The 115,343-nt window shown below is 47.4% G+C and carries 115 protein-coding genes, 2 tRNA genes, 1 other RNA gene, 1 riboswitch and 4 other annotated features (2 of these 123 cut by a window edge); of the genes, 103 read left to right on the top strand and 15 right to left on the bottom strand.

Going from position 1 to position 115,343, the window contains the following annotated elements; translation table 11 throughout:
* Both ABDB98_RS13070 and ABDB98_RS13065 read left to right on the top strand, forming a co-directional pair.
* Positions 1-1,875, top strand: the 3' portion of a protein-coding gene (locus ABDB98_RS13070; RefSeq protein ID WP_060964606.1) for an endonuclease MutS2. The gene continues 483 nt to the left of window position 1, outside the view; only the last 1,875 of its 2,358 coding nucleotides appear in the window; its start codon lies off the left edge, out of view; its stop codon occupies positions 1,873-1,875.
* Between the two features lie 16 nt (positions 1,876-1,891).
* Positions 1,892-2,296, top strand: a complete 405-nt coding sequence (locus tag ABDB98_RS13065; protein WP_003152541.1) for a DUF350 domain-containing protein — start codon at positions 1,892-1,894, stop codon at positions 2,294-2,296.
* Positions 2,297-2,434: 138 nt separating this feature from the next.
* On the opposite strand, the gene ABDB98_RS13060 is transcribed toward ABDB98_RS13065, so the two are convergent.
* Positions 2,435-3,112, bottom strand: a complete 678-nt coding sequence (locus ABDB98_RS13060) for a DUF2711 family protein (RefSeq protein WP_438420347.1) — start codon at positions 3,110-3,112, stop codon at positions 2,435-2,437.
* Positions 3,113-3,215: 103 nt separating this feature from the next.
* Between ABDB98_RS13060 and ABDB98_RS13055 the strand changes: the two genes are divergently transcribed.
* From ABDB98_RS13055 to ABDB98_RS13015, 9 genes are all read left to right on the top strand, one after another.
* Positions 3,216-4,904, top strand: coding sequence for an AMP-binding protein (locus ABDB98_RS13055; protein WP_438420346.1), 1,689 nt, complete (start codon positions 3,216-3,218; stop codon positions 4,902-4,904).
* An 88-nt stretch (positions 4,905-4,992) separates the two neighbouring features.
* Complete coding sequence (locus ABDB98_RS13050; protein ID WP_438422147.1) at positions 4,993-5,577, top strand: TetR/AcrR family transcriptional regulator; 585 nt, start codon at positions 4,993-4,995, stop codon at positions 5,575-5,577.
* Between the two features lie 13 nt (positions 5,578-5,590).
* Complete coding sequence (locus ABDB98_RS13045; protein ID WP_316098343.1) at positions 5,591-6,370, top strand: enoyl-CoA hydratase; 780 nt, start codon at positions 5,591-5,593, stop codon at positions 6,368-6,370.
* A 13-nt stretch (positions 6,371-6,383) separates the two neighbouring features.
* Positions 6,384-7,157 (top strand): electron transfer flavoprotein subunit beta/FixA family protein, encoded by a 774-nt coding sequence (locus tag ABDB98_RS13040; protein WP_060964609.1) that lies wholly within the window; start codon positions 6,384-6,386, stop codon positions 7,155-7,157.
* 31 nt (positions 7,158-7,188) lie between these two features.
* On the top strand, positions 7,189-8,166 hold the full coding sequence (locus ABDB98_RS13035; protein ID WP_438420345.1) for an electron transfer flavoprotein subunit alpha/FixB family protein: 978 nt from the start codon (positions 7,189-7,191) through the stop codon (positions 8,164-8,166).
* 212 nt (positions 8,167-8,378) lie between these two features.
* On the top strand, positions 8,379-9,869 hold the full coding sequence (locus ABDB98_RS13030; RefSeq protein ID WP_438420344.1) for an alpha-N-arabinofuranosidase: 1,491 nt from the start codon (positions 8,379-8,381) through the stop codon (positions 9,867-9,869).
* A 152-nt stretch (positions 9,870-10,021) separates the two neighbouring features.
* A complete protein-coding gene (gene trxA, locus ABDB98_RS13025) occupies positions 10,022-10,336 on the top strand; it encodes a thioredoxin (protein ID WP_003152560.1) in 315 nt (104 codons plus the stop codon).
* Between the two features lie 147 nt (positions 10,337-10,483).
* Positions 10,484-12,256, top strand: a complete 1,773-nt coding sequence (gene uvrC, locus ABDB98_RS13020) for an excinuclease ABC subunit UvrC (RefSeq protein WP_016938660.1) — start codon at positions 10,484-10,486, stop codon at positions 12,254-12,256.
* Positions 12,257-12,317: 61 nt separating this feature from the next.
* A riboswitch (Lysine riboswitch) is annotated at positions 12,318-12,496 on the top strand.
* Positions 12,497-12,621: 125 nt separating this feature from the next.
* Entirely contained in the window at positions 12,622-13,851 is a 1,230-nt protein-coding gene (locus ABDB98_RS13015; RefSeq protein ID WP_438420343.1) for an aspartate kinase, read from the top strand.
* Positions 13,852-13,898: 47 nt separating this feature from the next.
* Here the strand turns inward: ABDB98_RS13015 and ABDB98_RS13010 are convergent, their stop codons facing one another.
* A complete protein-coding gene (locus ABDB98_RS13010; protein ID WP_016938662.1) occupies positions 13,899-14,345 on the bottom strand; it encodes a YslB family protein in 447 nt (148 codons plus the stop codon).
* Between the two features lie 296 nt (positions 14,346-14,641).
* Here ABDB98_RS13010 and sdhC point away from each other — a divergent pair, with 296 nt between their 5' ends.
* The 14 genes from sdhC (at position 14,642) to ABDB98_RS12940 (ending at position 24,100) form a co-directional block, all read left to right on the top strand.
* Positions 14,642-15,250 (top strand): succinate dehydrogenase cytochrome B558, encoded by a 609-nt coding sequence (sdhC, locus tag ABDB98_RS13005; protein WP_003152571.1) that lies wholly within the window; start codon positions 14,642-14,644, stop codon positions 15,248-15,250.
* 33 nt (positions 15,251-15,283) lie between these two features.
* Entirely contained in the window at positions 15,284-17,044 is a 1,761-nt protein-coding gene (gene sdhA, locus ABDB98_RS13000; RefSeq protein WP_438420342.1) for a succinate dehydrogenase flavoprotein subunit, read from the top strand.
* 2 nt (positions 17,045-17,046) lie between these two features.
* Complete coding sequence (gene sdhB / locus ABDB98_RS12995; protein WP_045925255.1) at positions 17,047-17,805, top strand: succinate dehydrogenase iron-sulfur subunit; 759 nt, start codon at positions 17,047-17,049, stop codon at positions 17,803-17,805.
* Positions 17,806-17,864: 59 nt separating this feature from the next.
* Positions 17,865-18,302, top strand: coding sequence for an acyl-CoA thioesterase (locus ABDB98_RS12990; RefSeq protein ID WP_016938665.1), 438 nt, complete (start codon positions 17,865-17,867; stop codon positions 18,300-18,302).
* Between the two features lie 120 nt (positions 18,303-18,422).
* A complete protein-coding gene (gene gerE / locus ABDB98_RS12985; protein WP_003152579.1) occupies positions 18,423-18,647 on the top strand; it encodes a spore germination transcription factor GerE in 225 nt (74 codons plus the stop codon).
* Between the two features lie 188 nt (positions 18,648-18,835).
* A complete protein-coding gene (locus ABDB98_RS12980) occupies positions 18,836-19,276 on the top strand; it encodes a MarR family winged helix-turn-helix transcriptional regulator (protein ID WP_016938743.1) in 441 nt (146 codons plus the stop codon).
* Between the two features lie 7 nt (positions 19,277-19,283).
* Positions 19,284-20,102, top strand: a complete 819-nt coding sequence (gene racE, locus ABDB98_RS12975) for a glutamate racemase (protein WP_101605407.1) — start codon at positions 19,284-19,286, stop codon at positions 20,100-20,102.
* A 105-nt stretch (positions 20,103-20,207) separates the two neighbouring features.
* Positions 20,208-21,293 carry a GerMN domain-containing protein gene (locus ABDB98_RS12970; protein WP_045925258.1) on the top strand — a complete coding sequence of 362 codons (1,086 nt, stop codon included), beginning with the start codon at positions 20,208-20,210 and terminating at the stop codon, positions 21,291-21,293.
* 110 nt (positions 21,294-21,403) lie between these two features.
* A complete protein-coding gene (gene rph, locus ABDB98_RS12965; protein WP_016938746.1) occupies positions 21,404-22,141 on the top strand; it encodes a ribonuclease PH in 738 nt (245 codons plus the stop codon).
* Between the two features lie 12 nt (positions 22,142-22,153).
* Complete coding sequence (locus tag ABDB98_RS12960) at positions 22,154-22,750, top strand: XTP/dITP diphosphatase (protein ID WP_088030569.1); 597 nt, start codon at positions 22,154-22,156, stop codon at positions 22,748-22,750.
* 16 nt (positions 22,751-22,766) lie between these two features.
* Positions 22,767-23,276 (top strand): YfcE family phosphodiesterase, encoded by a 510-nt coding sequence (locus ABDB98_RS12955; RefSeq protein WP_438420341.1) that lies wholly within the window; start codon positions 22,767-22,769, stop codon positions 23,274-23,276.
* Between the two features lie 113 nt (positions 23,277-23,389).
* A tRNA-Arg gene (locus ABDB98_RS12950) sits at positions 23,390-23,463 on the top strand.
* Positions 23,464-23,587: 124 nt separating this feature from the next.
* A tRNA-Arg gene (locus tag ABDB98_RS12945) sits at positions 23,588-23,661 on the top strand.
* Positions 23,662-23,914: 253 nt separating this feature from the next.
* The gene (locus tag ABDB98_RS12940) at positions 23,915-24,100 is read left to right on the top strand and encodes a hypothetical protein (protein ID WP_438420340.1); all 186 of its coding nucleotides are present in this window, start codon (positions 23,915-23,917) and stop codon (positions 24,098-24,100) included.
* 37 nt (positions 24,101-24,137) lie between these two features.
* On the opposite strand, the gene ABDB98_RS12935 is transcribed toward ABDB98_RS12940, so the two are convergent.
* On the bottom strand, positions 24,138-24,488 hold the full coding sequence (locus ABDB98_RS12935) for a DNA helicase (protein WP_438420339.1): 351 nt from the start codon (positions 24,486-24,488) through the stop codon (positions 24,138-24,140).
* 425 nt (positions 24,489-24,913) lie between these two features.
* Positions 24,914-25,166: a binding site (T-box leader), on the top strand.
* A gap of 119 nt (positions 25,167-25,285) precedes the next feature.
* Here ABDB98_RS12935 and ilvB point away from each other — a divergent pair.
* From ilvB to yihA, 13 genes are all read left to right on the top strand, one after another.
* On the top strand, positions 25,286-27,010 hold the full coding sequence (gene ilvB, locus ABDB98_RS12930; protein WP_438420338.1) for an acetolactate synthase large subunit: 1,725 nt from the start codon (positions 25,286-25,288) through the stop codon (positions 27,008-27,010).
* Complete coding sequence (ilvN, locus tag ABDB98_RS12925) at positions 27,007-27,525, top strand: acetolactate synthase small subunit (RefSeq protein ID WP_016938753.1); 519 nt, start codon at positions 27,007-27,009, stop codon at positions 27,523-27,525. The genes ilvB and ilvN overlap by 4 nt, the downstream gene beginning before the upstream one ends.
* A 22-nt stretch (positions 27,526-27,547) precedes the next feature.
* Positions 27,548-28,576 (top strand): ketol-acid reductoisomerase, encoded by a 1,029-nt coding sequence (ilvC, locus tag ABDB98_RS12920; RefSeq protein ID WP_366969116.1) that lies wholly within the window; start codon positions 27,548-27,550, stop codon positions 28,574-28,576.
* Positions 28,563-30,119: a 2-isopropylmalate synthase gene (locus ABDB98_RS12915; protein ID WP_438420337.1), complete on the top strand. Its 1,557-nt coding sequence runs from the start codon at positions 28,563-28,565 to the stop codon at positions 30,117-30,119. The genes ilvC and ABDB98_RS12915 overlap by 14 nt, the downstream gene beginning before the upstream one ends.
* 20 nt (positions 30,120-30,139) lie before the next feature.
* Complete coding sequence (leuB, locus tag ABDB98_RS12910) at positions 30,140-31,237, top strand: 3-isopropylmalate dehydrogenase (RefSeq protein WP_064777684.1); 1,098 nt, start codon at positions 30,140-30,142, stop codon at positions 31,235-31,237.
* 48 nt (positions 31,238-31,285) lie between these two features.
* Positions 31,286-32,704, top strand: coding sequence for a 3-isopropylmalate dehydratase large subunit (gene leuC, locus ABDB98_RS12905; RefSeq protein ID WP_264818952.1), 1,419 nt, complete (start codon positions 31,286-31,288; stop codon positions 32,702-32,704).
* Positions 32,705-32,719: 15 nt separating this feature from the next.
* Positions 32,720-33,319, top strand: coding sequence for a 3-isopropylmalate dehydratase small subunit (gene leuD, locus ABDB98_RS12900; RefSeq protein WP_060964627.1), 600 nt, complete (start codon positions 32,720-32,722; stop codon positions 33,317-33,319).
* 118 nt (positions 33,320-33,437) lie between these two features.
* Positions 33,438-34,442, top strand: coding sequence for a DNA damage checkpoint antagonist DdcA (gene ddcA / locus ABDB98_RS12895; protein WP_438420336.1), 1,005 nt, complete (start codon positions 33,438-33,440; stop codon positions 34,440-34,442).
* 216 nt (positions 34,443-34,658) lie between these two features.
* Positions 34,659-35,933, top strand: coding sequence for a trigger factor (tig, locus tag ABDB98_RS12890; protein WP_047475527.1), 1,275 nt, complete (start codon positions 34,659-34,661; stop codon positions 35,931-35,933).
* A gap of 271 nt (positions 35,934-36,204) precedes the next feature.
* The gene (gene clpX, locus ABDB98_RS12885; protein ID WP_060964629.1) at positions 36,205-37,467 is read left to right on the top strand and encodes an ATP-dependent protease ATP-binding subunit ClpX; all 1,263 of its coding nucleotides are present in this window, start codon (positions 36,205-36,207) and stop codon (positions 37,465-37,467) included.
* A 148-nt stretch (positions 37,468-37,615) separates the two neighbouring features.
* Positions 37,616-39,274: an ATP-dependent protease LonB gene (lonB, locus tag ABDB98_RS12880; RefSeq protein WP_060964630.1), complete on the top strand. Its 1,659-nt coding sequence runs from the start codon at positions 37,616-37,618 to the stop codon at positions 39,272-39,274.
* 198 nt (positions 39,275-39,472) lie between these two features.
* Positions 39,473-41,797: an endopeptidase La gene (lon, locus tag ABDB98_RS12875; protein ID WP_438420335.1), complete on the top strand. Its 2,325-nt coding sequence runs from the start codon at positions 39,473-39,475 to the stop codon at positions 41,795-41,797.
* On the top strand, positions 41,794-42,381 hold the full coding sequence (gene yihA, locus ABDB98_RS12870; protein ID WP_003152626.1) for a ribosome biogenesis GTP-binding protein YihA/YsxC: 588 nt from the start codon (positions 41,794-41,796) through the stop codon (positions 42,379-42,381). Before lon ends, yihA begins: the two co-directional genes overlap by 4 nt.
* Before the next feature lie 32 nt (positions 42,382-42,413).
* Here yihA and ABDB98_RS12865 read toward each other — a convergent pair whose 3' ends face one another.
* Complete coding sequence (locus ABDB98_RS12865) at positions 42,414-42,905, bottom strand: hypothetical protein (RefSeq protein ID WP_438420334.1); 492 nt, start codon at positions 42,903-42,905, stop codon at positions 42,414-42,416.
* Positions 42,906-43,101: 196 nt separating this feature from the next.
* On the opposite strand from ABDB98_RS12865, the gene hemA reads away from it, so the two are divergent.
* From hemA to ysxE, 8 genes are all read left to right on the top strand, one after another.
* Positions 43,102-44,469, top strand: a complete 1,368-nt coding sequence (hemA, locus tag ABDB98_RS12860) for a glutamyl-tRNA reductase (protein ID WP_438420333.1) — start codon at positions 43,102-43,104, stop codon at positions 44,467-44,469.
* Between the two features lie 7 nt (positions 44,470-44,476).
* Entirely contained in the window at positions 44,477-45,307 is an 831-nt protein-coding gene (locus tag ABDB98_RS12855; protein ID WP_060964634.1) for a cytochrome c biogenesis protein, read from the top strand.
* A gap of 35 nt (positions 45,308-45,342) precedes the next feature.
* Entirely contained in the window at positions 45,343-46,284 is a 942-nt protein-coding gene (hemC, locus tag ABDB98_RS12850) for a hydroxymethylbilane synthase (RefSeq protein WP_438420332.1), read from the top strand.
* On the top strand, positions 46,274-47,056 hold the full coding sequence (locus ABDB98_RS12845) for a uroporphyrinogen-III synthase (protein ID WP_438420331.1): 783 nt from the start codon (positions 46,274-46,276) through the stop codon (positions 47,054-47,056). The genes hemC and ABDB98_RS12845 overlap by 11 nt, the downstream gene beginning before the upstream one ends.
* Before the next feature lie 2 nt (positions 47,057-47,058).
* On the top strand, positions 47,059-48,033 hold the full coding sequence (hemB, locus tag ABDB98_RS12840) for a porphobilinogen synthase (RefSeq protein ID WP_029575360.1): 975 nt from the start codon (positions 47,059-47,061) through the stop codon (positions 48,031-48,033).
* A 28-nt stretch (positions 48,034-48,061) separates the two neighbouring features.
* Positions 48,062-49,351 carry a glutamate-1-semialdehyde 2,1-aminomutase gene (hemL, locus tag ABDB98_RS12835; RefSeq protein ID WP_198697963.1) on the top strand — a complete coding sequence of 430 codons (1,290 nt, stop codon included), beginning with the start codon at positions 48,062-48,064 and terminating at the stop codon, positions 49,349-49,351.
* A gap of 132 nt (positions 49,352-49,483) precedes the next feature.
* The gene (locus ABDB98_RS12830; RefSeq protein WP_438420330.1) at positions 49,484-51,061 is read left to right on the top strand and encodes a LysM peptidoglycan-binding domain-containing protein; all 1,578 of its coding nucleotides are present in this window, start codon (positions 49,484-49,486) and stop codon (positions 51,059-51,061) included.
* 33 nt (positions 51,062-51,094) lie between these two features.
* Complete coding sequence (gene ysxE / locus ABDB98_RS12825; protein ID WP_438422146.1) at positions 51,095-52,117, top strand: spore coat protein YsxE; 1,023 nt, start codon at positions 51,095-51,097, stop codon at positions 52,115-52,117.
* Between the two features lie 14 nt (positions 52,118-52,131).
* On the opposite strand, the gene ABDB98_RS12820 is transcribed toward ysxE, so the two are convergent.
* Positions 52,132-52,323: a hypothetical protein gene (locus tag ABDB98_RS12820; protein WP_045926471.1), complete on the bottom strand. Its 192-nt coding sequence runs from the start codon at positions 52,321-52,323 to the stop codon at positions 52,132-52,134.
* Positions 52,324-52,494: 171 nt separating this feature from the next.
* Positions 52,495-52,716, top strand: a binding site (T-box leader).
* 57 nt (positions 52,717-52,773) lie between these two features.
* On the opposite strand from ABDB98_RS12820, the gene ABDB98_RS12815 reads away from it, so the two are divergent.
* From ABDB98_RS12815 to pheA, 20 genes are all read left to right on the top strand, one after another.
* Positions 52,774-55,416: a valine--tRNA ligase gene (locus ABDB98_RS12815; protein WP_438420329.1), complete on the top strand. Its 2,643-nt coding sequence runs from the start codon at positions 52,774-52,776 to the stop codon at positions 55,414-55,416.
* Positions 55,417-55,474: 58 nt separating this feature from the next.
* The gene (locus tag ABDB98_RS12810; RefSeq protein WP_438420328.1) at positions 55,475-56,767 is read left to right on the top strand and encodes a bifunctional folylpolyglutamate synthase/dihydrofolate synthase; all 1,293 of its coding nucleotides are present in this window, start codon (positions 55,475-55,477) and stop codon (positions 56,765-56,767) included.
* A gap of 139 nt (positions 56,768-56,906) precedes the next feature.
* On the top strand, positions 56,907-57,659 hold the full coding sequence (locus ABDB98_RS12805) for a prepilin peptidase (protein WP_438420327.1): 753 nt from the start codon (positions 56,907-56,909) through the stop codon (positions 57,657-57,659).
* Positions 57,660-57,785: 126 nt separating this feature from the next.
* Entirely contained in the window at positions 57,786-58,787 is a 1,002-nt protein-coding gene (locus ABDB98_RS12800; RefSeq protein WP_438420326.1) for an SPOR domain-containing protein, read from the top strand.
* A 143-nt stretch (positions 58,788-58,930) separates the two neighbouring features.
* On the top strand, positions 58,931-59,500 hold the full coding sequence (locus ABDB98_RS12795; RefSeq protein ID WP_438420325.1) for a Maf family protein: 570 nt from the start codon (positions 58,931-58,933) through the stop codon (positions 59,498-59,500).
* A 31-nt stretch (positions 59,501-59,531) separates the two neighbouring features.
* Complete coding sequence (radC, locus tag ABDB98_RS12790) at positions 59,532-60,227, top strand: RadC family protein (protein ID WP_016938780.1); 696 nt, start codon at positions 59,532-59,534, stop codon at positions 60,225-60,227.
* A gap of 91 nt (positions 60,228-60,318) precedes the next feature.
* A complete protein-coding gene (mreB, locus tag ABDB98_RS12785) occupies positions 60,319-61,332 on the top strand; it encodes a cell shape-determining protein MreB (protein ID WP_438420324.1) in 1,014 nt (337 codons plus the stop codon).
* Between the two features lie 30 nt (positions 61,333-61,362).
* Complete coding sequence (mreC, locus tag ABDB98_RS12780; RefSeq protein WP_007408166.1) at positions 61,363-62,226, top strand: rod shape-determining protein MreC; 864 nt, start codon at positions 61,363-61,365, stop codon at positions 62,224-62,226.
* Positions 62,223-62,741, top strand: coding sequence for a rod shape-determining protein MreD (gene mreD / locus ABDB98_RS12775; RefSeq protein ID WP_438420323.1), 519 nt, complete (start codon positions 62,223-62,225; stop codon positions 62,739-62,741). Before mreC ends, mreD begins: the two co-directional genes overlap by 4 nt.
* A 53-nt stretch (positions 62,742-62,794) precedes the next feature.
* Positions 62,795-63,475, top strand: a complete 681-nt coding sequence (gene minC / locus ABDB98_RS12770) for a septum site-determining protein MinC (RefSeq protein WP_438420322.1) — start codon at positions 62,795-62,797, stop codon at positions 63,473-63,475.
* Between the two features lie 2 nt (positions 63,476-63,477).
* On the top strand, positions 63,478-64,281 hold the full coding sequence (gene minD / locus ABDB98_RS12765) for a septum site-determining protein MinD (RefSeq protein ID WP_016938784.1): 804 nt from the start codon (positions 63,478-63,480) through the stop codon (positions 64,279-64,281).
* 128 nt (positions 64,282-64,409) lie between these two features.
* Positions 64,410-65,213: a peptidoglycan DD-metalloendopeptidase family protein gene (locus tag ABDB98_RS12760; RefSeq protein WP_438420321.1), complete on the top strand. Its 804-nt coding sequence runs from the start codon at positions 64,410-64,412 to the stop codon at positions 65,211-65,213.
* Complete coding sequence (locus tag ABDB98_RS12755; RefSeq protein ID WP_060964648.1) at positions 65,206-66,072, top strand: M50 family metallopeptidase; 867 nt, start codon at positions 65,206-65,208, stop codon at positions 66,070-66,072. The genes ABDB98_RS12760 and ABDB98_RS12755 overlap by 8 nt, the downstream gene beginning before the upstream one ends.
* 58 nt (positions 66,073-66,130) lie before the next feature.
* Positions 66,131-66,204 (top strand) — a sequence feature (ribosomal protein L21 leader region).
* A gap of 13 nt (positions 66,205-66,217) precedes the next feature.
* On the top strand, positions 66,218-66,526 hold the full coding sequence (rplU, locus tag ABDB98_RS12750; RefSeq protein ID WP_016938787.1) for a 50S ribosomal protein L21: 309 nt from the start codon (positions 66,218-66,220) through the stop codon (positions 66,524-66,526).
* A gap of 2 nt (positions 66,527-66,528) precedes the next feature.
* On the top strand, positions 66,529-66,870 hold the full coding sequence (locus ABDB98_RS12745; protein WP_047475541.1) for a ribosomal-processing cysteine protease Prp: 342 nt from the start codon (positions 66,529-66,531) through the stop codon (positions 66,868-66,870).
* A 12-nt stretch (positions 66,871-66,882) separates the two neighbouring features.
* Complete coding sequence (rpmA, locus tag ABDB98_RS12740; RefSeq protein WP_003152662.1) at positions 66,883-67,167, top strand: 50S ribosomal protein L27; 285 nt, start codon at positions 66,883-66,885, stop codon at positions 67,165-67,167.
* A gap of 317 nt (positions 67,168-67,484) precedes the next feature.
* The gene (locus tag ABDB98_RS12735) at positions 67,485-68,063 is read left to right on the top strand and encodes a sporulation initiation phosphotransferase B (protein ID WP_003152664.1); all 579 of its coding nucleotides are present in this window, start codon (positions 67,485-67,487) and stop codon (positions 68,061-68,063) included.
* A gap of 31 nt (positions 68,064-68,094) precedes the next feature.
* Entirely contained in the window at positions 68,095-69,381 is a 1,287-nt protein-coding gene (obgE, locus tag ABDB98_RS12730) for a GTPase ObgE (protein ID WP_438420320.1), read from the top strand.
* A 53-nt stretch (positions 69,382-69,434) separates the two neighbouring features.
* Entirely contained in the window at positions 69,435-69,878 is a 444-nt protein-coding gene (gene thrR / locus ABDB98_RS12725) for a transcriptional regulator ThrR (RefSeq protein WP_016938790.1), read from the top strand.
* Between the two features lie 15 nt (positions 69,879-69,893).
* The gene (gene pheA, locus ABDB98_RS12720; RefSeq protein WP_016938791.1) at positions 69,894-70,751 is read left to right on the top strand and encodes a prephenate dehydratase; all 858 of its coding nucleotides are present in this window, start codon (positions 69,894-69,896) and stop codon (positions 70,749-70,751) included.
* A 25-nt stretch (positions 70,752-70,776) separates the two neighbouring features.
* Here the strand turns inward: pheA and ABDB98_RS12715 are convergent, their stop codons facing one another.
* Together ABDB98_RS12715 and ABDB98_RS12710 are read right to left on the bottom strand one after the other, a co-directional pair.
* Entirely contained in the window at positions 70,777-71,319 is a 543-nt protein-coding gene (locus ABDB98_RS12715; protein ID WP_060964649.1) for a transcription repressor NadR, read from the bottom strand.
* Positions 71,316-72,467, bottom strand: a complete 1,152-nt coding sequence (locus ABDB98_RS12710) for an IscS subfamily cysteine desulfurase (protein WP_438420319.1) — start codon at positions 72,465-72,467, stop codon at positions 71,316-71,318. Before ABDB98_RS12710 ends, ABDB98_RS12715 begins: the two co-directional genes overlap by 4 nt.
* 104 nt (positions 72,468-72,571) lie before the next feature.
* Between ABDB98_RS12710 and nadB the strand changes: the two genes are divergently transcribed.
* The 13 genes from nadB (at position 72,572) to yajC (ending at position 83,498) form a co-directional block, all read left to right on the top strand.
* The gene (gene nadB / locus ABDB98_RS12705) at positions 72,572-74,137 is read left to right on the top strand and encodes an L-aspartate oxidase (protein WP_438420318.1); all 1,566 of its coding nucleotides are present in this window, start codon (positions 72,572-72,574) and stop codon (positions 74,135-74,137) included.
* Entirely contained in the window at positions 74,119-74,970 is an 852-nt protein-coding gene (gene nadC / locus ABDB98_RS12700; RefSeq protein ID WP_060964652.1) for a carboxylating nicotinate-nucleotide diphosphorylase, read from the top strand. The genes nadB and nadC overlap by 19 nt, the downstream gene beginning before the upstream one ends.
* Complete coding sequence (gene nadA / locus ABDB98_RS12695; RefSeq protein WP_438420317.1) at positions 74,970-76,073, top strand: quinolinate synthase NadA; 1,104 nt, start codon at positions 74,970-74,972, stop codon at positions 76,071-76,073. The genes nadC and nadA overlap by 1 nt, the downstream gene beginning before the upstream one ends.
* 126 nt (positions 76,074-76,199) lie before the next feature.
* Positions 76,200-77,405 (top strand): SafA/ExsA family spore coat assembly protein, encoded by a 1,206-nt coding sequence (gene safA / locus ABDB98_RS12690; RefSeq protein ID WP_438420316.1) that lies wholly within the window; start codon positions 76,200-76,202, stop codon positions 77,403-77,405.
* Positions 77,406-77,550: 145 nt separating this feature from the next.
* Positions 77,551-78,144 (top strand): YhcN/YlaJ family sporulation lipoprotein, encoded by a 594-nt coding sequence (locus ABDB98_RS12685; RefSeq protein ID WP_438420315.1) that lies wholly within the window; start codon positions 77,551-77,553, stop codon positions 78,142-78,144.
* Between the two features lie 124 nt (positions 78,145-78,268).
* Positions 78,269-78,388, top strand: a complete 120-nt coding sequence (locus tag ABDB98_RS12680; protein ID WP_412676892.1) for a hypothetical protein — start codon at positions 78,269-78,271, stop codon at positions 78,386-78,388.
* Positions 78,389-78,554: 166 nt separating this feature from the next.
* On the top strand, positions 78,555-79,031 hold the full coding sequence (locus ABDB98_RS12675; RefSeq protein ID WP_438422145.1) for a BofC C-terminal domain-containing protein: 477 nt from the start codon (positions 78,555-78,557) through the stop codon (positions 79,029-79,031).
* Positions 79,032-79,165: 134 nt separating this feature from the next.
* The gene (gene ruvA / locus ABDB98_RS12670; RefSeq protein ID WP_003152683.1) at positions 79,166-79,771 is read left to right on the top strand and encodes a Holliday junction branch migration protein RuvA; all 606 of its coding nucleotides are present in this window, start codon (positions 79,166-79,168) and stop codon (positions 79,769-79,771) included.
* 10 nt (positions 79,772-79,781) lie between these two features.
* The gene (gene ruvB, locus ABDB98_RS12665) at positions 79,782-80,786 is read left to right on the top strand and encodes a Holliday junction branch migration DNA helicase RuvB (RefSeq protein ID WP_045926484.1); all 1,005 of its coding nucleotides are present in this window, start codon (positions 79,782-79,784) and stop codon (positions 80,784-80,786) included.
* The gene (locus tag ABDB98_RS12660; protein ID WP_003152687.1) at positions 80,779-80,979 is read left to right on the top strand and encodes a DUF2905 domain-containing protein; all 201 of its coding nucleotides are present in this window, start codon (positions 80,779-80,781) and stop codon (positions 80,977-80,979) included. The genes ruvB and ABDB98_RS12660 overlap by 8 nt, the downstream gene beginning before the upstream one ends.
* A gap of 25 nt (positions 80,980-81,004) precedes the next feature.
* Positions 81,005-82,033 carry a tRNA preQ1(34) S-adenosylmethionine ribosyltransferase-isomerase QueA gene (gene queA / locus ABDB98_RS12655; protein WP_016938803.1) on the top strand — a complete coding sequence of 343 codons (1,029 nt, stop codon included), beginning with the start codon at positions 81,005-81,007 and terminating at the stop codon, positions 82,031-82,033.
* 27 nt (positions 82,034-82,060) lie between these two features.
* A complete protein-coding gene (gene tgt / locus ABDB98_RS12650; RefSeq protein WP_016938804.1) occupies positions 82,061-83,206 on the top strand; it encodes a tRNA guanosine(34) transglycosylase Tgt in 1,146 nt (381 codons plus the stop codon).
* A 31-nt stretch (positions 83,207-83,237) separates the two neighbouring features.
* Entirely contained in the window at positions 83,238-83,498 is a 261-nt protein-coding gene (gene yajC / locus ABDB98_RS12645) for a preprotein translocase subunit YajC (protein WP_012118091.1), read from the top strand.
* A gap of 51 nt (positions 83,499-83,549) precedes the next feature.
* Here the strand turns inward: yajC and ABDB98_RS12640 are convergent, their stop codons facing one another.
* Complete coding sequence (locus tag ABDB98_RS12640) at positions 83,550-83,936, bottom strand: TIGR04086 family membrane protein (RefSeq protein WP_016938805.1); 387 nt, start codon at positions 83,934-83,936, stop codon at positions 83,550-83,552.
* A gap of 165 nt (positions 83,937-84,101) precedes the next feature.
* Between ABDB98_RS12640 and ABDB98_RS12635 the strand changes: the two genes are divergently transcribed.
* Complete coding sequence (locus tag ABDB98_RS12635) at positions 84,102-84,758, top strand: DUF421 domain-containing protein (RefSeq protein WP_438420314.1); 657 nt, start codon at positions 84,102-84,104, stop codon at positions 84,756-84,758.
* Positions 84,759-84,765: 7 nt separating this feature from the next.
* Here the strand turns inward: ABDB98_RS12635 and spoVB are convergent, their stop codons facing one another.
* Complete coding sequence (gene spoVB, locus ABDB98_RS12630) at positions 84,766-86,322, bottom strand: stage V sporulation protein B (protein WP_438420313.1); 1,557 nt, start codon at positions 86,320-86,322, stop codon at positions 84,766-84,768.
* A 113-nt stretch (positions 86,323-86,435) separates the two neighbouring features.
* On the opposite strand from spoVB, the gene ABDB98_RS12625 reads away from it, so the two are divergent.
* The 8 genes from ABDB98_RS12625 (at position 86,436) to dtd (ending at position 95,758) form a co-directional block, all read left to right on the top strand.
* Positions 86,436-86,732, top strand: coding sequence for a post-transcriptional regulator (locus ABDB98_RS12625; RefSeq protein ID WP_016938808.1), 297 nt, complete (start codon positions 86,436-86,438; stop codon positions 86,730-86,732).
* Between the two features lie 36 nt (positions 86,733-86,768).
* Positions 86,769-88,988 carry a protein translocase subunit SecDF gene (secDF, locus tag ABDB98_RS12620; RefSeq protein ID WP_438420312.1) on the top strand — a complete coding sequence of 740 codons (2,220 nt, stop codon included), beginning with the start codon at positions 86,769-86,771 and terminating at the stop codon, positions 88,986-88,988.
* Between the two features lie 130 nt (positions 88,989-89,118).
* The gene (locus ABDB98_RS12615; protein ID WP_438420311.1) at positions 89,119-89,616 is read left to right on the top strand and encodes a cation:proton antiporter regulatory subunit; all 498 of its coding nucleotides are present in this window, start codon (positions 89,119-89,121) and stop codon (positions 89,614-89,616) included.
* A 63-nt stretch (positions 89,617-89,679) separates the two neighbouring features.
* Positions 89,680-90,006: a LapA family protein gene (locus tag ABDB98_RS12610; protein ID WP_016938811.1), complete on the top strand. Its 327-nt coding sequence runs from the start codon at positions 89,680-89,682 to the stop codon at positions 90,004-90,006.
* Between the two features lie 55 nt (positions 90,007-90,061).
* On the top strand, positions 90,062-92,422 hold the full coding sequence (recJ, locus tag ABDB98_RS12605) for a single-stranded-DNA-specific exonuclease RecJ (RefSeq protein ID WP_438420310.1): 2,361 nt from the start codon (positions 90,062-90,064) through the stop codon (positions 92,420-92,422).
* Positions 92,423-92,427: 5 nt separating this feature from the next.
* A complete protein-coding gene (locus ABDB98_RS12600) occupies positions 92,428-92,940 on the top strand; it encodes an adenine phosphoribosyltransferase (protein WP_003152714.1) in 513 nt (170 codons plus the stop codon).
* A gap of 157 nt (positions 92,941-93,097) precedes the next feature.
* A complete protein-coding gene (gene relA, locus ABDB98_RS12595) occupies positions 93,098-95,302 on the top strand; it encodes a GTP diphosphokinase (protein ID WP_438420309.1) in 2,205 nt (734 codons plus the stop codon).
* Between the two features lie 12 nt (positions 95,303-95,314).
* Positions 95,315-95,758 (top strand): D-aminoacyl-tRNA deacylase, encoded by a 444-nt coding sequence (gene dtd / locus ABDB98_RS12590; RefSeq protein WP_016938814.1) that lies wholly within the window; start codon positions 95,315-95,317, stop codon positions 95,756-95,758.
* A gap of 25 nt (positions 95,759-95,783) precedes the next feature.
* Here the strand turns inward: dtd and ABDB98_RS12585 are convergent, their stop codons facing one another.
* Positions 95,784-97,346: an SH3 domain-containing protein gene (locus ABDB98_RS12585; RefSeq protein WP_438420308.1), complete on the bottom strand. Its 1,563-nt coding sequence runs from the start codon at positions 97,344-97,346 to the stop codon at positions 95,784-95,786.
* 130 nt (positions 97,347-97,476) lie between these two features.
* Here ABDB98_RS12585 and ABDB98_RS12580 point away from each other — a divergent pair, with 130 nt between their 5' ends.
* From ABDB98_RS12580 to ABDB98_RS12560, 5 genes are all read left to right on the top strand, one after another.
* A complete protein-coding gene (locus ABDB98_RS12580; RefSeq protein ID WP_016938816.1) occupies positions 97,477-97,647 on the top strand; it encodes a YrzK family protein in 171 nt (56 codons plus the stop codon).
* 60 nt (positions 97,648-97,707) lie between these two features.
* Positions 97,708-97,940: a binding site (T-box leader), on the top strand.
* Between the two features lie 63 nt (positions 97,941-98,003).
* Positions 98,004-99,278: a histidine--tRNA ligase gene (hisS, locus tag ABDB98_RS12575; RefSeq protein ID WP_016938818.1), complete on the top strand. Its 1,275-nt coding sequence runs from the start codon at positions 98,004-98,006 to the stop codon at positions 99,276-99,278.
* Between the two features lie 14 nt (positions 99,279-99,292).
* Positions 99,293-101,071 (top strand): aspartate--tRNA ligase, encoded by a 1,779-nt coding sequence (aspS, locus tag ABDB98_RS12570; RefSeq protein ID WP_198697938.1) that lies wholly within the window; start codon positions 99,293-99,295, stop codon positions 101,069-101,071.
* A 62-nt stretch (positions 101,072-101,133) separates the two neighbouring features.
* A non-coding RNA gene (gene ssrS, locus ABDB98_RS12565) (6S RNA) lies at positions 101,134-101,326 on the top strand.
* 71 nt (positions 101,327-101,397) lie between these two features.
* Positions 101,398-102,162, top strand: a complete 765-nt coding sequence (locus tag ABDB98_RS12560) for a tRNA threonylcarbamoyladenosine dehydratase (protein ID WP_438420307.1) — start codon at positions 101,398-101,400, stop codon at positions 102,160-102,162.
* Between the two features lie 117 nt (positions 102,163-102,279).
* On the opposite strand, the gene ABDB98_RS12555 is transcribed toward ABDB98_RS12560, so the two are convergent.
* Entirely contained in the window at positions 102,280-103,545 is a 1,266-nt protein-coding gene (locus ABDB98_RS12555; RefSeq protein WP_438420306.1) for a replication-associated recombination protein A, read from the bottom strand.
* Between the two features lie 194 nt (positions 103,546-103,739).
* On the opposite strand from ABDB98_RS12555, the gene cymR reads away from it, so the two are divergent.
* The 8 genes from cymR to ABDB98_RS12515 all read left to right on the top strand — a co-directional run bounded on the left by cymR (position 103,740) and on the right by ABDB98_RS12515 (position 110,506).
* Positions 103,740-104,156, top strand: coding sequence for a cysteine metabolism transcriptional regulator CymR (gene cymR, locus ABDB98_RS12550; protein ID WP_003152730.1), 417 nt, complete (start codon positions 103,740-103,742; stop codon positions 104,154-104,156).
* Between the two features lie 19 nt (positions 104,157-104,175).
* Entirely contained in the window at positions 104,176-105,315 is a 1,140-nt protein-coding gene (locus ABDB98_RS12545; protein ID WP_060964665.1) for a cysteine desulfurase family protein, read from the top strand.
* Between the two features lie 36 nt (positions 105,316-105,351).
* Positions 105,352-106,467 carry a tRNA 2-thiouridine(34) synthase MnmA gene (gene mnmA / locus ABDB98_RS12540; RefSeq protein WP_316098445.1) on the top strand — a complete coding sequence of 372 codons (1,116 nt, stop codon included), beginning with the start codon at positions 105,352-105,354 and terminating at the stop codon, positions 106,465-106,467.
* An 87-nt stretch (positions 106,468-106,554) separates the two neighbouring features.
* Positions 106,555-107,175 carry a tetratricopeptide repeat protein gene (locus ABDB98_RS12535; RefSeq protein WP_438422143.1) on the top strand — a complete coding sequence of 207 codons (621 nt, stop codon included), beginning with the start codon at positions 106,555-106,557 and terminating at the stop codon, positions 107,173-107,175.
* A gap of 18 nt (positions 107,176-107,193) precedes the next feature.
* Positions 107,194-109,572 carry an SF1B family DNA helicase RecD2 gene (gene recD2, locus ABDB98_RS12530; RefSeq protein ID WP_438420305.1) on the top strand — a complete coding sequence of 793 codons (2,379 nt, stop codon included), beginning with the start codon at positions 107,194-107,196 and terminating at the stop codon, positions 109,570-109,572.
* A gap of 118 nt (positions 109,573-109,690) precedes the next feature.
* Positions 109,691-110,149, top strand: coding sequence for a hypothetical protein (locus ABDB98_RS12525; protein WP_438420304.1), 459 nt, complete (start codon positions 109,691-109,693; stop codon positions 110,147-110,149).
* Between the two features lie 12 nt (positions 110,150-110,161).
* Entirely contained in the window at positions 110,162-110,353 is a 192-nt protein-coding gene (locus ABDB98_RS12520; RefSeq protein ID WP_003152738.1) for a hypothetical protein, read from the top strand.
* A 21-nt stretch (positions 110,354-110,374) separates the two neighbouring features.
* A complete protein-coding gene (locus ABDB98_RS12515) occupies positions 110,375-110,506 on the top strand; it encodes a YrzQ family protein (protein ID WP_003152741.1) in 132 nt (43 codons plus the stop codon).
* Between the two features lie 35 nt (positions 110,507-110,541).
* Here ABDB98_RS12515 and ABDB98_RS12510 read toward each other — a convergent pair whose 3' ends face one another.
* From ABDB98_RS12510 to ABDB98_RS12495, 4 genes are read right to left on the bottom strand one after another with little or no spacing between them, the layout of a single operon-like run.
* Positions 110,542-111,198, bottom strand: coding sequence for an amino acid ABC transporter permease (locus tag ABDB98_RS12510; RefSeq protein WP_438420302.1), 657 nt, complete (start codon positions 111,196-111,198; stop codon positions 110,542-110,544).
* A gap of 18 nt (positions 111,199-111,216) precedes the next feature.
* The gene (locus ABDB98_RS12505; RefSeq protein ID WP_438420301.1) at positions 111,217-111,867 is read right to left on the bottom strand and encodes an amino acid ABC transporter permease; all 651 of its coding nucleotides are present in this window, start codon (positions 111,865-111,867) and stop codon (positions 111,217-111,219) included.
* Between the two features lie 57 nt (positions 111,868-111,924).
* Entirely contained in the window at positions 111,925-112,752 is an 828-nt protein-coding gene (locus tag ABDB98_RS12500; RefSeq protein ID WP_438420300.1) for a transporter substrate-binding domain-containing protein, read from the bottom strand.
* A gap of 20 nt (positions 112,753-112,772) precedes the next feature.
* The gene (locus ABDB98_RS12495; RefSeq protein ID WP_438420299.1) at positions 112,773-113,501 is read right to left on the bottom strand and encodes an amino acid ABC transporter ATP-binding protein; all 729 of its coding nucleotides are present in this window, start codon (positions 113,499-113,501) and stop codon (positions 112,773-112,775) included.
* 218 nt (positions 113,502-113,719) lie between these two features.
* Between ABDB98_RS12495 and ABDB98_RS12490 the strand changes: the two genes are divergently transcribed.
* Positions 113,720-114,781, top strand: a complete 1,062-nt coding sequence (locus ABDB98_RS12490; RefSeq protein WP_438420298.1) for an AI-2E family transporter — start codon at positions 113,720-113,722, stop codon at positions 114,779-114,781.
* Positions 114,782-115,112: 331 nt separating this feature from the next.
* On the top strand, positions 115,113-115,343 hold the beginning of the coding sequence (gene alaS / locus ABDB98_RS12485) for an alanine--tRNA ligase (RefSeq protein WP_438420297.1). Its footprint extends 2,406 nt past the window's final position; 231 of the gene's 2,637 nt are visible here — the first part of the coding sequence; the start codon lies at positions 115,113-115,115; its stop codon lies beyond the right edge, outside the window.

Here is a 115,343-nt window from a genome sequence, read left to right as displayed (position 1 = left end):
AGGACGCTTGAATCAAGAGTGAGAGACCGGCTTGAATCGATGCTGCGTTCATCTTCCGCTTCAAAAATGCTGTCTGACACCATCGTTACGATCCGGAATGACCGCTTTGTCATTCCGGTCAAACAGGAATACAGATCAAGCTACGGCGGAATCGTGCATGATACATCTTCATCCGGTGCGACGCTTTTTATTGAACCGCAGGCGATCGTAGATATGAACAACTCGCTTCAGCAGGCGAAGGTAAAAGAAAAACAGGAAATCGAACGGATTCTCCGGATGCTGACGGAGCATACGGCTGAACACACACATGAAATCGCTAAAAATGTAGAAGTGCTGCAGACATTGGATTTCATTTTCGCCAAAGCGAGATACGCAAAAGCGATGAAGGCGACAAAACCATTCATGAACGGAGACGGCTTTATCCGTCTCAAAAAAGCGCGCCATCCGCTGCTGCCCCAAGATCAAGTCGTCGCCAACGATATTGAACTGGGCGGAGATTATTCAACGATCGTCATCACGGGCCCGAATACGGGCGGTAAAACCGTTACGTTAAAAACACTCGGGCTGCTGACGATAATGGCGCAGGCAGGATTGCACATACCGGCTGATGAGGGATCGGAAGCCGCCGTATTTGACAATGTGTTTGCCGATATCGGCGATGAACAGTCGATCGAACAAAGTCTGAGTACGTTTTCATCCCACATGGTCAATATCGTCAGTATTTTAAAAGAAGTGTCTGAAAACAGTCTTGTGCTGTTTGATGAACTCGGTGCCGGAACAGACCCGCAGGAAGGGGCGGCGCTTGCCATGAGCATTCTTGACGAAGTCCACCGGACAAACGCCAGAGTGCTTGCGACAACCCATTATCCGGAACTGAAAGCATACGGATATAACCGGCAAGGCGTCATGAATGCCAGCGTTGAATTTGACATTGAAACACTTTCGCCTACCTATAGGCTCCTGATTGGAGTACCGGGCCGAAGCAACGCATTTGAGATTTCAAGACGCCTCGGTCTGCCGGAGCATATCATCGGCCAGGCGAAGTCAGAAATGACCGCCGAACACAACGAAGTCGATCTGATGATCGCATCGCTTGAAAAAAGCAAAAAAAGAGCGGATGAAGAGCTTTCTGAAACCGAATCAATCAGAAAAGAAGCAGAAAAACTGCACAAAGAGCTTCAGCAGCAAATCATTGAGCTGAACGCCCAAAAAGATAAAATGATGGAAGAAGCCGAACAAAAAGCGGCGGAAAAACTGGAGGCCGCTGCAAATGAAGCCGAACAGATCATCCGCGAGCTCCGGTCCATCAAGCAAGAACACAGATCCTTTAAGGAACACGAGCTGATTGATGCCAAAAAACGTCTCGGAGACGCGATGCCGGCTTTTGAAAAATCAAAGCAGCCGGAAAGAAAAACAGAGAAAAAACGCGAGCTGAAGCCGGGCGACGAAGTAAAGGTGCTCACATTCGGACAAAAAGGGGCGCTGCTTGAAAAAACCGGCGAGAAAGAATGGAACGTCCAAATCGGCATCCTCAAAATGAAGGTGAAGGAAAAAGATCTCGAGTTTCTCAAATCGGCTCCTGAACCGAAAAAAGAAAAAGCAATCACCGCCGTAAAAGGGAAGGATTATCACGTATCCCTTGAACTTGACCTCAGGGGAGAGCGTTACGAAAATGCCCTCAGCCGCGTCGAAAAATATTTAGATGACGCGGTGCTTGCCGGCTATCCGAGAGTGTCCATCATTCACGGAAAAGGCACGGGCGCCCTCCGCAAAGGGGTGCAGGATCTTCTGAAAAACCACCGCAGCGTGAAAAGCTCGCGGTTCGGGGAAGCGGGAGAAGGAGGATCAGGCGTAACGATTGTCGAACTAAAATAAAAAGGGAGAAAACGTCATGAATGCTTTTTGGGAAAATGAGCTTGTTGAAATCGCGGCTTATTACAGTGTGGCCGTCTTGTGTCTCGTCATTTTTCTGACCGTGTTTGAATTGGTGACATCCTATAAAAACTGGGTGGAAATTCAAAAAGGCAATCTTGCGGTGGCGATGGCGACCGGAGGGAAAATTCTCGGTATCGCGAATGTCTTTCAGCACAGCATCGCTCAGCATAATTCGCTTTTGCAAATGATCGGCTGGGGCGTATACGGATTTATTATGCTTTTAATCAGCTATTTTATCTTTGAATTTCTGACGCCCCGGTTTAAAATTGATAAAGAAATTGAAAAAGATAACAGAGCTGTCGGCTTTATTTCATTTGTCATCTCAGTCGGCCTGTCATTTGTGGTGGCCGCCGGGATTTAAGGGGACGGGGAAAAATGGAGAAGCTTGCGAAAGTGCTGCTGTCGGCAGCGGGAATTTTTCTGTTCATCGGACTTATTTATCTGGTCATCACATTTTAATACGGAAAAAAGGCTGCCGAATTGAAATCGGCAGTCTTTTTTATTGAGAATACCAATTGATGCACATCGTATTAGAGCAAATGACGGCTTCCCAATTCATGGCGCGGATAACAGACTGCATGTCTTGGTCCTCCATGAGAAAGAGTGTTGTGAAAGAATCGTACATACTCATAAAAGCCGCGCGCCGCTTTACATCAGCAATCATCATGTCAGCCTGCAGCAGTCCGCATACATCCGAAGGCGACGTTCGCTTGAGCGAAAATAGGCCTTCCGCTTCGATCGGCTCATAAAAAGTGCAGCGCTCAATGCCTTTTGAACGAAACACGTCCAAGAGTCCCGGTATTAAAAATGGCGAAGTGACATCATCGCTCGGCAAGTACAGATCGGGATGATGAAGCCGTTTTAACAGCTCGGCGGATTCAGGCTGTGCATATTCATCCCGAAGTGCCATGACAGCGGTCATCAGCGCAAGCGCGGTCTCTTTTTCAGAGCGCAGTCCGCAGACGGTCATGGCGGTTTTCCAGGAAACGGGTCTGCCCATCGCAAGGATTTCTTCATCACTCGGATAAATATGCTCAAAAGGCCGCTTGCGCTTTTGCGCTTCCCACCCATCCGGCATTCGGACAAAGGGATGAAGCAAAAAGGCGGCTGAAGTAAACGGCTTCGGCAGCTGGCACAGGATAGGAACTCCCTCTTCAAAATGCAGTGTTTCCAGCAAACTCAACACCTCCTGAACTCGAAAATAACATGAAACGCTTTCCAATTCCAATCAGCCTTCTGCTATAATAATAGCGTATAGGAAAACAGAAGGGAGAGGTTTTATGCAGTCCGAAAAGCCATGGCTTTCTCAATATCCCGAAGAGATTCCGCATGAGCTTGAATTTACCGGTCAAACCCTGCCATCCAATCTGACAAACTCCGCAGCTCAATTCCCGAACCATACCGCTATTTATTTTCTCGGAAAAAAACTCACATTCCAAGACGTTCTCACAGATTCATTAAAGCTAGCCGCTTTTTTACGTAAAACAGGCCTGAAAAAAGGCGACAGAGCCGCCATTATGCTGCCCAATTGTCCGCAGTCGGTCATCGCATTTTACGGCGTATTGTTTGCCGGGGGCATAGTCGTTCAGACCAATCCTCTCTACACGGAACACGAGCTTGAGTATCAGCTGCAAGACAGTTCGCCGCGCGTGATCATCACCCTCGATATGCTGTTTCCGAAGGTGATAAAAATGAAAACGTTGTCAATCGTTGAACGCATTATTACAACCAGTATCAAAGACTTTTTGCCGTTTCCGAAAAATATGCTTTATACACTCACGCAAAAAAAACAGGTGCATATCGATTATGACGGACATGAACAGATTCACAGCTTAGCGGACATTTTAAAAAATGAAAAAGCGGAGAAGGCGGAGGAATTTGATATTGATCCTGAGCATGACATCGCCGTGCTTCAATACACGGGCGGAACAACCGGCTATCCGAAAGGCGTCATGCTCACGCACAAAAACATTCAGGCCAATACAGAAATGGGCGCCGCCTGGATGTACAAAATGAAAAAGGGAGCCGAAAAAGTGCTCGGCATCGTACCTTTTTTTCATGTGTACGGATTAACCGCCGTGCTGAATTTCTCCATCATGCAGGGGTGTGAAATGATTCTGCTTCCTAAATTCAATCCCTTGGATACCCTGAAAACAATCGACAGGCAAAAGCCGACAGTTTTTCCGGGAGCTCCGACGATTTACATCGGGCTATTGCATCATCCGGAACTGAATAAATATGATTTGTCCTCCATAAAAAGCTGTCCGAGCGGTTCAGCGGCGCTGCCGGTCGAAGTCAAACAGAAATTTGAAAAAGTGACCGGCGGAAAGCTTGTGGAAGGCTACGGATTATCCGAAGCATCACCGGTGACCCATTCAAATTTCATCTGGGGAAAAAATAAGCCCGGCAGTATCGGCTGTCCCTGGCCCAATACCGACGCCGGAATCTATTCAGAAGAAAAAGGCGGGCTTGCGGAGCCGTATGAACACGGCGAGCTGATCGTAAAAGGCCCGCAGGTTATGAAAGGTTATTGGAACAGGCAGGAGGAGACGGCCCGGGTCATCAGAGACGGCTGGCTGTTTACCGGTGACATGGGATATATGGATGAGGAAGGATTTTTCTACATCGCCGACAGGAAAAAAGACATCATCATTGCCGGGGGATACAACATTTACCCTCGTGAGGTGGAAGAGGCGCTATATGAGCATGAAGCCGTTCAGGAAATCGTCGTAGCGGGCGTGCCTGATTCCTACAGAGGGGAGACGGTGAAAGCATTTGTCGTTTTGAAAAAAGGCGCCGAAGCGGATGCCGATGAGCTTGATGCGTTTGCAAGAGAGCGGCTTGCGCCGTACAAAGTCCCGAAGCTGTACGAATTCAGAAAAGAGCTTCCGAAAACGGCCGTCGGAAAGATATTAAGAAGGCGTCTGGTCGAAGAGGAAGACGCTTCCCATGAAAACAAGGTGCCTTAAAAGAAAAACTTGACAAAATCGGGAATCCTTTTTATCATGAAGTTATGAATGAATAGTCATTCATTTATTGAAGGAAGGAACGATGACATTGAACCAAAAACGGCCAAAGTATATGCAGATCATTGATGCAGCAGTAGAAGTCATAGCGGAAAACGGCTATCACCAATCACAGGTGTCCAAAATCGCCAAGCAGGCCGGCGTTGCGGACGGCACCATCTATTTATATTTCAAAAACAAAGAGGATATACTCATTTCTCTTTTTAAAGAAAAGATGGGCCAGTTCATTGAACGCATGGAAGAAGAAGTGAAAGAAAGAACGACGGCAAAAGAAAAACTCGCCCTCGTCATTAAGCAGCACTTCACACTGCTTGGCAATGACCGCCATCTCGCGATTGTGACCCAGCTTGAGCTCAGACAGTCGAATATCAAGCTGCGCCTGAAAATCAATGATATTTTAAAAGGTTATTTAAACATGCTGGACACCATTTTGACCGAAGGAATCGAGTCGGGCGAATGGAAAGACAATCTCGACGTCCGCCTCGCCCGGCAGATGATATTCGGGACGATAGATGAAACAGTGACAACATGGGTGATGAACGATCAGAAATATAATCTTCCGGATTTGTCAGACAAGGTATTGGAACTGTTGGTGTCAGGGATTCATCAAAACTAAAGGGGGTTGACGGATGAACAGCCTTTCAGTGGCGGTTGAACAATCTGTCGCAGTGATCACCATCAATCATCAGCCGGCCAACGCGCTGTCCGGTGCGGTTTTAGCTGAATTATCCGGTCTGTTCGACCGGTATGAAACAGATGACAGCGTCAGAAGCATCATCATTCGCGGTGAGGGGAAATTTTTTTCGGCGGGCGCTGATATAAAGGAATTTACGTCGCTTGATGATCTTGAGCAATCTTCTGCCATGGCGGATAAAGGCCAGCAGCTGATGGAAAGAATTGAAGGGTTTCCGAAGCCCGTTATCGCGGCGATTCACGGCGCTGCGCTCGGCGGCGGTCTGGAGCTTGCCATGGCCTGCCATATCAGAATCGCCACATTGGATGCAAAGCTCGGCCTGCCCGAGCTGAATCTCGGCATTATTCCGGGCTTTGCCGGGACGCAGCGCCTGCCCCGGTACGTCGGCACGGCGAAAGCGCTTGAGATGATCGGCACTTCAGAACCTGTGACCGGAGAAGAAGCGCTCAGCCTCGGGCTTGTCACAATAGGCGCCGAAAATGAAGAGGAGCTGCTGGAAAAGGCGAAAACGCTAGCGGGCAAGTTTGCGGAAAAAAGCCCGCAGTCGATGGCTTCCCTGCTTGAGCTTCTTTATTCAAACAAAGTCTATTCTTATGACGGCGGCTTAAAGCTCGAAGCAAAGCGCTTTGGGGAAGCATTTGCATCAGAAGACGCAAAAGAAGGCATTCAGGCATTTCTCGAAAAAAGAAAGCCTCAATTCGGTGGGCGAAGATAAAGGGGATAAGAATATGAATCTATTTGTACTGATGAAACGGACGTTTGACACAGAAGAGAAAATCGTCATTGAAGCAGGAAAGATTCAGGAGGACGGAGCCGAGTTTATCATTAATCCGTATGATGAATACGCCATTGAAGAAGCCATTCAGCTGAAAGAAGAGCATGGCGGAACCGTTACCGCCGTAACCGTCGGCGGAGAAGACGCGGAGAAAGAACTGCGCACCGCTCTTGCGATGGGGTGCGACCAGGCGGTATTAATCAATATTGAGGATGACCTGAGCGATCCCGACCAATACTCCATTTCCACGATCTTATATCACTATTTCAAGGACCGGGAATATGATCTGATTCTCGGCGGAAATGTCGCGATCGACGGCGGTTCCGGCCAAGTGGCGCCAAGACTGGCCGAACTGCTGAACATTCCTTGCGTCACCACGATTACAAAACTGACAATCAGCGGCGATGAAGCTGTGGCAGAGAAAGACAACGAAGGGGATACCGAGGTCATTAAAACCTCACTTCCTTTAGTCATCACGGCACAGCAAGGCTTAAACGAGCCGCGCTATCCGTCGCTTCCGGGCATTATGAAGGCGAAGAAAAAACCGCTGGAAGAGCTTGAGCTCGATGACCTCGGAATTGATGAGGATGATGCTGCACCGAAGCTCAAAACGATCGAACGGTTCCTGCCGCCGCAAAAAGAAGCGGGCAAACTGATCGAAGGAGAAGCCGCTGAGCAGGCGAAGGAGCTTGTCTCACTGCTGAGAAAAGAAGCCAAAGTCGTATAAACCGATATTAAAGAAACTGGGGGATGTCAGAATGGGAAAAAAAGTGATCGTACTCGGGGAAATTCGTGACGGCGCCTTACGGAACGTCACCTTTGAAGCCATAGCCGCAGGCAAAACCATTTCCGGCGGAGGAGATGTCATCGGCGTGCTGTTGGGAAAAGGCGCGGCTGATGCAGCATCAGAACTCATTCAGTACGGCGCCGATAAAGTATTTACGGCCGATGCACCGGGGCTTTCTCAGTATACGGCGGACGGATACGCCGCGGTTCTCGGGAATCTGATCGAAAATGAAAAGCCCGATGCGGTTATTTTCGGCCATACTTCTATGGGAAAAGATTTGTCACCGAAGCTTGCGGCACGGTTTGAAACGGGGTTGATTTCAGACAGCACGGATGTAAGCGTTACCGGAGACAACATCGTTTTTACAAGACCGATCTATTCCGGCAAAGCCTTTGAACAGGTGATTTCAACAGATCCTTTCATCTTGGCGACAATCCGTCCGAATAACATTCAGGCATTAGAAAGAGATGCAAGCCGCTCGGGTGATATTGAAGAGCTTGCGGTCCCGCCGGCAGATTTGCGGACGGTCATTGAAGAAGTAGTTAAAAAAACAGCGGACGGCGTGGATTTATCAGAAGCGAAAATCATCGTTGCGGGCGGCCGCGGTGTAAAAAGCAAAGATGGGTTTGAACCGTTAAAAGAACTTGCCGAAGTGCTGGGAGCAGCGGTGGGCGCTTCGCGCGGCGCGTGTGACGCGGACTATTGCGACTATTCTCTTCAAATCGGCCAGACGGGGAAAGTCGTTACACCGGATTTGTATATTGCCTGCGGGATTTCCGGAGCGATTCAGCACTTGGCGGGGATGTCAAACAGTAAAGTGATCGTTGCCATCAACAAAGACCCGGAAGCGGAAATATTCAAAATAGCGGACTACGGAATTGTCGGCGATTTGTTCGAAGTGGTTCCGCTCCTGACCCAGGAATTTAAAAAGGCCAATATTCATTCATAACCAAAACCCTCTGGCTTCATTTGTCAGAGGGTTTTGGTTTGTGATGATTGGTTCGTATAAATTATCTATTGTCAAAATAATAGATTGACATGTACGAACCAATATAATAAGCTTTCTGTAAAGCGCTTACATAATTATCCTTTCAGCATATATCCCAGATACATAGATTGGCTGTAGTGCTTTCATTCTTATTAAGAAAGGAATGATCAAGTATGTCTCACAATACGGCAGTCATTCAAACGGATATCACACGGGGAACCATTAACAAAAACATATACGGACATTTCGCGGAACACTTAGGAAGAGGCATATATGAGGGCATCTGGGTCGGAAAAGATTCCGATATTCCGAATACCGGCGGAATCAGGACGGATGTCGCCTCCGCCCTCAAACAGCTCCAGATTCCCGTTCTCAGATGGCCCGGCGGCTGTTTTGCTGATGAATATCATTGGGCAAACGGCGTAGGGGAACGAAAAACCATGCTGAATACCCATTGGGGCGGAACGATTGATTCAAACGAATTCGGCACGCACGAATTTATGATGCTTTGTGAACTGCTCGGCTGCGAACCGTACATCGCCGGAAACGTCGGCAGCGGGACGGTTAAGGAAATGGCTGATTGGATTGAATACATGACGTTTGAAGCGGGCACGCCGATGTCCGACTGGAGAAAGGAAAACGGGCGGGAAAAACCGTGGAAGCTGAAATATTTCGGTATAGGAAATGAGAACTGGGGCTGCGGCGGAAACATGAATCCTGAGTATTACGCCGATCTTTATCGGAACTTTCAAACCTATGTCCGCAATTACAGCGGGAACGAAATCTATAAAATTGCCGGCGGTGCGAATGTCGACGATTACCGCTGGACAGAAACATTAATGAAAAAAGCCGCTGATCTCATGGACGGGCTGAGCCTGCATTATTACACAATACCGGGCGACTTTTGGAAGGGAAAAGGATCAGCGACGGAGTTTACGGAAGATGAATGGTTCATCACGATGAAAAAGGCGGCCCATATGAATGAATTGATTACAAGGCACAGCGCCATTATGGATCAATACGATCCGGAAAAAAGAGTCGGTCTGATCATTGATGAATGGGGGACGTGGCTTGACCCTGAGCCTGGCACGAATCCAGGCTTTCTGTATCAGCAGAACACGATTCGCGACGCACTTGTCGCCGCCACGCATTTTCACATTTTTCATCAGCACGCAGACCGTGTGCAGATGGCCAATATCGCGCAAACCGTCAACGTGCTTCAGGCAATGATCCTGACAGAAGGGAAAAATATGCTGCTGACGCCGACATATCATGTATTTGATATGTTTAAGGTTCACCAAGATGCTGCTCTTTTAGCCGCAGAAACAAAAGCGGCCGAATACGAATGGAAAGACGGCAGGCTCCCGCAAGTCAGTATTTCCGCCTCCAAACAGCAAAACGGAGACATCCATATCAGCATGTGCAATATCGATCATCTGCATAAAGCTGACGTGAAGATTGAACTGCGGGGGATGAAAAAGACAGGGAAGCCTTCGGGAACGATTCTGCATGCTGAAAAAATGAATGCCCACAATACATTCAGCAGCCCTGAAAACGTCAAACCGAAGCCGTTTTCCGGGTTTACGCAGAAGGGCGGAAACCTGGAGGCGGAGCTTCCTCCGATGGCGGTTGTATTAATCACGCTGCCGGCGGGTCCATCTTAAGTTTTGAACGCCTGCTGACCGGTTATCATACATTCTATAAATAAGATTATTTTCGGCGGGTTCGGGAGAAAATAATATAAGCATTAAATTAGCATGAACGAATGGGAGATGCTATACTAAAAATCATCATTTGACAATTGGAGGAATAACAAATGGCTATCGTAAAAGCAACTGATCAATCGTTCTCAGCTGAAACAAGTGAAGGTGTCGTATTAGCTGATTTCTGGGCTCCTTGGTGCGGACCTTGTAAAATGATCGCGCCCGTTCTTGAAGAGCTTGATCAAGAAATGGGAGACAAACTGAAAATCGTCAAAATCGACGTGGATGAAAACCAAGAAACTGCCGGTAAATACGGCGTCATGAGCATCCCGACACTTCTTGTGTTAAAAGACGGAGAAGTGGTTGAAACATCTGTCGGCTTCAAACCGAAAGAAGCCCTTGAAGAGCTTGTAAACAAACATCTGTAAGCCGAAAGTTTCCATTACGGCTGCGGCAGGGCGATTCCTTTAAAAGGGATCGCCTTTTTTGATCTTCCAAAAGCTGAGAATGGAGAAAAACAAATGTTCGTGATACACTGAATGGACACAAGAAATGAATGTAAGGAAGGGTAACGTATGAATAAACAACTGAAAGAAAAGCTGGCCCTCCTTCCCGATCAGCCGGGCTGTTATCTAATGAAAGACCGTCAAAAAACAGTCATCTACGTGGGGAAAGCGAAAGTGCTGAAAAACAGGGTGAGATCCTATTTCACCGGTTCTCACGATGCAAAAACCCAAAGGCTTGTGACGGAGATTGAGGACTTTGAATATATCGTGACTTCCTCCAATCTTGAAGCGCTTATTTTGGAAATGAATCTGATTAAAAAATACGATCCGAAATACAATGTCATGCTGAAAGATGATAAAACCTATCCCTTTATTAAAATCACCCATGAACGCCATCCGCGGCTTATTGTCACCCGCAATGTCAAAAAAGACAAAGGGCGCTATTTCGGCCCGTACCCGAATGTACAGGCGGCGCGGGAAACGAAAAAACTGCTGGACCGCCTTTATCCGCTCAGGAAGTGCTCAAATCTTCCGGACCGCGTCTGTCTCTATTACCATCTCGGACAATGCCTCGCTCCATGTGTAAAGGATATTTCTGAGGAGACAAACCGCGAGCTTGTGGAAGACATCACCCGCTTTTTAAAGGGAGGGCATAACGAGGTCAAAAAAGAGCTTGAAGAGAAAATGGCAGAGGCGGCGGAAAAGCTTGAATTTGAACGGGCTAAAGAATTCCGCGATCAGCTTGCTTACATCGAATCGACGATGGAAAAGCAGAAAATGACCATGAATGACCTTCTGGACCGCGATGTGTTCGCTTATGCGTACGATAAAGGCTGGATGTGCGTTCAAGTCTTTTTCATACGCCAAGGAAAGCTGATCGAACGCGATGTCAGCATGTTTCCGATGTACCAGGAAGCGGATGAAGAATTTCTGACCTTCATCGGCCAGTTCTATTCGAAAAACAATCACTTTCTGCCCAAGGAAATTCTGGTGCCTGACAGCGTTGACAGGGACATGATCAGCGAGCTTTTGGAAACCGCCGTGCATCAGCCGAAAAAAGGCCCGAAAAAAGAACTGCTTCTGCTTGCGCACAAAAACGCGAAAATCGCCCTGAGGGAAAAGTTCTCATTAATCGAGCGGGATGAGGAACGGTCAATCGGTGCAGCCGAACGGCTCGGCGAAGCATTGAACATTTACACGCCGCACCGGATTGAAGCGTTTGACAACTCCAATATTCAAGGCACAAACCCTGTATCGGCCATGATTGTCTTTATTGACGGAAAACCGAATAAAAAGGAATACCGCAAATATAAAATCAAAACCGTAACAGGGCCTGACGATTACGGATCAATGAGAGAAGTCGTCAGAAGAAGATATTCGAGGGTGCTCCGCGAAAATCTCCCGCTGCCGGATTTAATCATCATTGACGGCGGAAAAGGGCAGATTAACGCGGCGCGCGACGTGCTTGAGAATGAGCTCGGCCTTGATGTCCCGGTAGCGGGATTGGCGAAAGATGACAAACACCGAACATCCAACCTTCTGATCGGCGACCCGCTTGAACCGGTATTTCTGGAGCGGAACAGCCAGGAATTTTACCTGCTTCAGCGCATTCAGGATGAAGTTCACCGTTTTGCGATCAGCTTTCACAGACAGATCCGGGGAAAAAGCGCCTTTCAATCCGTATTGGATGATATCCCGGGGATCGGCGAAAAACGCAAAAAAATGCTCTTAAAGCATTTCGGTTCTGTCAAAAAGATGAAGGAAGCAAGTCTTGACGATATCAAAAAAGCCGGTGTGCCGGCTGCGGCCGCTCAGCTGCTGTTTGAAAAATTGAAAAAATAGTATTGTGCTTTTCTGAAAAGTCTGCTAGAATGTGAACTAATTTCATAAGATCGTGTTATATGGTGAAGATAGAGGTGCGAACTTCAATAGTATGCCTTTGGAGAATGATGGATTCTGCGAAAAAGGCTGAAAGGGGAGTTCGCCGAAGTGAAACACATCCCATCGGTGTGCTTTGCTGGCTTTGCATTAAATAAATGTAAAGCTGTCAAGAATTCATTTTCTTGGAGGGCTATCTCGTTGTTCATAATCAATCGTAATGATATGAAAAAGCAATGAGAGCTATTCCTCTCATTGCTTTTTTTATTGTGGACACAACGCTCTTTTCTCCTCACCCGCACGAACCAAAATGTAAAGGGTGGTCTAGTATGGGTCTTATCGTACAAAAATTCGGAGGCACTTCCGTCGGCTCTGCCGAAAAAATTCAAAATGCCGCAAATCGCGCCATTGCTGAAAAGAAAAAAGGACATGACGTCGTAGTCGTCGTTTCGGCAATGGGAAAATCAACCGACGCGCTCGTTAATCTGGCGGCGGAAATGACATCTGAGCCAAGCAGACGCGAGATGGATATGCTTCTGTCTACGGGAGAGCAGGTCACGATTTCGCTTTTGGCCATGGCGCTTCAAGAAAAAGGATATGACGCCGTCTCTTATACGGGCTGGCAGGCGGGTGTCCGCACGGAGGCTGTCCACGGCAATGCGAGAATTACGGATATTGATATCACCGCAATTCAGGCGCAGCTTGCAGAAGGCAGGATTACAGTTGTCGCCGGTTTCCAGGGAGTAACCGAAGACGGCGGCATCACGACGCTCGGACGGGGCGGTTCCGATACGACGGCGGTCGCTCTTGCCGCAGCTTTAAAAGCGGATAAATGCGACATTTACACGGATGTTCCGGGCGTGTTTACGACAGATCCGCGGTACGTCCGGTCAGCGAGAAAACTGGCGGGAATTTCTTACGATGAAATGCTGGAGCTTGCAAATCTCGGAGCGGGTGTTCTGCACCCGCGGGCGGTTGAGTTTGCGAAAAACTACCAAGTGCCTTTGGAAGTGCGGTCAAGCACGGAACATGAAGCTGGAACATTAATTGAGGAGGAATCATCAATGGAGCAGAATTTAATCGTCAGAGGAATTGCATTTGAAGACCAGATTACAAGGGTGTCCGTCACGGGCCTGACAAGCGGGCTGACAACACTTTCAACGATCTTCACCGCGCTGGCGAAACGAAACATCAACGTTGACATCATTATTCAGACACAAGCGGACAATGGGGAAGCAGACATTTCTTTCTCAGTGAAAACGGAAGATTCCGCGCAAACGGTCGCTGTGCTTGAAGAATATAAAAACGCGCTTGACTATGAAAAAATTGAAACTGAAAGAAAGCTGGCGAAAGTATCCATTGTCGGATCAGGCATGGTCTCTAATCCCGGCGTCGCCGCGGACATGTTTGCCGTACTGGCGGAAAAAAATGTACAAGTCAAAATGGTCAGCACATCTGAAATAAAAGTATCAGCGGTTGTCAGTGACAATGATATGGTGAAAGCAGTCGAAGCGCTTCATGATGCGTTTGAGCTTTCTAAACAGCCGTCTGCCGTATAAACGGGCAGGCAAAAAGGCGGGACTTTTAAGTCACCGCCTTTTTTCAATTATACAGGGTCCTTCATATCCCATTTCACGGTCAGGACGACTTTATCCGCTCTCTTTTTGACCTGTTCATAAGATTCTGCAATCTGATCGTTCATCAATTGAATCTGTTCGGCTATAAAACCGGCTTCAAGCTGAAAACACGGCTCTTTCTGGTGTTTGAGCCTGCTGGAAACGAGCGGTCCTTCCAGTTCAAATTCCAGCTCTTGCTTTTTTGATCCTGTATTTGTCAAAGTTCCCCAGCCGGCTTTTTCAAAAAAGGCGGGGATTTCTTCCCATGATTGAAGAGGAAATTTGCGGGCGAGGCGTTTCCCCGCCCAATACATCATGGATGAATGCTCCGGGCCGAGGATATCCGGAAGCACGATTTCCCGGATTAATTCGTAGCCGTATGCGCTGACGCCGAGTTCAGTTAAAGGTTCTAAAGCTGCTTCATAATTATTCTTCATATTATGTATTCCCCTCTCTCCTTCGTTTATTATAGCTTAAACAGGGGGGAGGATTACAGGATGATCCTATAAAACACGTGAAAAAAAGTGAAAAAGGTATTGCAGGAAAATAAAATTTTCACGTCAAATAATCAATTCCGAAAATTATAATTTATGTACACGTTTTCTTGACGCCCTTTTGAGGGAGGAGTAAAATGAAATTGTCAATAAATTTTAATAAAGTGCTTACAATTGAAACGAAGTGGGGGCAGAGATTTTAGCACATTTCGCACTTAAATCAAACAGGGGGTAAAGTAATGTCTGGGAACAGAGAGTTTTATTTTCGAAGATTGCATTCCTTGCTCGGTGTGATTCCGGTCGGCATCTTTTTGATCCAGCATTTAGTCGTCAACCAATTTGCCGCAAGGGGAGCGGATGCGTTTAACAAGGCGGCCGGCTTTATGGACAGTCTGCCGTTCAGGTATGCGTTAGAAATTTTTATTATTTTCTTACCTTTAATTTATCATGCGGTTTACGGTGTGTACATAGCATTTACTGCGAAAAACAACGCTGGCCACTACAGCTATTTCAGAAACTGGATGTTTGTGCTTCAGCGTGTCACCGGTATTCTCACCCTTATTTTCGTCAGCTGGCATGTGTGGCAGACGCGGATTGCCGCACAGATGGGCGCTGAAGTCAACTTCGATATGATGGCGAATATTCTGAGCTCGCCGTTTATGCTCGGATTTTACATTGTAGGCGTTTTATCAGTTATTTTTCACTTTTCAAACGGCTTATGGTCTTTTGCGGTCACATGGGGGATCACGGTCACGCCGCGTTCTCAAAGAATTTCGACTTACGTTACGCTGATTATATTTTTAGCGCTTTCATACGTGGGTCTAAAAGCGATTTTTGCGTTTGTGTAAGAGAACTAGATTACTAGAGGGAGAGGGGCTATCATGAGTCAATCAAGCATTATCGTAGTCGGCGGGGGTCTTGCCGGCCTCATGGCGACAATTAAAGCAGCGGAATCAGGTACGGCCGTTAAATTGTTTTCCATCGTTCCGGTCAAACGCTCTCACTCGGTCTGCGCGCAGGGCGGGATAAACGGAGCTGTCAACACAAAAGGGGAAGGAGACTCTCCGTTTGAGCATTTTGATGACACGGTTTACGGAGGCGACTTTTTAGCAAACCAGCCGCCTGTAAAAGCGATGTGTGAAGCGGCGCCGTCCATTATCCACTTATTGGACCGCATGGGGGTTATGTTTAACAGAACGCCGGAAGGGCTCTTGGACTTCCGCCGTTTCGGGGGTACACAGCATCACAGAACAGCATACGCGGGAGCGACGACGGGTCAGCAGCTTCTTTACGCACTGGACGAGCAGGTGCGCAGATATGAAGTGGCGGGTCTCGTCACAAAATACGAAGGCTGGGAATTCCTCGGCGCCGTTCTTGACGATGAGCACACGTGCCGCGGTATCGTAGCCCAAAATCTGACCAATATGCAAATCGAGTCATTCCGTTCTGACGCTGTTATTATGGCGACGGGAGGACCCGGAATTGTATTCGGCAAATCAACAAACAGCATGATCAACACGGGATCTGCCGCATCAATCGTTTATCAGCAGGGCGCTTACTACGCTAACGGAGAATTTATTCAAATTCACCCGACTGCCATTCCCGGAGACGATAAACTCCGTCTGATGAGTGAATCGGCGCGCGGCGAGGGCGGAAGAGTCTGGACGTATAAAGACGGAAAACCTTGGTACTTCCTTGAGGAAAAATATCCGGCTTACGGAAACCTTGTGCCGCGGGATATTGCGACACGCGAAATCTTTGACGTGTGCGTGAACCAGAAGCTCGGCATCAATGGAGAAAACATGGTGTATCTCGATCTTTCGCACAAAGATCCGAAAGAGCTTGACGTTAAGCTCGGCGGCATTATCGAAATCTATGAAAAATTCATGGGAGATGACCCGCGCAAGCTTCCGATGAAAATTTTCCCTGCCGTTCACTATTCAATGGGCGGCCTGTGGGTCGATTATGATCAGATGACAAGCATCCGCGGACTGTTCGCGGCGGGTGAATGTGATTATTCAATGCACGGAGGAAACCGTTTAGGGGCAAACTCTCTGCTTTCCGCCATTTACGGAGGAATGGTTGCCGGTCCGAATGCGGTGAAATATGTTTCCGGACTTGAAACATCAGCTGAAGATCTGTCTTCTTCATTATTTGATTCCTACGTGAAAAAAGAAGAAGAAAAATGGGCAGACATCATGAAGATGGACGGCGATGAAAATGCCTACGTGCTTCACCGTGAACTCGGAGAATGGATGACGGCCAACGTAACGGTGGTCCGCCACAATGACAAGCTTTTGAAAACGGATGATAAAATCCAAGAGCTGATGGAACGCTTTAAGAAAATCAATATTAATGATACGACAAAATGGAGCAACCAAGGGGCGATGTTCACCCGCCAGTTCTCCAATATGCTTCAGCTTGCCAGAGTCATCACGCTCGGCGCATATAACCGAAATGAAAGCCGGGGAGCGCACTATAAACCGGATTTCCCTGAAAGAAATGACGATGAGTGGCTCAAAACGACAATGGCTAAACATGCCGGTCCGTTTGAAGCTCCGGAATTTGAATATCAGGATGTCGATGTATCACTGATTGCGCCCCGTAAACGCGACTACTCGAAGAAGAAGGTGGCGAAATAATCATGAGTGAGAAAAAGATACGGTTTATCATTACACGTCAGGATACGCCTGAAAGCGCGCCATACGATGAAGAATTTGAAATCAATTACCGCCCGAATCTGAACGTAATTTCCGCCTTGATGGAAATCCGCAGAAATCCCGTGAATGCAAAAGGGGAGAAAACTACTCCGGTCGCATGGGACATGAACTGTCTCGAGGAAGTATGCGGCGCCTGCTCCATGGTCATCAACGGCAGACCGCGCCAGTCATGCACGGCGCTGATTGATAAGCTGGAACAGCCGATCCGTCTGAAGCCGATGAAAACATTCCCGGTTGTCCGTGACCTTCAGGTTGACCGCAGCAGAATGTTTGATTCACTGAAAAAAGTGAAAGCATGGGTGCCGATAGACGGGACTTACGACTTGGGACCGGGACCGAGAATGCCGGAAAAACGCCGCCAGTGGGCATATGAGTTGTCTAAATGCATGACCTGCGGCGTCTGCCTTGAAGCCTGCCCTAATGTCAACAGCAAATCGAAGTTCATGGGGCCTGCCCCGATGTCGCAAGTGCGTCTATTTAACGCCCATCCGACGGGCGCGATGAACAAGTCAGAACGTTTAGAAGCTTTAATGACAGACGGCGGTCTCGGAGATTGCGGGAATTCACAAAACTGTGTTCAATCCTGCCCGAAAGGCATTCCGCTCACGACTTCAATCGCTGCTTTGAACAGAGATACCAACTTACAAGCATTCCGCAATTTCTTCGGAAGCGACAGAGTATAAGATATAGAAAAAGAGCCTCTTCCGCACGGGAGAGGTTTTTTTATAAGGAGCTGAAGGTGATGAAACAACCGCAATACATTGACATCCCGTTTGAAGAATGGAGACAGTCGTTTTCTTTCTTTACTGAAGTATCGGTTCGCTTTTCAGAAACGGATATGTTCGGCCATATGAATAATGTAACCCCTTTCATCTATTTTGAAGAAGCCCGGATCGCCTACTTTAAGCAGCGCGGCATGGAAGCGCAAAATGCGGAGACGATGACAGTCGTCGCAAGCCAGCAGTGTGACTATATGCGTCAGGTGATGCCGTATGAAAATCTGCGGATTTATGTCAAAGCAAGCTCTGTCGGAAATGCGTCCGTCACCCTTCATTACCTTGGAGAAAACGAGTCAGGCCTGCCGTGCTTTACCGGTTCCGTCGTTATGGTACAAGTATCAAAGACAAGCGGCAAAGCGGTCAGCTGGACGGAGCGGGAGAAAGGCATTCTGCTCGCCTGAACGGATAACTATTTCTTTAAGTGACGTCACCTCCGAAGCGGCTTTTACATATGATATCTTGACTATATAAACCCATTCGTTTCAGATTCGCTCTCACCTTAGCAAGGAGGGTTACAATACTTGAAGGAGAAAGATTTTCAATCAAAGCCGCTGCTGACCAAAAGAGAAAGAGAAGTATTCGAATTGCTCGTTCAAGACAAGACAACAAAAGAAATTGCAAGCGAGCTATTTATCAGTGAAAAAACTGTACGGAATCACATTTCAAATGCCATGCAGAAGTTAGGTGTGAAAGGGCGTTCGCAAGCTGTTGTCGAGCTTCTTAGAATGGGTGAGCTAGAGCTCTGATTCTTGCCGGTTTTCCTTCTTTACGAGAAGGAGCCGGTTATTTGTGTTGGCGCCCGGGGTGATAGGCATGCGCTGAAAATCCCGGCTTTTCCTTTTTCTCCGTCAGTCTTGCATTTTCTTAAAAAAAGAAGGAAAATAGACACGGAGCGTGAATAGCCCAGAAAGATCCTTGAGTGAGGGATGGACAAATGACATCAAAATCTGTAGAGCATGTTGCGGATATCGAAAAATCACTCCGCCATATCGCTGCGATCATTAAACAAAAAGGACGAGAAATCCTTAACCAATATGCAATTACACCGCCGCAATTCGTAGGCCTTCAATGGCTTTATGAATTGGGGGATATGACAATAGGCGAATTATCAGGCAAAATGTATTTGGCTTGCAGCACGACGACGGATCTGATAGACCGCATGGAAAAAAATAAGCTTGTCGAACGGGTGAAAGACCCTGCTGACAGACGGGTCGTCAGAATTCATCTTCTCGCTGAAGGAGAGCGCATTATTCAGGAAGTGATTTTAAAAAGGCAGGCATATTTGCGGGATATGTTTGAGACATTTTCCGAAGAAGAAACAGCCGTCTTCGAAAAATCATTATTGAAACTGCAGCATGAAATGAAAAGAAAATGAGGCGATTTTGTTGGAACAGCCGATAGGAGTCATTGATTCCGGGGTTGGCGGGTTAACCGTTGCTAAGGAAATCATGAGACAGCTACCGAAGGAAAATATCATCTACGTGGGAGATACAAAACGCTGCCCGTACGGCCCGCGTCCTGAAGAAGAAGTTCTTCAATACACATGGGAAATGACCGATTACCTGCTGGAAAACCACCATATCAAAATGCTCGTGATCGCTTGTAATACGGCCACGGCCATTGCCTTGGAGGATATTCAGCGTAAAACGGATATTCCGGTTGTCGGCGTCATTCAGCCGGGTGCGAGAACGGCGATAAAGGTGACGAAAAACCAGCATATCGGCGTCATCGGCACGATAAATACCATTAAAAGCAGAGCGTATGAGCAGGCGCTGCTCGGATTAAATGCAGACCTTCAAGTCGAGAACACGGCTTGTCCGCTGCTGGTGCCGTTTGTGGAAAGCGGACGGTTTCTGCAGGAATCGGCGGAGGAAGCTGTCGAAGCATCACTTGAGCCTTTAAAAGGTACAGCAATTGATACCCTGATTCTAGGATGCACGCATTATCCGATTTTGAAAGAACCGATTCAGGACTATATGGGAGATCATGTGAAAATCATTTCCTCCGGTGACGAGACAGCGAGAGAAGTGAGTACCATCTTGTCTTATAAAGGTTTGTTAAACCAATCGAATCATGCACCGGAGTATCAGTTTCTTACAACGGGAGAACGGAACGGCTTCGCAAAAATTGCCGAAGACTGGTTCGGCCATGAAATCGGCCATGTCGAGAGCATCTCCCTTCAAGAGCCGATCAGAAAATAAATCAAAAAACCCGCTGTTTACGGCGGGTTTTTTTGCGCATCCCGGTCTATTTCCCGGACAGGGCTCGTATACATCATAGTACAAACAGCCTTAGGAGGGAAAAGTATGCTGAAAAAAGGACCTGCAGTCATTGCTGCAACATGTCTTACTTCGGCTTTTGTATTATCAGGATGCGGTTTGTTTCAATCCGATAAAACAGCCGGGGAAATTGACCCGCCTCAAGACATTTCATATGTAAAGGGTGAAGCGGGGATACAGGCAAAATCAAAGCAATCAGAAAAAAACGGCACGTCTAAAGCCGACCAGCCGGCCAATACAGTCATGAGAGAGCTGTATCTGATTGATAAAAACGGCTATGTCGCAGCACAGACACTGCCTCTTCCGAACAGTGAGGGAACCGCAAAGCAGGCCCTTGAGTATTTGGTTCAGGGGGGGCCTGTCTCAGAAATCCTGCCGAACGGATTCAGAGCGGTGCTTCCTGTTGATACGACGGTAAATGTTGACATTAAAAAAGATGGTACCGCCGTCGCTGATTTTTCGAAGGAATTTAAAAACTATAAAAAAGAAGACGAACAAAAAATCCTGCAATCGATTACATGGACGCTTACCCAATTCAGCTCCATAGATAAAGTCAAAATCAGAATGAACGGGCATGAACTGAAAGAAATGCCTGTAGGCGGCACGCCGATTACGGGCGACTTAAGCAGAAAAGACGGAATTAATATTGAAACCGCCGGAGTGAATGATCTGACAGACACCCATCCGCTGACTGTATACTATCTGGCGGAAACAGAGACGAGCGAATATTACGTGCCTGTCACAAAGCGGATTGACAATTCGGAAACAAATGACATCACCGCTGCCGTTGAACAGCTCGCCGACGGGCCGGGCAAAGCAAGCGGGCTTTTGACGGACTTTAATAACGATGTTAAGCTGCTCAGCAAGCCGGAAGTAAAAGACGGCCGGGTTACACTTGACTTTAACAGCTCTATTTACGGAAGCGCCGATGAAAAAACAAAAATGGTCTCATCGGGCGTACTGGACAGCATCGTTCTCACATTAACAGAACAGCCGTCGATAAAAAGTGTTTCTATAAAAGTAAACGGAAAATCAGAACTGGTGAATGAAAAGGGTGAATCCCTTTCAAAACCCGTTTCGAGACCGTCACAAGTGAATACGGGTAGTTTTTAATTTGTGATTTTTGATATACTAGTAAAAAAGAGGTTAGCGTTCCGGGCTGCCTCTTTCTTTATTCACAATCCGGAACAAAAGGTTTATGTACATATAATCGGAGGTAAAATATGAGACACGACGGAAGACAGCACGATGAGCTGCGCCCTATCACATTTGATTTGGATTTTATCACTCACCCGGAGGGCTCTGTTTTAATTACAGCGGGAAATACAAAGGTTATCTGTAATGCATCTGTGGAAGACCGGGTGCCGCCATTTTTGCGCGGCGGAGGAAAAGGCTGGATCACAGCGGAATACAGCATGCTTCCCCGCGCCACGAATCAAAGAACGATAAGAGAATCTTCAAAAGGAAAGGTCTCCGGCAGAACGATGGAAATCCAGCGTCTGATCGGGCGTGCGCTTCGGGCCGTCGTTGATTTGGAAAAGCTCGGCGAACGGACGATCTGGATCGACTGTGACGTCATTCAGGCTGACGGCGGAACAAGAACGGCTTCCATTACCGGCGCCTTCTTGGCAATGGCCATTGCGGCCGGAAAACTCGTAAAAAGCGGCGTTATCAAAACTTCTCCCGTGACAGATTATCTTGCGGCCATTTCTGTCGGGATGGATAAAGAAGAAGGTCTGCTTTTGGATCTGAATTATGAAGAGGATTCAACGGCTGAAGTCGACATGAATATCATCATGACGGGAAGCGGACGTTTTGTAGAGCTTCAAGGGACGGGCGAAGAAGCCACATTCTCCCGTGAAGATTTAAACGGACTGTTAAGCCTTGCCGAAAAAGGAATCCAGACGCTTATTCAAAAGCAAAAAGAAGTGCTGGGAGAAACATTGCCTGAACTGAAATAAAGAAAGAGAGGCCTGATCAGCGTGAAAGAAGCTATTATTGCGACACACAATCCGGGAAAAGTAAAAGAATTTAAGGAAATACTCGAACCGAAAGGCTACAGCGTCTCTTCTTTGGCGGAAATCGGATTTACGGAAGAAATTGAGGAAACCGGACACACCTTTGAAGAAAACGCCATCTTAAAAGCGGAAGCCGTGGCAAAAGCCGTCAACAAAATGGTCATTGCAGACGACTCCGGTTTATCAGTGGACAACCTTGGAGGCAGACCGGGCGTTTATTCAGCCCGTTATGCCGGCGAAGCAAAAGATGATAAGGCGAATATGGACAAGGTGCTGTCAGAATTAAAAGGCATCGAAAAAGAGCAGCGTACGGCCCGTTTCCGCTGCGCCCTTGCCGTCAGCATGCCGGGGCAGGAAACAAAAACGGTTGAAGGTCATGTTGAAGGATATATAGCAGAAGAACCCGAAGGAGATAACGGGTTCGGCTATGATCCCATTTTTATTGTAAAGGATAAAGATAAAACAATGGCTCAGCTGACAAGCGCTGAGAAAAACAAAATCAGCCACAGGGCGGAAGCGCTCAAGAAACTGTCAAAGCTGCTTGACGCGTAAGGGGGAGCGTAATGCAATGAAAGTGCTGATAATAAGTGACAGTCACGGCCTCGAAGACGAATTGGAGACGATCTCGAAGCGGCACGAAGCCGAAGCGGATCTGATGATTCATTGCGGTGATTCAGAGCTTGATGCCGCACACCCGGCGCTTGTGCCGTATCACACGGTGAAAGGCAATTGCGACTTTGGCGGCGGGTTTCAGGAGGAGCTCCTGCTGGACGCCGGTTCAAAGAAAATCCTGGCCGCACACGGACATCTTCACGGCATTAAACAGTCACTTTTAACTGTTTTTTACCGGGCGGAAGAGCTTGGAGCGGATATCGTCTGCTTCGGCCACTCGCATATTGCCGGGAGTGAAGTGCTTCGGGGCAAGCTTTTGATTAACCCTGGCAGCATCCGCCTTCCGAGAGTCCGCAATGTGAAAAGCTATGCCATTCTTACTCTTACAGAAAGTGAAGGCACTGTGACGTTTTACGACGAAACGGGTCAGGAATTGAAGGACTTGGGGAATACAATCAGCTTTTAACATTCGATGGGGAAGATTTCTTTCTTCCCCATCAAAAGTTTCTAAAAAAATATTGACTTATGACATGAACCTGTATATAATAAATCTTGTCGCTGATACATAAAGCAAAACCTGTCCCAGTAGCTCAGCTGGATAGAGCAACGGCCTTCTAAGCCGTCGGTCGGGAGTTCGAATCTCTCCTGGGACGTACAGAAAAAGAGCTGGTGACATCAGAGTGAAAACTGATGACGCTGGCCTTTTTTATCTGATGACCATATTGTCAATTCGCTGACATCATGGTAAAATGATCAGCAGAACGATTTGATTTTCATGTCCCAGTAGCTCAGCCGGATAGAGCAACGGCCTTCTAAGCCGTCGGTCGGGAGTTCGAATCTCTCCTGGGACGTATAATAAAAAACCTCAAGCCCTGACAATGGGTTTGAGGTTTTTTTTGTATTTGTTTTTTATTTTATGAAATAAAAGTCCTGTATTTAATGAAAATTGTAAAGGAATTTTAATATAAATGAAACTTAATGAAATATTTACCGTAAGAAATATATGTATAAAGATACTTAAGGCGCCTTTGAGTGATAAAATATCTAATTTCTATTATTTATTTTGTTAATATTTGATAGAAAGACAGCGGGAGGAATTAGCTTTTGAAGTACGCATTTGCATATAAAAATGACAAGATAGAAACGATCTTTTGCGGAAAAGACGAGCTGTTTGAGGAACTGAAACAATTTTTAATGGTTCAATGCGGTTTAATCATTGTTGAGGTTTCAAAGGCTGATTACGATACGGAGCAGGAAATAAATCAATGGAATGACCGTTATACACTGTAAGTAAGAAAAAACCGGCCGTGGGAGACCGGTTTTTATATCATCTGAATCCGCTCGGAGCGCTGAAGCCCCCGGCATGGCCGCTGAAACCGCCCCCGAGCGCGCCGGGATGGGACCCTGCGCCGAGGCTTCCGCCGACATCACTGAAGGTTTGACCGTAGTACCCGCTTGTATAAGGGTATGGGACGAATTGCTGCCCGGCGAATGACAGCGAGCTTTGCGGGGTCTGCTGTCCGTATCCGGTTGACGGAAATCCCTGCTGAAAAGAAGGGCCGCCCTGAAACGGAGCTGTATGCATCGGTGCCGGAGGATAATAAGACTGCGGCGGCAGAACAGGTAAAGGCGGAAATCCGGGAGGCAGGCCTTGCATGCCTGATAACATCTTATTCATGACATCACTCATTTCTTCACGAGATAAGAACAGTGTATGCGTATGTCTGTATAAAGAGCCTGTTCAATCTGAACGGAATATCTGACAAGCAGACCGGAAAGAACATGAAAAATTGTGTAATAAAATGTGACATAATCGTATAAGAACGGAAAAATTTCATGTAATCTTGAGAGATTAACAAAAAAATGATAAAAACTTTTAACATTTACAGATCCCTTTGTACCAGTAATGAAAGCGTATACAAAATAGATTGATTAATCTAAATTGTCTAATAATTATAAAAATGCTGTTGACACTGTCTGCAAACGGGCGTAATATGAGTTCAAACAAAAATAAATAAATGATTCACACTAAAAAGAAAAATCATAAAACACTGAAAAACAAACAAATGAGGGTTCTTTTTTTAAATAAAAGAGCCGCTATAATAAAAAGCGCAGAAGAGGATAAGTAGCTTTGCAGAAGTTTTTTACAGAGAGCCGGTAACGCTGAGAGCCGGCAAAAACAAAGCAAAGTGAACTCGCCTCAGAGTGCCGGTCTGAAATGTGAAGAGTAGGACTCGGCCGAGTGAACGCAACGTTTACTCGTTATCAAAACGGATAGTAATTATCCATGAGACGGTCTTCATATGACCGTAAACAAGGGTGGTACCGCGGAGAGCAAAGCCTTTTCGCCCCTTTTGGCTATCGCATGAAATGCTTGGCTGAATGTGGGTGGGAAGGCTTTTTTATTTGCGTCAGCCGGCGCTGCGTTTTATGAATTTGATTTTAGAAGGGAACATTGAAAAGGAGGAACTGAAAATGGGCACAAATGTACAGGCGGATACTACGTCTGCCGATTGTACAAAGACAATGAACGGGGCTCTGATGCTGATTGAATCATTAAAGAAAGAAAAAGTCGAAATGATCTTCGGATATCCGGGGGGAGCCGTTCTTCCGATTTACGATAAGCTGTATCAATCAGGATTGGTTCACATCCTGCCCCGGCACGAGCAAGGCGCGATTCATGCGGCCGAAGGGTATGCGAGAGTCTCAGGGAAGCCGGGGGTTGTCATCGCTACTTCAGGACCCGGAGCGACAAACTTAGTGACCGGTCTTGCGGACGCGATGATTGATTCACTGCCGCTCGTAGTGTTTACCGGCCAGGTGGCCACTTCAGTCATCGGCAGCGACGCTTTCCAGGAAGCCGACATTTTAGGAATTACGATGCCGATTACGAAACACAGCTATCAGGTCCGCCGTCCGGAAGATCTTCCCCGTGTGATCAAAGAGGCTTTCCATATCGCCACGACGGGAAGACCGGGTCCGGTATTAATTGATATTCCGAAGGATGTCGCAGCATTTGAAGGGGAATTCAGATATGATCATGAGATCAATCTTCCAGGTTATCAGCCGGTAAAAGAGCCTAACTATCTGCAGATCCGAAAGCTCGTAGAAGCTGTCAGCAGTGCGAAAAAGCCGGTTATTTTAGCCGGAGCGGGTGTTTTGCACGGTAAAGCTTCAGAAGATTTAAAAAATTATGCCGAACAGCAGCAAATACCGGTAGCCCACACGCTTCTCGGTCTGGGCGGTTTCCCGGCAGACCATCCTCTCTTTCTGGGGATGGCGGGAATGCACGGCACATACACAGCGAATATGGCGCTTTATCACTGTGACTTGCTGATCAGCATCGGAGCTCGGTTCGATGATCGTGTGACAGGAAATCTGAAGCATTTTGCAAAATCGGCCAAAGTGGCGCACATCGATATTGATCCGGCTGAAATCGGAAAAATTATCGAAACGCAGATCCCGGTGGTCGGCGACAGTAAAATCGTCCTTCAGGAACTATTGAAGCAAAACGGAAAACAGGGACAGTCAGATGAATGGAAACAGCAGCTTTCCGAATGGAAAGAAGAATATCCGCTCTGGTATACAGACGACAGTGAAGAGGGCTTAAAACCCCAAAAGCTGATTGAGTATATTCACCAATTCACAAACGGAGAGGCGATTGTGGCGACGGATGTCGGCCAGCACCAGATGTGGGCGGCTCAGTTCTATCCTTTCCGAAAGGCTGATAAGTGGGTGACCTCGGGAGGGCTCGGCACAATGGGCTTCGGCCTTCCGGCGGCTATCGGAGCGCAGCTGGCTGATCGTAACGCCACGGTCGTTGCCATCCTCGGAGACGGCGGTTTTCAGATGACCCTGCAGGAGTTAGATGTCATCCGGCAGCTGAATCTTCCGGTCAAAGTGATTATTTTGAACAATGAATGCCTGGGCATGGTCAGACAGTGGCAGGAAATCTTCTATGAAGAACGCTACTCTGAATCCAAATTCTCAGCGCAGCCTGACTTTGTCAAATTGTCAGAAGCCTACGGCATTAAAGGCATCCGGATTACATCAGAAGAAGAGGCGGAAAAAGAACTGCAAAAGGCGCTTTCATCAAAAGAGCCGGCCGTTATTGACGTCCGGGTCGCCAAAAGCGAAAAAGTATTCCCGATGATTGCGCCGGGTAAAGGACTTCATGAAATGGTGGGGGTGAAACCTTGAAACGCATTATCACATTAACGGTGGTCAACCGCTCGGGGGTATTAAACCGGATCACCGGCCTGTTTACAAAAAGACACTATAATATCGAAAGCATCACTGTAGGCCACACGGAAACAAGCGGTGTTTCAAGGATTACATTTGTCGTCCATGTGGAAGGCGAAAACGACGTTGAGCAGCTGACAAAGCAGCTTAACAAACAAATTGACGTCCTGAAAGTGACGGATATTACAAACCAATCAATCGTACAGCGTGAGCTTGCACTGATTAAAGTTGTTTCTGCACCGCCGACCAGAACGGAAATCAATGGAATCATTGAGCCGTTCAGAGCTTCCGTCGTTGATGTCTCAAAGGACAGCATCGTCGTTCAGGTCACGGGCGAGTCTGATAAAATCGAAGCTCTTATAGAGCTTCTCAAACCTTACGGCATTAAAGAAATCGCGAGAACAGGCACAACGGCTTTTGCGAGGGGAACCCAGCAAAAGGCGTCATCCAATAAAACAATTTCTATTGTATAACACAAAAAAGGGAGAGATTAAAATGGTAAAAGTATATTATAACGGTGATATCAAAGAGAACGTATTGGCAGGTAAAAAAGTAGCGGTTATCGGTTACGGTTCACAGGGTCACGCACATGCGCTGAACTTAAAAGAAAGCGGAATTGATGTCATTGTCGGCGTCAGACAAGGCAAATCATTTACACAGGCCCAAGAAGACGGTCATCAAGTATTTTCTGTAAGAGAAGCGGCTGCCCAGGCTGACATCATTATGGTTCTTCTTCCGGATGAACAGCAGCAAAAAGTATATGAAGCTGAAATCAAAGATGAATTGACGGCGGGCAAATCATTGGTATTCGCACACGGATTTAACGTCCATTTCCATCAGATCGTGCCTCCTGCTGATGTAGATGTCTTCCTTGTCGCTCCTAAAGGACCGGGACACCTTGTCAGAAGAACATATGAACAAGGCGCAGGCGTACCGGCATTGTTTGCCATCTATCAGGATGTATCAGGCGAAGCGAAAGACACGGCTCTTGCTTACGCAAAAGGAATCGGCGGGGCGCGCGCGGGGGTTCTTGAAACAACATTTAAGGAAGAAACGGAAACGGATCTGTTCGGTGAGCAGGCTGTTCTCTGCGGAGGTTTAACAGCGCTTGTCAAAGCCGGTTTTGAAACGCTGACAGAAGCCGGATACCAGCCTGAACTCGCATACTTCGAGTGTCTGCACGAACTGAAATTAATCGTAGACTTAATGTATGAAGAAGGCTTGGCGGGCATGAGATACTCTATCTCCGATACGGCTCAATGGGGAGATTTTGTATCAGGACCGCGCGTAGTCGATGCGAAGGTAAAAGAATCTATGAAACAAGTATTAACGGATATTCAAAACGGTACATTCGCAAAAGAATGGATCGTGGAAAACCAAGTGAACCGTCCTCGCTTCAATGCGATCAATGCAAGTGAAAACGAGCATCAGATTGAAAAGGTCGGCAGACAGCTTCGTGAAATGATGCCGTTTGTCAAACAAGGTAAAAAGAAGGAAGCGGTGGTCTCCGTTGCGCAAAATTAACGTTTTCGACACGACCCTTCGTGACGGTGAACAATCTCCCGGGGTCAACCTTAATGCGCGGGAGAAACTGGCGATAGCCAAGCAGCTTGAAAGACTCGGGGTGGACATTATTGAAGCGGGATTTCCCGCTTCATCCCGAGGTGATTTTTTAGCCGTGCAGGAAATCGCAAGAACGATTAAAAATTGTTCGGTAACAGGGCTTGCCCGTTCTGTCAAAGGTGACATCGACGCAGCCTGGGAAGCGCTGAAAGACGGGGCCAGCCCGCGGATTCACATCTTTATCGCCACCTCAGACATTCATCTGAAGCATAAGCTGAAAATGACGCGGGAAGAGGTTAAGGAAAAAGCGGTTGAAATGGTGAAGTATGCAAAAGAACGCTTCCCGATCGTTCAATGGTCAGCAGAAGACGCATGCCGCACCGAACTTCCGTTTTTAGCTGAAATCGTAGAAGAAGTGATTGATGCCGGCGCGAGCGTCATCAACCTGCCGGACACTGTAGGCTACCTGACGCCGGCGGAATACGGAAACATCTTTAAATATATGAAGGAACACGTTCCGAATATCAGCCGGGTAAAGCTCTCAGCTCATTGCCACGATGATCTCGGAATGGCGGTTGCCAACTCACTTTCGGCAATTGAGAACGGCGCTGATCAAATTGAATGCGCCATTAACGGCATAGGAGAAAGAGCCGGGAACGCCGCGCTTGAAGAAATCGCCGTTGCGCTTCATGTCAGAAATGACGCATATCAAGCTGATTCATCTCTCACTCTTCATGAATTGAAGCGGACGAGTGATCTTGTCAGCAAACTGACGGGCATGGCCGTTCCCCGCAATAAAGCGATCGTCGGAGATAACGCTTTCGCCCATGAGTCGGGTATTCACCAAGACGGTTTCCTGAAAGAAAAATCAACATATGAAATTATTTCACCGGAACTTGTCGGTGTGACAGCGGATGCGCTCGTGCTCGGAAAGCATTCCGGACGCCACGCGTTCAAAGATCGCCTGAATACGCTTGGATTCCAGTTTGATAGTGATGAAATCAATAAATATTTTACGATGTTTAAAGAACTGACCGAAAAGAAAAAAGAAATCACCGATGATGACTTGATTTCTCTTATTTTAGAAGAAAAAGTGACGGACAAAAAAATCGGCTATGAATTTTTGTCTCTGCAAGTGCATTACGGGACGTCTCAGGTGCCCACTGCAACAGTCTCTTTGAAAAATCAGGAAAACGAACAGCTGATGCAAGAGGCGGCAACAGGGGCAGGCAGCATAGAAGCCGTTTATAACACGCTCGGTCGCTGTATTAATAAAGATATTGAACTGATGGATTACCGCATTCAATCCAACCGAAAAGGCGAAGACGCGCTGGCTCAAGTTTACGTCAGAGTGACCGTGAACGGAAAAGAATCATCAGGGCGGGGAATCGCGCAGGATGTTTTGGAAGCTTCTGCAAAAGCATATTTGAATGCTGTGAACCGGCAATTGGTGCTGGATTGCAATATAGACGGATTAAAGAGACAGACTGCGGTCGGCTCGTAATAGAAAGGAGAACGTTTGATTTGAAAAAACGCATTGCTTTGCTTCCCGGTGACGGAATCGGACCGGAAGTGGCGGAATCAGCGGCAGATGTATTGAAAAGCGTTGCCGAACAATTCGGACATGAATTTGAATTTGAAAACGGGCTGATCGGGGGAGCGGCTATTGACGCCCATCAAAATCCCCTTCCTGAGGAGACGGTGGCTCTTTGCGAGAGGTCTGACGCCATCCTGCTCGGTGCAGTCGGCGGACCGAAATGGGACCAAAATCCTCCGGAGCTCAGACCGGAAAAAGGCCTGCTCGGCATCAGAAAAAAACTCGGCCTGTTTGCCAATCTGCGTCCGGTGACCGTATTTGAAAGCCTGTCTGAGGCATCTCCGCTGAAAAAAGAATATATCAGCGGCGTAGACTTTGTAATCGTCAGGGAACTGACGGGCGGCCTCTACTTTGGAGAGCCGAGCAGACAGTATGTCAATGAAGCGGGAGAAAAAGAAGCGGTCGATACCCTCTTTTATAAGAAAGAAGAAATCGAACGCGTTGTCAGAGAAGCCTTTAAAATGGCTGCCGGCAGAAAAGGAAAAGTGACGTCAGTTGATAAGGCGAATGTGCTTTCTTCAAGCAGGCTGTGGCGTGAAACGGCAGATGAAATCGCAAAAGAATTTCCTGATGTGACGCTTGAACATATGCTTGTCGATAATGCTGCGATGCAGCTCATCTATGCTCCGAACCAGTTTGACGTCATCGTAACTGAAAACATGTTCGGCGATATTTTAAGTGATGAAGCCTCCATGCTGACAGGTTCGCTCGGCATGCTGCCGTCAGCCAGTCTATCAAGTTCAGGTCTTCACTTGTTTGAACCGGTGCATGGATCTGCGCCTGACATTGCCGGTAAAGGGATGGCCAATCCGTTTGCGGCGATTTTATCAGCGGCGATGCTTTTGAGAACATCTTTCGGGCTTGAAAACGAAGCGCAGGCGGTAGAAAAGGCGGTCGCAAAGGTGCTTGCAGACGGCAGCCGTACACGTGATATCGCCCGGGACGGCCAATATGCCGGAACGCATGACATTACTGAAAAAGTAAAAGCCGCAATAGCCGGCGCGAATACAAAATCTATAGTATGACGCTTAAAGAAAGCGGTCTTAGTTCATAGGTAGAGGGAGGAAACAAAGATGATGCCTCGAACAATCATCGAAAAGATTTGGGATCGGCATGTTGTAAAAAGCGGTGAAGGAAAACCCGACCTTCTCTATATTGATCTGCACTTAATTCATGAGGTGACGTCTCCTCAGGCGTTTGAAGGATTAAGGCAGAAGGGAAGAAAAGTCAGACGGCCGCAGAATACATTCGCGACGATGGACCACAATATTCCGACCGTCAACCGTTTTGACATTAAAGATGAAGTCGCAAAGCGCCAAGTAACCGCGCTTGAAAGAAATTGCGAGGAGTTCGGCGTCCGTCTTGCGGATCTTCACAGCGCAGACCAGGGGATCGTTCACGTAGTCGGGCCTGAGCTTGGTCTGACACTTCCGGGGAAAACGATCGTTTGCGGAGACAGCCATACATCGACTCACGGCGCATTCGGAGCGCTTGCCTTCGGTATCGGCACAAGTGAGGTGGAACATGTTCTTTCCACTCAGACATTATGGCAGCAGCGGCCGAAAACGCTTGAAATCCGCGTTGACGGAACGCTCCAAAAAGGAGTGACCGCGAAGGATGTCATCTTGTCGGTCATCGGAAAATACGGGGTGAAATTCGGTACCGGATATGTCATTGAATACACCGGGGAAGTATTCAGAAACATGTCTATGGACGAACGCATGACGGTCTGCAATATGTCAATAGAAGCGGGAGCCCGTGCGGGACTGATCGCTCCTGATGAAACGACGATCGAATACTGTAAAAACCGTAAATACGCGCCAAAAGGCGAGGAATTTGAAAAAGCCGCCGCAGAATGGAAAGCGTTAAAAACCGATCCGGGCGCCGTATACGATCATTCCATCGTGTTAGACGGCAGCGAGATTTCTCCAATGGTAACTTGGGGCATCAACCCAGGCATGGTTCTTCCGGTCGATGCCCAAATACCGGCGCCGGAAACCATTGATTCTGAAGACGATAAAAAAGAGGCCATCCGTGCCTACGAATACATGGGGATTGAACCGAATCAAAAAATTGAAGATATTAAAGTCGAGCATGTGTTTATCGGCTCCTGTACAAATTCGCGGATGACCGACCTTCGCCAGGCTGCTGATATGATCAAAGGCCGAAAAGTCGCCGACAGTGTCAGAGCCATTGTGGTGCCGGGCTCTCAAAGCGTGAAACAGCAAGCGGAGGAAGAAGGGCTGCACCGTGTGTTTCTTGAAGCGGGCTTTGAATGGAGAGAATCAGGCTGCAGCATGTGCCTCAGTATGAACAATGATGTCGTGCCTGAAGGGGAGCGATGCGCTTCCACTTCCAACCGCAACTTCGAAGGCAGACAGGGAAAAGGCGCGAGAACACACCTTGTCAGTCCTGCAATGGCGGCAATGGCAGCCATTCACGGGCATTTCGTCGATGTAAGAAAGTTTTATCAAGAAAAAACAGTTGTGTAAGGAGTGTGCGAAAAGATGGAACCTTTAAAAACGCATACCGGAAAAGCGGCCGTCTTAAACCGGATCAATGTTGACACCGACCAGATTATTCCGAAACAGTTTCTGAAAAGAATTGAAAGAACCGGATACGGCAGATTCGCGTTTTTTGATTGGAGATACCTTGAGAACGGTGAGCCTGATCCTGAATTTGAATTAAACCGCAAAGTCTATGAAGGCGCGTCCATATTAATTGCCGGAGAGAATTTCGGCTGCGGATCATCCCGTGAGCATGCTCCTTGGGCGCTGGATGATTACGGATTCAAAATCATCATTGCTCCGTCATTTGCCGATATTTTTCATCAAAACTGTTTTAAAAACGGAATGCTTCCTATCCGTATGCCGTATGATCAATGGAAAAAACTTGCCGGTCAATATGAAAATCAGTCTCTTCACATGACGGTTGATTTGGAAAACCAGCTCATCCATGACAGTGAAGGAAGAGAAATATCATTTGAAGTCGATCCGCACTGGAAGGAAATGCTGATTAACGGCTATGATGAAATTTCATTAACGCTCCTGCTGGAGGACGACATTCAGCAGTTTGAATCGAAAAGAAGTTCTTGGCTTCAAGCCTGAAAAAAGCCGCCCGGGATTTATCCGGCGGCTTTTTTTGCCATGTGCGTTATCCTTTCTTGTGTTTCATGACGCGTGTTGATACACTTGAACAAAATAAGCGCCTGAAAGGAAATAGAGTATGACGCATGACAAGAAAAAAGCTGATATCATTCCTTTCCCCCGTCTGAAAGAACGCTTGGTTGATAAAGGGATGGCCGCCATGAAAGATAAACAGTACCGGGAGGCCCTCGAACTGTTTTCAGAGGCGGTAAGCCACGGCGATACCGAGTCCGACGTACATTTAGGCATGGCGATTTGTTTTCTGGAGCTCGGGGAATTGGAAGAAGCAAAACAAGTTTGCGAGAAAATGCTGAACGAAGGGTACGGCCATTATTTTACCGTGCTGCAGGTGTACATGACCATTTTGATTCAGCTGAAACAATATGAAGAAGTCAAAAGCACAATTGAAGCTGTGCTGGAAGAAAACCAGCTCCCCGCAGAAAGTGCGGAGCAATTCTATCGGCTGCTCGAATTCAGCCGCAAAATGACCGATCCCGATCAGCAGGACGAGGTGTGGGAGGAGGAATATGAAGACGTTCTTGATGCGGAAAAAGTGCTGAACAGCCCCGCTGAACAAATGAACCTGATCCATTCTCTCAAAGACCGCAATATTGCGAAATACACGGGTCTGTTAAAAACGATTCTGCAAGATCCGGGCGCACATCCGCTGATCAAGACGATGATTTTGACGCTGATGGCGGAGCACGATTACAGCAAGCCGGTCCATATTACAAAATTCGGCGATTCAATGACCGCGATACCGAGTGAAACCGTTCAGCCTGATGCGGCGCCGATTTTGCACCGCGTTCTCCGGGTGCTTGATGAAACGCTTGGCAATGAAAACCCTACATTATACGCCGCCGTTGAGGAACTGTGGAGAAGGCATCTGTACGTCCTGCACCCTTTTATGCCGAAGCTTTTGAACGCTGATTTATGGGCTGCGGCGCTTCATAAGGTCGGTTACGAGATGCACGGCATTGACATTGAGCCGGAGGAACTTCATATGATGTACGAGTTTGACAGCCGCGAACTCGAAGAAGCCTGCACGATGATTAAGGATATTGAAGAAATTTCTTATTTGTAAATCACGCCATATAGTTGAAAGCGATAGGCGTTATGTTATAATATAGTGGTTGTATTTATGTATAGCGGTTTAACTGAAATGAGAATTACGGTTGGACAGGCTGCCAGTTCATTACATAATGATTCTGATTCAAAGCGGTTTTTTCTTTGACAAAGCCGCGGATTGCTTTAGAATGGAAGACCGACACAACCTGAATAGATTTTTGGAGGGAAACACATGTCTGTAAAATGGGAAAAACAAGAAGGCAACGAAGGCGTATTAACGGTTGAAGTTGATGCGGAAACGTTCAAAACAGCTCTTGATGATGCATTTAAAAAAGTAGTAAAACAGGTTTCTATTCCTGGATTCCGCAAAGGGAAAGTTCCGCGCGGATTATTCGAACAGCGTTTCGGCGTTGAAGCTCTTTACCAGGATGCTTTAGATATTTTACTTCCTGTAGAATACCCTAAAGCGGTTGAAGAAGCCGGCATTGAGCCTGTAGACCGTCCTGAAATCGATGTTGAAAAAATCGAAAAAGGCGAAAGCTTAATTTTCACTGCAAAAGTGACTGTAAAACCGGAAGTGAAACTTGGCGACTACAAAGGCTTAGGAATCGAAAAAGATGACACTGCCGTTACTGACGAAGACGTACAAAACGAACTTAAAGCGCTTCAGGAGCGTCAGGCTGAGCTTGTCGTGAAAGAAGAAGGCGCTGTTGAAAACGGCGATACAGTCGTTCTTGACTTCGAAGGTTTCGTTGACGGAGAAGCATTTGAAGGCGGAAAAGCTGAGAACTACTCACTTGAAGTAGGATCAGGTTCATTCATCCCGGGCTTCGAAGAGCAGCTGACTGGTCTTGAAGCAGGAGCTGAAAAGGATGTTGAAGTAACATTCCCTGAAGAGTACCACGCTGAAGATCTTGCAGGCAAACCAGCTGTCTTCAAAGTGAAAATTCATGAAATCAAAGCGAAAGAGCTTCCTGAGCTTAACGACGAATTCGCAAAAGACGTTGACGAAGAAGTTGAAACGCTTGCTGAATTAACTGAGAAAACAAAAAAACGCCTTGAAGAAGCAAAAGAAAACGAAGCTGACGCTAAATTGCGTGAAGAGCTTGTGCTGAAAGCATCTGAAAATGCTGAAGCTGATGTTCCTCAAGCGATGATCGACACTGAGCTTGACCGCATGCTGAAAGAATTCGAACAGCGTCTGCAAATGCAAGGCATGAACCTTGAGCTTTACACTCAATTCTCAGGTCAAGATGAAAACGCGTTAAAAGAGCAAATGAAAGAAGATGCCGCAAAACGCGTAAAATCAAACCTGACTCTTGAAGCGATCGCTCAAGCTGAAAACCTTGAAGTGACTGACGAAGAAGTTGAAGCTGAGCTCACTAAAATGGCTGAAGCTTACAACATGCCGGTTGAAAACATCAAGCAGGCAATCGGTTCAACTGACGCGATGAAAGAAGATTTAAAAGTTCGAAAAGCAATTGATTTTCTTGTAGAAAACCGTTAATATGGTTCATAATAATAGACATAATGAAACAGGGCGCGATTATTTCGTGCCTTGTTTTGTACAATTATGATATAACTCTTTTTCTTGGGGCAAGATAGTCATTGCCGGGCTATTTTTTGTCATACATATAGAATGTGCAAGCGCGAAACACATTGTTACCGTCTTACTGGAAAGTATGGTAAAATGCAATACATACTCGATCGTAGCAAGAACCGTTTTCTTTTGCCCTTCAGGTAAAAGAAAAAGTGAGACAAGATTAAGGGGTGAAAGAATGTTTAAATTCAACGAGGAAAAAGGACAATTAAAATGCTCGTTCTGCGGAAAAACGCAAGATCAGGTTCGTAAGCTGGTTGCAGGACCGGGTGTATATATATGCGACGAATGCATTGAGCTCTGTACAGAAATCGTAGAGGAAGAGCTTGGTACAGAAGAAGAAGTCGAATTTAAGGACGTTCCGAAGCCGCATGAAATCCGTGAGATTCTGAATGAATATGTCATCGGACAGGATCAGGCGAAGAAATCACTTGCGGTTGCGGTATACAACCATTACAAACGCATCAACTCCAACAGTAAAGTGGATGATGTCGAGCTTTCTAAAAGTAATATTTCATTAATCGGGCCGACTGGAAGCGGGAAAACACTTCTTGCCCAGACGCTTGCGCGTATTCTGAACGTTCCGTTTGCGATCGCGGACGCTACATCTCTGACTGAAGCCGGATATGTCGGTGAGGACGTAGAAAACATCCTCCTCAAGCTGATTCAGGCTGCAGACTATGATGTGGAAAAAGCAGAAAAAGGCATTATTTATATCGATGAAATCGATAAAGTAGCGCGAAAATCTGAAAACCCGTCCATTACACGCGACGTATCAGGTGAAGGCGTTCAGCAGGCGTTGCTGAAAATTCTTGAAGGAACGGTTGCAAGCGTGCCGCCTCAAGGAGGACGCAAACATCCTCATCAGGAATTCATTCAGATCGATACGACGAACATTCTGTTCATTTGCGGCGGTGCATTTGACGGCATTGAACAAATCATCAAACGCCGTCTCGGACAAAAAGTCATCGGTTTCGGCTCAGATAATAAAGCGGCAGACCTGGAAAAAGAAGAACTGCTTTCTAAAGTTCTTCCGGAAGACTTGCTCCGTTTCGGTCTGATTCCTGAATTCATCGGCCGTCTTCCTGTTATTGCAAGCCTTGAGCAGCTTGATGAAACGGCACTGGTTGAAATTCTGACTAAACCTAAAAACGCACTCGTCAAACAATACAAGAAAATGTTAGAACTTGATGATGTCGAGCTTGAATTTGAAGGCGAGGCATTATCTGAAATTGCGAAAAAAGCGATCGAGCGTAAAACAGGCGCACGCGGCCTGCGTTCTATCATTGAAGGTATCATGCTTGACGTTATGTTTGATCTGCCGTCCCGTGATGATATTGAAAAATGTGTCATTACCGGAGCGACAGTCGCAGACGGTGAAGCGCCTCGTCTTGTATTAAAAGACGGCACAGTTGTCGGCCAAGATAAAACATCAGCATAACATGACAAAACCTCCTGACTCGAATTGATCAGGAGGTTTTTTTTCTTGTCCTGACCCTTCTGAAAATGTTTATTCCGGGCTTTGCTGGGAGATACTAGCGGACAGAGGAATGAATTGGATACATAAATCGTTTTCAGGAGGGACCAGCATGAGTTGGACAGGGATCGCATTATTTGTACAGCTGTTTTTCGGGATAGTCATCGGATTATATTTTTGGAATCTGCTCAAAAACCAGCGTACACAAAAAGTGACGATAGATAAAGAATCAAAAAAAGAAATGGAACAGCTTCGCAAAATGCGCGCCATCAGTTTGTCAGAACCTTTATCAGAAAAGGTGCGGCCGAAAAGCTTTCAGGATATTGTCGGCCAGGAGGATGGGATTAAAGCGTTAAAAGCTGCGCTTTGCGGTCCGAATCCGCAGCACGTGATCATTTACGGGCCTCCCGGAGTCGGTAAAACGGCTGCGGCGCGGCTGGTATTGGAAGAAGCGAAAAAGCATAAACAGTCACCATTTCAAAATCAGGCCGTTTTTGTTGAGCTTGATGCGACGACCGCGCGATTTGATGAACGGGGTATTGCCGATCCGCTTATCGGTTCAGTGCATGATCCGATTTATCAGGGAGCGGGAGCGATGGGTCAGGCGGGCATTCCGCAGCCGAAGCAGGGGGCTGTGACTCATGCGCACGGCGGTGTACTATTTATTGATGAAATCGGTGAGCTTCATCCGATTCAGATGAATAAAATGCTGAAGGTGCTTGAAGATCGGAAAGTCTTTTTAGACAGTGCGTATTACAGTGAGGAAAATACGCAAATCCCGAATCATATTCATGATATTTTTCAAAACGGGCTTCCCGCGGATTTCCGCTTGATCGGAGCGACGACGAGAATGCCGACTGAAATTCCGCCCGCCATCCGTTCGCGCTGCCTTGAAGTGTTTTTCCGTGAGCTGGAAAAGGATGAGCTTAAAACCGTAGCGAAAAAAGCGGCCGACAAAATTCAGAAAGAGATTTCTGATGAGGCTCTCGGTGTCCTGACCGCATATACGAGAAACGGCCGTGAAGCCGTCAATATGATCCAGATTGCTGCCGGTATGGCGGTAACCGAAGACAGAAACGAAATTACGACAGAAGATATAGAATGGGTTGTTCATTCAAGTCAGCTCACACCTAAAAATGAGCAGAAAATCGCCGATGAACCGCAAGTCGGCATCGTGAACGGACTTGCCGTATACGGGCCGAACAGCGGCGCATTGCTGGAAATCGAAGTGAATGTCACGCCTGCACAGGACAAAGGAAGCCTGAATATTACGGGGATTGCAGAGGAAGAGAGCATCGGCAGCCAATCGAAGTCGATCCGCCGCAAAAGCATGGCGAAGGGATCGGTGGAAAACGTTCTGACGGTTCTCCGCACAATGGGCATCAAACCTTCGGACTATGACATTCATGTCAATTTTCCGGGCGGAGGCCCGATTGACGGACCGTCAGCGGGTATCGCGATGGCCGCGGGGATTTTTTCCGCGATTCACCGCATCCCTATCGACCATACGGTGGCGATGACGGGAGAGATCAGCCTGACGGGCCTTGTCAAACCGATCGGCGGCGTCATTCCGAAAATTAAAGCCGCGAAACAGGCTGGGGCTAAAACCGTTATTATCCCTTACGAAAATCAGCAGTCCATTCTGAAACGAATAGACGGAATCACCATTAAGGCGGTAAAAACGTTCCAGGAAGTACTTGACGTCATATTGGTTGATCCGCCTTCAGAACAAAAACCGTTTGATATCCAAATGAATAAAGAATCCGTATAAACCCCATTTTTATAATGGGGTTTTTTTATGGAGGACATCTTTTCCTTTTTCAGAACAGAAAGAAAGGGTATACTACGAAGAGACTGTTTTATATACTGGGCAGGCGGTAAGCCGATGAAAGCCCGATCCCGGAATTGTACAACGATGAAAAAGTTGTATTATAATGGTTCATACTAAAGTCACGGAGGTGTCAGTCATATGGCAGAAGATACAAAACGCAGCATCCCGCTCCTCCCTTTAAGAGGTTTATTGGTATACCCGACGATGGTTTTACATTTAGATGTAGGCCGGGACAAGTCGGTTCAGGCTCTTGAACAGGCAATGATGCATGATCATATGATTTTTTTAGCCACTCAGCAGGATATTTCGATAGACGAACCGGGTGAAGACGACATTTTCACCGTCGGCACTTATACAAAAATCAAACAGATGCTGAAGCTGCCCAACGGTACGATCAGAGTGCTTGTAGAAGGTATTCAGCGGGCGCAAATCCTTGAATACACCGAACTAGAAGATTATACTTCGGTCGATATACAGCTGATGCATGAGGACGATTCGAAAGACGTAGAAGATGAGGCGCTTATGCGGACGCTGCTGGACCATTTTGACCAGTACATAAAAATTTCAAAAAAAATCTCCGCAGAAACGTATGCGGCTGTGACTGATATTGAAGAGCCCGGCAGAATGGCGGATATCGTCGCTTCTCATCTCCCGCTGAAGTTAAAGGACAAGCAGGACATTTTAGAAACGGCGGATATTAAAGAACGTCTGAATAAGGTCATCCGTTCGATTAATAATGAAAAAGAAGTGCTGGAGATTGAGAAAAAAATCGGTCAGCGCGTCAAACGTTCGATGGAGCGCACCCAAAAAGAATACTACTTGCGTGAACAGATGAAAGCCATCCAAAAGGAACTTGGCGACAAAGAAGGCAAAACCGGCGAAGTTCAGTCGCTCACGGAAAAGATAGAAAAAGCGGGCATGCCTGAGCGTGTCAAAGAAACGGCGCTTAAGGAATTAAGCCGTTACGAAAAAGTGCCGTCAAGCTCAGCGGAAAGCTCTGTTATCCGCAACTATATTGACTGGCTCATTGCCCTGCCGTGGTCGGACGAAACAGAAGATAAACTGGATATTAAAAAAGCCGGGGAAATCTTAGACAAAGAGCATCACGGTTTAGAGAAAGTGAAAGAACGGATACTGGAGTATCTGGCTGTGAAACAGCTGACGAAAACGCTGAAAGGGCCGATTCTTTGTCTGGCCGGACCGCCGGGAGTCGGAAAAACATCTCTTGCAAAATCAATCAGTACGAGCATGGGACGCCGTTTTGTGAGAATTTCACTGGGCGGAGTGCGCGATGAATCTGAAATCCGCGGCCACCGGCGTACATACGTCGGAGCGATGCCGGGCCGGATTATCCAAGGAATGAAAAAAGCCGGCAAACAAAATCCGGTCTTTCTCCTCGATGAGATTGATAAAATGTCATCTGACTTCAGAGGCGATCCGTCTTCGGCGATGCTTGAGGTGCTGGATCCGGAACAAAACAGCACATTCAGCGACCACTATATTGAAGAGACGTTCGATTTATCGAAAGTGCTTTTTATCGCGACTGCGAATAACCTTGGTTCCATACCGGGCCCTCTCAGAGACAGAATGGAGATTATCAGCCTGTCAGGCTATACTGAGAATGAAAAGCTGGAGATCGTAAAGGACCACCTGCTTCCGAAACAGATTAAAGAGCACGGGCTCACAAAGAGCAGCCTGCAGATTCGGGATCAGGCCATTACCGATATCATCCGCTACTATACGAGGGAAGCCGGCGTGAGAACGCTTGAACGCCAGATTGCCGCTATTTGCCGAAAGGCTGCAAAGGCCATTGTTTCTGAAGAGAGAAAACGCATTACCGTTACAGACAAAAATCTGGCCGACTATCTCGGAAAACGGATGTTCAGATACGGACAGGCGGAAACCGAGGATCAAGTCGGAGTTGTCACGGGTCTGGCGTACACGACGGTCGGCGGAGATACGCTTTCAATCGAGGTGTCACTGTCACCGGGAAAAGGGAAGCTGATTCTGACCGGGAAGCTCGGAGATGTCATGCGGGAATCCGCGCAGGCCGCTTTCAGTTATGTCCGCTCGAAAACGGAGCAGCTCGGAATCGACCCGACATTCCATGAGAAGTATGACATTCATATCCATGTCCCTGAAGGAGCGGTGCCGAAAGACGGCCCTTCTGCGGGAATTACGATGGCTACTGCGCTCGTATCGGCATTAACAGACCGTGCGGTAAAACGCGAAGTCGGTATGACCGGGGAAATCACGCTGCGGGGCCGCGTGCTTCCGATCGGCGGACTGAAAGAAAAGGCGCTCGGCGCGCACAGAGCGGGCCTGACCACGATTATTGCGCCTAAAGATAACGAAAAAGATATAGAGGATATTCCTGAAAGCGTCAGAGAAGGGCTGAAATTTATATTTGTGTCTCATCTCGATGACGTTTTGGAACATGCCTTAGTAGGAGAGAAGAAATGAAAGTCACAAAGTCAGAAATCGTGATCAGTGCGGTCAAACCTGAGCAGTACCCAGATGGGGGGCTTCCGGAAATCGCGCTGGCGGGAAGATCAAATGTAGGAAAGTCATCTTTTATCAATTCATTAATCAATCGGAAAAACCTGGCCAGAACGTCATCAAAACCGGGGAAAACACAGACCTTAAACTTTTACATCATCAATGATGAATTGCATTTTGTCGACGTTCCCGGGTACGGGTTTGCGAAAGTTTCTAAAAGCGAGCGGGAAGCATGGGGGAGAATGATTGAAACCTATATGACGACCCGTGAAGAGCTGAAAGCCTGCGTGCAGATTGTCGACCTCAGGCACGCGCCGTCTGCTGAAGACGTGAACATGTATGAATTCCTGAAGTATTACGGCATTCCCGTCATCGTCATTGCGACAAAAGCGGATAAAATTCCAAAAGGAAAATGGGACAAGCACTTAAAGGTTGTCAAGCAGACGCTTGATATGGACCCTGAGGATGAGCTGATTTTATTTTCCTCTGAAACAAAAAAAGGAAAAGATGAGGCATGGGGAGCCATTAAAAAAATGATCAGCCGGTAATGAAAAACCCAAAACGCATTGCGTTTTGGGTTTTATCGTATAGTTTTGTTCCGCTTGATAAACAATAATAAAAGGCTGATTCCGATGAAAACATACGGCCAGTATGTTTTGAAATGTTCGGTCGGAATGTGGACGGACTCCAGCCACGCCGTAATTTGTTTAAAGAAGTATAAAAAGAGGGAAAAACCAATCATGACAGCCGCTTCGTATACATATTCTTTTCTGGCAGCCGCAAATAAGGAGAACCCGAATACAAAGAGCAACATTTCAAAATCTCCCGGCCACCATGAGAGTTCAGGTTTGGCGAAAAAATGCAAACCTATACCGAACAGAAGCATGCCGATTAGGACGTGAGATCCCGCCGCTTCCTTTTTGCCCTGATACAAGAGTACGCCGCCCAAAAGCATAAGGAGCACCGGCCATTCTCCCTGATTTGCAAACAGGTGAACCTGTCCGCTCTGAAACCAAGCGAATAATGAAGCGGCAAGCAAAAGTCCTGGTAATAAAATTGATGTTTTTTTCATCCTGTCACCTACCCGCAGTAAAGGATTTTTAGTATGATGATTACAGAGGAAACGAAGCTTTTTATACTATAGCATAACATTTTTGAAATCTGTTCACATTTTCACGAAGAAACTATGTTATAATCATTATAAATAATAAATTCTATGTTAGAATGATTATAAATAATTTGTGATATACGGGGGTGCATGAAAGGCTATGCATATTCTTGTTGTGGGAGTAGATTATAAATCCGCCCCTATTGAAATACGCGAAAAAATAAGTTTTCAGCCGGATGAGCTTGCAGAAGCGATGCTCCGTTTAAAAGAAGAAAAAAGTGTTCTTGAAAACATTATCGTGTCAACCTGCAACCGCACTGAAATATATGCGGTGGTCGACCAGCTTCATACCGGCCGTTATTATATAAAAACATTTTTATCCGAATGGTTTTCTCTGCCGAAAGAAGAGCTGTCTCCGTTTCTGAAATTTTATGAGAGCGACGCGGCGATCGAGCATTTATTCCGAGTGGCATGCGGTTTGGATTCCATGGTCATCGGAGAAACGCAAATCCTCGGCCAGGTCCGCTCGAGCTTTAAAACGGCGCAGATAGAAAAGACAATCGGCACCATTTTCAATGAGCTGTTTAAACAGGCGGTGACCGTCGGTAAACGCACGCATGCTGAAACCGATATCGGCGCCAATGCCGTATCCGTCAGTTACGCGGCCGTTGAACTCGCGAAAAAAATCTTCGGCTCTCTGTCAAATAAGCACATTTTGATTCTCGGTGCGGGAAAAATGGGCGAGCTTGCCGCAGAAAACCTGCACGGCCAGGGCATAGGAAAAGTAACGGTCATCAACAGAACGTTTTTAAAGGCAAAAGAACTTGCTGACCGTTTTTCCGGAGAAGCGCGCAGCTTAAACCAGCTTGAACATGCACTTGCTGAAGCTGATATTTTAATCAGCTCGACAGGCGCAAGTGATTTTGTCGTGTCTAAAGATATGATGGAGAGAGCGGGCAGACAGCGGAAGGGCCGCCCGTTATTTATGGTGGATATCGCTGTTCCGAGAGACCTTGATCCTGCGCTGAACGATCTCGAAGGTGTTTTTCTGTACGATATCGATGACCTTGAAGGAATCGTTGAAGCCAACTTACAAGAACGCCGTGAAACCGCTGAAAAAGTCGAGCTGTTCATTGAAGCGGCAATTGTTGAGTTTAAGCAGTGGCTTAATACGCTCGGCGTTGTGCCGGTCATTTCGGCGCTTCGTGAAAAGGCGCTGTCTATCCAGTCCGATACGATGCAGAGCATTGAGCGCAAGCTGCCTCATCTGACGGTAAGAGAGAAAAAGCTTCTCAGCAAACATACGAAGAGCATCATTAACCAAATGCTGCGCGATCCGATTCTGAAAGCGAAAGAGCTTGCGGCTGAAGCGGATTCTGAGGAAAAGCTGAAGCTGTTTATGCAGATTTTCGATATTGAGGATGAAGCCGGCCGTCAGCTGGACAAAAGCCTGGATAACCGCCAGACGGTTCATTCGCTTCAAAAGGCAGAAACAAAAACGGGCTTGCGTCCGCTTGTAAGTGAGTGAGCACTGTATGATTGATACAGCAATGGCAAGGCTTAATGAAGCGACAATTGTGATTTACGCAATAAGTGTCCTTTTTTACTTTATAGATTTTCTTCAACACAACCGGAAGGCTGGGAAAATGGCCTTCTGGTTGCTTTCTATTGTCTGGACTCTGCAAACCGTCTATCTTTCTTATTTTATGTGGCAGACGGGCAGATTTCCGGTCTTAAATATTACAGAGGCCCTTTACTTTTATGCGTGGGTGCTTGTCACGCTCTCACTTGTTGTTACGCAGATCCTGCGGGTTGATTTTATCGTGTTTTTCACGAATGTCATCGGTTTCTCGATGATTGCGATCCATACATTTTCACCGACGGATCAGCATTCGGCCGCGTTTTCCGGCCAGCTGGTCTCAGAGCTTTTGGTCATTCATATTACAATGGCGATTCTCTCATACGGCGCATTTTCCCTTTCTTTTGTCTTTTCGCTTCTTTATCAGTTTCAATATTCTTTATTAAAGAAGAAAAAATGGGGAAAATGGCTGTTGAGAATTGAAGATTTGTCAAAACTTGATTATATGGCTTACGTTTTAAATGTCATCGGAGTCCCGATGCTGCTGTTAAGCCTGATATTAGGCGTGATCTGGGCGTATGTGTCTCTGGAAACGCTGTACTGGTTTGATTCAAAAGTGCTCGGCTCGTTTATTGTGCTGCTTTTATACAGCTACTATTTATATATCAGAATGATTAAGGAACTGCAGGGAAAAGTGGCGGCGTTATGGAATTCAGCATGTTTTCTCGTGCTGATGATTAATTACTTCCTGCTCGGAAGCCTGTCGCAATTCCATTGGTTCAGTTAACGTCACGCGCCCAAACAGATTCGGGAGGAAAGAAAATGAGAACGATTAAGGTAGGTTCCAGACGGAGCAAGCTGGCTATGACCCAGACAAAATGGGTGATTAACAAACTGAAGGAATTGAATCCTTCCTATAACTTTGAAATCCGGGAGATTGTCACAAAAGGCGACCGCATCCTCGATGTCACACTGTCAAAAGTGGGCGGCAAAGGTTTGTTTGTCAAAGAGATTGAACAGGCGCTGCTGCATCAGGAGATTGATATGGCGGTCCACAGCATGAAAGACATGCCCGCTGTTTTGCCTGAGGGTCTTGTCATCGGCTGCATACCGAAACGTGAGGATCCGCGTGATGCGCTGATTTCGAAGGGGCATCAAAAGCTAGACGACATAAAAGAAGGCGGCATTATCGGCACCAGCAGTTTAAGAAGAAGCGCCCAGATTCTTGCTGAGCGTCCTGATCTTACTATTAAGTGGATCAGAGGAAACATAGATACGAGACTTCAAAAGCTTGAGACGGAGGATTACGATGCGATTATTTTAGCTGCTGCGGGTCTTTCAAGAATGGGCTGGAAAGACGATGTCGTATCTGAATTCCTCGAACCGGACCGCTGTCTGCCTGCGGTCGGCCAAGGCGCTCTTGCCATTGAATGCAGAGAGTCGGATGAGGAGCTTTTGAAGCTGTTTGCGCAATTCACCGATGAGTATACGCAGCGCACGGTGACAGCCGAACGGGCTTTCTTACACGCGATGGAAGGCGGCTGCCAGGTGCCGATTGCCGGGTATGCGTCCGTCAATGACAGGGATGCAGTTGAGCTGGTCGGTCTGGTTGCGTCTCCGGACGGAAAGACGATTTATAAAGAAACAGCGGCGGGACATGATCCGGAAGAAATCGGGAAACGCTGTGCGGCGATGATGTCTGAAAAAGGAGCCAAAGCCTTAATCGACAGCGTGAAACAGGAGCTCGATCAGGATGGCAAATGACCTTCCTTTACAAGGAAAGACCGTGCTTGTCACCCGGAACAAAAGACAGGCCGCTCCGTTTCGAAAAAAAGTGGAGGCGCTCGGCGGAACGGCTGTTTCCGCTTCGCTGATCGCTTTTCAGGAAGCGCTCCCGGATGAATGTGCGGACAGTCTCCGGGAAGACCTTTCTGAACCGGGATGGCTTGTGTTTACAAGCGTAAACGGCGTCCGGTTCTTTTTTTCCTACCTTGATCGGCATGGTCTTGCGCTTTCCGGACGGAAAAAAATCGCAGCTGTCGGTGAAAAGACTGCACGCGCCTTGAAAGAGCGGGGAGCCGGGACGGATGCGATGCCTGACGAGTATGTGGCCGAATGTCTGGCAGATACATTAAAACGGCACGCATCAGCTGCCGAACCCATTTCAGTGATAAAGGGCAATTTATCACGCGATGTCATAAAAGCGGAGCTTGAGCCGCTTGGCTATCAAATAAGGGAATGGGTGTTATACAATACTATTCAGGATGAAAAAGGCATGGACGAGCTGAGACAGGCTGCATCCCGCTCTCATTTTGATTTTATTACGTTTACCAGTTCATCGGCGGTGCATACGTTTATGCATGCGGTCGGAAACGGAGAAAAAGCGTGGGAAAACAGCGGCGCGAGCTATATCAGCATCGGCCCTTTGACAGAGAAAGCGCTATTGGAATACGGGATCTCATCCCATGTGCCTGACACTTATACGATTGAAGGCATGCTGGACGTCATGTGCAGCATGTCGGGAAAGGATAGATAATGATGAATCAAACATTTAACAGACACCGCCGTTTGCGCGCGAACGCTGCGATGAGAGATTTAGTAAGAGAAACACGTCTTCACCCTTCAGATTTTATTTACCCTCTATTTGTCGTTGAAGGGCTTGAAGGGAAAAAAGAAGTTTCTTCCATGCCGGGGGTTTACCATGTATCCCTTGATTTATTGAAGGATGAGATGGCTGAGCTGATATCACTCGGCATTAAATCGGTCATCGTTTTCGGCGTGCCTGAAGAAAAAGACGCCTGCGGAACCCAGGCTTTTCACGATCACGGCATTGTGCAAAAAGGGATTGCTGAAATTAAAAAGCATTATCCTGAAATGATCGTCATCGCTGATACATGTCTTTGTGAATACACGGACCACGGCCATTGCGGTGTCGTCAAAGACGGAGAAATCCTTAATGACGAGTCGCTTGAACTGCTGGCTCAGACAGCCGTCAGCCAGGCCAAAGCAGGCGCTGACATCATCGCTCCTTCAAATATGATGGACGGTTTCGTCACAGTGATCAGAGAAGCGCTTGACAAAGAAGGGTTCACAAATATTCCGATCATGTCTTATGCAGTGAAATATTCAAGTGAATTTTACGGTCCGTTCCGCGACGCGGCTGACAGCACGCCGCAGTTCGGCGACCGAAAAACTTATCAGATGGATCCGGCCAACCGCCTGGAAGCGCTTCGTGAGGCAGAATCAGACGCCGCAGAAGGCGCTGACTTTTTAATCGTCAAACCGTCTATGTCATACTTAGATATTATGCGTGATGTGAAAAACCGCCATCACCTGCCGCTGGTCGCTTATAATGTGAGCGGGGAGTATTCCATGGTGAAAGCTGCAGCCCAGAACGGCTGGATTAAAGAAAAAGAAATGGTGCTTGAAATTTTAACGAGCATGAAACGTGCAGGTGCTGATCTGATTATGACGTATCATGCAAAAGACGCAGCAAAATGGCTTGCTGAGTAACGATTTCATTTGACGGGAGCTGAGGCAGATGAGAAGCTATGAAAAATCAAAAGCCGCTTTTAAAGAAGCGCAGAAACTGATGCCGGGCGGAGTAAACAGTCCGGTGCGCGCGTTTAAATCAGTTGATATGGATCCGATTTTTATGCAGCGCGGCAAAGGATCGAAAATTTTTGATATTGACGGCAATGAATATATTGACTATGTGCTGAGCTGGGGACCGCTCATTTTAGGCCACACCAATGACCGCGTCGTTGAAAGCCTGAAAAAAGTAGCGGAAAACGGGACAAGTTTCGGGGCATCCACTGAAGTGGAAAACGAACTGGCCAAATTGGTCATTGACCGTGTGCCGTCTGTTGAAATCGTGCGGATGGTCAGCTCCGGCACAGAGGCGACAATGAGCGCCCTTCGTCTGGCAAGAGGATATACCGGCCGCAACAAAATTTTAAAATTCGAAGGCTGTTACCACGGCCACGGTGATTCACTGCTGATCAAAGCGGGATCCGGAGTGGCGACACTCGGTCTTCCGGACAGCCCGGGCGTACCTGAAGGGATTGCGATGAATACGATTACCGTTCCGTACAACGACTTGGAAAGCGTTGCACTCGCATTCCGGGAGTACGGTGAAGATATCGCCGGAGTCATTGTTGAGCCGGTAGCCGGCAATATGGGCGTCGTTCCCCCGCAGGAAGGGTTTTTACAAGGGCTTCGTGACATTACGGAACAATATGGCGCGCTGCTCATTTTTGATGAGGTCATGACCGGTTTTCGCGTGGACTATAACTGTGCGCAAGGATATTTCGGCGTGACGCCTGATTTAACGTGTCTCGGCAAAGTCATCGGCGGCGGTCTTCCTGTCGGTGCGTATGGCGGCAAAGCCGAAATCATGGAAAGAATCGCTCCGAGCGGTCCGATCTACCAAGCGGGAACCTTGTCAGGAAATCCGCTTGCCATGACAGCGGGACTTGAGACGTTACAGCAGCTCACACCTGAATCTTATCAAGAATTTGTGAAAAAAGGCGATATGCTTGAAGAAGGCATTTCAAAAGCCGCTGAAGCACATGGGATTCCGCACACATTTAACCGTGCCGGTTCAATGATCGGATTCTTTTTCACAAACGAGCCTGTCATTAACTATGAAACAGCCAAATCATCTGATTTAAAGCTGTTCGCCAAATATTATAAAGGGATGGCTGACGCAGGCGTATTTCTGCCGCCGTCTCAATTTGAAGGATTGTTTCTCTCCACTGCGCATACAATGGAGGATATCGAAAAAACCATTCAAGCCGCTGAGAAAGTGTTCCAGACGATCAGCCGCTGATACCGAAAAGCCGATGCAAGCAAGTCTTGTATCGGCTTTTTTCAATGCCTCCTTTATCATATTTATCCATATTGCGGCATACACCTTTAGTGACATCTAATTGTAAGGATTAGATGAAAGGAGGATATGAACTTGCCGCATAATCACCGGTTGCAATTTTCTGTTGAAGAATCAATCTGTTTCCAAAAAGGACAGGAAGTTTCTGAATTACTTTCGATTTCATTAGACCCTGATATCAGGGTGCAGGAAGTAAATGATTATGTCTCAATTAAAGGATCATTAGAACTTACTGGCGAGTACAACATAGATCACAGCAGTCAATTCGAAGAGCTTGGAAGAGAGCTGAGACATGTAGAGGAAGTGAGGGCGAGGGAGGATGGCACGGCCGAGCTCCTTCATTGCTTCCCGGTGGACATCACGATTCCGAAAAATAAAGTGAGCCACCTCAATGACGTTTTCGTTTTTATTGATGCCTTTGATTATCAGCTAACGGATTCAAGGATCTTAACCATTCAGGCTGATTTGGCAATTGAAGGGCTGCTTGAGGAATCCGAGCCAAAAGAGCCGGAGATCCCTCTGTATGTGGCGCCTGAATTTGCCAGAGAAGAAATGATCAATCTTGCTGACCATCGCTCTGAGGAAGAAAACGAACCTGAATTAGTGATACGCCAGAGGCCTGAAGAACCTCTGCCTGAAGCTGAAGAACCCCTGGCTGTATCAGAAGAAGCGGCACAAGAAGCCGGGGAGAATGAGGAAGAGACTCCGCCTATATTCAGGCAGGAGGAAGAGGAAGAAGAGGAAGAAGAGGAGGATGAGGAACCTGAAGAAACTGCCCCCGTTCTGAGGCTGGAAGAGGTGCCGGAACCTGTCTCATATACTGAGCCTCCCCCTCCCGCTGCCATCCTGGAGGAAGAAGAGCCGGAAGAGCCGGAAGAGGCTGAGGAGCTTGAGGAGCCTGCAATCATGGCGGCTGAGAGGAATGAACCTGTATCTGAGGATGATTCAGCGGAAATGCTTGAAGAAACAGCAGATGATGTTGAACCGGTTTCCCCTGCTTTTACTCTGACCCCGCATGCCGATAAAGCAGAGATTGAGGAACAGCCCGTCCTTCAAAAAGAAGAGGAGCCTGAGGCCGAACCGCTTCTCCGTCAGAGTGATCAAGAGGAGGCGGAAGAAGCCGAAGATGAGCCTGCGGTTTTTGAAGAAGAGCAGGCGCCGCCTTATCGCGAGTTCGTTCCGGAACCGCGGGAAGAGGAATTTTACAGCGCGCCTAAGTTTCTTGAGGAAGAAGCTCAGGCTGATGAAGGATTTGAAGTTGAGGTGAGGAAGATGGCGCAGCCGGAGGAGGAAACCGGGGAGCCTCTTGATTTGTCCTTTCAGTTTTCCAAACTGCCTCCTGAGGAACCGGCGGCACCTGAGCCGTCTGAGCCGCTTAAATCAGAAAGAGAGAATCAAGAAGCGGCATTGAAAACAGAGCAGAAGGAAAATGACAACTCTCATTATTTGACGAAATTATTTACAAGAGAAGAAGAAAAGTTTTCTAGAATGAAAATCTGCATCGTGCAGCAGCAAGATACAATCGACCGGGTGTGTGAACGATATGACATCACATCCCAGCAGCTCATCAGAACGAATGCTTTATCGTTTGATGACGAACTGGAAGAAGGTCAGCTTCTGTATATACCTGAATATAATAACAGCCATGCGTAAGCACAAAGAGGCCGTAAAAATGTGGTGAATGGAATGGAAGCAGTCCAATCAGTGCTTCAGGAATACGGGCTGGAGGCCGAGTATATTGAGCCTGTCAGCCCGCATGTATGGAAAGTCTACTCAAACCACGGCATTTTTGCTTTGAAACAGCTCAAGCCGGCCCGCAGCAGTGAATTTACGGACTATATGATTGAGATTGAGGAGAAAGGCTACCGTTCATTTGTGCCGATCTACCGCACGCATGCAGGCGATTTTTTTGCGGGAAGCCGGACGGAGGCGTCTTATTATTTAATGCCCTGGCTTCAGTACGATCAGGAAGAAGAACGGGATCAAAAACATGTTTACCTTTTTAAAGAGGTGGCGAAGCTCCATTCCGCGACCGTGCGGGACATCCAAATCCGGACTGAAGATATCAGCAGCTTTTATGAACTGACGAAAAGAGATTGGGAAAATGATAAGCTCGTCTATGAACAATTTGCTGACCGGGCGGAAAAAGAGTGGTACCTTTCTCCTTTTGAATTGCAGGCTGTTACGTATCTTACAGAAACGGTTTCAGCCGTTAATTTTGCTCTTGAACGTCTGGAAGAATGGTTTGACGCGGCAAAGGATCATGACAAAACGAGAGCGGTGATCAATCACGGCAGCTTATCGAGCCGCCATTTTCTATATAATGATGTGGGAACGGGCTTTTTTACAAATTTCGAGAAAGCCGGGCTCGGACCTCCGCAAAATGATCTGCTCGGCTTTTACTCCAGAATGTTCAGAAGCTATCCGAAAGCGTGTCCGGAGTGCCTTGAATGGTTTTATACGTATCACAAATCATTCCCCCTCCGTGAAGCGGAAATCAGCCTGTTTCTCAGCTATATGGCTTATCCGACCGGTATGTACAAAGTGCTGAAACGGTATCAAACCGGCCAAAGGGGTTCTGAGAAAGAAGAGTGCACGCAGTTATTAAGAGCGTTTTGGCAGATGAAAAATGCTGAACCTTTTCTCATGAAGATGTATCAGATTGAGCAGGAGAAAAAAAGAAAGGCGGAAAACGAGTCCTCTTCATAGCGGGACTCGTTTTTTTATATCCATTCCAAATGCAGGGCGCACGCTAAAAACAGCAGGATGGCAAGCAGCAGGACGTCAAAAGTCGTCGGAAAGAAAATCGTCCTGATCCCCTGAAAGATCGTAATCGGTATAATGACTTGCGCGGATACAAGGCGGACCTGTCTGGCCCACGGGGGGAGCGAATAAGAATTGAATTTTTTTCTCACGGCAATTCCTCCTTACATTCGCCTTTCTTTGTATCGTATGTGAGGGAAAGGGCGGGGTGCATGCCCATTTATGTATGACGGCAGCGGTTTTTGGAAAAGATGATTGACGAAACAAAAACACTTTTACTATAATAAAGAACATAATAAATAAGATCATGAGCTGATATAAATACACCTGCTTTGAACGGGAAGAGTACAAGAAAGACGCATGAAGAGAGAGAAGCTACTGTGCTGAAAGGCTTCTTATGCCGTCTCATTGGAAGGTCGCCCGGGAGCATAATTTCTTGAACATACAGTAGAGAAATTCGGGCCGCACCCGTTATCCGTTTAAGTGCATGAACAAATCTGTTCATGAAAAAAGGTGGTACCGCGAAAGAGCTTTTCGTCCTTTATCAGGATGAAGGCTCTTTTTTAGTTGCTCAGCCATTTCTAACATGCTGGAGGGTTATCATGGATACAAACGAACAAACAATGCCGACAAAATATGATCCGTCTGCGATTGAAAAAGGCCGCTATGATTTTTGGCTGAAAGGAAAATATTTTGAAGCGGGCGGCGATCAAACGAAACAGCCATATTCTGTCGTCATTCCGCCGCCGAACGTGACGGGCAGGCTGCACCTCGGTCATGCGTGGGATACGACGCTGCAAGATATCGTTACGCGTATGAAACGCATGCAGGGCTATGACGTGCTCTGGCTTCCGGGCATGGATCACGCCGGAATTGCCACTCAGGCAAAAGTCGAAGCGAAACTCCGCGAACAGGGTACAAGCCGCTATGACCTTGGCCGTGAAAAGTTTCTTGAAGAAACGTGGAAGTGGAAGGAAGAGTACGCTGATTTCATCCGCAGCCAATGGGCCAAAATGGGACTCGGGCTCGATTATTCGCGCGAACGTTTCACTCTTGATGAAGGGCTGAACAAAGCCGTGCGTGAAGTATTCGTCAAATTGTACGAAAAAGGTTTGATTTACAGAGGCGAATATATCATCAACTGGGACCCTGCCACAAAAACGGCTTTGTCCGACATTGAAGTGATTTACAAAGACGTACAGGGCGCGTTTTATCATTTGCGCTATCCGTTAGCAGACGGTTCAGGCTCAATTGAAATCGCGACCACCCGTCCGGAAACGATGCTTGGCGACACGGCTGTCGCGGTTCATCCTGAAGATGAGCGCTACAAGCACTTAATCGGCAAAACGGTGATTCTGCCGATTACAAACCGCGAAATTCCGATCGTCGGCGATGATTACGTTGACATGGAATTCGGATCAGGAGCCGTTAAAATCACGCCTGCCCATGACCCGAATGACTTTGAACTCGGAAACCGCCACAATTTAGAACGGATTCTCGTCATGAATGAAGACGGAACAATGAATGAAAAAGCGCTGCAATATAACGGCATGGACCGGTTTGAATGCCGCAAAAAACTCGTCAAAGACCTTCAGGAGACAGGCGTTCTCTTTAAAATCGAAGACCATATGCATTCTGTCGGACACAGTGAGAGAAGCGGCGCCGTTGTTGAGCCGTATCTGTCCACACAATGGTTTGTCAAAATGCAGCCGCTGGCCGATGCGGCGGTTGACCTTCAGTCCAAAGAAGAGAAAGTTCACTTCGTTCCTGACCGTTTCGAGAAAACGTACCTGCACTGGATGGAAAACATCCGTGATTGGTGTATTTCCCGTCAGCTTTGGTGGGGCCACCGCATCCCGGCTTGGTATCATAAAGAAACAAAAGAAGTGTATGTCGGCCTTGAAGCGCCTGAGGACAGCGAAAATTGGGAACAGGATTCAGACGTGCTTGATACGTGGTTCAGCTCCGCGCTGTGGCCGTTTTCTACAATGGGCTGGCCTGATGAAAATGCTGAAGACTTTAAGCGTTATTACTCAACCGATGTGCTTGTGACGGGGTATGACATCATCTTCTTCTGGGTATCCCGGATGATTTTCCAAGGTCTTGAGTTTACCGGCGAGCGCCCGTTCAAAGACGTGCTGATCCACGGCTTAATCCGTGACGAGCAGGGCAGAAAAATGAGTAAATCCCTTGGGAACGGCGTTGATCCGATGGATGTCATCGACAAGTACGGAGCGGATTCACTGCGCTACTTCCTGGCAACCGGAAGCTCACCCGGACAGGATCTCCGTTTCAGCTATGAAAAAGTGGAATCCACGTGGAATTTCGCAAATAAAATTTGGAACGCTTCCCGTTTTGCCTTAATGAACATGGACGGCATGACGTATGACGAACTTGATCTGTCCGGTGAAAAATCAGTTGCTGATAAGTGGATTCTTACAAGATTGAATGAAACGATTGAAGACGTAACCCAGCTTGCGGATCGTTATGAATTCGGTGAAGTCGGACGCCATCTGTACAACTTTATCTGGGATGATGTGTGCGACTGGTATATCGAAATGGCGAAGCTTCCGCTGTACGGGGAAGATGAAGCGGCGAAGAAAACAACCCGCTCTGTTCTTGCTTACGTGCTTGACCAGACGATGCGTCTTCTGCACCCGTTTATGCCGTTCTTAACAGAGGAGATCTGGCAGCACCTTCCTCATGAAGGCGAGTCAATCACGATCAGCTCTTGGCCTGTTCCGGTTCCGGAACATACGGACAAAGAGGCAGCGGCGGATATGAAACTGCTTGTTGAATTAATCCGTTCTGTCCGCAATATCCGAAGCGAAGTTAACACACCGATGAGCAAACAGGTTGAGCTTTACATTAAAACATCTACGGAAGAAATTGCCGGACGCCTTGAGAAGAACCGTTCTTACGTTGAGCGTTTCACGAATCCGAGCACGCTGAAAATCGGGACGGATATCACCGCGGCAGACAAAGCGATGACAGCGGTCGTCACCGGAGCGGAAGTGATTCTGCCGCTTGAAGGGCTGATTAACATCGATGAGGAAATCGCCCGTCTGCAAAAAGAATTCGACAAGCTGACAAAAGAAGTCGAACGCGTTCAGAAAAAACTCGGCAACGAAGGATTCATCAAAAAAGCTCCTGAGCAAGTCATTGAAGAAGAACGCGCAAAAGAGAAAGACTACACGGCAAAACGCGAAGCTGTCCGGCAGCGGATCGCAGAGCTGAAAGGCTGATAAAACAGCGGGGCGGTTTCCTAAGAAACCGCCTTGTTGTATAAAAGAGGGGATTTCATTGTTTAATACGTACAAAGAAGCGATCAGCTGGATTCACGGCAGACTCAAGTTCGGCGTTAAGCCTGGCCTTCTCCGTATGGAAAGGCTGATGGAAAAATTAGAACATCCGGAAAAGAATATCCGCGCCATTCATGTGGCGGGCACAAACGGCAAAGGCTCCACCGTCTCTTTTATCCGTTCCGTGCTTCAAGAAGCCGGTTATACGGTCGGCACATTCACATCTCCCTACATCATTACGTTCAATGAGCGTATCAGCGTAAACGGCACGCCGATTTCTGATGAGGAATGGAGAGCGCTCGTTAATGAAATCAAACCGATAGTCGATGAGATTGATAAAACCGATGCCGGAACGGTGACAGAATTTGAAATCATTACAGCGTGTGCATTTTTATATTTTGCGAAGCGGGATGATATCGATTTTGTCATTTTTGAAGCGGGGCTCGGCGGCACATTCGATTCAACCAATATTGTGAAACCGCTTTTGTCGGTCATTACAAGCATCGGACATGACCATATGGCGATTTTAGGCAATACCATTGAGGAGATCGCCGGGCAGAAAGCCGGTATTATTAAAAAAGCTATTCCGGTCATTACAGGTGTCAATCAGCCGGAAGCACTCGGCGTTATTGAAGCGGAGGCCGAAGAAAAGCAGGCTCCGTGCCAATCGCTATATAAAACATGCAGACTGTTTAATGGTGCGGCGCTTCCGTCCGGCGAAAGCTTCTCGCTGGAAACGGAAACGAAATGTTATGAGGACGTTCAAACGTCGCTGATCGGCATTCATCAAAGGCAGAATGCGGCCTTGGCGATATTGGCTGCTGAATGGCTGAATCGCCTGAAAATCACAGCCATTTCTGAAGAAGCATTGCGAAACGGTCTGAAAAAAGCTTCATGGCCGGGCCGGTTTGAACGGCTTCAAAGCCGCCCTTTAGTGTTTGCGGACGGCGCCCATAATGAAGAAGGCGTTGATACGCTGACAGAAACGATCAGGCAGCGATTTGCCGATAAAAGCGTCCATGTCGTATTCAGCGCATTAAAAGACAAACCGTATCAGGAAATGATTAAAAAGCTTGAAACCGAAGCAGATTCCATTCATTTTGCGTCATTTGACTTTCCGCGTGCCGCAAGCGCCGAAGACCTTTACAATGCAAGCGGCCTTGCGGATAAGAGCTTTGATGAGAACCCGGACAGTGTGAAAGAGTGGATAGAACAAAAAGACGGAGCGGATGATGTCATCATCATTACCGGTTCCCTATACTTTATTTCCGAAATGAGAAAGCGGCTGATCTGACAGCCCCTGGAACACCCGGCAAGCCATTTTACGGTTTTGCCGGGTGTTTTTATGAGGAAAACACATTTTCAGCCATTTCAGGCATGGTGTTTTTCTATGCTACAATCTGAACCAGATTGATAGAAAAGGTGTGGTCTGAGTGCTTTTCATTCTGTTTGTTCTCGGTCTGATTTTCGGTTCTTTTTTTTATACAGTCGCATGCCGTATTCCGCTTCGAATCTCGGTTATTTCGCCTCGTTCATCCTGTTCGTTCTGCGGCTTGCCGCTCTCCTGGGGGGAGCTTGTGCCCGTTGTTTCCTATATCCTGCAAAGAGGAAGGTGCAGAAATTGCCGTGCGAAGCTGTCAGTGATGTATCCGGCGGCGGAATGCTGGACGGCATGTTTATTCACTGCTGCCGGTATCCATTTCGGTTTCTCAAAAGAGCTGCTAATCGCGCTGTTATTTTTGTCTCTGCTGATGATTGTGACTGTGACGGATCTGCAATATATGCTGATTCCTGACAAGGTTCTGCTGTTTTTTCTTCCGCTTTTCATCGCCGGCCGTATTTTTTCTCCGCTGGATTCATGGTATGCGGGGTTTGCCGGAGCTGTTTGCGGATTTGCTCTGCTTGTTTTTATCATGTTTGTCAGTAAAGGAGGCATCGGCGCAGGTGATGTGAAGCTGTTTGGAGTGATCGGACTTGCGCTCGGCGTGAAGCTCGTCCTTATTGCATTCTTTCTTTCCGTTATAATCGGAGCTGTATACGGTATGTGCGCCGCAGCGGGAGGCAGGCTTGGTAAAAAGCAGCCTTTCCCGTTTGCGCCGGCCATCGCAGCCGGGAGCGCTTTGAGTTACTTATACGGTGAAGAGCTGTTCGCGTTTTACATCACACTCGCTTCAGGCGGGGCTTGAAAAATTTGGCGAACGTTTTTTGGACAAGACGACAAAAGTCTTGTTCTTTTTTTTTACGCCTATGCTAAAGTGTGAACCATGATCAATTCAAGGTACGGCCAAGACGAATGCAAGGGGGAAGAGACGTTGAAAAAAAGGAAAAGCAAAAAGAACAGCAAAGCCAAAAACGAAGCCCTTAAAGTAACGATTAACGGAAAAGAAGAAACGATGTATGGACAAGAAGATGTGAATGAAGGCGGGGAGAAAACCGTCACATTTTCAAATTGGGAAGAAACAAAGAAGGCGGAGCAGGAGATTGCAGCATCTCATGAAGATCCGAAAGAAGAAGACTTCAATTGGGATGATGAGAAGAATCATGAGGTATTTGAAGACGATCCGAAAGTCGTCCCGCCATACCAGAAGAAAAACACGGGTCCTCATTTTCCGAAAAAGAAGCAGCCGTCTTCTCCAGTTAAAAAAGCGGTCACGACAATTGCCGTTGCGGCTGTTTTAGGCACCGGCCTCGGCCTTGTCGCCTTAAATATGTCGGGAAGTAAAGAAGCCTCCGCCCCCGCATCCGCTGACAAAGGTTCACAAGGACAGACGGTGAAAGCAGGAGACGTTTCAAAAGACAAACCAGAAACAAGCGGCACAGGAAACGCAGAACAGTCAGACGGAAACTATAAAACATTTGCGGTGCAGGCCGGAAAATTTTCATCAGAAAAAGGAGCGCAAACGCTTGTTGACCAGCTGACTGAAAAAGGATACTCGGCTGTCTCTCTGGCAAAAGAAGACGGGTACACATACGTGATCGCCGGTCTTGCAGCGGAAAAAAGCTTATCACAGCAATTGGGCCAGACGCTGATAGACCATGATTTTGAGGCTTGGGGCGGAAAAGAGCTCAGCTTTGCGGTCGATTCAGGATTGGAAGGCTCTTTTAAACAAGCATCTGAGCTCTCGGCGAAAGCGATTACCGGCAAAGACATTTCAAAAGCGGATGTGGCTGAAGCGGCCAAATCGGCAGACGGCGCAGACGCCGCTGACAAAAAACAGAAAGAGGCCGTGCTTCAAGCGCTGAAAGAACTGGAAACGTCCGGTTCCGAATCCGGCTGGAAAGCCCAAAAAGAGCTTCTAAGCGTTGTGAAATAATAATCTCTCAATTCCCGTCATCCGGCGGGATTTTTTATTTTGTCATCAAAAAGTTATTTTTCTGAAATTGTGGTTGCCCGTTTGATTTGGTAGGATAGACAAGTATCTTTTTTTCTTAAGCAAACCCTGAAAGGATGACAATCATGACAAAACGCTTAATACTCGCATCACAATCTCCGCGAAGAAAAGAACTCCTTAATCTTCTTCAGATTCCTTACAGCATTATTGCGAGCCGCACAGATGAAAAATTAAATCGAAACCTTTCGCCGGAAGAAAACGTCCAATGTTTGGCTGAGCAAAAAGCCGGTGCTGTATTGGCCGAAAATCCCGATGCAGCCGTTATCGGCGCTGACACGATGGTGTGCATAGACGGCGAGTGCCTCGGCAAACCGCGTGACAGAAAAGAAGCGGCACACATGCTGCGGAGGCTTTCCGGCCGAAGCCATCAAGTCATTACGGCGGTCAGCATTCAGACGCATGACCGGAAAGAAACGTTCTGTGACACGACGGAAGTGACGTTTTGGCCGCTCAGTGAAGACGAAATACAGCTCTACATTGAAACTAAAGAACCGATGGATAAAGCAGGTGCATACGGCATCCAAGGAAAAGGCGCGCTTTTAGTGAAAAAAATAGACGGTGATTTCTATTCTGTCGTCGGGCTTCCTGTCGCTAAAACAATGAGAGCCCTGAAAGAATTTAATATAAAAGCTTGATGTTCAAACCGGGAAGGGGAACAAGGAGGGGTTGATCATCCGTGATCTGCCGTTAAAATTAAGAGATTTCCCCGAAAATGAAAAACCGAGAGAGCGGCTTCTGCACTTCGGAGCCGAACATCTGTCTAACAATGAACTGCTTGCCATCCTGCTGCGGACGGGAACGAAACACGAGTCCGTCATGAACCTCTCTCACCGGCTGCTGCGGACGTTTGACGGGCTGCGCCTGTTAAAAGGCGCCTCTGCCCAGGAGCTTTCCAGCATTCCCGGAATCGGCACGGTGAAGGCCGTTCAGATTCTTGCCGCAATTGAGCTGGGCAGCCGTATTCATAAGACTGCCGCCGGGGAGCACCGGGTCATCCGTTCTCCCGAAGACGGGGCGAAGTATGTGATGGAGGACATGCGCTTTTTATCCCAGGAGCATTTTGTCTGTTTATATTTAAATACTAAAAATCAAGTCATTCATAAACGCACCGTTTTTATCGGAAGTCTGAATTCATCTATTGTCCACCCGCGGGAGGTGTTTAAAGAAGCTTTCAAACGATCCGCCGCGTCCTTCATTTGCGTTCACAATCATCCTTCAGGAGATCCTACACCGAGCAGGGAAGATATAGAAGTAACCAGGCGGCTTTTTGAGTGCGGAAATCTAATCGGCATCGAGCTGCTCGATCATTTGGTCATTGGTGACAAAAAATTTGTGAGTTTAAAGGAAAAAGGATATTTGTAACACTTTTTTTTTCGTTGATTTAAGATATAATAGATTTTATGAGTTTTTCCCTTTAGGGTATTTTTGCTTTAAGAAAGGAAGATACATACATATGTTCGGAATTGGTACAAGAGACCTTGGTATAGATTTGGGAACCGCGAATACGCTTGTGTTTGTTAAAGGTAAAGGAATTGTAGTGAGAGAGCCGTCAGTCGTTGCTCTGCAAACGGATACGAAATCGATCGTGGCGGTCGGTAACGATGCGAAAAACATGATCGGAAGAACTCCGGGCAACGTGGTTGCGCTCCGTCCGATGAAAGACGGCGTTATCGCTGATTATGAAACAACTGCGACAATGATGAAATACTACATTAATCAGGCTGTGAAAAATAAAGGGTTATTTGCGAGAAAGCCGTATGTTATGGTGTGTGTGCCGTCAGGTATTACTGCCGTTGAAGAACGGGCGGTCATTGACGCGACAAGACAAGCGGGCGCACGCGACGCTTATCCGATTGAAGAACCGTTTGCGGCAGCAATCGGCGCGAATCTTCCTGTATGGGAGCCTACGGGCAGCATGGTCGTTGATATCGGCGGCGGAACAACTGAAGTGGCGATCATTTCTTTAGGAGGCATTGTCACGTCTCAGTCAATCCGCGTAGCCGGTGACGAAATGGACGACTCAATCATCAGCTATATCAGAAAAACATATAATCTGATGATCGGTGACCGTACGGCGGAAGCCATTAAAATGGAAATCGGTTCAGCAGAAACCGGTGAAGAAAATGCGTCAATGGAAATCCGCGGCCGCGACCTTCTGACAGGTCTGCCGAAAACGATCGAAATTACGGGAACGGAAATTGCAAATGCCCTGCGTGATACAGTTCTTGCAATCGTTGATGCGGTGAAGAGCACGCTTGAAAAAACACCGCCTGAGCTGGCCGCTGACATTATGGACAGAGGTATTGTGTTAACCGGGGGAGGCGCCCTGCTCCGCAATCTCGATAAAGTCATCAGCGACGAAACGAAAATGCCTGTACTTATCGCTGAAGATCCGCTGGATTGTGTTGCGATCGGCACTGGAAAAGCACTGGAGCACATCCATCTTTTCAAAGGAAAAACAAGATAATCAGGAGTTAAATAGAAGAGGTGTATCACGATGCCGAACAAACGGTTAATGCTATTACTTCTGTGTATTATCATATTGGTGGCTATGATTGGATTCTCGCTGAAGAACGGCCGTAATACCACCTGGCCTGAAAAGCTGATCGGTGATACGACGGGAGTATTTCAAAATATTTTTCACACGCCTGCCGAGTATTTTGCAGGGTTCTTCGGGGACATAAAAGACCTGAAAAACACGTACAAAGAAAACGAACGCTTAAGACAAAAGCTGGACGGACAGACACAATATGAAGCGAAGCTCCAAGAACTCAAAGATGAAAACAAGAAGCTGCGTGATGAACTCGGGCATGTCAAATCGATTTCCGACTATGATCCGATTTTAGCGACCGTTATCGCCAGAAATCCTGATCAATGGTACAAGCAGATCATGATCAATAAGGGAACGAAGCAGAAAGTGGCCAAGGACATGGCGGTCACAAACGAAAAGGGTGCGCTTGTCGGGAAGATCAAAAGCAGCGGACTCAACAGTTTCACATCCGCCGTTCAGCTGCTGAGCGATGTTGACCGCAATAACAGAGTGGCCACCAAAATCTCCGGTAAAAAGGGAAGCAAAGGCTACGGTTTAATTGAGGGGTATGATAAAAAGAAACAGACCCTGAAAATGACTATCCTTGAACCGGATGAAAAACGCGAAGTGAAAAAAGGCGACCTTGTGGAGACCTCCGGAACGGGCGGCGTATTTCCTCAAGGGCTGACGGTCGGCGAAGTAACCGATGTCGAATCAGATGCTTACGGCCTGACGAAAATCGCTTACGTGAAACCGGCTGCCGACCTGTATGATCTTGACCATGTCATCGTTGTCAACCGAAGCGTAGCAACAGGGGAGGAAGGATCGTGAAACGTTTCCTTCTCCCTTTGATTATGATTTTGGTCTTTTGTGCGGAAAGCATCTATACAGATCTGGTGCATTTTCCTTTCGTTTCCGACGAGCAGCAGGTCGTTCCGCATTTTCTTTTGCTCGCGCTGATTTTTATGTCCGCTTATGTCAACCAAAAGCATGCGGTGATCTACGGTCTCATTTTCGGACTTCTTTATGACATCAATTATACGGGTGTTTTAGGCGTTTATATGTTTGGTTTTGCCGGTTTATGCTACCTGGCGGCCAAAGCGTTTAAAGTGCTGCAGACCAATGCCCTGATGGTCATTCTGGTCGCTGTGCTGAGCGTATGTTTGCTTGAATTTTACGTTTACGGCATTCAGACGTTAATCCGCAGCGGCACAATGACGTTTAACGATTTTGTCATTCAGCGGTTTTTGCCGACCGCTGTGCTGAATATTGCGGGAGCCATTATATTAGTCCTGCCCTTTAGGCTGTTTTATATAAGTCTGAAGAAAGAATTAAGAGATGAGTAAAAAGGGTTTTATCTTTTTTTGACGAAAAGAGTATGTTGTTGAGGTGAACATTGATGAAGACCAAAAAGCAGCAATATGTAACAATAAAAGGAACAAAAAACGGCTTAACATTGCATCTGGATGATGCGTGTTCTTTTGATGAGCTTCTCGATGGTCTTCAAAATATGCTGTCGATTGAACAATATACTGATGGCAAAGGCCAAAAAATCAGTGTTCATATCAAACTCGGGCATCGGTATCTGTATCAGGAACAGGCAGAGCAGCTGACTGATCTGATCGCGTCAAAGAAAGATTTAGTCGTGCATTCAATTGACAGTGAAGTCATCGCCAAAGAAGAAGCGCAGCGGATGAAAGAGGAGCAGGAAATTGTTTCTGTTTCTAAAATCGTCCGTTCAGGTCAGGTGCTTCACGTAACGGGAGATTTGCTTTTAATCGGAGATGTGAATCCCGGCGGTACGATCAAAGCCGGAGGAAATATATTTGTTCTCGGTTCATTAAAAGGGATTGCCCATGCGGGTTATAACGGAAATAACCGGGCTGTGATCGCCGCATCCGAAATGATGCCGACACAATTGAGGATCAATCATGTGTTAAATCGCTCCCCAGACCACATTCAAAAAGGGAACGACATGGAATGTGCTTATTTAGATACTGACGGAAATATGGTCATTGAACGCCTTCAACAATTGGCTCATTTAAGACCTGATCTAACAAGGCTTGAGGGAGGAATGTGAAATTGGGTGAGGCTATCGTAATAACTTCGGGAAAAGGCGGAGTAGGTAAAACAACAACATCTGCAAACCTCGGTACCGCCTTAGCCATTTTAGGGAAGCGCGTCTGTCTGGTAGACACAGATATCGGACTGCGCAACCTTGATGTCGTAATGGGTCTTGAAAACAGAATTATTTACGACTTAGTAGATGTAATTGAAGGCAGATGCAAGACGCATCAGGCGCTTGTCAAGGACAAACGTTTTGATGATCTGCTTCATTTAATGCCGGCTGCCCAGACAAGCGACAAAACGGCTGTTGTCCCTGAGCAGATCAAATCGCTTGTGCAGGAGCTCAAGCAGGAATTTGATTATGTCATTATCGATTGTCCGGCCGGAATTGAACAAGGCTATAAAAATGCCGTTTCCGGAGCTGATAAGGCGATTGTGGTGACGACGCCGGAAATATCAGCGGTTCGGGATGCTGACCGCATTATCGGACTTTTAGAGCAGGAAGATATTGAACCGCCGCGCCTCATCGTCAACCGCATCAGAAATCACCTCATGAAAAACGGTGACACGATGGATGTGGATGAGGTTGTTCATCATCTGTCTATTGATCTCCTCGGAATCGTTGCCGACGATGATGAAGTGATCAGAGCTTCAAATATCGGCGAACCGATTGCCATGAATTCTAAAAACCGCGCCAGCATTGCTTACCGCAATATCGCCCGGCGTATTTTGGGAGAATCCGTTCCTTTGCAGGTGCTTGAAGAGCAGCAAAAAGGGATGATGGCGAAAATCAAGTCGTTTTTCGGCGTGCGTTCATAAATATACTGGAATACAAAGATCTGATAAAGCCCAGCTTATCAGGTCTTTTTTGTTGTTCAACAGGGCGCATATTTGCAATGGACAAGGCATAGGATGTACAAACCCAACGATTGCAAAGGATGATGGCGATGAGTCACAGAGCTGATGAAATTAGAAAAAGACTGGCCAAAAGGAGAAAACCGCGCCCTGAATCAAAACAGACTTTCGTTCAAAACTCCCGACCGCAGAAGCCTCCCGCATGGCAGACGGTCAAGGAGCAGGAAAAGCACAGGCTCCTTCCGGACTATGAATATCAAACGGAACATCCGCCCGAATTTAACGGACGGCATCCGCTGATCAACGCTCATTCTATTATTTTGAAATGCCTGCTGGCCGCCTGTCTCGTACTGATTTCCGCTATCGCCTATAAAACTGACAAACTGCCGCTGAGTCAGATTAAACCGGCGATTGCACAAACCTTTCAAAAAGAATTTCAGTTTGCTGCCGTGAATCATTGGTTTGTATCCTCATTCGGAAACCCGCTTGCTTTTCTCACCCCGGGAACGAAAAAGAAGGACGGTCAGGTAGCGGTCAGCCAGGATATGGCCGTTCCCGCCGCGGGGAAAATCCAGCAGAACTTTCAGAATAACGGAGAAGGCGTCGTTGTTGAAACAGCCAGTGAAGCCATTGACAGCGTAAAAGAAGGCTACATTACGGAAGTGAGCAAAGATGAAAAAACAGGGCTGACGGTGAAGGTGCAGCATGCCGACAATACAAGCAGCATTTACGGCCGGCTCAAAGATGTTGACGTATCATTGTATGACTTTGTCGATAAAGGAAAAAAGATCGGTTCGATCAAGCTTAACGATAAAAGTAAAGGACAGTATTATTTCGCGATTCAGGATGGCGATAAATTCATAGATCCGATTCAGGTGATCACATTTGATGAATAAATGGCTCAGCCTTCTCTTCAAAATTCATGTCCACCCTTTTCTTTGGATTATCATGGGGCTTGGTCTTCTGACGGGGCACATTAAAGCGCTGCTGTGTCTTTTGCTGGTCGTATCCGTTCATGAGCTGGGGCATGCTGCTCTGGCTGTGTTTTTTTCGTGGCGCATTAAACGCGTCTTTCTGCTCCCTTTCGGCGGGACGGTTGAGGTGGAGGAGCACGGAAACCGGCCGCTTAAAGAGGAATTCGCGGTCATTCTGGCGGGCCCGTTCCAGCATGTGTGGCTTCAGGCGGCAGCCTGGCTCCTTTTTATGTCCGGCTTTACAAGTCAGCAGACATTTGAGATGTTTACCTTTTATAATCTCTCCATTCTTTTCATCAATCTTTTGCCGATCTGGCCGCTTGACGGCGGAAAGTTTGTGTTTTTATACTTCTCTAAACAAATGGCTTTTCAAAAAGCGCATCTCCTCAGCCTGCAGACATCAGCCGTTTTTGCACTTTTGCTCTGCTGCTGGATTGTGCTGGCCGTCCCCCTCCAGGTCAGCGCATGGGTGCTGTTCGTCTTTCTCGCCGCTTCTTTATGGGATGAATACCGCAAGCGGCATTATATTCAGCTGAGGTTTCTTTTAGAGAGATATTACGGTAAAAACCGCGATGTCGCCATGCTGCATCCTTTGACTGTCGCAGCCGATGCCAAAGTAAAGCATGTCATGGCCGAATTCAAACGGGGCTGCAAACATCCCATTATCATTGAAAAAGCCGGCGAGAAGCTCAGCCAGCTTGATGAAAATGAAGTGCTTCATGCATATTTTGCTGATAAACGGACAGATTCCTCCATGGAAGACCTGCTGCTGCCTTACTAGAAATAGATTGACATATCTCTTTGGTTCTGATATATTTTTTAATGTTATGGATGTAGCACCAATGCTACAACCGCTCGGGACAGGTGATAAGAGCTTTAAAGCCCCCTGTTGCTGGCGAGTCTTAGTCTAATAGGAGGTGCAGAGAATGTACGCAATCATTAAAACAGGCGGAAAACAAATCAAAGTTGAAGAAGGTCAAACTGTTTACATCGAAAAACTTGCTGCTGAAGCAGGTGAAACAGTGACGTTTGAAGACGTATTGTTTGTTGGCGGAGACAGCGTGAAAGTCGGCAACCCAACAGTTGCAGGCGCGACAGTTACAGCTAAAGTTGAAAAACAAGGCCGTGCGAAAAAAATCACTGTTTTCCGTTACAAGGCAAAGAAAAATGTTCATAAAAAACAAGGTCATCGTCAGCCTTATACTAAATTGACAATCGAAAAAATCAACGCGTAAGCATGATTGAGGCAACAATTCGAAGATCCCGAAATGACGGGGGCATTTTGTCCTTTGAAATGACGGGACATGCCGATTTTGCTGAACATGGACGAGATCTCGTTTGCGCCGGGGTTACGGCTGTCGTTTTCGGGGCGGTCAATGCGGTTATCGCGCTGGCTCCTCTCGAACCGATTCTTGATATAGGCGAGGACGGGGGTTATTTCTACTTTGAATTCCCTGAAGCCGCTGATCAGGAAGCTTTGCAAAAAGCGCAGCTGCTGATTGAAGGCATGATTGTTTCTCTTGAAACGATCGAGCGGGATTACAGTGAACACTTACAGTTGACTGCAAACCAAATATAGGAGGTGAGTTACATGCTTAGATTAGATCTTCAGTTTTTCGCTTCTAAAAAAGGTGTAGGTTCTACAAAGAACGGACGTGACTCTGAATCTAAACGTTTAGGCGCTAAACGTGCAGACGGTCAATTCGTAACAGGCGGATCTATCCTTTACCGTCAACGCGGAACGAAAATCTACCCAGGTGAAAACGTGGGCCGCGGAGGAGATGACACTCTTTTTGCTAAAATCGACGGAACTGTTAAATTCGAACGTTTCGGCCGTGACCGCAAAAAAGTGAGCGTATATCCTGTAGCTCAATAATGACACAAAAAACTCCGGTCGTTGACTGGAGTTTTTTTTGCAGTAAGCGGAGTAACATCAAGAATGAAAAGCAGAGGACGCGTGAGTGAACCCCGCCTTGAATGAGGACATCAGCTTCTCATACCCACTGGATATGTTCCCCAAGCAGTGATACCAAAAATGTTTCTGCCTGGCATCCGCAGTGCATGCGATCCGAAAAAGGAACATGATGAACCAGGAAAAACAAGTGTTTTTCTAACAAAGCCTTCTCTGTTATAATTCATAGTACACACTTATCAAGACTCCTAAAAAGAAATTAAACGATTGGGAGTGCGAAAATGAAGGATGTATCGAAGAAACAAGAAGAACCTGTAAGCGATGCGGCTCTGATTAATGAGCTGATCCAATTAATGGGCCATTTCCGTCATGATTGGATGAATAAGCTGCAGCTGATAAAAGGAAACTTAAGTTTGCAGAAGTATGACAGGGTCGTTGAAATAATCGACGAAATGGTCATAGATGCAAAGCACGAGTCAAAGCTCTCAAACCTGAAAACCCCGCACTTGGCGTTTGACTTTCTTACATTTAATTGGAAGTCCCGTTATATGAGGCTCGAATACGAAGTGCTCGGAGAAATTAAAGATTTATCGGCATATGATCAAAAGCTGTCGAACCTGATGAGAAAACTGTTTCATCTGTTCGGTCTGGCGGTAAGCAATGAAAGTGAAAATCATCTGACCGTATCGCTGCAGACGGATCACCCTGACAGACAGCTTATTGTATATCTCGATTTTCATGGAACGATTGCAAATGCAGATGTGTTTGATGAATTTCGCAAATCGCGGTATGAGGACTTTGATGTCATGCAATTTGAGCTGACCGGCCATGAATGTGTGGCCGAAATTGGAATGAACTAGCGGTTTTTTACGGTTTAGAACGGAGGATATTATGTTTGTAGATCAGGTGAAAGTATATGTAAAAGGCGGCGACGGCGGTAACGGAATGGTTGCGTTCCGCCGTGAAAAATATGTGCCGAAAGGCGGGCCTGCCGGCGGTGACGGCGGTAATGGAGGCGACGTCGTCTTTGAGGTTGATGAAGGATTGCGCACGCTTATGGACTTCCGGTACCAGCGCCATTTCAAAGCGATACGCGGCGAGCACGGCATGTCTAAAAACCAGCACGGCAGAAACGCGGACGATATGGTTGTTAAAGTTCCGCCCGGCACAGTCGTTACGGATGACGATACAAAACAGGTCATTGCCGATCTGACTGAACATGGACAGCGCGCCGTCATCGCAAAAGGCGGACGCGGCGGACGCGGGAATACCCGCTTTGCGACACCGGCCAACCCGGCACCGCAGCTGTCAGAGCACGGAGAGCCCGGAAAAGAGCGCTATATCGTGCTTGAACTGAAGGTGCTTGCAGACGTAGGTCTCGTCGGCTTCCCGAGCGTCGGAAAATCTACGCTTCTGTCTGTCGTTTCATCGGCAAAGCCGAAAATCGCCGATTATCATTTTACAACGCTTGTTCCGAATCTGGGCATGGTGGAAACGGAAGACGGAAGAAGCTTTGTCATGGCGGATCTGCCCGGCCTGATTGAAGGAGCGCACGAAGGAGTCGGCTTAGGCCACCAATTTCTCCGCCATATCGAACGGACGCGCGTCATTGTTCATGTCATTGACATGTCAGCGATGGAAGGCCGTGATCCGTATGAAGATTATGTGACCATTAATCAGGAGCTCAGTGAATATAATCTGAGGCTGACGGAGCGTCCGCAAATTATCGTTGCGAATAAAATGGACATGCCCGAAGCGGCTGAAAATCTTAAAGCGTTTAAAGAAAAGCTTCAGGATGACCATCCTGTCTTCCCAATCAGCGCGGTGACGAGAGAAGGGCTCCGCGATCTTCTGTTTGAAGTCGCCAACCAGCTGGAAACAACGCCTGAATTCCCGCTGTATGATGAAGAAGAACTGGCGGAAAACCGCGTGATGTACACGATGGAAGATGAAGAAATTCCATTTAACATTACCCGTGATCCGGACGGTGCGTTTGTGCTTTCAGGTGACAGTCTGGAACGCCTCTTTAAAATGACTGACTTCTCCCGTGACGAATCCGTCAAGCGTTTTGCAAGACAGATGCGCGGAATGGGCGTTGATGAAGCGCTCAGAGAACGTGGGGCTAAAGATGGCGATATCATCCGGCTTCTGGAATTTGAATTTGAATTTATTGATTAAAAAGACGGAGAGCTTGCGATGCAGGCTCTCTGATGTAAGAGGGAGGGGTGCAGGTGAAAGAAGAGACATTTTATTTAGTGCGTGAAGACGTTCTGCCTGATGCGATGCGGAAAACCCTTGAAGTCAAAAAACTGCTGGACAGAAAAAAGGCTGAATCGGTTGCAGATGCCGTGCAGAAAGTTGATTTGAGCAGAAGCGCTTTTTACAAATACCGAGATGCGGTTTTCCCTTTTTACACGATGGTTAAAGAACAAATAATCACACTTTTCTTTCATTTGGAGGATCGGTCAGGCGCGTTGTCCCAGCTTTTGCAGGCGGTGGCTGACTCAGGAAGCAACGTGCTTTCCATTCACCAGTCGATTCCGCTTCAGGGCAGGGCGAATGTCACGCTCTCAATCAGCACATCCGCAATGGAAGAAAACATTCATACGTTAATGAATAAACTGAGAAAATTTGATTTTATAGAAAAAGTTGAGATCTTAGGGTCAGGCGCGTAAGGAGAGAAGAGAAACATGAGAGTCGGTTATTTAGGGCCAGAAGCCACATTTACACATCTAGCAGTCAGTTCCTGCTTTCAAAACAGCGTGACACAAGCACCTTATCATACAATACCGGCATGCATGGATGCGGCGGTTGCGGGAGAAGTGGATCTTGCATTTGTTCCTTTGGAAAACGCGCTGGAGGGCTCGGTTAACTTAACGATTGACTATTTGATTCATGAGCAGCCTCTTGCGATTGTGGGGGAAATGACGCTGCCGATTTACCAGCACCTGCTCGTTCACCCTTCGAGAGAAAATGAGTGGAAAAAGCTTGAGAAAATTTTTTCTCATTCACATGCGATTGCGCAATGCCACAAATTTCTTCATCGGCATTTTTCGTCCGTCCCTTATGAGTATGCGAAGTCAACAGGTGCGGCTGCTAAGTATGTGAGTGAGCATCCGGAACTTCCGATCGGCGTGATTGCGAATGAAATGGCGGCTGCTACATACGGCTTGAGCATCGTGAAGCGGGATATTCAGGATTATCAGGATAACCACACGAGATTCGTCATTCTTTCGCCTGAAAAAGACGTCTCATTTGAAGTGAATGCAAAACTGTCATCAAGATCGAAAACGACGATGATGGTGACGCTTCCCCAAGATGACCAATCAGGCGCACTGCACAGGGTGCTGTCCGCTTTTTCATGGAGAAACCTGAATTTATCAAAGATCGAATCGCGCCCGACAAAAACGGGTCTCGGCAACTATTTCTTTATCATTGATATTGAACAGGCGATGGATCAGGTGCTCATTCCCGGAGCCGTTCAAGAGATGGAAGCCCTCGGCTGCCGGGTCAAGCTTCTGGGAACATATCAATCCTATTCGATATAAAAAAAGCCCTTCTGGGGGCTTTTTTTTAATCTTTTATTAATATACCCGCGTCGTCCAAGGCTTGGCAGGCTTGATCAATCCGCTCTTTCGTCGGCGCGCTTAACGTATGGAGATGCACGCCTCCTGTCAGTTGTGAAAGGTAAGCGGCATTTGTCGAGTTAATGTGATCCATGAATTGTTTGACTTCTTTCCGTGTGCTGACTCTTATGGCAGCGGTTAAATCGCCGTATACGGGGTGTTCAATGATGACGTCCTTTATGGTGACCCCTTCATCGACGATGAGTTCAAGCTCTTCTTCCGTCCGCTCCGGGCCGTGCAGGCAGGCGACAATCCGTTCGGCGTTTTTTTCGCCGCCGGCATTCATGCTGATGTATAAATAGCCTTGGCTCGTTGCGATAATCGGTTCGCTTTTTGCTTTCAAGAGGGATATATCCTGCACGATCACCTGTCTTGAGACATTTGCTTTTTTGGCCAATTCGCTCCCTGTTAATGGTGAGCCGGCTTCTTTCAGCCATTGAAGCAGCATGTCGCGTCTTTTCGCCCCCGTAAGCTTCGTTCCTTCTGTCAAATTGCTGATTCTCCTTTCTTTTGCTCCCATAGCGCCGTAAATGTATGTATCAGCATATCGAGCTGTTCACATGTTGTTTCATTTCCGAATGAGATCCGGAAAAACTGCCGCGCTTCCCGTTCGGTTTTTCTCAGCGCCTTCATAGCTGAAGAAGGGCCGTGACTGCCGGCGGAACATGCGCTCCCGGTTGAGATGCAAATATCATTACGATTACATTCTAACATAACATATTGTCCTTCAAAGGAGTGAAAAAAACACCCGACAATGTGGGGCAGGCATTCACCGTCGGTTTCTTCCTCCGAAAATGTAATAGGGAGGCCCTGAAGCCGAATTTGTTCATAAAAATATTTCCTCAGCCTCTCTGCATGCTCACGGTGTTCCGCCATGTGTTTCACTGCATACTCCGCAGCAGCGGTAAAAGCGCCGATGGCCGGTACATTCACAGTACCCGGCCTGAACCCGTTTTCATGTACGGTATGCGGATAAACCGGCTTCCAGCTGACGCCGGGCCGAATGTAAACAGCCCCGGTGCCTTTCGGGCCGTATACTTTATGACCGGAGACGGAAAGGGCATCGATACCCGTCTGATCTGCATTAATCGGCAGTTTGCCGAAACTTTGAACACAATCGCAATGAAGCAAAATGTTTCGATGGTGAAGAAAAGCGGCCAGGCGATCCAATGGCTGGATGAGACCGGTTTCTGAATTGGCGTGCTGTATAGAAACAAGCCCTGTGTCAGGACGGATATGAGCCGCCAATATGTCCTCGGTTATAAGGCCGTTTCTGTCGGGGTAAATGACAGTAACTTCAATTCCCTGATCCGTTAAAAACGCCGCGGCATTATGGATCGAATGGTGTTCCATTGCGGTCGTAATAAAATGTTTTTTGTGAGGGGGAAGACCATGCAGCAATGATTGGACGGCCAGAATGTTCGCTTCCGTGCCGCCGCTTGTAAAATAAATGCCGTCTGCCGCTCCGCCGATCAATTTTCCTGCAGACTGTCTGCAATATTCCAGCACATCCGCCGCTCTCCCTCCGGCATCATGAAGGCTGCTTGCATTTCCGAATACTTCTGTACTGAGATGCTGAAAGACTTCCGCGGCTTTTTGGCTTAAAGGCGCTCCCGCCGCATAATCAAGATAAATCATACAGGCCGTCTCCTATCCGTTTATGTTAAAAAAAGCTTGAGTTTATTTTATCCTTGTGTAAATATAGGTGTCAAGACAGGTGTAAATATAACAGGAGGGTGATTATGTCTGGAAAAACAATTATCATCATTGGTTCGGGGACGGCGGCCCTCGCCTGTGCTTCTGCATTTCCTCCGTCATACCAAGTGACCGTCATAACGAAAAGAAACGTAACAAACAGCAATTCGCATTATGCTCAAGGCGGGATTGCTGTTTCATATGCAGAAGATGACTCCATTGACTCCCATGTGAACGATACACTGTATGCGGGCTGCGGCCATAATGACGTGACAGCCGTGCGGGATTTGCTGCAAAGCGGACAAAGCATGATAAACAGGCTGATAGAAAGTCAATTTCCATTTGATACGAAATCAGACGGAACATTTTGTCTCGGCAAGGAAGGCGCTCATTCTAAAAGAAGAATTCTGCATGCCGGGGGAGATGCGACCGGGCGGATTTTGGTTGAGTATCTGCTTCGGCAGCTGAGGGACGGCATACGGATCATTGAACACGAAACGGCTGTTGAGCTGCTGATTGAAGACGGACGATGCGCGGGCGTTGCCGTAAAGGATGCTTCAGGCTCCGTTTCTTACAGAAGAGCGGATTGCGTAGTGCTTGCCTCAGGCGGGTGCGGCAGTCTGTATCAGTATCATACAAATGATTCCGCCATAACGGGTGACGGCATCGCTCTTGCTTTACGTGCGGGAGCAGAGATCACGGACATGGAGTTCACCCAGTTTCACCCGACCCTCCTTGTGAAAAACGGAACTGTGTACGGGCTGATTTCTGAAGCTGTGAGAGGGGAAGGCGGATATTTAACGGATCGTTCAGGGCGCAGAATCATGACGGGCAGACACGCGCTTGAAGATTTGGCGCCGAGAGATGTCGTTTCACGGGCGATTTTCGAAGAAATAATGAAAGAAAATCCAGTTTACATGAATTGCAGCCGGATAGCCGATTTTAACAAACGTTTTCCGACCATAACAGAAATTTGTAAAACAGCCGCCGTTGATATTGAAAGCGGAATTCCCGTAGCCCCGGGGATGCATTTTTTAATGGGCGGAGTAAAAACCGATACATGGGGGAAAACGTCTGTGCCTGATCTCTACGCCATAGGCGAGACCGCCTGCACAGGCCTGCACGGGGCAAACCGGCTTGCGAGCAACTCGCTGCTGGAAGCTTTGGCAAGCGGACAAAGGTGTGCGGAACATATCATTCAAACGCCGTTAAACGGAAGATATAAAAAAGCTTCGAGAAAATCTGACGTCATCTTACAAGTGCCGGACACAACGCTTCACATGCTCCAAGCAAAAATGACAGCCGGAGCGGGCATCGTCAGAGATAAAGAAAACATGCAGGCGCTGGCATCCTGGCTTCACAAAGTACCTGTTCATCATATGAATGTGAAGGATATCACAACGGAACAAGCCGAGCTGTCCTGCTTATGGCAGACCGCACAACTCGCCGTATCTTCTGCTCTTATCCGGGAGGAAAGCAGAGGCGCCCATTTTCGCGCTGATTTTCCCGGGACAGAGAAAGAGTGGCATGGAAAACAAATCATTCATTCAGCATCAGGAACAGTTATCAGAAAAAACGAAGGGATTGGGGAAATATGGACATTCTGCAGCTAAAGCAAATGCTGACACATTTTTTTCAGGAAGATATCGGAACGGGTGACGCAACGTCACAAGCGATTTTTTCGGATCAGCAATGTAAGGCGGAGATTATCGCCAAAACAGACGGTGTGTTTGCCGGAGAAGCCGTTATCCGAGAAGGGTGGAAGCTTTTAAACAACGATATCCGCGTCCGCTCCCTGAAAAAAGACGGAGAACGGATGAAAAAAGGAGACGTGCTTGCTGAAATGGAAGGCCCGGCGGCGGCTCTTCTTACGGGGGAGCGTGTCATCCTGAATCTTATACAAAGAATGTCAGGCATTGCGACAATGACGGATGAGGCCAAAAGGCGTCTTGATGATCCGTCCATTAAGCTTTGCGATACGAGAAAAACGACACCGGGGCTCAGGATGCTGGAAAAATACGCCGTCCGGATCGGCGGCGGCTGTAATCACCGCTTCGGCCTATACGACGGCATCATGATTAAAGATAATCACATTGCCGCCTGCGGATCGATAAAGGCGGCCATGGAGCGGGCAAGAAAAGCGGCGGGGCAGATGCTTGCGGCAGAAGTCGAAATCGAATCCGAAGAGCAGCTGCTGGAGGCAATAGACGCGGGCGCAGACGTTATTATGTTTGACAACTGTCCGCCTGAGACCGTCCGGCGTTTTGCAGCCATGACACCGGCCCATATCAAAACGGAAGCATCCGGAGGCATAACGCTCGACACTTTGCCTGCTTATAGAGGAACAGGCGTACAATATATTTCACTCGGATTTCTGACTCATTCAGTAAAAAGCGCCGATATCAGTATGGATGTTGCGGCGGCGGAACAGGGGGATTTTTCATAATGTCTATCTTTGACGTATTAACTGCATCAGCTGACATGATGCCGAGCCATTATAAAAACTTGAGTACTGAAGAAATGGAGGAGCGGGTCGCCGCGATTAAACGGTCCTTCGGAAAACGTCTGTTCATTCCGGGACATCACTATCAAAAAGATGAAGTGATACAATTTGCCGATACTGCTGGTGACTCCCTGCAGCTTGCCCAAGTAGCCGAAAAAAATAAAGATGCGGAATATATTGTGTTTTGCGGCGTGCATTTTATGGCGGAAACGGCTGATATGCTGACTGATGATAACCAAACCGTCATTTTGCCCGACATGCGCGCCGGCTGTTCGATGGCTGATATGGCTGATATACAGCAGACGGATAAAGCATGGCAAGAGCTTCAGGAGCTGTACGGTAACACCATCATTCCGTTAACATATGTTAACTCGACGGCGGAAATTAAAGCATTCGTCGGGCGGCACGGCGGAGCGACTGTCACTTCTTCGAATGCCCGGAGCGTGCTGGAATGGGCTTTTAAACAAAAGGAAAGAATTTTATTTTTGCCGGATCAGCATTTAGGCAGAAATACAGCATATGACCTCGGCATTCCGCTGACAGAAATGGCTGTATGGGACCCGGCTCAGAACCGATTGCTTACTGACCACCCGGAAAACATTAAGGTCATCCTTTGGAAAGGACATTGCTCCGTACACGAAAAATTCACAGCGGAAAATATTTCTCAGCTGCGGCAGCGGGATTCTGACATCCGGATTATCGTTCACCCGGAATGTTCGCGGGAAGTGGTCTCGCTAAGTGATGACAGCGGATCTACCAAATACATTATTGATACGATTGAACAGGCTGAGCCGGGAAGCAAGTGGGCTGTCGGTACGGAAATGAATCTTGTGCAGCGCCTCATTCAATCGCACCCGGATAAACAGATTGAATCACTGAATCCGGATATGTGTCCGTGTCTGACAATGAACAGAATCGACCTTCCGCATTTATTGTGGTCGCTTGAGCAGCTTGAAAAAGGCGAGCCGAAGGGTGTCATTAAGGTTCCGGAAGCGGTTCGGACAGAAGCGCTTCGTGCGTTGAACAGAATGCTGAGCCATACGTAAAAATAAAAAACTCCCCTCCTTTCCAAATTTTTTATCATCATGCCCAGCTCGCCTGCATATAGTGTGAAGAAACGTATTGTAATGACAAATGTACCGTTCACGTTTTGTGCATAGGAGGGGAAAACGTTGAAAATTCATATCGTTCAAAAAGGCGATTCGCTCTGGAAAATAGCTGAAAAATACGGAGTTGATTTTGAAGAATTAAAGAAATTGAATAATCAGCTGAGCAATCCAGACTTAATTATGCCTGGAATGAAGATAAAGGTGCCTTCAGAAGCCGTTCCGGTCAGAAAAGAACCAAAGGCAAACTTCGGAACGTCTGCGCATAAGCATGAGCATCCATATGCTAAAGAAAAACCGAAATCAGTTGTGGATATCGAAGACACCATACCGGAAGAACCAAAGCCGTCAATTCCGTATGTGCCGCCGATCCCTGAAAAGCATGAAAATGTGCTGCCGGAAGCTGATATGAATCAGTATTATCCGACCAATCAGCTGTTTCAGCCGTGGTCGCCTCCTAAGCCGGAGGAACCGGTGACACATTTTGTCGAGCCGAAAGAAAAAGAGCATGACAATAACATTCCACAACAGGAGGAAATGATCAACATGGAAAACGCGAATTACCCGAATATGCCAAAGGCGCCTGAAGCCGGAAAGATGGAAGAAGAAAACGCAGCTTATCATCTGCCGAACATGCCAAACATCCCGAATGTCCCATTTCCGAATATGCCGGCCGTTGAACCGCCTTTTATGCATTACCCGATTCCGTGCATGCCTTGTCCTTGTCCGGTTCCGGTGACACCGATGCTGCCGGGTTCGGGATTATGCCATCCGTGCTTCCCGGTAGGCGGAGGTTTCGGCGGTTTTGGAGGAGGTTTTGGAGGCTTTCCGGTAATGCCGATGCCGTTACCGTACGGATTCCATCATCCGGGATTTGGGCCGCAAGCGGGTTACGGTGAATATGAAAACCTGGCCCATGAAAATGCAGAGCATTTTGATGGTTTTGCATCTGGTTTCGGCGGTGCTCCGTACGGACATATGCCGTATTACGGCGGATATTCATCACATTACGCAAACGAGCCTCATCACGATGGAAAATTTAAGGACGATGATTGCGGCTGCAATGATTCGCATCATCACCATCATCACCACCACGGTTCACATCATCATGGTTCACATCACCATCACGCCAATATGCCTGTGCAGCCATATCCGAATGTGGGCGCAAGTGCCGGATATTTTATGCCTTACGGCGGAGCAAATCCCAATGCCGCGCCGAATCAGCCGAGTCCAAATCAAGTATTCGGACGGCCGGAGGAAGATGAAGACTAATGTATCGGGACGATGTATGTCGTTCCTTTTTTTATGTCCGAAGAAGACTGGACATAACTGACAAGCTTAAACCCGCCGTCGGCCGCACATCCTAAACATGAGCGGAAACGCTCACACAGCGATGAATCCACGGGGGGTTTTTCCATTGGGCAAAAAACTGATGACAATCGCAGGCGTTTTAGCCGTAACTGCAAGTTTAACGGCATGCGGAGCAAATAATGCCATGAATGACGGACGCTACAATCAGACAACACGTCCGGTCGGGTATTATTCAAATGACAATGATAACGGCAGACGCCAGTACGGAATGGACCATCAAGGACCTGTTTCCGAAATGATGGAGAACCGAAACGGCCGCCGGGATACGACAAACGTATCTTACCGAAATACGCCGAATAACGGGGTTCCGTTAACAACGGACGGCACATATAACGGCCGCAACGCCAATACGCCGCCGGCCGCTATGTCTTATAATGGGTATGACAATGCCGAAAACATCAGAATGGCGGCGAAAATTGCAAACCGCGTGAAAAAAGTAAAAGGCGTACAGGATAGTCAGGTCGTCGTGACTGACACAAGAGTCGTCATTGCTGTCAGAACAAATCATCCTTTTACGAAAAATGATGATCAACATGTCAAACATGCAGCCAAAAAATTCGCGGACGGCCGCGCAATTCAAGTATTTACTGATAACGCCACTTTTACAAAGCTTCAAGACATGAACAAAAACAGCCGTTAGACGGGACTGCCGGATGATTTCATCCGGCAGTATTTTTTTCATCATTTCTTTACATAGTCTTAAAACGCTCTTTATATTGCGCTGTTAACATAAAAGCTAAATAAAACGTAACGGAGGAGCCGGGATGAAAAAAACGGAGCGCGACAAAAGCCGCGGGACAAAAACTGTGTATTTGACCGTAAGAGGATATCGACTCAAACTGACGCCCGGACAGATGAAACTGATATCAGCCGGCCGGGCATAATAAAGCGGGGCAGCCTTTATTAGAGGGCTGCTTTTTTTTTCGGCGAAGCAGTCAAAAGAAAGAAAACGGTTAAGCACCGGTATCTTTGGTCAAACTAGCATCAAGAGTTTGATTGAATAAAGAGGTGTTATTGGTGAAACGAATTTGCGGTGGGCGTCTTTTATTTATGTTTATCTTATCAGCTGCAGTCCTGATTTGCGGAGGAAACGATGCATACGGGGCAGAGGTCGAGCATTACGGGCCGCTTCGGGTGCACGTCCAGCTGGAAAAGGTCTATCTTGACGGTGATGTCGGCATCGAACATACGGATGAAACCGTTTTGGCGATGGAAGACTTTTGGGCCGCATACGCCGGCTGGACGCTCGTTGAGCAGAAAAAAGGCTTCGTTCTTTTCCGTAAGCATGTTGATGATATTTCTCCGCTCAGTAAGGTAAACGGTTATATCGGTGTCACGGACGGAGGGGTGATTTCCACTTTTCACGGCCGTCCCGGATCGCTGTCGGAGCCGATCCAGTCTTTCTTCCAAATTGATTTAGAGCGGTTGGAAAGCCGATTGCAAAAGCATTTGGAACACGGCATACCGTACAGGACAAAAGCGGAGTTTGAGAGCGTGATCGATCATATTAAGACTTACAGCGGCTGACTTTGACGCAAGACATGTGACACATGTCTTTTTTTTCTGAACGGAAGGTGTCAAAGCGAACATACGTTAACTTTTCTATAAGACTTTGGCTGTTTTTGTGTTACAATGATAAGCAGTCAAAGAGGTGAATAGGTGTGATTGAATTCGTGAAGGGGACGATTGATTACGTATCTCCCCAATACATCGTGATTGAAAACGGCGGAATCGGCTATCAGGTCTTCACCCCGAATCCGTTTATTTATAAGGTAAGCAATCAAGAGACCATTTTTACGTATCATCATATAAAAGAAGACGCCTTTTCTCTGTACGGCTTTTCAACCAGGGAAGAAAAAGCGCTTTTCACAAAGCTGCTGAACGTCACCGGCATCGGGCCGAAAGGGGCGCTCGCCATTCTCGGTTCCGGTGATCCGGGAGCCGTCATCGAAGCGATTGAACAGGAAGATGAAGCCTTTTTAGTGAAATTTCCGGGTGTGGGCAAAAAGACGGCGCGGCAGATTATTCTTGATTTAAAAGGCAAACTGGCCGATGTCGTGCCTGAAATGATTGACAATCTGTTCAATCATGAAGCGCGCATTGAAAAACAAGAGGCTGAAACGGCGCTTGACGAGGCGCTTGAAGCGCTCAGGGTTCTCGGCTACGCCGAAAAAGAAATTAAAAAAGTGCTTCCTCACTTAAAAGAGGAAACGGCGCTTTCAACAGATCAATATGTGAAAAAAGCATTGCAAAAATTATTAAAGTAAGGTGATGTTCATGGATGAACGGCTCGTTTCAAGTGAAGCAGACAGCCATGAATCAATAATCGAGCAAAGCCTCAGGCCGCAGAATCTCGCCCAGTACATCGGCCAAAAGAAGGTGAAAGAAAATCTGCGCGTGTTTATCGATGCGGCGAAAATGAGGCAGGAAACGCTTGACCACGTTCTTTTATACGGGCCTCCGGGTCTCGGAAAAACAACGCTTGCGTCGATCGTGGCCAATGAGATGGGTGTAGAGATGCGGACGACGTCAGGGCCGGCCATTGAAAGGCCGGGAGACCTGGCAGCCATTCTGACGGCGCTTGAACCCGGAGATGTGCTGTTTATAGACGAAATTCACAGGCTGAACCGTTCAATTGAAGAAGTGCTGTACCCGGCGATGGAGGATTTCTGCCTTGATATCGTCATTGGTAAAGGCCCGTCCGCCCGCTCCGTCCGTCTTGACCTTCCGCCTTTTACGCTGGTAGGAGCGACGACCAGAGTGGGATTATTGACCGCACCGCTCAGAGACCGGTTCGGGGTGCTGTCGCGCCTTGAATACTATACGCAGGAAGAGCTGACAGATATCGTGTCACGAACGGCTGAAGTATTTGAAGTGGATATCGAAGAAGCGCCGGCTCTGGAAATTGCCAGACGGTCAAGGGGAACGCCGCGGGTTGCAAACCGGCTTCTCAGAAGGGTGAGAGATTTTGCCCAGGTGCTCGGCGACAGCCGCATCACGGAAGAAATCGCTCACGACGCGCTCGAACGTCTTCAAGTCGATGCGCTCGGCCTTGATCATATTGACCATAAGCTGCTGATGGGCATGATTGAAAAATTCAGCGGCGGTCCGGTCGGCCTTGATACGATTTCCGCGACAATCGGCGAAGAACCGCATACAATAGAGGATGTGTACGAACCGTATCTGCTGCAGATCGGATTTCTTCAGAGGACGCCGAGGGGACGGGTCGTGACCCCGGCTGTGTATGAGCATTTTCGATTGGAGGCGCCCGCCTGTGACTGATTTTCCGAAGGTTCTCATGGTTCTCGGTGCTGTTTTGCTTATTGCCGGCGCAGTCTGGCACTTTGTCGGACGGCTGCCCGGAGATATTTTCGTTAAAAAGGGAAATGTCACATTTTTCTTTCCCGTTGTTACTTGTATTGTAATCAGTGTGATACTATCCATCCTGCTCAATTTTTTCGGCAGAATGAAATAACAATAGACAGAATAAAGGTGAAATGATGAAAGTCGATTTATTTGATTTTGAACTGCCTGAACGCCTCATTGCCCAAGTGCCGCTGAAAGAGCGTGACGCATCGCGGCTGATGGTGCTTGACAAACAGACGGGCGGGCTGACGGACAGTTCATTTAAAGAGATTGTCAGCTTTTTTAAAGAAGGGGATTGCCTCGTCTTGAACAATACCCGTGTGCTCCCTGCCAGATTATTCGGCACAAAAGAAGATACGGGAGCGAAAGTGGAGCTCCTGTTATTAAAACAGGAAGAAAATGATACATGGGAAACGCTTGTAAAGCCGGCGAAACGCGTAAAAAAAGGAACGGTCCTGACATTTGGGGACGGCCGGCTGACAGCGGTCTGCACGGAGGAACTTGATCACGGCGGCCGGAAAATAGAATTCCGGTATGACGGGATTTTTTACGAAGTGCTTGAATCACTCGGTGAAATGCCGCTTCCTCCTTACATTAAAGAGCAGCTTGATGATAAAGAACGGTATCAGACCGTCTTTTCAAAAGAAATCGGGTCCGCCGCAGCTCCGACTGCCGGACTTCATTTTACGGAAGAGATTCTGGACGAGCTGAAGCAAAAGGGTGTGCGGATTGAATTTATCACCCTGCACGTTGGACTCGGCACATTCCGCCCAGTCAGTGCGGATGATGTGGAAGAGCATAACATGCACGCGGAATTTTATGAAATGACGGAAGAAACCGCCGCCTCTTTAAACGAGGTCAGAAAGTCGGGAGGGCGCATCGTGTCGGTCGGGACGACATCAACGCGCACCCTTGAAACCATTGCCGGCGAGCATGACGGCGTATTTACCGCTTCAAGCGGCTGGACGTCGATCTTCATTTATCCGGGATATGAATTTAAAGCGATTGACGGCATGATCACCAATTTTCACCTGCCGAAATCTTCGCTTATCATGCTTGTTTCTGCGCTTGCCGGCAGAGAGCATGTACTTTCCGCCTACCGTCATGCGGTAGAAGAGGAATATCGTTTCTTCAGCTTTGGCGACGCCATGCTGATTATCTAATTTGAATGACAGGAGGCCTCATACAAAGTGGCTGAACAACCGATACGTTATGAATTTATAAAGGAATGCAAACAAACGGGAGCGCGTCTGGGCAGAGTTCATACGCCCCACGGCTCCTTTGAAACGCCTGTATTTATGCCGGTCGGCACGCTTGCTACGGTAAAGACGATGTCTCCGGACGAGCTGAAATCTATGGATGCGGGTATTATTTTAAGCAATACGTACCATTTATGGCTCCGCCCCGGACATGACATTGTAAAAGAAGCGGGCGGGCTTCATCAGTTTATGAACTGGGACCGCGCGATTTTAACGGATTCCGGCGGTTTTCAGGTCTTTTCATTGAGCAAGTTTCGTAATATAGAAGAAGAAGGCGTACATTTCCGCAATCACTTAAACGGAGACAAGCTGTTTTTATCTCCGGAAAAAGCGATGGAAATTCAAAACGCCCTCGGTTCTGATATCATGATGGCGTTTGATGAATGTCCTCCGTATCCGGCAGAGTATGATTACATGAAACGCTCTGTGGAACGGACCAGCCGCTGGGCGGAACGCTGTCTGGAGGCGCACGGGCGCTCTGATGAGCAGGGGCTGTTCGGAATCGTACAGGGCGGAGAGTATGAAGATTTGCGGACACAAAGTGCCAAAGACTTGGTTTCACTTGATTTCCCGGGTTATGCCATAGGCGGATTATCTGTCGGCGAGCCAAAGCACGTCATGAACAGAGTGCTTGAGTTTACAACTCCGCTTTTACCGAAGGACAAGCCGAGATATTTAATGGGTGTGGGTTCACCGGATGCCTTAATTGACGGCGCCATCCGCGGCGTGGATATGTTTGACTGCGTACTGCCGACCCGGATTGCCCGAAACGGCACGGTGTTTACGAATGAAGGGCGCCTGAACATGAAAAACGCCAAATATGAGCGCGATTTCCGACCGATTGACGAAGAGTGCAGCTGTCATACATGCAAAAATTACTCCCGTGCTTACATCAGACATTTGATCCGCTGCAATGAAACGTTTGGAATTCGATTAACAACTTACCATAACCTTCATTTTCTGTTACACTTAATGGAGCAGGTCAGACAAGCTATCCGAGAGGATCGTCTTGGTGATTTCCGAGAAGAGTTCTTTGAGCGTTACGGCTATAATAAGCCAAATGCGAAAAGCTTCTAAATAAAAACCATTTTTGAAAGGAGGGAAACAGATGGGTACTTTAGGCACAATCGTTCCTATTATTTTGATGTTTGCAGTGCTTTATTTCCTGCTCATCCGTCCGCAGCAAAAGCAGCAGAAGGCCGTACGCCAGATGCAGGAAGAGCTGAAAAAAGGAGATTCAGTGGTGACAATCGGAGGATTGCACGGCACTGTTGAGTCAATTGATGAAAGCAAGGTCGTCATTAAAACAGGTGATAACACCCGTTTAACATTTGACCGCCGCGCAATCAGAGAAGCTTCTGCTGAATAACAGCGAAGCTCATACATACTAAAAAAGAGCGGAGAATCCGCTCTTTTTTTATTACGCTGATCTGCTGCCCTTCAAATTCACTCCGAAAATCCCACCCAGCATACTGACTCCCAAAAAGCCGAGATGAAACAAAAGCTGACCGGATGTAAATGATTTTCCGAACCCTAAATATTGAAAAAGCAAGATGATTAATGAGAAACAAACGGCGGTTAACGCTCCGATCATCCAGCCTTTTTCTTTTGCTTTGCCGCCGGAAATAAAACCGCCGGCAAATAAAGAAAGAAAAGAAAGCGCGGTGACCAGCCAGCTGAAAGATGACTCTTCCATTGAGGTAACCGTCAGCAGCAGTGAAATCGCCAGACTCGTAAGAAGCATCACTGCAAAGATAGCCACTAAGCCGTATAAGACGCCTTTACCCACTTGTTTTGTTTCTTCCATTTTGATCTCCTCTCCGCTCTGGGCCTGACATATGACAAGCCGGAGCCCGTCTTTTTCTAAATGTATTCTCTGAATGTTCGGATTAGACGTAAAAGCATCATGTTCAGTTCATTTCTTACATAAAACAGAGCGGATCGCAAATGCTATGAACGTTGGAGGTGCGATATGGGAGATATTTTCATTATTACGATTCGTACGATAGTGCTTTATATCATCATTCTTGTGATTTTCAGGCTGATGGGAAAGCGGGAAATCGGAGAGCTGAGCATTTTGGATTTTGTCGTTTCCATTATGATTGCTGAGATAGCGGTGTTAGCAATTGAAAATGTAGAGGATCAGCTTTTGCATACCATTGTGCCGATTGTCATTTTAATGATTATTCAAGTAAGCCTTGCTTTTATTTCGCTCAAAAGCCAAAAAATACGGCAGCTGCTTGACGGCAAACCCACTATTATCATTAAACAGGGAAAAATCGACGAACGTGCGATGAGGTCGCAGCGCTACAATTTTGATGATCTTCTTATGCAGCTGAGGGAAAATAACATCGAGAGAATCTCTGACGTGTCATACGCCATATTAGAGTCGTCGGGAAAGCTGTCAATCGTCAAAAAGAAAAACAATAAGGATAAGCAGATGGAAACACCGCTCATCGTCGATGGAGTCGTTCAAAACGAGCATTTAGACAGAATCGGGAAAGACAAACACTGGCTCGAAAAAAACTTAGCGAAAAGAGGATATCAGGATCTTTCGGAAATATCATTCTGCACGTTTACAGACGGGGCTTTTTTTATTGATATCAAAAATGAAAAAGGGGAGCCTTAAACCAGATTCACCGCGTCACAAACCGTCCGATGACCGGAATCCGGATCAGCTCCTCCCTTTTAATCAGCCTGAATAACAGCAGAAGCACAATGTATAGTATGACGGTCATGGCAATCCAGCCTGTAAGATTAACAGCCTCTGACCCTGAAAAATGAACGGCGCGCTTTATGAGTCGGCTCACATAACCGCAGATGAATATGACCGCAAAACAGAGCGCGTATTCTTTTATTTTAATGCTGATCGGAAGCACTTTGCTTACAGTGGCCGCATGGAGAAGGGTGACGAGCACCATTCCCGTCACAATCGCCAATGCCGCGCCCATAATGCCCAAAGAAGGCCTGGTCGCCAGCACAAAAATAAGGCCAGTTTTAACAGCGGCGCCGATAAAACTGTTCATCATGGCGGCTCCGGCTAAATTTAGCGCCTGCAGCACCGCTTGAAGGGGTCCCTGAAAATAATAGAGCAGAAAAAACGGCGCCATGACTTTAATAAAAACCGCCGCATTAGTCGATCCGTACATGACGGACATCAGCTCATCAGCGAAAGAGAATAAAATAACCACCGAAATGCCCCCGCTTAAAAGACACAGCCTCATCGCCTGTTCCAGACGGTATTCGACAACCTGCAGCTTTTTTTGCTCCATTCCTTCACTGATCGCAGGAACAAGGGCCGTTGACAGAGAATAAGTTATAAAGCTGGGCAGCGTCAAAACCGTCATGGCAAATCCGGTCAGCTCCCCGTACTGGCTGGTGGCAGCAGCGGTGGCGACTCCTGCAATTGCAAGGCTCTGCGCGACGACAATAGGCTCAAAAAACCAAGACAAGTTTCCGATGAATCGGCTTCCGGTTGTCGGGAGCGATACGCTCATCAGCTGACGAAAGGTCTCTTTTCCATTTGCAATCGATTTGAAAAATTGTTTTCTGATTCTGATTGTTTTTTTAGCTTTGAAACAAATGAATAAATAAATAAGAGAGGCGAGCTCTCCGATGACAGATGAAATCATGGCTCCGGCTGCGGCATATTCAATCCCGTACGGCAGAAACACTGTCGTGCAGACCGCGACAAGTGAAATCCGCACAATCTGCTCAAGCACTTGGGAAAATGCCAGCGGGTTCATATTCTGCCTGCCCTGAAAATAACCGCGCAGCACGCTGGAGATTGCGATAATCGGCACGACGGGCGTAATCGCCAGAAGCGGGTAAACCGTGCGTTGATCAGTCAGCATCGTTTCCGCCATAATCGGCGCAAAGCATAAAAACAGCGGCGTAAAGATGAGACTTAATACCCCGGTGATGGTAAGCGACATCACTAAAATGTGTTTCATTTTCTGCCGGTCCCCCCGGGCGCTTGCTTCAGCGACGAGCTTGCTGATGGCAACAGGGAGGCCGAATTGGGTCAAAGTGGTGGCCAAGAAAAATGTCGGGGCAGCCATCATGTACAATCCGACCCCTTCTTCACCGATAAACCGGGCGATGACCACCCGATTGACAAAGCCGAGCATTCTTGTAATCATCCCGGCTGCGATGAGAATAAGAGTGCCCCTTAAAAAAGTCTGTTTTGCCATTTTATAACCCCTGCCTTCTCAAACTACCTGGAATCATATACAATAAAGATATGCGCCGATGTCGTCCGAGCATGACAAGTCTTCGAGAAAAAGGGAAAAAGGAGCGAGCGCCCATGGAGAAGCATCCCGCCGAAATGTATAAGGATCATTTGCGGCCTTTTTTGTACAGTAAACTTGAAGAGTTCAAAATCCTCGGATACGATGATGTTGAACACGAGAGTTTATGGTCATACCTCATACATAAAAAGTGGAAACAGAAAAAGGAAATGCCGCTGTATGAATTGGCCGGCGATATTTTATCAGTTAAAATTGGCGATTTTATGAACTATGCAACCGTTGAAGCTTTTAAGTCGTCTAATTGGCTGGAAAGCGATGAAGGTCAGGAAGCTTTGGATGAACTGCTGAGATAATGATTTGACGGCATAGGTTTAAGGAGGAAATACATAATGAAAAAAGGACGCTTGATTGCGTTTTTCCTGATCGTATTATTAATCGGCACAGGGCTGGGGTATTTTACAAAACCGGCTGCCAATAATATTACGTTAGGATTGGATTTACGCGGCGGGTTTGAAGTACTGTACGACGTGCAGCCCGTCAAAAAAGGCGATAAAATCACAAAAGACGTGCTCGTCAGCACGGTGCAGGCGCTGAACCGCCGGGCTAACGTTCTCGGCGTAAGCGAGCCGAACATTCAGATTGAAGGGAACAACCGCATCCGCGTACAGCTGGCGGGCGTCACGAATCAAAACAGAGCGCGCGAAATTCTGTCAACGGAAGCGCAGCTCTCATTCAGGGACACGAATGATAAAGAGCTTTTAAACGGCTCTGATCTCGTGGAAAACGGCGCGAAGCAAACTTTCGATCCGACAACGAACGAACCGATTGTCAGCGTGAAACTGAAGGATGCGGACAAGTTCGGAGAAGTGACGAAAAAGGTCAAGAAAATGGCGCCTAATAATCAGCTCGTCATCTGGCTCGATTATCAAAAAGGCGATTCATTTAAAAAAGAAGTCGGCAAAAAACATCCGAAATATGTATCCGCTCCGAATGTGAGCCAGGAATTAAATACAAAGGATGTCACGATTGAAGGCCAGTTCACCGTTCAAAAAGCAAAGGACTTGGCCAATATTTTAAACGCGGGCGCACTGCCTGTGAAACTGACCGAAAAATACTCTACCTCAGTAGGGGCACAATTCGGACAGCAGGCTTTACATGATACGGTCGAGGCCGGCATCATCGGGATTGCAATTGTTTTCTTATTTATGCTGCTTTATTACAGACTGCCGGGACTCATAGCGGTCATTACGCTTTCTGTATACGTGTATATTACGCTGCAAGTGTTTGACTGGATGCAGGCTGTGCTGACTTTGCCGGGTATTGCGGCGCTCATTTTGGGTGTCGGGATGGCGGTTGACGCCAACATTATCACCTATGAACGGATAAAAGAAGAGCTGAAACTCGGCAAATCCGTCCGCTCGGCTTTCCGTTCAGGAAACAGACGGTCATTTGCGACGATCTTCGATGCGAATATCACAACGATCATCGCAGCGGTCGTGCTCTTTATTTTCGGGACAAGTTCTGTAAAAGGGTTTGCGACGATGCTGATCTTGTCAATACTGACAAGCTTTATCACAGCTGTCTTCCTTTCAAGATTCCTGCTCGGCCTTCTTGTGGAAAGCAGATGGCTTGACCGGAAAAAAGGCTGGTTCGGCGTCAAGAAAAAACACATTATGGATATTCAGAAGACCGACGAAAATACTGAACCGCATACGGCATTCCAGAAATGGGATTTCACGAGCAAACGAAAATACTTCTTTATTTTCTCAAGCGCTGTAACCGTTGCGGGAATTATCATCTTGCTGATCTTTAAGCTCAACCTGGGAATCGATTTTGCAAGCGGTGCGCGGATTGACGTGCAGAGCAATCATGCTTTGACGGCGCAGCAGGTTGAAAAAGACTTTGACTCTCTCGGCATGGATCCGGAAAACATCGTGCTCTCGGGTAAAGAGAACCATGTTGCCGCAGCCCGGTTTGTCGGAGAGCCATCTAAAGAAAAGATCGCTGAAATCAAAACGTACTTTAAGGATAAATACGGAGCTGAACCGAATGTCAGCACGGTATCGCCGACAGTCGGAAAAGAGCTGGCCCGTAATGCCTTATATGCTGTCGCCATTGCATCAATCGGCATCATTATTTACGTGTCAATCCGTTTTGAGTACAGAATGGCTATCGCTGCGATTGTATCCCTGCTGTATGACGCTTTCTTTATCGTCGCGTTTTTCAGCATTACAAGGCTGGAGGTTGACGTAACCTTTATCGCCGCTATTCTCACCATAATCGGTTACTCGATAAATGATACGATCGTTACATTTGACCGGATACGCGAGCAGATGAAAAAACGCAAGCCGAAGTCATTTGCCGATCTGGAACACATCGTGAATCTGAGTTTGCAGCAAACCTTTACACGCTCGATTAATACAGTCTTGACTGTTGTGATTGTAGTCGTCGTGCTGCTTATTTTAGGCTCATCGTCAATTACGAACTTCTCAGTCGCCTTATTGGTCGGTTTATTGACGGGTGTTTATTCTTCTCTTTACATCGCTTCACAGCTGTGGCTTGTATGGAAAGGAAAAGAATTTAAAGGGAAAAAATCAATCGAAGAGTAAAATGGGAACAGGCTGTCTTGCAGAAGGCAGCCTGTTTTTTAGGCTGCGTTGAACTTAAAACCTGCATTTGCTATAATGACATACGCTTACATAATCAATCATCATTGTAAAAACATGTAGGAGGGTTCTTATGAATGTTCGTGAGTCGGAACTTCCGGGCATTGGCCAGAAAGTCGAAATCATTACGAAAAATCATGATAAAATCAGTATTATTCTCCATGATGACGGCAGAAGAGAGCTCTATTACTTCGATGAGAAAGACCATGACGAATGCTTGGCATCCGTTGAATTTAACGATGAAGAGGCAAGGCAGATTTCCGCTATTTTAGGCGGGATGACGTATAAGCCGAAAGCGCTGGAATCTGTGGAAGTTGCACTTGATGATCTCATTATTGAGTGGTTTAAAGCCGAATCCCGCGCACCGGCTGTCAGCCGCACAATCGGAGATTTGGATATCAAGAAGCATTACAACGTCCAGATTATTGCGATCGTTAAGAAAAACCGGCAAAAACAGCTGAGTCCCGGCATTGATACTGTGATTGAAGAAGGGGACACCCTCGTCTTATCCGGGGAAAGAAGCGGATTGAAAAGGTTGGTCCGTGAGCAGTTAACGGCCCGGATTTCCTGAGACCGGGGTTTAATCTCTGGAAAATGAGGGAAAAGATAAGAATTAATAATTGGGGGCTGACGTATGAATAAACAATGGACTATTATATTCGCTTTACTATTTACTCTGATTGTCGCCATTTTTGCTGTCATTAACGTGCGGGCGGTTGAGGTTGATTATCTGTTCGGCACCGCTGAATGGCCGCTGATTTTAGTCATTTTGGGCTCTGTGTTAATGGGAGCGCTGATCGTATTTTCAGCCGGTATATTTCAAGTGATGAAGCTGAAGCGGGAAATTAAAATGCTGCGGAAAGAAAACAGATCCGCTGCTGAATTGCCGGCTGATCCGGACGGCAGAAAACCGGCCGCACCGCCGGAAGAAATATTGGAAGAGAAAAAAGGATCAGAATAACATTTGAAACCCCTCAGTCCGCTCTAGTATAATAGGGTGGTTGAGGGGTGAATTTATGTTAGCGTCAAAAATGCGCTGGGAAATCCAGCAGCCGGATCAGGAAAAGGTCAAATCACTCACAGAACAATTGGACATAACACCTCTTGTGGCATCGCTGCTTGTAAAAAGAGGTTTTGATACTGCCGAAAGCGCAAGGCATTTTTTACATACAAAGGATGCAGACTTTTATGACCCGTATGAATTAAAAGGAATGCGGGAAGCAGTTGATCGGATAAAGCTGGCGGTTTCTCAAGGGGAACCGATTATGATTTACGGAGATTACGATGCAGACGGCGTTACAAGCACATCAGTGATGCTGACGGCACTCAGACAGCTGTCAGCAAACGTTGACTTTTATATTCCCGACCGTTTCACAGAAGGCTACGGCCCGAATGAACAAGCTTTCCGCTCCATAAAAGAGCGGGGTTTTTCGCTTATCATTACAGTGGATACGGGCATCGCCGCCGTTCATGAAGCTGAAGTCGCAAAAGAGCTGGGTCTAGACGTCATTATTACCGACCACCATGAGCCGGGACCCGAGCTTCCCGACGTATTTGCGATCATCCACCCGAAGCAGCCGGGCTGCAGCTATCCGTTTAAAGAATTGGCCGGCGTCGGTGTGGCGTTTAAGCTTGCCCACGCGCTTACGGGTTCTTTGCCGGAAGCTATGCTGGACTTAGCGGCCATCGGTACGATTGCGGATCTGGTGCCGCTGCATGATGAAAACAGACTAATTGCGTCACTTGGGATCGAAAAGCTTCGGACGACAAATCGGCCGGGTCTCAAAGCTCTGATTAAGCTTTCCGGCGGGGATATCGGACAAGCTGATGAGGAAACGATCGGGTTCCAGGTTGCACCGAGGCTGAATGCCGTCGGAAGAATAGAACAGGCTGATCCCGCCGTGCACCTGCTGATGACCGAAGACCAGTTTGAAGCGGAGGAATTGGCTTCGGATATTGACAGGCTGAATAAGGAACGCCAAAAAATGGTGAAAACCATGACCGAAGAGGCTGTTGAAATGGTTCAGCAGCAAGACGGAAACCCTTCTGCCATTGTAGTGGCAAAAGCCGGCTGGAACCCGGGGGTTGTCGGTATTGTCGCATCGAAGCTCGCTGAACGTTTTTATCGCCCCGCTGTTGTGCTGGGGATAGATGAGGAGCAGGGAATCGCTAAAGGATCGGCGCGAAGCATCAGGGGTTTCAACCTTTTTACGAGCCTTTCACAGTGCAGAGACATTCTCCCTCATTTCGGCGGGCATCCGATGGCCGCAGGAATGACTTTAAAGGCTGAAGATGTGCCGGATTTAAGAGACAGGCTGAATCAATTGGCTGAAGAAACCCTTACGGAAGAGGATTTTATCCCGATTCAGGAGGTTGATCTTGTCTGCGGCGTCGAAGACATAACCGTTGAAAGCATTACAGAATTGAATATGCTCTCGCCGTTCGGCATGCTTAACCCTAAACCGCATGTCATGGTGGAAAACGCCGTGCTTGATGAAGTGCGCCTGATCGGAGCGAATAAAAATCACGTGAAAATGACGGTGAAAAATGATGCCGCCGTTCTCGACTGCGTCGGCTTTAACAAAGGAGAGCTGGAAGCCGGAATTGTCCCCGGATCAGCGATTTCCATTGTCGGCGAAATGTCCATTAATGAATGGAACAACAGAAAGAAACCCCAGCTGATGATTAAAGACGCTGCGGTGCTGGAATGGCAGCTTTTTGATATCAGAGGCAAGCGGACGTGGGAAGATACGGTTGCTGCGCTGCCGAAGGAAAAACGGGTGCTCATCAGTTTTAACGAAAAAACTGTCCGAAAACTTCGTGGCGAAGAGCTGCCGGACGAGCTGGCTCAGATCACGTCGGAATCCGAGGCGGAGGCTCTTCCGCTTGACGGAAAGTATGCCGTCTTTCTGGATGTGCCGCCGTCAGAGGAGCGGCTCAAGCGTTTGCTTGACGGGAAGAAGCCGGAACGGATTTATTTTGTTTTTATCAATCATGAAGAACATTTTCTGTCCTCATTTCCATCGCGGAGTGATTTCAAGTGGTTTTACGCATTTCTCTTGAAAAGGGGCAATTTTGACTTAAGTAAGCATGGTTCGGAGCTCGCGAGACACAAAGGATGGTCAATTGACACAATCAATTTCATGACAAAGGTGTTTTTTGATCTCGGTTTTGTTAAAATAGAAGATGGTGTGCTGTCTGTCGTGAGCGGCGCGAAAAAACGCGACCTTTCAGATTCGCAAACCTACCAGGTAAAACAGCAGCTGATGGAATTAGACCAGAAGCTCAATTATTCCGCGGCCCATGAGCTGAAGGAATGGCTGAATAAGCTGATGAACCAAGGTTCAGAGGCTTATGAAAGTACGAGGAGGACATAGAACAGATGGATCTTAAAAAATACGTAACAATTGTGCCCGATTACCCGAAAGAAGGCGTACAATTTAAAGATATTACGACATTGATGGACAAAGGCGACGTATACCGTTACGCCACTGACCAAATTGTTGAATATGCAAAAGAAAAAGAAATTGACTTAGTTGTCGGACCTGAAGCGCGCGGCTTTATTATCGGCTGTCCGGTTGCATACGCTCTCGGAGTCGGTTTTGCGCCGGTTCGGAAAGAAGGAAAACTTCCGCGTGAAGTCATTAAAGTCGATTACGGTTTGGAGTACGGAAAAGACGTACTGACGATTCATAAAGATGCGATCCTGCCGGGACAGCGCGTGCTGATTACTGATGACTTGCTTGCAACAGGCGGCACGATCGAAGCAACGATTAAGCTTGTCGAAGAACTGGGCGGCGTCGTAGCCGGTATTGCATTCTTAATCGAGCTTTCTTACCTTGACGGCAGAGACAAGCTTGACGATTACGATATTTTAACATTAATGAAATATTAACCGCATATGGAAAAAAGCACTCGTGTCAGGGTGCTTTTTTCCTATTATTTCATCATCCTGACAGATTCTTTAGGTGTTTTGAACTTCTGCCCTTTACATCTCTCGTTTTTTTCTTGATAATAAACTAATACAGTTTACATTTAAAAAAGGTGATTCCATGGCGAACGAACAAGTATTGACTGCCGAGCAAGTAATAGATAAAGCGCGCACGTATCTGCCGGAGGAGCAGATTGCGTTTGTTGAGAAAGCTTACCTGTATGCGCAAGACGCGCATCGCGAACAGTACCGCAAATCAGGTGAGCCGTACATCATTCATCCGATTCAGGTGGCGGGAATCCTCGTCGATCTGGAAATGGACCCTTCCACGATTGCGGGCGGTTTTCTGCATGATGTGGTAGAAGACACGGATGTCACCCTCGATGACCTGAAGGAAGCATTTTCTGAAGAAGTGGCGATGCTTGTCGACGGTGTAACGAAGCTCGGTAAAATTAAGTATAAATCTCAAGAAGAGCAGCAGGCGGAAAACCACCGAAAAATGTTTGTCGCTATGGCTCAGGATATCAGAGTCATATTGATCAAGCTGGCGGATCGCCTTCATAATATGCGGACGTTAAAGCATCTTCCGCAGGAAAAACAGCGGAGAATTTCAAATGAGACGCTGGAAATTTTCGCTCCGCTGGCACATCGGCTCGGGATTTCGAAAATTAAATGGGAGCTTGAAGACACCGCTCTCCGTTATTTGAATCCTCAGCAATACTACAGAATCGTCAACCTCATGAAGAAAAAGCGCGCGGAACGCGAACTTTATGTCGATGAGGTTGTCAATGAAGTGAAAAAACGCGTCGAAGAAGTGAATATCAAAGCGGACTTTTCAGGCCGTCCGAAGCACATCTACAGCATTTACCGCAAGATGGCGCTGCAAAATAAACAGTTTAATGAAATATATGATCTGCTCGCCGTCCGTATTCTTGTCGGAAGCATTAAAGACTGCTACGCCGTACTCGGCATTATTCATACGTGCTGGAAGCCGATGCCGGGCAGATTCAAGGATTATATTGCGATGCCTAAGCCGAATATGTATCAGTCCCTGCATACGACCGTAATCGGGCCTAAAGGCGATCCGCTGGAAGTGCAGATCAGAACATTTGAGATGCATGAGATCGCTGAATACGGGGTGGCCGCGCACTGGGCATATAAAGAAGGCAAGGCTGCAAACGAAGAAGCGACATTTGAGAAAAAACTGTCCTGGTTCCGCGAAATTCTGGAATTCCAAAACGAGTCTACCGACGCGGAAGAATTTATGGAATCGCTGAAAATCGATCTGTTTTCTGACATGGTATACGTATTTACGCCAAAAGGTGATGTCATTGAACTGCCGTCAGGCTCTGTGCCGATTGATTTTTCCTACAGGATTCACTCGGAAATCGGCAATAAAACAATCGGAGCGAAAGTGAACGGGAAAATGGTGACGCTTGACCATAAGCTCCGGACGGGCGACATCGTTGAAATCCTGACGTCCAAGCATTCGTACGGACCGAGCCAAGACTGGGTCAAACTCGCTCAGACGTCGCAGGCCAAACACAAAATCCGCCAGTTCTTTAAGAAACAGCGCCGTGAAGAAAACGTCGAAAAAGGCCGTGAACTTGTCGAGAAAGAAATTAAAAACCTTGATTTTGAAGTGAAGGATGTTTTAACGCTCGAAAACCTTCAAAAGGTTGCCGACAAGTTTAATTTCTCAAATGAAGAGGATATGTACGCGGCTGTCGGGTATAACGGCATTACCGCTTTGCAGGTGGCCAACAGGCTCACTGAAAAAGAACGGAAGCAGCGTGATCAGGAAGAGCAGGAAAAAATCGTTCAGGAAGTCGCTTCCGAGCCGAAACAGTATCCGCAAGGAAGAAAACGGGAAGCGGGTGTGCGCGTGAAAGGCATCGACAACCTTCTCGTCCGTTTGTCGAAATGCTGCAATCCCGTGCCCGGAGACCATATTGTCGGTTTTATTACAAAAGGTCGCGGTGTATCCGTTCACCGTGATGACTGTCCGAATGTAAAAACGAATGAAGCGCAGGAACGTCTGATCCCTGTTGAATGGGAGCATGAATCACAGGTTCAAAGACGCAAGGAATATAACGTTGAGATTGAGATTTTGGGGTATGACCGTCTCGGGCTGTTAAATGAAGTACTTCAGGCCGTAAATGAAACGAAAACCAACATCTCGTCTGTATCCGGCAAATCCGACCGCAATAAAGTTGCTACGATTCATATGGCGATTTTTATTCAGAACATCAATCATCTGCATAAAGTGGTCGAGCGGATTAAGCAGATCAGAGACATCTATTCAGTCCGACGGGTTATGAACTAAAAGGAGCTTGCTATGAAATTAGTTGTTCAGCGTGTAACAGAAGCGAGTGTGACGGTTGACGGCGCTGTCGCCGGCCGGATCGGACCCGGTATTATGGCGCTTGTCGGTGTCACTCATGAAGATACAGAGGAAGATGCCGCTTACTTGGCGGATAAAATCGTGAATCTCCGGATTTTTGAGGACGAAAGCGGTAAGATGAATTTATCGCTTTTAGATACGGGCGGAGAGATTTTATCAGTTTCCCAGTTTACGCTTTACGGCGAAACGAAGAAAGGGAGACGTCCGAATTTTATGAATGCGGCCAAACCGGATCAGGCTCTGCTCCTTTATGAAAAGTGGAACGAACTTCTTCGGGAAAAGGGAGTCAAAGTTGAAACGGGAATATTCGGGGCCATGATGGATGTTCAGCTGACGAATTCCGGGCCCGTTACATTGATTATGGATTCTAAACAATAAAAAAGCTGCCGTTCGGCAGCTTTTTTTATGATTGAAAATAATGTTCCAATCCGCTTTCAATTCCGTCTGTCACTTTTTCCTGGTAAGAGCCGCTATGTATGATTGTTTCTTCTTGCGGTTGACTGAGATAGCCGAGCTCATACAGCATGGCAGGCCGTTTATTTTCCCTCAGGACGTAATAATCTCCAAACAGAACGCCGCGATCAGGAATAGGCGAACGCTTCACTACTTCAGAATGGACGTCTGAGGCAAGCTGGCGGTCCTTAGACGGACTGTAATAATAAGCCGTGCTTCCTCTCGTTGACGTATCGGCATAGCTGTCATAGTGGATGCTGATAAAGGCATCCGCATTCCGGTAATGGGACGTTGAAACCCTGGCCTGCAGGCTGATAAATGTATCATCCTGCCTTGTGATATACACGTTTGCCCCGGCTGCTCTCAATTTTCCGGCTAACAGCTTAGCTGTTTTAATCGTTACGTTTTTTTCAAAGTTTCCGGAGTAGCCGATCGTTCCGCTGTCTTTTCCTCCGTGTCCGGGATCAACGACGATCGTTTTGTTTTTGAGCGACCCGCTGCCGCTTGACGTGTTGGGAGAAGGTGCTTCTCCTGTTTCTTCACCGCTTTTTGACGTTTGTACGACCCAGTTTGCCACATATGCTGTTTGGCCGTTTTCCAGCCGGACTTCGTACCACTTGCCGCTTGAACCGACAATCGGATAGGCTGCGCCTTTATCCGCTCTTTTTACGATAGAAGCGGAAGTCGAGGCTGAGCTTCTTAGGTTGGTGCCGCCGTAAACGATATACGCTTTTTTCGAGGAGCCTGAGCCCTCAGAGCCGTCTCCCGATTCGGACGGGGTGTCCGATGAGTCGGAATCCTTTATGATGTAGTGGCTTGCTGCCCAGCCTTTTTGCCCGTTTGCTTCAATTTTCAGCCAGCCGTGGTCTTCGCTTAAGATGGAAACCTTTGCTCCGCGTGATAATTTAGTGATAATCGCTGAATCATGTGACGCTGCACTTCTGACATTCAATGAAGAAACGCCTACCGTCCCGTTCTTTGAACCGTTTTGGGACGAAGTTGCTTTCGAATCCGATCCGCCGCTGTCCGCGGTGACGTATTCGGAAGAAACCCACCCGCTTGTGCCTTGATAAGAAATATTCACCCAGCCGCTGTTCTTGTCCAGCACAGAAGCATGTGCGCCTTGCGGAAGTTTGCCGATGACTTCATATGATGTCCCCGGGCCTTTTCTGATACGGAGATCAGGGTCGTTGGAAGTGACCGTTCCGCTTGTTGCGGATGAATGGTCTGCTCCTCCGGCTGTTTTTGATATCAGCCAGGAAACGACCCATCCGGTCTTACCGGGACTCAGCTGAAGCTGTACCCAGTCTCCCTCTTCTTTTGTGATCGGGTATCTTTCCCCTTTTTTCACTTCAGCCTTTATTCCATAGCTCAGGCCGGGACCGCCTCTGACATTGATCTTGTCTGTCGCGATAACCGCTTCTCCCTCAGCGGCGATTGCGGTATGAAATGACGGAAGAAGTGCCGTGATGATGACGCCGCATAAAATAAGAGCAAGAGTTTTCTTATTCATGGCTGTCCTCCTTTCTGAACTAACTAAAATACATTCTTGTATAATATCGTATTTTCCTTGTTGAATGTTAAATAAAAATAAAATGGTTTGTTTATACTAGTTGTAAATACAGCGAAAAGGTGTGCAAATCATGAAATATCAACCAAAAATGGGACGCGCGCTGCACGATGCGGAAGGAAATCTGCACTTCAGTGATCAGAGCGATAAAGAGAAGGCGGGTTTTCTTGAAGAGACGGCGACGGAGTTCGGTCTTTTATCGAAAGATGCAGTCGCAAGGAAAAACAGACGGAATAAAACTTGACAGGGGAGTGCAATCCCATTATTATAATAGAAATTGATGTACATAAGTCAAAATAACGATTTTGAACCGATAATGGAGAAGAGTAGGTCAGAATGCATGGAGAAGAGAGGAACCGTCCCGGGCTGAAAGCGGATCCGCACTGCATCTTTCTCGAAACAACACTCCGGAGGTTCCCTGCTGAACGCTTTAGCGAGTCATTAGGCAGCGGACGTGAACCTGCGTTAACGGTCAGAGCGGGGATGCTTCAGCATTCCAACTAGGGTGGCACCACGGGTATAACTCTCGTCCCTACTATACATGTATAGTAGGAGCGGGAGTTTTTTTATTTGAAGAAAGACATTAAGGAGGCCTGTTACATGGCATATCACATTCCAAGAGGCACACAGGATATACTGCCGGGTGAATCAGACAGATGGCAGTTCGTCGAACAAATTATGAGAGAGACGTGCCGCACTTATCAATATAAAGAAATCCGCACGCCGATTTTCGAGCATACGGAATTGTTCGCAAGAGGCGTCGGTGAATCTACAGATATCGTGCAGAAAGAAATGTACACGTTTGAAGACCGTAAAGGGAGAAGCCTGACGCTTCGGCCGGAAGGAACAGCCGCCGCAGTCCGCGCGTTCAATGAAAATAAATTATTTGCGAACCCGGTGCAGCCGACGAAGCTGTATTATGTCGGACCGATGTTCCGTTATGAACGTCCGCAGACGGGGCGCTTCCGCCAATTCTATCAATTCGGAATTGAAGCGATCGGCTCCAAAGATCCGGCTGTGGATGCAGAAGTCATTGCGCTTGCGATGAGCATTTACCGTAAAGCCGGTTTGAAAAATGTCAAGCTTGTGCTGAACAGCCTCGGTGACCAGGAGAGCCGCAAAGCCTACCGTGAAGCACTCGTCAAACATTTTGAACCGCGCATCGGAGAATTTTGCTCAGACTGCCAGTCACGCCTGCACACAAACCCGCTCCGAATTCTTGATTGCAAGAAAGACAGAGAACATGAACTGATGAAATCGGCACCATCCATTCTTGATTACTTAAATGAAGAATCAGCCGCTTATTTTGAGAAAGTCAAACAATACTTAAACGATCTCGGCATCCCGTTTGAAATTGATCCGAACCTTGTCAGAGGGCTTGATTACTACAATCATACCGCGTTTGAAATCATGAGCAACGCGGAAGGTTTCGGAGCGATTACAACACTTGCCGGAGGGGGCCGCTATGACGGGCTTGTTGAACAGATCGGCGGACCTGAAGCGCCGGGTATCGGATTTGCGATGAGCATCGAACGTCTGCTGGCAGCCATTGACGCTGAGAAAGCAGAGCTTCCCGTCAATCAGGGGATTGACTGCTATATCGTGACGCTCGGAGAAAAAGCGAAGGATTATTCCGTTTCCCTCGTGTACAAACTGAGAGAAGCGGGCATCTCAAGTGAAATCGATTATGAAAACAAAAAAATGAAGGGCCAATTCAAAACGGCTGACCGTCTCGGCGCACGCTTTATCGCGATTTTAGGGGAAGATGAACTTGCCCAAAATAAAATCAATGTAAAAGATGCGGAAACAGGCGAGCAGCGTGAAGTGGTGTTAGACGAGCTGATACAAGTGTTAAAGGCAGATCAAAAGCAGTGAAGGAGAGGAACGCTATGTTTGGAAGAACATATTATTGTGGCGAGATAACTGAAAAAGCGATTGGCGAAACTGTCAAACTGAAAGGGTGGGTGCAGAAACGGCGCGATCTCGGCGGCTTGATTTTCATTGATTTGCGCGACCGTTCGGGTATTGTGCAAGTCGTGTTCAATCCTGACGTCTCGAAAGAAGCTCTTGCCGCGGCAGAAGCAATCAGAAACGAATATGTGCTTGATATCGAAGGCACGGTTTCTGCCCGTGAAGAAGGCACGGTGAACCCTAACCTGAAAACCGGTAAAATTGAAATTAAAGCCGAAGCAGTGACGGTGCTCAGCACGGCGAAAACGCCGCCGTTTCCGATCAGTGACCAGGCGGCTGACGTTTCTGAAGACGTCCGGTTAAAACACCGCTATTTGGATTTGCGCCGCCCGGCGATGTTTCAAACATTGCAAATGCGCCATCAAGTCACAAAATCCATCCGCCATTTCTTGGATGAAAACGGATTTCTTGATATTGAAACCCCAATTTTAACGAAAAGCTCTCCGGAAGGCGCCCGTGATTACTTGGTGCCGAGCCGTGTGCATGAAGGGGAATTTTATGCTCTTCCGCAATCGCCGCAGATTTTTAAACAGCTTCTGATGGTTTCTGGCTTTGAGCGGTATTATCAAGTGGCCCGCTGTTTCCGCGATGAAGACCTGCGTGCCGACCGCCAGCCGGAATTTACGCAGATTGATATCGAAATGTCCTTTATGAGTCAAGAAGACATCATGGCTCTGGCGGAAAAGATGATGGCGAAAGTCGTGCTCGAAACAAAAGGCGTCGAAGTATCGCTGCCGCTTCCGCGAATGACATATGAAGAAGCGATGAACAGCTACGGTTCCGACAAGCCTGACACACGCTTCGGCATGCTGCTGACGGACGTATCAGACATTGTGAAAGATACTGAATTTAAGGTGTTCTCATCAGCTGTAGCCAACGGCGGTGTTGTAAAAGCGATCAATGTTAAAGGCGCTGCCGGCGACTACTCCAGAAAAGATATTGATGCGCTCGGCGTTTTCGCCGGAAATTATGGCGCGAAAGGTCTCGCTTGGGTCAAAGTTGAAGCTGACGGCGTAAAAGGCCCGATTGCGAAATTCTTTGATGATGAGAAGCAGGCAAAACTGGCTGAAGCGCTGGATGCTTCTGAAGGCGATCTGCTCCTGTTCGGCGCTGATAAGTTTGACGTTGTGGCTCAATCCCTCGGTGCGCTGCGCTTAAAGCTCGGTAAAGAACGCGGCCTGATTGACGAAAGCCTCTTCAACTTCCTGTGGGTTGTGGACTGGCCGTTATTGGAGCATGACGAGGAAGAAGGCCGTTTCTATGCGGCTCACCATCCGTTTACTATGCCTGTCCGTGAAGACCTTGATCTGATTGAAACAGCGCCTGAAGATATGAAAGCGCAGGCTTACGACCTTGTCTTAAACGGTTATGAACTCGGCGGAGGCTCCATCCGGATTTTTGAAAAGGACGTTCAGGAAAAAATGTTCGGGCTTCTCGGCTTTACACAAGAAGAAGCGGAAGAGGAGTTCGGATACCTTCTTGAAGCCTTTGAATACGGCGCTCCTCCGCACGGCGGAATCGCGCTCGGTCTGGACCGTATCGTTATGCTTCTTGCAGGCCGCACAAACTTAAGAGATACGATCGCTTTCCCGAAAACGGCAAGCGCAAGCTGTCTTCTTACGGAAGCGCCCGGCGAAGTGAGCGACGCCCAGCTTGAAGAACTTCACCTTTCTGTCAAAAGAAAAGTGAAACAGTAAAGATCAGCAGTTTGTTTCTTGAAAATCAAAATCTGCTGTGATATGATTTTGACAAGTTAAATAAAGTCCTGATGTGTTAGTTGTACACCTAGTTTTGACCGAACATTTTTTTGCTTTGGGAGCCCGTATTTTTAAATGGCGTACATGCCTCTTTTCATTCGGTAAAGAGGACTTACAAGATTTGAAAAAGGGCACCCACCTGCTGAGAGCGGGTTCAAAACGAAGGAAAGCTGCAACGGCACAATTGGGACTTTATTTTTTGTGCGCTGAAACCAGCGGCTTTTTGACAAGCCGAGTTTATAAAACCAGAATGTGGAGTGAGGTTCTTGTTACATCAGTTTTCCAGAAATGAGCTAGCGATTGGAAAAGAAGGGCTGGACACGTTAAAAAACAGCACGGTGGCCGTTCTCGGCGTCGGCGGAGTCGGTTCATTCGCAGCCGAAGCACTGGCGAGGTCCGGAGTGGGACGGATCGTCCTTGTCGATAAAGATGATGTTGACATTACAAACGTAAACCGCCAGCTGCATGCGCTCTTGTCGACGGTGGGACAGCCGAAAACGGACTTGATGAAAGCGCGGATCGCGGATATTAATCCGGATTGCGATGTCATCGCCTTAAAAATGTTTTATACAGAAGAGACATATGAGCAGTTCTTTGAGTATCCGCTCGATTACGTCATTGACGCGTCGGATACGATTCATTATAAAATTCATCTGATGAAAGAATGTCTGAAACGGGATGTTCCGCTGATTTCGAGCATGGGAGCGGCGAATAAAACAGACCCGACACGTTTTCAGATTGCTGATATTTCAAAAACCCATACTGATCCGATTGCCAAAGTCGTCCGCACAAGGCTTCGTAAAGAGGGCATTAAAAAAGGCGTACAGGTCATTTTTTCTGATGAAAGCCCGATCGTCATCCGTGAAGACGTCAGAAAAGAAGTCGGGAATGATGAAGCGAAAATCCGCAAAGCGCAAATGCCGCCGTCTTCCAACGCCTGGGTTCCGTCAGTGGCCGGCCTGATTATGGGCGGACATGTCGTGATGGAGCTCTTAAAGGACATCAAGATTAAACGGGTTAAAGATAAATAAAAAGAAAAACAGCCTTCATTAAGAAAGGCTGTTTTTTTATTTGAATCCGCCGCCTGTGCGGACGGTCTGGCCAGTATCAAACAAAAAGACAAGAACACATGGGGTGTCCTTGCCCGGTTATTTTTTCTTCATCAGTTTTTCATACACTTGCTTTATGGCGGCTTCAAATTTCCCCGTTTGTTTCGGTTTATAGTATTGCTTGTTTTTTAACGGATCGGGCAAATATTGCTGTTCGACCCATCCGTTCTCAAAATCGTGAGGATATTGATAGCCGATCCCGCGTCCGAGCTCTTGGGCCCCTTTATAGTGGGCGTCTTTTAAATGTTTCGGCACATCGCCGATTTTACCCGCTCTGATATCTTTAAGCGCCTCATCAACGGCTGAGATGGCGGAGTTTGATTTTGGCGAGAGGCATAATTCGATGACCGCATTGGCCAGCGGAATTCTCGCTTCCGGAAAGCCGATCCGTTCTGCGGTCTGAATCGCGCTCAGCACCCGGGGGCCTGCCTGCGGGCTTGCGAGGCCGATATCCTCATAGGCGATCACGAGAAGCCTTCTTGATATGCTTTCAAGGTCGCCGGCTTCGATCAGACGGGCCAAATAATGAAGGGCTGCGTTTGCGTCAGAGCCCCGGATTGATTTTTGGAACGCGGATAAGACGTCATAATGCGCATCTCCGTCTTTATCATGGGTATAGCTTTTTTTCTGCAGACATTCCTCCGCTGTTTCCCGTGTAATCCGGATCGTGCCGTCGCTTAATTCCTTTGTGGAGAGCACGGCAAGCTCCAGCGCGTTCAAAGCGGAGCGGACGTCTCCTCCGCACCCTTGCGCGAAATGATCCATCGCATCGCCGTCCACCGAAACGCTGTAGGAACCGAGTCCGCGGTGTTCATCTGTAAGCGCTCTTTTCAATGCCTGCTTGATCAGATCGGGTGTTAACGGTTCGAGCTCGAATATCTGAGTCCGGCTTCTGATGGCCGGGTTAATGGCATGATAAGGATTGGCGGTCGTCGCGCCGATTAAAATAATCATGCCGTTTTCTAAATAGGGCAGCAAAAAATCCTGTTTCCCCTTATCAAGCCTGTGCACTTCATCAAGGATTAAAATGACCTGGCCTGACATTTTCGCTTCCTGTACGACAATCTCCATGTCTTTTTTATTATGAATGACGGCATTCAATTTCCTGAATGCGATGCTTGTCGATCCTGCGATCGCCGTGGCGATGGACGTTTTTCCGATGCCCGGCGGACCGTACAGGATCATGGAGGATAAGTGCTTTGCACGCACCATTCTGCCGATGATTTTATCTTCTTTGACCAGATGTTCCTGGCCGATAATGTCTTCGATATTGGCAGGCCGCATCCGATACGCCAGTGGTTTCATGAACATCTCTCCTTACATATACAGGGTAACGGAAAACGGACGATTAGAAAAGCGAATTGCGGCAGGCCCCGTGTTTCAATGAAAATTAGGATAAGTTATGTTATAATAACAGTTGGTCTATAAGATACTAAACAGATTATTCATATCCATTTACTTGTATAAATTAACAATTAGAATTGACTGGGGTGTTCATATTGAAAATATCGACAAAGGGAAGATACGGGCTCACCATTATGATCGAATTGGCGAAAAAGCATGGAGACGGTCCGACGTCGCTCAAAAGCATCGCCCAAACAAACAGCCTTTCTGAGCATTACTTGGAACAGCTTGTATCACCGCTCAGAAACGCCGGACTCGTAAAAAGCATCAGAGGCGCTTACGGGGGTTATGTGCTCGGCGGGCAGCCTGAAGAGATCACGGCCGGAGATATTATCAGAGTGCTGGAAGGACCGATCAGCCCGGTGGAAGTTCTTGAGGATGAAGAGCCTGCCAAGCGGGAGCTATGGATCCGCATCCGCGACGCTGTAAAAGACGTGTTGGACAGCACGACGTTAGAAGACCTTGCAAGCTACACGGACGGCGAGCAGGAAGCCTATATGTTCTATATTTAAACCAGAGGTGTAAAAAACAATGGAACGGATTTATTTAGATCACGCCGCGACTTCCCCGATGGATGAGCGTGTGCTTGAAAAAATGAAGCCGCATTTCTTCGGCAGCTTCGGAAACCCGTCAAGCATCCATTCATTTGGAAGAGAGTCCCGGAAATGGGTCGACGAAGCGAGAGCGGACATCGCCCGTGAAATCAGTGCGAAAGAACAGGAAATCATTTTCACAAGCGGCGGCACGGAGGCTGATAATTTAGCGATTTTCGGAACGGCTGCCGCCCGGAAGAATGAAGGAAAGCATATCATTACGACCGCTGTTGAGCATCATGCCGTACTGCACGCTTGCGAAAAGCTGGAAGAAGACGGTTTTGAGGTGACATACCTCATCCCCGGCCCTTCAGGACGGATCAGTGCAAATCAGGTGAAAGAAGCGCTCCGTGATGATACAATCCTTGTTACCGTCATGTATGGCAATAACGAAGTCGGAACCATTCAGCCGATTGACGAAATCGGAGAGCTGTTAAGCGGGCATCAGGCCTATTTTCACACAGATGCCGTCCAGGCATTCGGTTATATGCCGATTGACGTGAAAAAAAGCAGAATTGACATGCTGTCTGTTTCCGGTCATAAGCTTAACGGGCCAAAAGGGACAGGCTTTTTATATGTAAATCAAGAGGTGAAGCTGTCACCGATTCTTCTCGGGGGAGAGCAGGAACGAAAGCGCCGCGCGGGGACGGAAAATGTACCGGGCATCGCCGGCTTAAAAGAAGCGGTCGTTCTTTCAAACCGTGAGCGGGAAGAGAAAACAGCGAAGTTTAAGGAGTTTAAAAACATCATCATGAGCACGCTGGAAAAAGCCGGCGTGACAGCGGAGGTGAACGGAGATGCCGAGAACTGCCTGCCTCATATTTTAAACCTTTACTTTCCCGGTGTGCCGGTGGAAGCGCTGCTGGTCAATCTTGACATGGAAGGCGTTGCCGTCTCCAGCGGATCCGCGTGTACGGCGGGATCCGTTCTTCCGTCCCATGTGCTTACGGCCATGTTCGGAAGTGAAAGCGGCAGACTGACCTCGTCAATCCGTCTCAGCTTCGGCCTCGGCAATACGGCGGAACAAATCGAAACAGCCGCCGAAAAGCTTGCCGACGTCGTTAAACGGCTTGCTTAAAACGGCGGACTTACGTTTTTAATGGAGTGAATGCAAATGGAAAAACGGCCGGAGAATACAAGAGTCGTAGTCGGCATGTCCGGCGGAGTGGACTCTTCTGTGGCGGCCCTTCTGCTGAAGGAGCAGGGCTACGATGTAATCGGAATCTTTATGAAAAACTGGGATGATACGGACGAAAACGGTTTTTGCACGGCGACGGAAGATTATGAAGACGTCATCCGGGTCTGCAACCAAATCGGAATTCCGTATTATGCCGTCAATTTTGAAAAGCAATATTGGGAAAAGGTATTTCAGTATTTCCTTGATGAATATAAAGCCGGAAGAACCCCTAATCCGGATGTCATGTGCAATAAAGAAATTAAGTTTAAGGCTTTCTTGGATCATGCTTTATCACTCGGCGCGGATTACCTTGCGACGGGCCATTACGCCCGCGTGGACAGAAGCGCAGGTACAGTGCGCATGCTCCGCGGTCTGGATGAAAACAAGGATCAGACTTATTTTCTGAATCAGCTCAATCAGGAACAGCTCAGCAAAGTCATGTTCCCGATCGGTGATCTGCAAAAAAGCCGCGTGCGGGAAATCGCCAAAGAAGCGGAACTTGCGACAGCTGCGAAAAAAGACAGCACGGGAATCTGCTTTATCGGCGAACGCAACTTCAAAACGTTTCTCAGCCAATATCTCCCTGCTCAGCCGGGCGATATGATGACAATGGACGGAGAAGTAAAAGGGCGTCATGACGGACTGATGTATTATACGATCGGACAGCGCCACGGTTTAGGAATCGGCGGAAGCGGCGAGCCGTGGTTCGCAGTCGGTAAAGATCTCGAGAAAAACATTCTGTATGTCGATCAGGGATTCCACAATCCGCTTCTGTATTCCGATAAGATCACGGCGACAAATGTCAGCTGGACGCGTCCCGGTCTGATGGACGGCGGCGAAATGACATGCACGGCGAAATTCCGCTACCGTCAGGAAGATCACAAAGTAACGGTGAAAATGACGGGTGCCGATGAAGCGGAAATCATTTTTGACGGGCAGGTCCGCGCCGTAACGCCGGGACAAGCCGTTGTTTTTTATGACGGAGAAGAGTGCCTCGGCGGCGGAACGATAGATGACGTTTATAAAGACGGAACAAAATTGTGGTACGTATAACACATGTAAAAAACCTCAACTCGCATGTTGGGGTTTTTTAGCGAAAGGAAGTTAAAAATGGATTATAATAAAATCGGAATTGATGCCATGCAGGAGGGCGATTTTGAAAAAGCGGCAGAAGCTTTCACGAAAGCGATTGAGGAAAACGGCCAAGATCCGGTGCCGTACATCAACTTCGCAAATCTGCTTTCTTCAGTGAACGAACTTGAACGCGCGCTTGCATTTTACAACAGAGCGCTTGAATTGGACAATTCAGCGGCAGCCGCTTATTACGGAGCGGGAAACGTATACGTGATGAAGGAATCGTTTTCCGAAGCGAAGGATATGTTTGAAAAAGCGCTTCGCTCCGGAATGGAAAACGGAGACTTGTTTTATATGCTCGGCACCGTTCTCGTCAAATTAGAGCAGCCGAAGCTTGCGCTGCCGTATTTGCAGCGGGCCGTTGAATTAAACGAAAATGACACGGAAGCGCGCTTCCAGTTCGGAATGTGTCTCGCAAACGAAGAAATGCTGGATGAAGCATTGGCGCAGTTTGAGATGGTGATTGAACAGGACCCAAGCCATGCGGACGCATTTTATAATGCCGGAGTCGCTTACGCTTACAAAGAAAATCGTGAAAAGGCGCTTGAGATGCTTGAAGGCGCAATCGGCATACAGCCTGATCATATGCTCGCGCTTCATGCGAAACAGCTTATCACTCAGTCATAACAAAAGGAGGGAAGGCTCGTGGATCAGCTGAACATCGAGGAACAGCCGTATGTAAAAGGCGTCATTCATACGGTCATTTACCACAATGACACCAACCTGTATACAGTGCTGAAAGTCAAGGTTGCAGAAACGTCTGAGGCGATCGAAGACAAGGTCGTATCCGTAACGGGCTACTTCCCTCTGCTGCAAGAAGATGAGACTTACACATTTTACGGAAAAACCGCCACACACCCTAAGTTCGGCCTGCAATTTCAGGCTGAACACTTTAAAAAAGAAATTCCGACCACAAAAGAAGGGATCATTCACTATTTATCAAGTGATCTGTTTGAAGGAATCGGAAAAAAAACGGCGGAAGAAATCGTCAAAAAGCTTGGAGACGGCGCGCTCAATAAAATTCTGGCTGATGCATCGGTGCTTTATGATGTGCCGAAAATGTCAAAAAAGAAAGCGGACAAACTGGCGGGAGAGCTGCAGCGGCATCAGGGGCTTGAACAGATTATGATTTCTCTGAACCAATACGGTTTCGGACCTCAGCTTTCCATGAAAATTTATCAGGCTTACGAAACGGACACCTTGGAGAAAATTCAGGAAAATCCTTATCAGCTTGTAAAGGACGTGGAAGGCATCGGTTTTGTGAAAGCCGACGAGCTGGGCGGGAAAATGGGGCTGTCAGGAAACCACCCCGAGCGGGTCAAAGCGGCTATCTTATATACGATTGAATCAACGTGTCTTTCAGAAGGTCATACGTACATAGAGACAAAGCAGCTGATTATCAATACGCAAACGCTTCTGAATCAGTCAGCTGAAGGCGGCCGCGTCACGGAAATGGATGCGGCTGACGGCATCATCGCCCTCGGGGAGAGTAAGGACATCGTCATAGAAGGAGAACGCTGCTATTTTCCGTCCTTGTTTTACGCGGAACAAAACGTCGCAAAACGCGTGCTCGACATTGCGGCCCAGACGGAGTATGCCGATCAGTTTCCTGAATCGGAATTTCTTCTTGCGCTCGGTGAACTGGAAGAACGGATGAATGTCCAATACGCTCCGAGCCAAAAGGATGCGATTCAAAAAGCGCTGTCCTCGCCGATGCTTTTACTGACCGGGGGACCGGGCACGGGAAAAACGACCGTTATCAAAGGCATCGTGGAATTGTACAGTGAACTGCACGGAGTATCGCTTGACCCTGGTGATTATAAAAAAGATGAAGCCTTTCCGGTGCTGCTTGCCGCGCCGACCGGAAGAGCCGCAAAGCGAATGAGCGAATCTACGGGTCTGCCGGCTGTTACGATTCACAGGCTGCTCGGCTGGAATGGCGCTGAAGGCTTTACCTACAATGAAGATCAGCCGATTGAAGGGAAACTGATTATTATAGACGAAGCGAGTATGCTCGATATTTGGCTCGCCAGCCATTTGTTTAAGGCGCTCCCTAAGCACATTCAGCTTATCGTCGTCGGTGATGAAGACCAGCTTCCTTCCGTAGGGCCCGGGCAGGTGCTGAGAGACCTTTTGGCTTCTGAGGTGCTGCCGACCGTGCGTCTGACAGATATTTACCGTCAGGCTGAAGGGTCATCCATCGTTGAACTTGCCCATGATATGAAAAAGGGACTGCTTCCCAAAGGGCTGACCGCGCCGACAAAGGACCGCTCGTTTATCCGCTGTAATTCTTCACAAATTAAAGAAGTCGTGGATCAAGTCGTCTCGAATGCGCTAAAAAAGGGGTATACTTCTAAAGACATTCAAGTGCTCGCGCCGATGTATAGGGGAAAAGCGGGAATTAACGAACTGAACGTGCTTCTTCAAGACATCATGAATCCGCCGAAAGAAAAAAGGCGGGAGCTGAAATTCGGAGATGTCGTCTACAGGACGGGCGATAAAATATTACAGCTTGTCAACCAGCCGGAAAACAATGTGTTTAACGGAGATATCGGCGAAATCGTGTCTATCTTTTATGCCAAAGAAAATACGGAAAAAGAAGACATGGTCGTCGTCTCGTTTGACGGGAACGAAATCACCTTTACGAAAAAGGATTTCAGCCAGTTTACCCACGCTTACTGCTGTTCCATTCATAAGTCGCAGGGCAGCGAATTTCCGATTGTCGTCCTGCCTGTCGTTAAAGGCTATTATCGAATGCTCAGGAGAAATCTCCTTTATACCGCCATTACAAGAGCCAAAAAATTTCTGATTCTTTGCGGAGAAGAAGAAGCGCTTGAATGGGGCGTCAAAAACAATGATGCCACCGTCAGACAGACGTCACTTAAAAACAGGCTCACAGAGCAGACTGAAGAGATGGATGCAGAACTGGCCGCCCTGCAAAAAGAGCTGCCGTTCAGTGTTTACGATGCAAATATCGGAATGGAAGGCATCACGCCTTTTGACTTTATGGAAGAAAAAGCGTAAAGAAAACCCGGCGTATGTTCATGCGCCGGGTTTTCGCCTGTGGAAGTCATTTCAAAGTATGGCGCCCGGCTTCTTGGCAAAACCTATACGTGTTCAACAAAAGGTGGTTGATCACACTTTGAGAACATGCCATGCAGCTGAAGGACGAACCGTATATGACGAACACACCCGGCGCAGCCTGGGGGTAATATCGGATGTGTGTTTCTCTCTTGACGGCCGGTTTCTCGGTTTCGTGCTTGAGCAGAAACGCCTGTTTCACAACCGCCATCTTTTTTTAGCAGCCAGTGATATAAAAGAGATGGAACAAGAAGCCGTAGCTGCCGCCGAAGCTCACTTGCAGCCTTTGCCGAAGAGCTGTTTCACCTTTGAACAGATTAAGATGCAGCCGGTGAAATCGCCTGATGGTGAAATGTTCGGTTTGCTGGAAGATGTATACTTTTGTTTGGACAAGGGCATAATCGTAGCATATGAACTCTCGGACGGCTTCTTTTCAGATCTGGCAGGCAGACGCCAAGTGCGGCGCGCTGCCGATACGCTTATTGAAGCGGGGAAAGACGGCATCGTCCTGAACGGATAAGAGGTGTAGTCTGTGCTTGTATGTCCGAACTGCAAAAGTAAAGATATCGGCAAAATCGGAGTAAACCAATACTATTGCTGGGGCTGCTTCATAGAGCTGACGGTGGCCAAAGGCAAAATTGCGACACATCAAGTAGAGGAAGACGGCACGTTAAGCAGTCTTGATGATTTGTTTTCTGAAGACGAACGCAGTATCAATTTTTAATGTTGAAAGGAGATACGCGCGATGGGCAGAACAATGACTTCTCTATTGGCTTTAGGAGCTGGAGCCGTTATGTATCGTATGGCTTCTCAGTCCGATATGCTGAATAAAAAAGGTATGAAACGGATGAGAAGACGAGTTATGAAAATGTTCTAAGCAGAAAAAAGGATACTTCTTCGGAAGTATCCTTTTTACGTTTGTCTCGCCTCCAGCCGCCTGGCTAGAAGAGATAAGCTGTAATTGACCGCAAAATACATCAGGGCCGCCAGCAGAAAAACCGGGAAAAAATAACCCCCGTCAGCGCTTTGTCCGTTTAAAATCTGCGCATTATGAATCAGCTCGGGCAGAGCGATGACCACCGCAAGTGACGTATCCTTTAATAAAGAAATAAATTGGCTCACAATCGGAGGAGCCATACGCCTGAGCGCCTGCGGCATGATGACGAGAAAAAGAGTCTGCGTGTAGGTCAGTCCTGAAGAACGCGCCGCTTCAATCTGGCCTTTCTCAACGGATTGCAGACCGCTTCTGATGATTTCTGACAGCATGGCTGATTCAAAAATCGTCAGCGCTGTGATGGCGGCTGCGGTCATTTCCAGTTTGATGCCGATTTCCGGAAGGGCAAAAAACGTAAAGAAAATGATTAATAACAGCGGCAGGTTGCGGATGGTTTCGACAATGGCGGCTATAATGCCAGAGACGGCAGGGATTTTCGCATAGCGCAAAGTGCCGGCGGCAAGCCCGAAAATAAAACTCAGGATAATAGAAATAAGCGCAACATAAAGTGTGATCAAAAAGCCGTTCCATAAAAACAGCAGATGGTCAGGTGTATAGGCGCCGCTAAAATCCATGTTTTTCACTCTCCTTCTTTAATCACTTTTTCCGAGGCGTCTTTCCAAATAATGAACCCCGATGCTGAGCGGTATCGTTAAAATCAAATAAAAAAGCGCCGCAAAGATATAAACATCAAACACGACGAGAGTGCTTGAAGAAACGAGATCGGCCTGATACATCAAATCCAGTCCCGCCACCACTCCGAGAATTGATGAGTTTTTGACAAGGTTGAGAAATTGGTTTCCGAGCGGGGGAATCACGATTTTAACAGCCTGAGGGAGAATCACGTATCTCATCGCCTGACTGTAGGTGAAGCCTGACGATCTGGCCGCTTCCATTTGCCCCTTGGAGACAGTCTGAATTCCGGCTCTTATGGCTTCTGCGATAAAGGCGGACGTGTAAATCGTCAGTGCGATCGTTCCCGCCTGAAAGCCGTCCAGTCTCAATCCGGCGTTCGGAAGTCCGAAATAAAAAACGAATGTGATGAGGAGAAGCGGAATGTTCCGGATAAATTCCACATACGCAGTGCCGATCCATTGGAGGGGTTTGAACGTCGTGATTCTCATGACTGCGATCAGAACGCCAAGAGCGAAGCTGCCGGCCAGCGCGATGAAGCTCGCAAGCAATGTGTGCAGGAAACCGTCCAGGTACATATCGAAGTTTTCCGTTAAGATTGTAAAGTTCATGTTTTGTCACTCCTTATAAAACGGGGATGAGCATGTCTGCTCATCCCGCGGTCGATTCTATTTTGCCGGTTCTTCTTTAATCCATTTTTTGTAGATTTTTCCGTACCTGCCGTCGGCTTTCATTTTTTTCAAAGAGGCGTTGACTTCTTTGACGAGTCCGGATTGGCCTTTTTTAACGGCGATTCCGTAAGGTTCATCGGTGAATGTGCCGCCTGTCAGCTGATATTGTTTATTTTCATCTGCCATGCCGTATAAAATCGCATTATCCGTGGTGAGCGCATCTCCCTGTCCCGCTTTAAGCGCAGTGAACGCTTCGGCGTAATTTTCAAATTCCAGCACTGAGGCGTCAGGCGCTTTTTCCCTGATGTTCTGTGAGGAAGTGGAGCCTTTTACCGCCAATACTTTTGAGCTTTTTCCAAGGTCTTCGGTGCTTTTGATGCGGCTTCCTTTTTTGACGAGGAGGGACTGCCCGGCTTCAAAATAAACGTCTGAGAAATCAACTTCTTTTTTCCGCTCATCCGTTATCGTCATCGTGGCCGTGATGGCGTCGATATCGCCGTTTTGCAGCATCGGAATTCTCGTTTTTGACGTCACTTCTTTAAACTCCGCTTTTTTCTCATCTCCCAGAATATCTTTTGCAATCTGTTTGGCGATATCAATATCAAACCCTTCGATATCCCCGGAGCTTGGGTTTTTCAGTCCGAATAATCTCGTATCGGTTTTAACGCCGAAGATGATTTTGTCTCTGTCTTTAATAGAAGCTAATGTGTCTTTTCCTGTGCCCTTTGAATCCCCGGACGTTTCTTTCCCTCCGCAGGCGGCCAGCATCAAGACGGCCAGCAGTGAGATCAATCCGAAAGATAACCATTTTGTTACGCGTGACATAAGCGTTCCCCCGTTTCTTTTCAGTGATTTAAAATACGGCTTAAGAATAAACGCGCCCTCTCTTCACGAGGGCTTTCGTAAAACGCAGCCGGTGCAGCTTCCTCTAAGATGGAGCCGCCGTCGATAAACACGATGCGGTCCGCCACTTCTTTGGCGAATCCCATTTCATGTGTGACGACCACCATGGTCATTCCTTCCTTTGCAAGTGTTTTCATGACATCCAGCACTTCCCCGATCATTTCCGGATCAAGCGCGGATGTCGGTTCATCAAACAGCATCACCTCAGGCTTCATCGCAAGCCCTCTGGCAATGGCGACGCGCTGCTGCTGGCCGCCTGAAAGCTGTGAAGGGTAAGCGTCCGCTTTGTCGGGTATGCCGACTTTTTTCAGGTAATATAAGGCCGTTTCTTTTGCTTCTTCTTTTGATTGCCTGAGCACTTTGATCGGCGCGAGCATAATGTTTTGCAGAACGGTTTTATGCGGATACAGGTGAAAATGCTGAAACACCATGCCGATATTGCGGCGGACTTTATTCATATCCGTTTTTTTGTCATGGATGGAGGCGCCGTTTACCGTTAAAACGCCTCCATCAACCGTTTCCAGCTGATTAATGCAGCGGAGAAGCGTGCTTTTTCCGGATCCTGATGGTCCGATGACAACGACGACTTCCCCTTTTTTAATGTGCAGATTAATGTTCTTCAGCACGTGGAACTGTCCGTAGTGCTTATTGACATCCTGAAATGAGATCATGGTCATCCTCCTTAGAAAAACATGCGTCATATTAACTAACAGTTATGGAAATTTCTATAACGTTACGATGATTATACAAATTTCCGGAAAATATATTCAAACTTTTTAGTAATTTCAGATAATTAATTCCGTCATGAGGTCTGCGACATAAGGCGGACTTTAGGAAACGGGAATAATTCCGGCTTTCTGTCAAAAGATAAAGCAAGAGGTGAAACATCATGCTTCAAAAACCGCTGCAGCTCTTAATGTGGACGGCTGTATGGCTGCTCGTTTTGTTAACAGTGTATGTCTTTTGTATGCTCGATATGTTATGGTCACCCATATGGCTTGTTATAAAATCTCTCTTTATTCCTATATTCATTGCAGTATTTATTGCTTATCTTTTGCTTCCGATTACTGAATGGCTTCATAAGAAAGGGATGCCTAGAACTTTAAGCCTGCTTCTGATTTATTGCCTGTTTTTCGGCGGAATCGGCTGGGGGGCTTATAAAGGGGTTCCTGTTTTAATTGAACAGCTGCAGGATCTGTCTGAGAGCATTCCCGGTCTTGCCGAAAACTACAACATCATGCTGAGGCATCTGCATAATCATACAGATCATTGGCCTGACGGCATGCACCATCGGATGGATAAAATGATTCAGCAGACAGAAACGTTTCTTGCCGGCACGATTGAGAGTACAATCAGAAGCATCCGTTTCGTGCTTGATTATATCCTGATCGCGGCGACGATTCCTTTTCTCGTTTTCTATATGGTGAAGGATATAGACGTCATGAAAAAGACGGTCTGGTATTTGACGCCGAAGTCTTGGAGGAAAAGGGGGAGTGAATTTCTGCGGGATGTGGACGACTCTCTCGGCGATTATATCCGCGGGCAGCTTCTCGTTTGTTTTTTGCTCGGATTAATAGCCGGCGTTTCTTTCTGGCTGTTCGGCCTTCCTTATCCGCTGATCTTAGGTCTTGCCATCGGGATTACGAATGTCATACCGTATTTCGGTCCGTTTATCGGCGCTGTTCCGGCGCTGCTCCTTTCGCTGGCGATTTCTGCTAAAGCTGTGATCATCGTAATCGTCACGATTTTTATTCTTCAATTTATAGAAGGAAACATTTTGAGCCCGCTTATTGTCGGGCGCAGTCTCAGAATGCATCCCGTCGTGATTATGCTTGCACTTCTTGCCGGAGGAGAGCTTGCGGGCATTCCCGGCATGATTCTCGCTGTGCCTGCAGCAGCCGTTTTAAAAGTGACGGCCATTCACTTTTTGCGGATCAGGACGGAACATTGACATTCGGGTTCTGCTTGTCTATAATTTCGAGTAGAATACATACGAATCTCGAGTGACGGATATGAGTACGCCGAAGCCCTGTTTAAGAGAGAAGCTCCGATACGCTGAAAGGAGCTTCAGCAGAAGATCGGCCGAAGCTAATCCTGAGTGCAGTTAAAGGCTGCCGCAGTCCTGCGTTACGGGATGAAAGGTGACGGGCCTTTTTCGGCCTGTAATCAGGGTGGTACCGCGAGACAGCTCTCGTCCCTGTGTGAACGCATGGTTTGCATAGGGAGAGGGCTTTTTTGCTGTCGCGAAAGAGAATTTCGGGTAGTGATAAGGAGGAATATAGATGAAACACTTAACTTCTGCTGAAGTGCGTCAAATGTTTTTAGATTTTTTTAAAGAAAAAGGCCATGCCGTTGAACCGAGCGCCTCATTGGTTCCGCATGAAGATCCGTCTTTATTGTGGATCAACAGCGGCGTTGCGACGCTGAAAAAATACTTTGACGGCCGCGTTGTGCCGGAGAATCCGAGAATTGTGAACGCGCAAAAATCAATCCGCACAAATGATATTGAAAAT

This window comes from Bacillus siamensis (assembly GCF_051628075.1).
Classification (GTDB): Bacteria; Bacillota; Bacilli; order Bacillales; family Bacillaceae; genus Bacillus; species Bacillus siamensis.
The sequence above is the reverse complement of the archived record's forward strand: the minus strand, read 5'-3'. Positions and strand labels throughout refer to the sequence as shown.

Coding starts and splice junctions, on each gene's coding strand:
- ABDB98_RS13065 (WP_003152541.1), top strand. CDS start 1,892: ATGAATGCTTTTTGGGAAAATGAGCTTGTTGAAATCGCGGCTTATTAC.
- ABDB98_RS13055 (WP_438420346.1), top strand. CDS start 3,216: ATGCAGTCCGAAAAGCCATGGCTTTCTCAATATCCCGAAGAGATTCCG.
- ABDB98_RS13045 (WP_316098343.1), top strand. CDS start 5,591: ATGAACAGCCTTTCAGTGGCGGTTGAACAATCTGTCGCAGTGATCACC.
- ABDB98_RS13040 (WP_060964609.1), top strand. CDS start 6,384: ATGAATCTATTTGTACTGATGAAACGGACGTTTGACACAGAAGAGAAA.
- ABDB98_RS13035 (WP_438420345.1), top strand. CDS start 7,189: ATGGGAAAAAAAGTGATCGTACTCGGGGAAATTCGTGACGGCGCCTTA.
- ABDB98_RS13030 (WP_438420344.1), top strand. CDS start 8,379: ATGTCTCACAATACGGCAGTCATTCAAACGGATATCACACGGGGAACC.
- trxA (WP_003152560.1), top strand. CDS start 10,022: ATGGCTATCGTAAAAGCAACTGATCAATCGTTCTCAGCTGAAACAAGT.
- uvrC (WP_016938660.1), top strand. CDS start 10,484: ATGAATAAACAACTGAAAGAAAAGCTGGCCCTCCTTCCCGATCAGCCG.
- ABDB98_RS13015 (WP_438420343.1), top strand. CDS start 12,622: ATGGGTCTTATCGTACAAAAATTCGGAGGCACTTCCGTCGGCTCTGCC.
- ABDB98_RS13010 (WP_016938662.1), bottom strand. CDS start 14,345: ATGAAGAATAATTATGAAGCAGCTTTAGAACCTTTAACTGAACTCGGC.
- sdhC (WP_003152571.1), top strand. CDS start 14,642: ATGTCTGGGAACAGAGAGTTTTATTTTCGAAGATTGCATTCCTTGCTC.
- sdhA (WP_438420342.1), top strand. CDS start 15,284: ATGAGTCAATCAAGCATTATCGTAGTCGGCGGGGGTCTTGCCGGCCTC.
- sdhB (WP_045925255.1), top strand. CDS start 17,047: ATGAGTGAGAAAAAGATACGGTTTATCATTACACGTCAGGATACGCCT.
- ABDB98_RS12990 (WP_016938665.1), top strand. CDS start 17,865: ATGAAACAACCGCAATACATTGACATCCCGTTTGAAGAATGGAGACAG.
- ABDB98_RS12980 (WP_016938743.1), top strand. CDS start 18,836: ATGACATCAAAATCTGTAGAGCATGTTGCGGATATCGAAAAATCACTC.
- ABDB98_RS12970 (WP_045925258.1), top strand. CDS start 20,208: ATGCTGAAAAAAGGACCTGCAGTCATTGCTGCAACATGTCTTACTTCG.
- rph (WP_016938746.1), top strand. CDS start 21,404: ATGAGACACGACGGAAGACAGCACGATGAGCTGCGCCCTATCACATTT.
- ABDB98_RS12955 (WP_438420341.1), top strand. CDS start 22,767: ATGAAAGTGCTGATAATAAGTGACAGTCACGGCCTCGAAGACGAATTG.
- ABDB98_RS12935 (WP_438420339.1), bottom strand. CDS start 24,488: ATGAATAAGATGTTATCAGGCATGCAAGGCCTGCCTCCCGGATTTCCG.
- ilvB (WP_438420338.1), top strand. CDS start 25,286: ATGGGCACAAATGTACAGGCGGATACTACGTCTGCCGATTGTACAAAG.
- ilvC (WP_366969116.1), top strand. CDS start 27,548: ATGGTAAAAGTATATTATAACGGTGATATCAAAGAGAACGTATTGGCA.
- leuC (WP_264818952.1), top strand. CDS start 31,286: ATGATGCCTCGAACAATCATCGAAAAGATTTGGGATCGGCATGTTGTA.
- leuD (WP_060964627.1), top strand. CDS start 32,720: ATGGAACCTTTAAAAACGCATACCGGAAAAGCGGCCGTCTTAAACCGG.
- ddcA (WP_438420336.1), top strand. CDS start 33,438: ATGACGCATGACAAGAAAAAAGCTGATATCATTCCTTTCCCCCGTCTG.
- tig (WP_047475527.1), top strand. CDS start 34,659: ATGTCTGTAAAATGGGAAAAACAAGAAGGCAACGAAGGCGTATTAACG.
- clpX (WP_060964629.1), top strand. CDS start 36,205: ATGTTTAAATTCAACGAGGAAAAAGGACAATTAAAATGCTCGTTCTGC.
- lonB (WP_060964630.1), top strand. CDS start 37,616: ATGAGTTGGACAGGGATCGCATTATTTGTACAGCTGTTTTTCGGGATA.
- lon (WP_438420335.1), top strand. CDS start 39,473: ATGGCAGAAGATACAAAACGCAGCATCCCGCTCCTCCCTTTAAGAGGT.
- yihA (WP_003152626.1), top strand. CDS start 41,794: ATGAAAGTCACAAAGTCAGAAATCGTGATCAGTGCGGTCAAACCTGAG.
- ABDB98_RS12865 (WP_438420334.1), bottom strand. CDS start 42,905: ATGAAAAAAACATCAATTTTATTACCAGGACTTTTGCTTGCCGCTTCA.
- hemA (WP_438420333.1), top strand. CDS start 43,102: ATGCATATTCTTGTTGTGGGAGTAGATTATAAATCCGCCCCTATTGAA.
- ABDB98_RS12855 (WP_060964634.1), top strand. CDS start 44,477: ATGATTGATACAGCAATGGCAAGGCTTAATGAAGCGACAATTGTGATT.
- hemC (WP_438420332.1), top strand. CDS start 45,343: ATGAGAACGATTAAGGTAGGTTCCAGACGGAGCAAGCTGGCTATGACC.
- ABDB98_RS12845 (WP_438420331.1), top strand. CDS start 46,274: ATGGCAAATGACCTTCCTTTACAAGGAAAGACCGTGCTTGTCACCCGG.
- hemB (WP_029575360.1), top strand. CDS start 47,059: ATGAATCAAACATTTAACAGACACCGCCGTTTGCGCGCGAACGCTGCG.
- hemL (WP_198697963.1), top strand. CDS start 48,062: ATGAGAAGCTATGAAAAATCAAAAGCCGCTTTTAAAGAAGCGCAGAAA.
- ysxE (WP_438422146.1), top strand. CDS start 51,095: ATGGAAGCAGTCCAATCAGTGCTTCAGGAATACGGGCTGGAGGCCGAG.
- ABDB98_RS12815 (WP_438420329.1), top strand. CDS start 52,774: ATGGATACAAACGAACAAACAATGCCGACAAAATATGATCCGTCTGCG.
- ABDB98_RS12795 (WP_438420325.1), top strand. CDS start 58,931: ATGACAAAACGCTTAATACTCGCATCACAATCTCCGCGAAGAAAAGAA.
- mreB (WP_438420324.1), top strand. CDS start 60,319: ATGTTCGGAATTGGTACAAGAGACCTTGGTATAGATTTGGGAACCGCG.
- mreC (WP_007408166.1), top strand. CDS start 61,363: ATGCCGAACAAACGGTTAATGCTATTACTTCTGTGTATTATCATATTG.
- minC (WP_438420322.1), top strand. CDS start 62,795: ATGAAGACCAAAAAGCAGCAATATGTAACAATAAAAGGAACAAAAAAC.
- ABDB98_RS12760 (WP_438420321.1), top strand. CDS start 64,410: ATGAGTCACAGAGCTGATGAAATTAGAAAAAGACTGGCCAAAAGGAGA.
- ABDB98_RS12755 (WP_060964648.1), top strand. CDS start 65,206: ATGAATAAATGGCTCAGCCTTCTCTTCAAAATTCATGTCCACCCTTTT.
- rplU (WP_016938787.1), top strand. CDS start 66,218: ATGTACGCAATCATTAAAACAGGCGGAAAACAAATCAAAGTTGAAGAA.
- ABDB98_RS12745 (WP_047475541.1), top strand. CDS start 66,529: ATGATTGAGGCAACAATTCGAAGATCCCGAAATGACGGGGGCATTTTG.
- rpmA (WP_003152662.1), top strand. CDS start 66,883: ATGCTTAGATTAGATCTTCAGTTTTTCGCTTCTAAAAAAGGTGTAGGT.
- ABDB98_RS12735 (WP_003152664.1), top strand. CDS start 67,485: ATGAAGGATGTATCGAAGAAACAAGAAGAACCTGTAAGCGATGCGGCT.
- obgE (WP_438420320.1), top strand. CDS start 68,095: ATGTTTGTAGATCAGGTGAAAGTATATGTAAAAGGCGGCGACGGCGGT.
- pheA (WP_016938791.1), top strand. CDS start 69,894: ATGAGAGTCGGTTATTTAGGGCCAGAAGCCACATTTACACATCTAGCA.
- ABDB98_RS12710 (WP_438420319.1), bottom strand. CDS start 72,467: ATGATTTATCTTGATTATGCGGCGGGAGCGCCTTTAAGCCAAAAAGCC.
- nadB (WP_438420318.1), top strand. CDS start 72,572: ATGTCTGGAAAAACAATTATCATCATTGGTTCGGGGACGGCGGCCCTC.
- nadC (WP_060964652.1), top strand. CDS start 74,119: ATGGACATTCTGCAGCTAAAGCAAATGCTGACACATTTTTTTCAGGAA.
- nadA (WP_438420317.1), top strand. CDS start 74,970: ATGTCTATCTTTGACGTATTAACTGCATCAGCTGACATGATGCCGAGC.
- ABDB98_RS12680 (WP_412676892.1), top strand. CDS start 78,269: ATGAAAAAAACGGAGCGCGACAAAAGCCGCGGGACAAAAACTGTGTAT.
- ABDB98_RS12675 (WP_438422145.1), top strand. CDS start 78,555: ATGTTTATCTTATCAGCTGCAGTCCTGATTTGCGGAGGAAACGATGCA.
- ruvB (WP_045926484.1), top strand. CDS start 79,782: ATGGATGAACGGCTCGTTTCAAGTGAAGCAGACAGCCATGAATCAATA.
- queA (WP_016938803.1), top strand. CDS start 81,005: ATGAAAGTCGATTTATTTGATTTTGAACTGCCTGAACGCCTCATTGCC.
- yajC (WP_012118091.1), top strand. CDS start 83,238: ATGGGTACTTTAGGCACAATCGTTCCTATTATTTTGATGTTTGCAGTG.
- ABDB98_RS12640 (WP_016938805.1), bottom strand. CDS start 83,936: ATGGAAGAAACAAAACAAGTGGGTAAAGGCGTCTTATACGGCTTAGTG.
- ABDB98_RS12635 (WP_438420314.1), top strand. CDS start 84,102: ATGGGAGATATTTTCATTATTACGATTCGTACGATAGTGCTTTATATC.
- spoVB (WP_438420313.1), bottom strand. CDS start 86,322: ATGGCAAAACAGACTTTTTTAAGGGGCACTCTTATTCTCATCGCAGCC.
- ABDB98_RS12625 (WP_016938808.1), top strand. CDS start 86,436: ATGGAGAAGCATCCCGCCGAAATGTATAAGGATCATTTGCGGCCTTTT.
- secDF (WP_438420312.1), top strand. CDS start 86,769: ATGAAAAAAGGACGCTTGATTGCGTTTTTCCTGATCGTATTATTAATC.
- ABDB98_RS12615 (WP_438420311.1), top strand. CDS start 89,119: ATGAATGTTCGTGAGTCGGAACTTCCGGGCATTGGCCAGAAAGTCGAA.
- ABDB98_RS12610 (WP_016938811.1), top strand. CDS start 89,680: ATGAATAAACAATGGACTATTATATTCGCTTTACTATTTACTCTGATT.
- recJ (WP_438420310.1), top strand. CDS start 90,062: ATGTTAGCGTCAAAAATGCGCTGGGAAATCCAGCAGCCGGATCAGGAA.
- ABDB98_RS12600 (WP_003152714.1), top strand. CDS start 92,428: ATGGATCTTAAAAAATACGTAACAATTGTGCCCGATTACCCGAAAGAA.
- relA (WP_438420309.1), top strand. CDS start 93,098: ATGGCGAACGAACAAGTATTGACTGCCGAGCAAGTAATAGATAAAGCG.
- dtd (WP_016938814.1), top strand. CDS start 95,315: ATGAAATTAGTTGTTCAGCGTGTAACAGAAGCGAGTGTGACGGTTGAC.
- ABDB98_RS12585 (WP_438420308.1), bottom strand. CDS start 97,346: ATGAATAAGAAAACTCTTGCTCTTATTTTATGCGGCGTCATCATCACG.
- ABDB98_RS12580 (WP_016938816.1), top strand. CDS start 97,477: ATGAAATATCAACCAAAAATGGGACGCGCGCTGCACGATGCGGAAGGA.
- hisS (WP_016938818.1), top strand. CDS start 98,004: ATGGCATATCACATTCCAAGAGGCACACAGGATATACTGCCGGGTGAA.
- aspS (WP_198697938.1), top strand. CDS start 99,293: ATGTTTGGAAGAACATATTATTGTGGCGAGATAACTGAAAAAGCGATT.
- ABDB98_RS12555 (WP_438420306.1), bottom strand. CDS start 103,545: ATGAAACCACTGGCGTATCGGATGCGGCCTGCCAATATCGAAGACATT.
- ABDB98_RS12545 (WP_060964665.1), top strand. CDS start 104,176: ATGGAACGGATTTATTTAGATCACGCCGCGACTTCCCCGATGGATGAG.
- mnmA (WP_316098445.1), top strand. CDS start 105,352: ATGGAAAAACGGCCGGAGAATACAAGAGTCGTAGTCGGCATGTCCGGC.
- ABDB98_RS12535 (WP_438422143.1), top strand. CDS start 106,555: ATGCAGGAGGGCGATTTTGAAAAAGCGGCAGAAGCTTTCACGAAAGCG.
- ABDB98_RS12515 (WP_003152741.1), top strand. CDS start 110,375: ATGGGCAGAACAATGACTTCTCTATTGGCTTTAGGAGCTGGAGCCGTT.
- ABDB98_RS12510 (WP_438420302.1), bottom strand. CDS start 111,198: ATGGATTTTAGCGGCGCCTATACACCTGACCATCTGCTGTTTTTATGG.
- ABDB98_RS12505 (WP_438420301.1), bottom strand. CDS start 111,867: ATGAACTTTACAATCTTAACGGAAAACTTCGATATGTACCTGGACGGT.
- ABDB98_RS12500 (WP_438420300.1), bottom strand. CDS start 112,752: ATGTCACGCGTAACAAAATGGTTATCTTTCGGATTGATCTCACTGCTG.
- ABDB98_RS12495 (WP_438420299.1), bottom strand. CDS start 113,501: ATGATCTCATTTCAGGATGTCAATAAGCACTACGGACAGTTCCACGTG.
- ABDB98_RS12490 (WP_438420298.1), top strand. CDS start 113,720: ATGCTTCAAAAACCGCTGCAGCTCTTAATGTGGACGGCTGTATGGCTG.